We start from the raw sequence: 115,343 nt of genomic DNA, 5'->3' as shown, positions 1-115,343 counted from the left end.
TCGCCCTGCAGCGCTGGGGCGAACCGCGCTACACCATCGATGCGGACCTGTCCGTGCTGGTCGAGCACGGACAGGAGTCGCGCGTGGCGAGCGCGCTGCTCGCCCGGCTGCCTGCGCGCATCGGACACGCACACGAATTCGCCATGCGCTCGCGCGTCGTTCTCGCCCAATCGGCCGGCGTCGGTCTGGACATCGTCCTCGCCGGATTGCCGTTCGAGGCGCGCGTCATCGCGCGCGCCACGGCGTGGCAGCTCGGCGCGGGCGCATCGTTGCGCACCTGCTCGGCGGAAGACCTGATCGTGATGAAAGCATTCGCCGCGCGCGACAAAGACTGGGCCGACGTGACCGGCATTCTCGAACGGCAGGGAGCGAAACTCGACCTCGCCCTGATTCGCAGCGAACTGGAACCGCTGGCCGCCGCAAAGGAAGCGCCTGAAGTGCTGCGCGAACTCGACAAGCGTCTGCTCCGTTTCGGGCTGGGCGAGTAAAGCGAAGGCGCAGGGGAAAGCGAACGATTCCTCATGCGCGGCCGCGAGCGCGAAGCACTCTCGCTACGCCGATCAACGCAAGCAGGCCGGCCAGCAGCATCGCAGCCCACTGCGAGAGCGTCGGAGCCGAAACCGACGAGGCGGGTGGCGGCGCGCCGCCGACAAGCGTGACGTTGTCCAATCCGTTGTGGTCGTCGAGCGCGGGGTCGCCATTGACGAATGCGATGGTCGTCGAGGCGCCGGTTGCGGTGAAGTTCAGGCTGAACTGCTGCCAGGACTGCGTCTTTGCATTGGTCGTGTTCGTGAAGGCGCCTGCCTGCACTCCGTTGATCAGGACGATGGCCGTGCCGGTCGTGCCGAAGCCCGCTGCCCCGGGCGTGTCGTAGACATTTCCGACCCAGAAGGACAGGGTGTACTGCGTTCCGGCAGTGGTGGCGACGGTGTGTTGGATGCCTTCGTTGCTGTTTGTGCCGTTGCCGGTCAGAATCCAGCCACGCCTGACCATTCTGCGTGGGAAACGAACAACAACCGAAGCTGAAGTTCGTGCCGACGGTACTGACTCCGTTTGCCGCGCCGATGACCGTCCGTCCCGTCAAGGCGGTCGACCCGCTCGGATAATTGACGAAACCACCCACCGGCGTGGCCGGGGTCTCGAAGTCGCCGTTGACGATCAGGTTCTGGGCGAGGGCGGGCGCCGAAAGCAGACCGAGCGTTGCGATGAGGCCGAAAACAAAATGCTTCACGATGGGTTCTCCTCGAGCGATGACTGGCGTCGTTGAAAGCGAAGATGCGTTTTTCCCGTGCGCGGCCTTTGGCGCCGGCCGGAATCCGCTGATTCGTTGTTCGAGAGAGAATTACGGGAAATCGGGGCCAATCCGGCCACGGTCGCGAAATCGTGCCGGGAATGGCCCTGTCGGTTATGATTTCCGCCATGAACGGCGATGCGATCATGACCAGGGCGAAGCTGACCGACGACTGGGGCGCACAGTTCCCGCCGGCCGACCTCGCGCTCGCCGATCAGTTGTTTCCGCTGTTCTACGAGCAATTGCGCAGCGCTGGCCATCGCGAGCGCCTCGCCGCCGGCGATACTTTGCGGACCACGGCGCTGGTGAACGAGGCGTACCTGCGGTTGCGGCGCGGGCGCGGCTGGAGCAGCGATGCGCATTTCCTGCGCGCGGCGGCGCTGCCGTTGACCGACGCTCTGGACGTGGCTGTCGCGGAGTCCGCGCGATCCTGATCACGCTGAGCGAGGCGCTGGCCAGGCTCGCGCGCGAATCGTTGCGCTTGGCGCAGGTGATCGAATGCCGCTACTTCGCCGGCTACGGCGATGCCGAAACCGCACTGGCGCTCGGCGTTTCCGAGCGCAGCGTGCGCCGCGACTGGACATTGGCGCGCGCGTGGCTCACTCGCGAATTGGCCGGCGGGAGCAGCGAGTTTCCGGCTCTCTTCTCGCGGGAGAGGGCACTTGGTTTGACACCCGATTCTGTCCGCTCTCGCGAGGAGGCAGGGCTTTGAGCAGCCTAGTGTGGCGCGACCTGGGCGGACCTTCGCCAAGGTCGCGCGCCTCTTGCAAGTCGGCGCTTTCCGGCGCGGCGCAGCGTTCGTAGGCGGCGACCGATTTCAGCGCCCATTCGCGCGCGCCGGCCGCATCGCCGGCGGCGAGTGCGGCTTCGGCGCGGATCCGCCCCAGATACGGTTGCATGTGCATGTCGCGGAAGCCTTCGACGTGGTCGAACGTCTCGACCGCGGCGCGGCTGGCTTCGCTCGCTGCGGGCCAGTCCTTGCGCGCAAGCGCGAGGCGGCGGCCGTGCGCTTGGGCGAGCACCTCAAGGAACTGCGCCTGCGCGCCGTCGAGGTCGCCTTGTTCGAGCAGCAGGCGGCCGAGCCGCTCGCGGACGGCGAGCACGGGCTGGAAGTCGGGCGTGTCGTGGCTGCGCAGGGGCAGCGCTTCGTTCAACGCGCGATGCGCGTCATCGGCGCGGCCGGCGCGTGCGTAGGCGTCGCCGAGCGCCAGCTGCACGCGCGGCAGCGCGAACGGATACAGGGTCTGGCGGCGGATACGAGGCCAGCGCCGCTTCCAACAGCGGAATGCCTTGCAGCGGCTGTCCGCCGACGGCGAGGCAGGCACCGTAGTTTTCGCGCACCTCGGCCGCGGCGTTGTTGAACTCTTCCGTCGGCGGCAGCAGCGCCGTCAAATTCGCGAACAGTCGCAAAGCGTGTTCGCGATCGCCGCCCAGGCAAGCGGTTCGCGCCTTGTCGGCGGCAGGGGGCCCAGTAGTCGGGATTTTTTTCGCCGTAGGTGCGGCGGGCTATCTGCGTGACCTCGGCGAATGCCTGTCCTGCGGCGGCGAAGTCGCCGTCGAGCATGCAGGACTTGTCGAGGTTGCCGTAGAGGGTCTGCATTTCCGCATCGTTGCGCTCGGGTAGGCGTTCGTCCACGGCCAGCGCCTGGCGATACAGTGCGATCACCCGTGCGTGATCCATCCGCGTGGCGAAGACGTTGCCGTAGTTGGTGAACGCGGTGACGAACGCCGGATCGTCGGCTGCGACGCGCGCGAACAGGTCGGCCGATTTGCGCAGCGCGTCCTCGCGTTCCTTCAGCGCGTCGTCGCGATCGACCAGCGCTTCGCCCCGCAGCGTAGCGGTCTTTCTCGCCGAGCTCGCGCAGAATCGCGGTGACCTCGCCGAGCATCTCGATCTGCAGGTCGGGTTGCGCGGCGAATTCCTTCTCGACGCGATCGGCGGAGACGTCGAGCAGTTCGCGCGCGCTGATCTGGCCGCGCGGCTTGTCCGAAACGATGCGCGGATCGCTGGCCTTGAAGATGCCGAGCAGGAAATTCTTCGCCGCCTCCGCACGCGCGGCCTGTTGCGCGGCACGGCCGCCGTGTCGAGCAGCTTGACCTGGCCTTGCGCGTCGACCAGCGTGTTCGCCGGTTTCAGGTCGCGGTGCACGACGAGGTTGCGATGCGCGTAGGTGACCGCATCGCAGACCTGGGAGAACAGCGCCAAGCGTTCGCGCAGGGTTGCCTTGTTCGCGTTGCAATACTCGATCAGAGAACGGCCGTCGATGTATTCCATGACCGTGTACGGCCGGCCGTCGGGTGCGACGCCGCCGTCGAGCAGGCGCGCGATATGCGGATGTTCGAGCCGGGCAAGCATGCGGCGTTCGGCGTGGAAACGGTCGAGTTCGCCGATCGCGTCGAGGCGCAGCAGCTTGAGCGCGCCGTGCTGCTCGAATTCGGCGCCCGTGCGCCGAACCAGATACACCTCGCCTATGCCGCCGCGGCCGACGAGGCGCTCGATGCGCCACACGCCCAGCCGGGTATCGGCGATCAGCGAAGGCGGAATCGCCATGCCGACGGTGCTCTGCGGCGGTGTATCGAGTGCGCTGTCAACGAGATGGGAATGCAGCAGTTCCTCGATCTCGCGCTGCAGGTCGGCGTCGTCGCCGCAGGCGCAGCAAAGCCACGCCGAACGCTGCGCTTCGGGCATTTGCAACGCTTGCTCGAACAACCGTTCGAGTCTTTGCCAACGTTCGCTTTGCAAGACCATCCCCAGGCAGAAAGCGGTACGGCGCGATGTGCGCGTTTTGGCGCGGTATGCAAGCCTGCGAGCGGATTTTCGCGGACGGCCCCTCCGGCGCACGGCATTGCCGCGCCGCTCACAATTCATTACTTTCGCAACACGAGCCGCGACGTTCCGATAGGCGATAATCCGCGGACGCTCTCCATTGCCTTGCCCATGCCTCTGCCCGCCCGTTCCGTGCCGCGCCGTTCTGGCGCCATTGTTTCGATCCTGTTGCTCGCCGCATGCGCGAAATCGCCGCCGCCGTCCGCGCCAGCGGCAGCGCCGGTCAGCGTCGCCGCCGCCTCGCGCAAAGCCATGCCCGATCTGCTGAACGCAGTCGGCACGGTCGAGGCGATCAATTCGGTTGCGGTGAAGTCGCTGGTCGACGGGCAACTGCTCGAAAGCCACGTGAAGGACGGCGACGAGGTCAAGGCCGGGCAATTGTTGTTCAAGATCGATCCGCGCCCCGCGCAGGCGGCGCTGGCGCAGGCCAACGCGGCGCTCGCGAAGGACATCGCCGCGCGCGAACTGGCCAAGGCGCAGGTCGACCGCTACGCGCCGGTGGCGAAGAAAGGGTTCATCTCGGCCGACCAGATGCAGCAATACCTGACCACCTACGAGGCAGCCGCGGCGGCCGTGAAGGTCGACCAGGCCAATGTCGCCGCAGCACAACTGACGCTGGGATACACCGACATCCACGCGCCGTTCGCCGGACGTGCGGGGCGCATCCTCGTGCAGCCCGGCAACCTGGTGAAGGCGAACGACACGAACGCGTTGCTGACGATCAATCAGGTGGCGCCGATCTTCGTCAACTTCGCCGTACCGGGCGCGTACGTCGAGCGCGTGCGCACGGCGCAGGCCAAGGGCGCGCTCGGCGTGCAGGCGCGAGGGGACGGAATGAAAGCGCCGCAGGACGGCGAACTCGCGTTCGTCGACAACGCCATCGACACGTCGACCAATACGGTCAAGCTGCGCGCGCGGTTCGCCAACGGGGACGAAAGCCTGTGGCCTGGCCAGTTCGTCAGCATAACGCTGACGCTCGGCACCGACGCGAACGCGATCGCCGTGCCCGACGCGGCCGTGAAGGCGGGCCCGAACGGCTACTACGTCTTCGTCGTCAAGCCGGACAAGCACGCCGAGCAGCGCGCGGTGACGGTGACGCGCAGCGTCGCCGGCGAGTCGGTGATCGCAAAGGGTGTCGAAGCCAGCGAAACCGTGGTCGTCGACGGCCAATCGCGGCTGACCGACGGCACCTTGGTGCAGATTGCCGAAACGAAGGCGGAGAACGCCGCGGGCGCCACGGCCGGCGACGCGGCCAAGTGAGATCGCGCGCATGAGCGTCTCCGAAATCTTCGTCCGCCGCCCGGTGATGACCTTGCTGGTCATGATCGGCATTCTCGTGTTCGGCGTCGCCTCGTACCGGCTGCTGCCCGTGTCCGACCTGCCGAACGTCGACTTCCCGACGATCCAGGTGCAGGCCTACCTGCCCGGCGCTTCGCCCGAGACGATGGGTTCGGCCGTGGCGACCGTGCTGGAAAAGCAGTTTTCCTCGATTCCCTCGCTCGACTCGATGACCTCGGTCAGCGGCATCGGCCAGACCCAGATCACGTTGCAGTTCGCGCTCGAACGCAACATCGACGCGGCCGCGCTCGACGTGCAGTCGGCGATTTCCGCGGCGGGCAAGCAATTGCCGCCGAACATGACCACGCCGCCGACGTTCCGCAAGGTCAATCCGGCCGACTCGCCGGTCTACTTCGTCGGCATGACCTCGAAGACCTTGCCGCTGTCGAAGGTGGACGAGTACGGCGAGTCGCTGCTCGCGCAGCGCCTGTCGATGGTCGACGGCGTCGCCCAGGTCAACGTCTACGGCTCGCAGAAATATGCGGTGCGCATCGACCTCGATCCGGGCGCGATGGCCACGCGCGGGCTCGGCATCGACCAAGTGGCGGCCGCGGTCGGCAGCGGCAATGTCAATCTGCCGACCGGCACGCTCTACGGCAGCGACCGCACCTACAGCGTCATGGCCGAAGGGCAGTTCGACGGCGCCGGGCCGTTCGGCGAACTCATCGTCAGCTACAAGGACGGGGCGCCGGTGCGGCTCAAGGACATCGGCCACATCCACGACGGCGTGCAGAACGACAAGCTCGCGGCCTGGCTCAACGGCCCGCGCGGCATCCTGCTTGCGATCCAGAAGCAGCCGGGCGTCAACACGATCGCGGTCGTCGAAAAGATCAAGGCCGTGCTGCCGGGGTTCGAGCGCATCTTGCCCGCCGGCATCGAGATGAAGGTGTTCTACGATCGCACCGAGAGCATCCGCGCCTCGGTCGACGACGTACAGTTCAGCCTGATGCTCGCGCTGGCCCTCGTCGTGCTGGTCATCTTCGTTTTCCTGCGCAACCTGTCGGCGACGATCATTCCCTCGCTCGCGCTGCCGATGTCGATCGTCGGCACGTTCGCGATCATGTATCCGTTCGGCTACAGCCTCGACAACCTGTCGCTGATGGCGCTGACGCTCTGCGTCGGCTTCGTCGTCGACGACGCGATCGTCATGCTCGAAAACATCTCGCGCCACATGGAGATGGGCAAGACGGCGCTGCAGGCGACCTTCGACGGCGCGAAGGAAATCGGCTTCACGATCGTGTCGATGACGATCTCGCTCACCGCCGTGTTCATCCCGATCCTGTTCATGGGCGGCATCATCGGCCGCCTGCTGCACGAATTCGCGGTGACGATCGTCGCCGCCGTGCTCGTGTCCGGCTTCGTAAGCCTGAGCCTGACGCCGATGCTGTGCAGCCGCATGCTCAAGCCGCATCATGGCGAGAGGCACGGCCCCATGTACCAGTCGTTCGAGCGCGCTTTCGATGCGCTGCAGAACGTCTACAAGCGCACGCTTGAAGCCTGCCTGCATCATCGCCGCCTCGTCGTCCTCGCGTTCGCCGCGATCCTCGTCGCGACGGCGTGGCTGTTCATGGCGGTGCCGAAGGGCTTCCTGCCGAACGACGATACCGGCCAGCTGTTCGTGTTCACCGAGGCCGACCAGGACATCGGCTTCGACGACATGGCGCACAAGCAGCAGCAGGCCGCGGAGATCATCCGCAACGACCGCAACATCGACGGCGTGATGAGCTTCATCGGCGTTTCCGGCAGCAGCGCGACGCTCAATCTCGGCCGCATGATCGTCACCCTGAAGCCGCGCAAGGAGCGTGGTTCGCCCGAGGACGTGATCCAGGAACTGCGCCCCAAGCTAGACGGCATTCCCGGTTTCAAAATCTACCTGCAGAACATTCCGATCATCCGCATCGGCGGCATGCTGACGAAGACGCAGTACCAGTACACCGTGCAGGACACCGACACCCATCAGCTCTACGCTTTCGTGCCGAAGCTGGTCGAGGCGATGTCGAAGCTGCAAGGGTTCCAGGACGTGACCAGCGACCTGCTCATCGCCACGCCGCAGGTCAACGTCAAGATCAACCGCGACGCCGCCTCGGCGGTCGGCGTGACCGCGGCGCAGATCGAGAACGCGCTCTACACGGCGTTCGGTCCGGCGCAGGTGTCGACGATCTACACCTCGATAGACCAGTACTGGGTGCAGATGCAGGTCGACCCGGCCAGGCAGGGCGATCCGAACATCCTCGGCCAGCTGTACATCCGCGGCACGGACGCGGGCGGCAACGGCACGATGGTGCCGCTCTCCGCTGTGGCGAGCTTCGACAAGTCGGTCGGGCCCGCGACGATCAGCCATCTCGGCCAGGTGCCCGCGGTGACGATCTCGTTCAACCTCGCGCCGGGCGTGTCGCTGAGCCAGGCCGTCGAGCGCGTCGATGGCGCGATCGCCCAGTTGAAGATGCCGGAGACGATCACCGGCTCGTTCCAGGGCACGGCGCAGGCATTCCAGTCCTCGCTCGCCGGTTCGGGCATCCTGCTCGGGCTGGCGGTGTTCGTCATCTATCTCGTGCTCGGCATCCTCTACGAGAGTTTCATCCACCCGCTGACGATCCTGTCGGGCCTGCCGACGGCCGCGTTCGGCGCGCTGCTGACGCTGATGCTGTTCCGCACCGATCTGAATCTTTACGGCATGGTCGGCCTGATCATGCTGATCGGCATCGTCAAGAAGAACGCGATCATGATGATCGACTTCGCGCTCGAGGTGGAACGCACCGGCGTGCCGCCCGAGAAGGCGATCTTCGATGCCTGTATCGTGCGCTTCCGCCCGATCATGATGACCACGTTCGCGGCGCTGTTCGGCACCTTGCCGATCGCGATCGGCTTCGGCGCCGGCGGCGATTCGCGCCGCCCTCTCGGCCTCGCCGTCGTCGGCGGCCTGATGACCTCGCAGGTGCTGACGCTGTTCCTGACGCCGGTGATCTACGTCTACTTCGACAAGCTGCAGCGCAGGTTGCAGCGGCGCAGGGGCGATGCGCGCGAGGCGGCCGTCGCCTGACGCGCTTGCCCGACATTTTCCGCGCACCGCAGCGAAGCTGGGGTGCGGCATCCGGGGCGGCGTCTTTTACGGGAATGGCGAGTCATAATGTGCTCCGGATCATCCAGCCGGCCAAGCACCGATCGAATCATGTCCGAGAACGACGCCTCCGACCGCCTGATCGTCGCGATCACTTCGCGCGCGCTGTTCGACATGGCCGACAGCCATGCGCTGTTCGAGCAGGCCGGACTCGATGCGTTCCATGCGTTCCAGCGCGAGCGCGAGAACGATGCGCTCGCGCCGGGCATCGCGTTCCCGCTCGTCCGGAAGCTGCTGCGGCTCAACGCGCCGAAACCGGCCGAGCCGCGCGTCGAGGTGATCCTGCTGTCGCGCAACTCGGCCGACACTGGCTTGCGCATCTTCAATTCGATCGAGCACTACGGCCTCGACATTGCACGCGCGGCGTTCACCTCGGGCGCGCCGGTATGGCCCTACGTGCGTTCGTTCGGCGCGCAGTTGTTCCTTTCGGCCAATCCCGAAAGCGTGAAGGCCTCGCTCGCCGCGGGCGTCGCCGCGGCGACGATCCTGCCGTCGAAGGCGCCGGCCGCGTCGTCGGACCAGTTGCGCATCGCCTTCGACGGCGACGCGGTGATCTTCGGCGACGAAGGCGAGCGCGTGTCGCAGGAACACGGCATCGAGGCATTCCATCGCCACGAAGTGGAGCGCGTCGACCAGCCGCTTCCGGGCGGGCCGTTCCGCGGTTTCCTCGCCGCGCTGCACCGTTTGCAGGAAGCGTTTCCCGAGGAGGGCTCGCCGATCCGCACCGCGCTCGTCACCGCGCGTTCGGCGCCCGCGCACAAGCGCGTGATCCTGACCTTGCGCCATTGGGGCGTGCGCCTCGACGAGGCGCTGTTCCTCGGCGGTCGCGACAAGGGCCCGTTTCTGGAAACCTTTGGCGCCGACATCTTCTTCGACGACTCCGCGCACAACGTCGAATCCGCACGCCGTCATGTCGCCACGGGCCACGTACCGCACGGCGTGGCGAACGAAAAACGCGGCGCGCAGCCGCCGGAATGACCGGGCGCCTTGCGTGCAGCGTTGGTTCCGTTCGGCCTATCCGCGCCTGCGCGGTCCGGCGCGTGCCGGATCGGGCGGCGGCGGGCCTGATGCCGCGGTCTTGTGCTTGTATTCGCACAGGTCGCGGATCACGCATTGCGGGCAATCGGGCTTGCGCGCCTTGCACACGTAGCGGCCGTGCAGGATCAGCCAGTGGTGCGCGTCGAGCTTGAATTCGTCGGGCACGACTTTTTCCAGCTTGTCCTCGACTGCGCGCACGGTCTTGCCCGGCGCGAGCCCGGTGCGGTTGGCGACGCGGAAGATGTGCGTATCGACCGCGATCGTCGGCATGCCGAAGGCGGTATTGAGCACGACGTTGGCGGTCTTGCGGCCGACGCCGGGCAAAGCCTCCAGCGCCTCGCGCGTACGTGGCACTTCGCCGCCGCAGCGTTCGACGAGAATGCCGCAGGTTGCGATGACGTTCTTCGCCTTGGCGTTGAAAAGTCCGATCGTGGAAATGTAGCTCTTCAGCTTTTCCTCGCCGAGCGCGAGGATCGCCGCGGCGGTGCCTGCGGCCGGATACAGTTTGCGCGTCGCCTTGTTCACGCCGACGTCGGTGGCCTGCGCCGACAGGATCACCGAAATCAGCAACTGGAACGGCGTGGCGTATTCGAGTTCGCTGCGCGGGCTGGGATTGACCTCGCGCAGCCGGCGGAAGATTTTCGTGCGCTTTTCCACATTCATGGATTCGGCCTTGCCCGTTTTGCCCTGGCGCGCGCGATCGCGTCGAGCACGGCGTTGCGCGTGGTGTCGCGCACTTCGGCCTTGCGCGCGGCGATCATGGCCTCGCGCTCGTCGCGCTCGCGCGCGAGCCGCGCGTTGCGTGCCTCGTAGCGACGGCGGTAGTGCGACGCGCGCGCATTGTGCGGCGCGCCGGGCCGCGCGGCGTCGACGATCATCGCGATGCAATCGACCGGACAGGCGGGAACGCACAGTTCGCAGCCGTTGCATTCCTCGCCCAGCACCGTGTGCATGAGCTTGTTCGCGCCGACGATCGCATCGACCGGGCACACCTGGATGCATTTGGTGCAGCCGATGCAGGCCTCCTCGTCGATGACTGCGATCTCGGCCGGTTTCTCGACGCCGTTCGCCGGATTGAGCGGCTTCTCGTCGCGTCCGAGCGCGGCGGCGAGCTCGCGGATGCCCTGCGCGCCGCCGGGCGGACACTGGTTGATGTCGGCGTCGCCCGACGCGATCGCTTCGGCGTAGGCGAGGCAGGCCGGATAACCGCAACGCGTGCATTGCGTCTGCGGCAGCAGGGCATCGATGCGCAAAGCGAGTTCGGAGGCCACGGTGGCGGTTACGGTTTGCGCTGCCTGTCCAGCCATACCTCGAGCCCCTGCGTATTCAGTTCGATATCCATCGCGAGCAGCTCGCGTACCTGCGCCGCGTCGAACGCGCAACCGTGCGCCTGCGCGCGCGAGGTGTACAGCACCGCGAGATCGTCGGCGATGCGCGCATGCCGGTCGGCGTCGGTCGCGTGCGCCTGCGCGATCGCGACCATCGCGTCGATCTGTTCGTACAGGTCTCGTGCGAGACGCGGCACGTCGGCGACACGGCTGTAGTGGGTCAGGAACATCTGCTGCGGCTCGCGTTCGAGCATGCGTGCGATCGATGCCTTGAGCGCGTCGGGCTCGAACTGCACCGGCGTCGACGTCGGCAGGATGAACGCGCCTTTCTCGGTGTCGAACTCGCGATAGGACAGGCCGAACGTATCGCCAGTGAAGAACGCGCGGCTCGCCGCGTCGTAGAGGCAGATGTGATGGCGCGCATGGCCCGGCGTGTCGAGGCAGAGCAGCTCGCGCCCGGCGAGATCGACGACGTGGCCCTCGGGCGCCTCGACGACGCGCCCGGCCGGCACCGGCGCGAGCGTGCCGTAGCTGCGCGATATTTCCTCGGCGCCGTAGACCGCCGTCGCTCCGGCGATCAGCGCGTTTGGGTCGATCATGTGTCGCGCGCCGCGCGGATGCACGACGAGTTTCGCGTTCGGAAACTGCTGCATCGCCAGGCCGGCACCGCCGGCATGGTCGAGATGCACGTGGGTGAGAATGACCCAATCCACCGCATCGGTGCCGAGACCTTTCGCCTGCAGCGCGTCGAGCAGGCGCGGAATGGAATAGTTGGTACCGACGTCGACGAACGCCGCGCGCCCGTTGTGCACGATCAGATGGCTGGCGTCGAACCGCGGACGGAAGAAGCCGGTGTCGATCGCGGTAATGGCGTGGTCGAAGTCGATGGTCATTGGAGTGGGTGGTCTTCCCTTCCCCCGGCGGCAGAAGGGAAGCAAAAGCTATTTTACCTGCGCTCCCGGTCGTGCACCCGGATCCGCATCGAGCAGGAACAGGTCGGCGTCGCCGGTGCCCGCGGACAGGATCATGCCTTCGGACACGCCGAAGCGCATCTTGCGCGGCGCGAGGTTGGCGATGAAGACGACGTTGCGGCCGACGAGGCTCGAAGGCTCGGCGTAGGCGGCGCGGATGCCGGAGAAGATCTGGCGCTTGCCGAGTTCGCCGGCGTCGAGCTCGAAGCGCAGCAATTTGTCCGAGCCGTCGACGAAGCTGCAGGCGAGTACTTTGCCGATGCGCAGGTCGAGCTTGGCGAAGTCGTCGATCGAGATGGAAGCGGCGGTTGACGTCGGCGGCGGGTCGCTCGCCGCTGCCGTCGATGCTGCGGCCTTGACGGATTTCTTCTTCGTCTCGGCTGCGGCTGCGCCGGATTGCAGCGACTCCTTCGATGCTTCGATCATCGCCTCGACCTTCTTCGCGTCGATGCGCGCGGCGAGCGCGGAGAATTCGTTGATGGCGGTGCCGAGCAGGGGCTGCGTCGCCGCGTCGAAACGCATCGGCGTCTCGTTGAACAGCGCCAGCGCACGCGCCGCGGTGGCGGGAACGATCGGCGCGAGATACACGCTGAGCAGGCGGAAATAGTTCAGCGCGAGCGTGCAGACGGTGTGCAGTTGCGCGTGCTTCGATTCGTCCTTGGCCAGGTTCCACGGCGCGTTCGCGGCGACGTAGGCGTTGGCCTCGTCGGCCACCGTCATGATGTCGCGCGTCGCCGCGGCGAATTCGCCGGCGTCGAACAGCGCGGCGTACTGCGCGAGCCGCTGCGCGGCATCGGCGTAGCGCGCCGCCTCGTCCGCCGGCAGCGTCGCGGCGAGCTTGCCGCCGAAATGCTTGTGCACGAAGGCCGCGGTGCGGCTGGCGATGTTGACCCACTTGCCGACGAGGTGCGAATTGACGCGCTCCTCGAACGCCTTGAGGTCGAGGTCGACGTCGGTCGGCGCGGGGCCGAGGATCGTCGCGAAGTAGTAGCGCAGGTAGTCCGCGTCGAGGCCGGCGTCGAGATAGGTGCGCGCCATGACGAAGGTGCCGCGCGACTTCGACATCTTCGCGCCGTCGACCGTGAGGTAGCCGTTGACGTGCAGCTTGGTCGGCGTGCGCAGCTTCGCGCCGTGTAGCATCGCCGGCCAGAACAGGCCGTGGAAGTTGACGATGTCCTTGCCGATGAAGTGGTGCATTTCCTTCGTGCTGTTTTCGGCGAGCCAGGCGTCGAAATCGGTGCCCGTCTTCGTGCACCAGTTCTTGAAGCTCGCCAGATAGCCGACCGGCGCATCGAGCCAGACGTAGAAGAACTTGCCCGACGCGTCCGGAATCGGGAAGCCGAAATAGGGCGCGTCGCGCGAGATGTCCCAGTCGCGCACGCCGCCTTCGGCGTCGAGCCATTCCTTGAGCTTGGCCGCGACCGAGGAGTGGACCACGGGCTTGCTGTTGGTCAGCTTGCCGGCCAGCCAGCCGCGCAGCAGGGTGGTGAAGTCGCCGACCTTGAAGAAGTAGTGCTCTGAATCGCGCAGCTCCGGCGTCGCGCCGGAAACGACCGAGCGCGGATCGATCAGGTCGGTCGGTGCATACGTCGCGCCGCAGTTCTCGCAGTTGTCGCCGTACTGGTCGGGCGTGCCGCAGTTCGGGCAAGTGCCCTTGATGTAGCGGTCGGGCAGGAACATCTGCTTGACCGGATCGTAGAGCTGGCGGATCGAACGCTTTTCGATGTGGCCGGCATCGCGCAGGCGCGTGTAGATCAGGCTGGCGAGCTCGCGGTTCTCTTCCGAGTGCGTCGTATAGTAGTTGTCGTAGACCACGCCGAAGTCGGCGAAGTCGCGCTCGTGTGAGGCCTGGATGCCTTTGATGAATTCCTCCGGCGCGAGCCCCGCCTTCTCCGCCGCGAGCATGATCGGCGTGCCGTGCGCGTCGTCGGCGCTGACGAAGACGACCTGGTCGCCGGCCATGCGCCGCGCGCGCACCCAGATGTCGCACTGGAGATAGCCGAGCAGGTGGCCGATATGCAGCGGGCCGTTCGCGTAGGGCAGGGCGTGGGTGACGAGAATTTCGCGCGAGGACATGGTGCAGTTTCCGGAAAGTTCGCCGCGGATTATCGCATGGCGTTTCCCGCGTTCCCCAGAGGGTGGTACAAATCGGCAGCGCCATTCCATTTGGGAAGCGCGGATCGAGGAAGAAAAATGTCCAAGCGTCCGGAAACTTTCATCGCGGTCCGTTCATTGGCGCCGGTCGTCTTGTTCGGCGCCCTGAGTGTCTCATCGACGGCCACGGCGGCCTTGCCGACCGACATGGAAACCCTCCATTTCGGCAACCTGGATACGCAAGTCGTCGTCGAAGCCGGCGCGGCACTGCCCCGCTTGCGCGCGCTGAAGTCGCCGGCCGGCGGGACATGGGAAGGAAATGCGCAAGGCACGCTGATCGGCTCGGCGATCATCGACGGCAAGACGGTGCCGTTGCATTGGCAACTGGACCGCGAGGCGAGCCGCAGCGACGAAAAGACGCTGTCGCTGGTCTACGGGGATCGCGACTCGCGGTTGAAACTCGTCTGGGAATGGCGGGCGCGCGCCGGGCATGGACCGCTCGAACACACGGTCCGAATCGAAAACCGCAGCGAGCGCGAAGTCTGGATTCCGTTGCAGGACAGTTTCATATTCCGTTGGAAGACAGGAACGCAGGCGTTGCAACAACTCTGGGTCGACAAGGGCGCGGGCGAGGCGCCGCCGGTCGGCACGCATCTCGTCGACGTCGGCGACGGTTATCGCTGGCGCGGCGAATCGAGTGCGTTCGCGCATCCGCGCAAAGGTGAGCCGCGCGAGATCGTCCCGTATTTTTTGGTGCGGCCGGAGGGCGAGGCGAGCGACGGCTGGTATCTCGGCATCGAGTTCAGCGGCCGCGTCGCGATGACCTTGCAGCGTCGCGGCGGCATGCTCGAAGGCGGCGCCGGATTGAATCCCGAGCCCGGCCCGTTCCGTACCCGCCTCGCGCCCGGCGGCGAGTTCGCCGCGCCGACGGTTTTTCTCGGCGCGACGCATGGTGGTATCGACGACGTCGGCAACGCGCTCAAGCGCTGGATTCGCGAAACCCTCAACGATGCGCGCACGCGCCACGATCCGGCCTATCCGTGGACGACGAACAACAGTTGGGGCAGCGCGATGGCGATCAGCGATGCGCAGGCGCGGCGCATGATCGACGATGCGGCCGGGCTCGGCTTCGAGATGTTCCACCTCGATGCGGGCTGGTTCCGCGCGGTCGGCGATTGGCAACCCGATCCGAACAAGTTTCCGCAGGGGCTCGCGCCGCTGGCCGACTACGCACACGCGCATGGCTTGAAATTCGGCCTCTGGGTGGACTGGGCGCAGGCGGGGATCAGCAAGGAAAAGGGCGCGCTAGACGTCGCCGATCCGGCGATCCGCGATTGGCTCACGACCGATCCGCCGCCGAACTGGAAGCCCGAGGAATTCAAAGGACTCACGATCGACATCGGCGTGCCCGCGGCGGAGGCCTGGGTGATGAAGGAAACCGATCGCATCGTGCGCGAGTACAAACTCGACATGCTCGAACACGACGGCTACGTCGTCGCGCAGGGCTGCGATCGCGCCGACCACGAGCACGCGACCTGCGATCCGAAGCGGGTGAAAAAATACACCGACGACGGCTTCCTCTGGATGGACGGGCCGAATTCGACCGACGTGAGCTACCACGCCGCGCGCGCCTACTACGCCATCCACGACAAGCTCAGGCGCGACCATCCCGGCCTGCTGCTCGAAGTCTGCAACGACGGCGGCCGTATGGTCGATTTCGGCAGTGCTTCGCATGCGGACTATTTCTCGATCGTCGACTCCTACGATCCGCTGTCGAACCGGCAGGCGTTCTACGACGCCAGCCACGTGCTGCCGCCGGCGATGCTCGAAACCTACGTGAAAGAATGGCCGGCCAAGCGCATCGAGAATTTCCGCTACATGCTGCGCAGCGGGATGATGGGCTGGTTCACGCTGATGCTCGACACGACGACGTGGAACAAGCAGCAGCACGATGTTGCGCGCGCGGAAATCGATTTCTACAAGACCGTGCTGCGGCCGTTGATCCGCGAGGCCGATCTGTACCACGTCGGGCCGCGCGCCGACGGTCGCGGATGGGACGGCATCGAGTACTTCGATGCGAAACGCGGCAAGGGCGTGTTGTATGCCTTCCACGGCACGGATGCAGACGCGAATACGCATACCTACCGATTGCAGGGGCTCGATGCACATCGCCAATACCGGCTGAACTTTCGCGACCGCAGCTCGCCCGACCTCACGCGCAGCGGTCGCGAGTGGATGCGAGACGGCGTGACGGTGGCGTTGCCGCTGCCCGACTCCTCGGAGCTTGCACTGATCGAGGCGATATGACGGAAACCCGCGTCGCGGGTCGCACCGCCGGCATGCGACTGCGCGTCAGCGGGCGGATGCCATCGTGCGGGTCAATCGCGTCTTGCCATCGGCGCCGCGATCCACGGCGATATCGTAGCGCTTGCCGCGGAACGCGACGTTCTTCAGCGTCATCGACCGCCAGCCCGGCGGCAGCAGCGGCGCATAGGCCGCGTTCAATCCCGATTCCTCGATGCGCAACCCGGTCAGGCCGAAGATCAGGTTCTGCAGGAATCCCGCGGCCGCGGTGATGAAGTAGCCGGTGTTGTTCGTCGCCGTTTCGGTGCGCACGTCGAACGGCGGTTTGATCACGCCGCCGTTGAAGTTCTTTTCGAGCCACGCGATCGCATGCGCCGCGTCGCCGACGGTCGCCGCGGCGATCGACAGCGGCGCGAGGCCCATGCTGTTCGGGTCGCGGCTCGAGGCGAGGATCGGGCCGATCGCCTCGTCGTAGTCGTTGCGCCGCACCTGCGGGCTCATCGGCAGGTCGAGCGCGGGCAGCGACAGCATCGGCAGCGAGCTGCCGCCCCAGGTATCGAGATCGTGCGGTACGCTTTCGTCGAAGTTGAGATGATGCTGCTTGGCCGCGTCGAACGGGACGTGCAGTTTCGCCGCGACCTCGGCCCAGCGCGGATCGGCTTTTTCGCCGACGATGGCGGCGGCCTGCGCGGCGATGCGCAGCGCCTTCGCCGCCGCGGCGTTGGTGTAAGTGTCGTTCGGCACGTCGTTGTAGTCCTCGTCGACCGAGGTGACGTGCAGGATGTCGTAGCGCCGTTTCTGCGCGTTCCAGGTCGCGCGGCTCGCCCAGAAATCGGCGACGTCGCGGATCACCGGCCAGCCGTCCTTCTTCAGCCAGGTGCGGTCCTGCGTGGCGAGCCAATACTGCCACTGTGCGATGGCGACATCGGCGTTGACGTGGATCTCGCGCTCGCCGAGCACATGGGCGAAGTGCGGTGTCTGCTCGGTGCCGTTCTCGGGATCGGCTTCCCAGGGATATTTCGCGCCTTTGAGGCCGGCCTCGCGCGCGCGCGCCTGCGCGGCTGCCAGCGTGCGCGAGCGGAACATCACGAGCGACCTGGCGCGTTCCGGATGGAGCAGGAGCAGCGCCGGAAACACCCACGAATCCGAATCCCAGAAGATGTGGCCCGCGTAGCCCGGCGTCAGCGCGCAGGCGCCGACTGCCCAGGCGGTGTTCGCGGTCGACGACGACAGCAGGTAGTACAGGTCCGCACGCACCGCGCGCTGCGCTTGCTCATCGCCGTCGATGACGATGTCGGACTTCCACAGGTTCGCCCATGCGGCGCGATGTGCCGCGAGCAGCTTGTCGAAGCCGCCCGCGCGTGCGGCCGAGGCCAGTGCGAGATCGTCCTTCGCATCGCCGCCCCAGCCTTCGCGCGACATCGCCACGTACTTGGCGAAAGTATAGGTTTTGCCTTTTTTCACTTTTACCGACAGGTTCAGCGCAAGCCGGTACGGGCTCTTGTAGACGAGGGCGCTCGTTGCCGTCATGCCTTTGGGCAGCTCGATCGCCGCGGCCTGCGCCATCGCGGGTCCTTGCTCGGCCTTGCCGTCGAGCCAAAAGGTCAGCGCTTTCGCGTCGCCGTCGTGGGGGCCGACATGGACGTCGCCGTGGTACCAGACCGGCGCGCGGTCGGGTGTCGCCGGCGGAATCGCGACGAGCTTCATCTGGTGCGCGGCGACGGCTTCCTGCATCTCGTCGCCGCTCAACGTCGCGAGCGGCAGTCGCGGCTGGTACGGCGCCCAGAGGTTCAGCGCGAACGACAGCTCCACTTCGCCGTCGAAATCCGGTGTGAGCGTAAGCTGCGTCGCGGCGAGATGGGGCGATGCCTGACTGACGAAGGTCGCCACCTTGATGGCCGTGGATTTCCCGTGGTCGATGTAGCGGTAGCTCGTCGTCAGCGTCGCCTCGTGCAGGTCGAGCGTCTGGCTGTAGTCCTGGAACAGTTGCGCATTGGGGCCGACCTGGTTCATCCAGAAGTGGCCGGCCGCGGACTGGCCGGTCGAGTAGTCGATTTCGGTCCAGCCCGGGATCGCCGCAGGTCGCGAGAAGTCGTCCTTCGCGTAGTCCATCAGGCCGACCATGTAGGAAAGGTTGCCCTCGGTGCCGCGCGGGCCGGTCAGCGTCGATACATAGCCGTTGGCGAAGTAGCCGGGGAAATAGCTGTCGAAATCCTTCGCGGTGGCGGTCAGCGTGAAGCCCGCATCGGATGCGAAGGCGGCGCTGCTTGTGCAGACAAGAAAGAGCAGGATGTAGCGCGATAGGTTCATGGGCGTTCCAGAATCGGACGAGTGCCGAAAACGCTTGCGGTGCCGCGCACCGCTCGCACAATATGGCGTGTATTCGCGGTACAACGGAGCGGGGGATGGCAGGCAATTTCAAATTCACGATGCAGATGCCCGGCGGCTTTTCCCAGCCCGCTTTCGGTGGCGCGGGCGAAGCGCAGACGACTCCCGCGCTGCGGCCCTACGATCTGTTCGTAACGCGCATCTGGCAGGCGCGCCTGCCGTTCGCTTCCGCGCAACTGGCCGCGTGGGTCGACGAAGTGTTGGCGTTGCGCGCCGCAAGCCCGAAGCCGGCCGGCCGCACCAATCGTCAGGGCTGGAACAGCGAGGACATGAGCGTGCTCGAACGCCCGGAGTTCGCGCCGCTGCGGCAGGCGGTTCGGACCCACTGCGCCGCGGCGTTGCGCGAGATGGGGCAGGGCGAAATCGCGTTTCGGCTGCAGTCGTGGATCAACCTGCACGACCGCGGCGGCTTCAACTACCTGCACGTGCACGAAGGCTCGCTGCTCTCGGGCAGTTTCTATCTCAAGGCGCCGGCCGGGTCGGGCAAGTTCGTGTTTCGCGACCCGCGGCCCGGCGTCGTGCACGGCTACGTGAAGGGTGCGGTGCCGAACGGCTACAGCGACATCCATCTGACCCCCGAAGACGGGCTGCTCGTATTGTTCCCATGCTGGATGGAGCACTACGTCGAGCCGCACGACGCGGACGAGCCGCGCATCGCGATCGCGTTCAATGCGCTCGAAGGCGAGCGCTGAGCCGGCTGCCTCGCAAGGGAATTTCGGCGAGTGCGGAATGGGCATCAGCGCTCCGGCACGACGTCGAAGGCAACGGTCAACCGCGTCCTTTCGCTCGCGAACGGCACCGTGCCGTGCCAGAAATACGAAGGGAACAACACGAGCATGCCGACCTCGGGACGCACAACGTGCTCCGCTTGCAGTGCGGGCGTCGTGATCAGGCTTGGCTGGCCGAAGGTCAGGCAGCCGGCATCCTTGTCCGCATCGGTGGCCGCGTCGGGCAGCTCGATGTAGCACGCCGACGAGATCCAGCCACGCGGATGCACGTGGTTCGTATGGAAACCGGACGAGCGCAGGCGCACCGACCAGCTTCCGTTGAAGCGATAGCGGCCGTTGTCGCGCTGGCGCAGCGGTTCGGGGCCGTTGCGGATATGGTCGAGATAGCGGCGGATCGGCGCGTCGAACGCCGCGAACAGCGCGCGGATCGCGGGATCGTCACTGTGCGAGAGGTCCCCGGTCGTTTCGGTGCCGTGGCGCAGCGACTGGAACAGCAGCGGATGTCCGTGCGGATTGTGCAGGCGGTCGAGGCTGCGCGCGAGATCGCTGAAGAACGCGGCGAGGTCGGACCACGGCGCCGGCGCTTCGAGGCGCTGCGGCAGCACCCATCGCGCGTAGTCGCAGTACTCGCGATGGCGCGGATCGCCGAGCAGGCGCCAAGCCGTCGTTTGCAGGGCGATGAAGTACTGGTCGTCGGGCGCGGCGGCGCGCAGGGACTCGCAATGGGTCAGCGCGGTTCTTGCGTCGCCCATGCCGAGCAGCGCGGCGGCGAGCAGGCTGCGCGCGGCGGTGTTGCCCGGCATCGCGCTTGCCGCGCGTTCGGCGTAGCCGTGCGCCAGGGCCGGATCGAATTCGAGCGCGGCGAGTCCCGCACGTACGAGCACGGCGGGCGGCGTCTGCGCGCGTTCGGCAAGCGCGGCGAGGCAGGCATGCGCGCCGCGCGCGTCGCCCGCACCTTGCAGGATCGCCGCCTTGGCCGCATGCAGCGCAACGTCGTTCGGAAACCGGCGCAGCGTTTCGTCGAGCGCGGCCGTCGCCTGCGCCGTATCGCCGGTGCGCATCCAGACCAGGCGCGCGAGATGATCGTGCGCCTCGACGTGCAGCGGGTCCGAGCGCAGGTTCTCGCGCAGTACGCTTTCGGCGCGCTCGAGTTCGCCGCGAGCGACCAGGCCGCGCACCTGCGTTGCGCAGTCGTGGCGCGAAAGTGCGAGCGCCGCCTGCGGCAGGCGCGGTGCCGCGCGCCGCAACAGCGGTTCGGCTTCGGCGAAACGGCCCCGTCCGAGCAGCAGTTCGCCGAGCGCTGCAACCGTCGGCGCCCAGTTCGGATCCAGCGCCAAGGCTTTGCGCAGGCCTTGTTCCGCACCGTCGAGGTCGCCGAGCGCCTGCTTGGCGCCGGCGAGCAGACGTTGCGCTTCGGCGAAACTGGGGTGTTCCGCGACGATCGTTTCGAGCTCGTCTTGCGCCGTGCGGAAATTTCCCGCCTGCAACTGCGCACTGATTTTGCGCATCGTCGCGATCAGTTGAGGCGAGGGAGTGAACATTGGCGGCGAGGGTAGCAGTCTTTGGTTTCCCTTCTCCCGATGGGAGAAGGGAAGAAAAAGCTATTTTGTGGCGAGTTTTATATGAGTCGGCCCGCCGACGCCGGCGCGATCGGTTTCGCGCTTGAAGAAATACAGCGCGATCAGCACCAGCGTCATCGGCACGAGCGAGAAGTAGAAGGCATGGATGCCGTCGAACTTCGAGAACACGGTCGCGGTGATGCGAGAACCGAGCGTGCCGCCGAGCGCGGAGAAGATCACGATGAGGCCCATCATCGCTGCGTGCGCGGGTTTCGGCAGCGAGGAGAGCACGACCGAATTGATCACCGGATAGATCGGCGCCATCAATAGGCCGATCAGCGGAATCAGGTAGGCGGCGACGGGGGCGTTGAACCAGCCGACGTCGGGCCGCGCGACCACGTCGCGCGCGAGCGGCAGCACCGACACGACGAGCACGCACATGCCGACGACGCAGACGTTGAGCAGCACGTGCCACGGCAGGCGGCGCAGCACCTGGCCTGCGGCGAGGCGACCTATGGCGGTCATGCCGGACAGGATGGTGGCGAGCTGGATGCTCATCGTATGCGGCAGCTTGAGGACCTCGTTGTTGAACGTCGGCAGCCAGGTGCTGAAACTCTGCTCGATCAGCACGTAGAGAAACGCCGAGGCGAGGAACACGTAGACCAGCGGGCGCAGGAACAGATGCCCCATCTCGACGAGCGAACCCTTGATCGAGGCGGTCGCCTCGCTGTGCGCCTCGGATTCGTCGAGCGTCGAAGTCGCGAGCAGCACGATCACGAGGAAACAGATCGCGGCGAGCAGCCAGTAGACGTTGAACCAGACCGGATTGCCCGGGTTCGCATCGTCGATGAACGCGCTGAAAATCCATCCGCAGAGCAGCACGCCGACCATGAACATGCCTTCGATCGTGCTCGTCAGGCGCGCATGTTCGGCGGCGTCGCGCGTGAGCAGGCCGATCGACGAATACACCGAAACCTTGGCCAGCGCGAAGCCGACGCCGGTGCACAGGAACAGCAGTTCGGTCATGTGGAAGCTCGGGTACAGCCGCATCACGATGCAGGCCGCGCCGACGATGGCGAGGGAAATCATCATCGCGCGCTTGTAGCCGAGCAGCGGAAGGAACGAGGCGACGATCAGCGCGGTGACGGCGATCGGCAGGTCCTTGAACAGTTCCAGGTTGCTGGCCTGCGGCTTGTCGATGCCGAACGTCGCGATCGATTGCAGGATCACCGCACCGACGCTGTTGAGCAGGATCGCGAAGATCACGTAGATCAGCGCGAGCGCTACGATCATGCGGAAGCGGTTCATGGCATTCGCTCCGAAATTTCATGGAGAGACCCTTCTCCCATCGGGAGAAGGTGCCGGCAGGCGGATGAGGGAAAAGCCTTCCGCGCACACGGCGTTGCAGGTAATTGCGACACCTTTCCCTCATCCGCCCCTTCGGGGCATCCCCGATCAGAAGCACTTCGAGGACAGGCTCTTCTCCCGGTGGGAGAAGGGAAGAATCGCTGGGTCATTTCGTTTTCCCGAACGGATCGGTCACGTCCTTCTGCCACGGATCGCGCGTCTTCGTGCGCCAAGCGTCGAGTTGCCTGCGCAGGTCGGCGAGCACGCCCGCGTGTTTCGCGTCGCCGGCGAGGTTGGCGATTTCGTCGGGATCGGCGGAAAGATCGTACAACTCCTCGGCGGGCCGGTGGTGGAACGCCTCGAGCGTACGCTTGCCGAGCTTCGTTCCGGGCGTCGCCGCGATCGCCTTCCACGAAGGCGATCGCGCGACGTCGCTCGCGATCGGCACTTCGAGTTCCGGATGCAGGTTGAGGAAATAGCTGTATTTGCGCGTGCGCAGGCTGCGCGTCGGGTAGTATTGGTCGATCTCGTGGAAGCTGTGCGTGGCAAATACCTCGTCCCATCCCTTCGGATCGCTTTCGCCGAGGATCGGCAGGATCGAGCGGCCGGGCAGCGGCAGGTAATGGTAATCCTTGGGCGGCGCGACGCCGGTCCAGTCGAGGATGGTCGGTGCGATGTCGATCCAGCTCACCATTGCGTTGTTGCGCGCGCCGCGTTTCGATGCGCCCGGCACGCGCACGATCAGCGGCAGGCGGATGCCTTCGTAGTAGAGGTTGTCCTTCGCGCCGGGGAACGGGCGGCCGTTGTCGGAGAGGTAGATGACCAGCGTGTCGTCGGCGCGGCCGGATTTTTCCAGTTCGCGCAAAAGTATACTCACGCCCGTGTCCATGCGGCTGACCGCTTCGTAGTATTCGGCGAGATCGCGGCGCACGTCCGGCAGGTCGGGCAGGTGCGAGGGAATCGTCACCTCGGCCGGCGCGTAGCGCTCGCGCTTCACTTCGGGCCAGTCGCGCGTGTTGCCGAAGTTCGACGGATCGCCCGCGCGATGCGGGTCGCTGTAGGCGACGGTGAGGAAGAACGGTTTGCCGCCCTGTTCGCGCATCCACTTGCCGGCGGCGTGACCCATCACGGCCACGTCGCGCACAGGCGGGCGTTCGGGTTCCAGCCATGCGTCGTAGGCGAGCAGCGCTTCGGGTTTGACGTGCAGCTTGCCGACCAACGCAGTCGCGTAGCCGGCCTGCTTGAGCATCCACGGCAGCGTCTTTACGTCGTCGAGCAGCGAAAAGTTGTGCACGTCGTGCGCCAGCCCGTACATGCCGTTGGTGTGCGAGTACAGGCCGGTATACAACGTCGCGCGGCTGGAACTGCATGACGATACCGAAGCATAGGCGTCGGTGAACAGCACGCCCTCGTGCGCGAGCGCGTCGAGCGCGGGCGTGCGCACGCTGCCGCCGGTGCAGCCCATGTCGTAGCCGTGGTCGTCGGCGACGATCAGCAGCACGTTGCGCTTGCGTTGCGGCGCGGCTTTCCCGCTCGCGCCGGGCGCCGCCACGGCCGGGCGGCGGCTTGCAAGGATTCCCGCGGCGGCGGTCGCGGCGAGAAACCGGCGGCGATCGATGCTCATGTCGTTTTTCCTTTCGCGTCAGAAAAGGTATTTGGCCTGCACGTTGACCTCGCGCCCCTCGATCGGCCGCGCAAGCAGCACGCCGCCGCTGCTGCTCGCCACGCCGAAGATGCGCGAGTTGCTTTCGGTCAGGCCGAGCGCGTTGGTCATGTTGGTGCCCTGCAGGCTGAACTGCCACTGTTTGCCGACGCTGGCGAGCACGCCAAAATCCACGGTGCTGTACGTGCCGAGCTGTTGCAGGCCGGAAAGGTCCTGGGTGTGGTTGCCGACGTGCGTCCAGGTGACGAAGGCGGAAAGCTCGCCCCAGTCGAACGGAATGCGGTAGCTCGGCGTGAACGCGAAGCGCGATTTCGGCTGGCGCTGCAACTGCACGCCGTCGATCGGCGCGCATTGGGCGGCGCCGTTGATGTCGGTGTACTTGATGCAGGCGTCGTAATGCGAATAGTGGCCGTCCATGTAGTTTCCGACCAGGGCAAGCTTCAGGTTCTCGATCGGCGTCAGCGTCAGGTTGGCGTTGAGTCCCTTCGAGTCCGAACCGTAGATCGCCGGCGGCAACTGGTTGCCGTTCGCGTCCTTGCTCGGAACGCCGGTGCCGTCGGTGAGCGTGTAGGTCAAACCGCTGAACTGGATGTGGTAGGCGGACAGGTCGGCGTAGAGCAGGTCGGACTGGTATTTGTAGCCGACCTCGAAGCGCTGCATCTTCTGCAACGGCGGCGTGTTGCCGGTGGTGAAGCCGCGCATCGCGTTGTCGAAGTCGCCGAAGTGCGGGCCCTTGGTCGCGCGCGCCCACACCGTCATGTTGTCGGCGAGCCGGTAGTTGGCGCCGACGGTGAACGCCGGATGCGTCTTGTCGTAGTCGGTGCGCGCGAACTTGCCGTTGCACACCGTCATCGCGTTGTCGTAGAGCGTGTTGACGTCGCCGTCGAGGTTGACCTTGGCAAGCTGGCAGACGAGGAAGTGCGCGGCCTCGTTCTCCACGCGCGCCGAGGCGTCGAACAGCCAGCGGTCCAGGCGCCAGGTGTCGGAGAGGAACAACGCCTTGTTGTTCGCCGCGCCGCCCTCGGTGAGGTTGTTGGTGCCGTAGTCGAGGAAGCCCTGATAGTCGGAGAGGTACTTGGTCACGCCGTTGAGCACGTAGCTCACCGTGAACGGGCGCGCGTTCGGCGTGTTGGTCATCAGCAACTGGTTGCCCTGCGTCCACTTGTCGGCGTCGGTGTAGTGGGCGAGATACAGGCCGGCGGTGAGCGTGTTGCCCTCGAACAGTTCGCGGCTCAGGCGCAGTTCGTTGTTGATGTTCTTCAGACGCTTGCGCATGTACCACAGGCCCTGGTGGATGATGCTCTGGTCCAGCGCCACGTCGCCGCCCGAGGTGTAGGTCGCGCTGACCGGCGTGCCCGCGGCGAGCGAGAGCGTGTCCGCATCGTTCGGCTTGTTCGCGCTGCTGCAATATCCGGTCGGCTGCGCGATGTTGCAGCCGTACAGGTAATAGCTCAGCGGCTTGGGATTGGTGCCCGAGAACAGCGAGCGGTTGACCAGTTCGCCGTCGTTGTAGAGGAACTTGTCGGAGAGCGCGAATCCGCCGATGTCGTAATCGAAATTGCCGCCGAAGAAGCTCATCACCGCGCTGCGGCTGCCCGTGCCGAGATCGACCGTGGTGCCGCCGCCCGGGTAGCCGGCGAGGTGGAAATAGCGCAGGTTGTTGCCGTAGTACGTGCTGGTCAGCGGATCGAAGCCGGGGTAGGCGCTGAAGTCGTCCGCCCCGCTCTGGAGCAGCGGAATCGGCGTGATGAACTGGTTGCGGTCGACGAGCCGGCGCGCGTAGAGCGTGAACGAGCCGTTGTCGAGATCGTGGGTCAGCGTCGCGGTGAGCTGGCCGCCGCGGTCGGCCGGAAACTGCGTCTTGCGCACGCCGTCGCTGGTGCGCCAGAAGCCGCCGACGCTGCCGTACCACCCCTCCGCCAGCTTGAAGCCGTAGAAGCCGTCGAAGCGCCAGAGCCCTTCGTTGCCGTAGGTGATCGCGGCGCTGCCGGAAGGCTCCGCCGTGCCCTGCTTGAGAATGAAGTTCGCGGTGGCGCCGATCTGGCCGCCGCCGTAGACCACGCCCGGGCCGCCCTGCACGATCTCCACGCGCTGCGTCGTGTCGTCGAGGCGGAACATCGAAGTCGTGTCCATGAACGACAGCACCGGCATGCCGTACAGCGGCGATCCCATGATCTGCGTCGTGAAGAACGGCGTGCCGGAGCCGCTCGGAAAACCCGCCACCTCCACGTTCGCGCCCATCTGGCCGCCGCTCGACTCGGGCCAGATGCCGGGCGAGATGCGCAGCAGGTCGGCGGTCGATTTCGGGTTCGCCTGCTTGATCTCCGCCGCGTTGGCCGAGACGATGTTGTAGGCCGCGTCGATTTTCTTCACGCCGCCGACCGTCGCCGTGCCGGTGACGACGACGCTGTCGAGCGACTGCGTGCTGTCCGCTGCGGCGTCGGTTTGGGTTTTCGGCGTCGTCGTCGCGCCGCTCGTTTGCGCCTGCGCCTCATCGGCGGCATGGATCGGCAAAGACAGCGCGCAGGATATGGCGAAGGCCAGGGTAAGCGCGCGCAATTTCGGTTGTTTCATGTTTCTCCCCAAGGTGGTGATGAAGGCGTGCGGAAGAATTCCGTGCACCGCATTGCCGCCGAAATGCGGATTTCGACTTTCGATATTTCGCGGATTTCCCCCGTCGCCGCGGCGCGGCGACCGATCCGATCCGATCCGATCCGTTCATTCCCCTTTCTGATTCGCGTCCAAGTTCAGCCAAAGCATCTCGAACATTCATGGTGAAACCCTTCTCCCGGTGGGAGAAGGAAAAATTTGGTTGAACTTCGACGCGAATCAGGTTGCCCTTTATCGCCGCTCGTCCACGGCGAATCGCTCGTCTGTAAAAAAATGGCGGCCCGAGTGGCGTTGGGAGAGCGCTTCGGGCCGCTCGTCGGAGAGGACGAACAAAACTAGAACTGGTACTTCGCCTGGATGTTGATTTCGCGGCCTTCGATCGAGCGCGCGAGCAGCACGCCTTCCGGACCGGTCGGCACGCCGGCGACGCGCGCGTTGCCTTCGGTCAGGCCGATCTCGTTGGTCAGGTTCGTGCCTTGCACGCGAAACTGCCAGTTCTTGCCGTAGTTGGCGACGATGCCGAAGTCCCAGGTGTGGTACTTGCCGAGCGGTGCCAAACCGGTCTGGTCCTCGTAGCGTTGGCCGACGTAGGTGAAGGTCACGAACGGCATGATGTTGAAGTCGTCGTTGACGACGAACTTGTAGCTGGGCGTGACCATGTAGCGCTGCATCGGCTGGCGCTGCAGCGGCTGGCCGTCGAAATTGACCTTGAACTCGTTGCCGTTGACGTCCGTTTCGATGGCGTAGCCGTTCTGGTGCGAGTAATGGCCGTACATCAACGCGACCAGAGCGTCGATCTTGAAGTTCTCGACCGGGGTGAGCACGACGTGGCCGTTGAAGCCCTTGGTGTCCGCGCCGTAGATCGCCGTGCACTGGGGCAGGCCGCTTTCCGCGGTCGACTTGCCGTTGCAGTCGAGCGGCGTGTTGTTGTTGTCGGTGGCGCTCGTGGTCAAACCCGTGAACTGGCGATGGTAGGCGGAGAGGTCGGCGTAGACCCAGTCGGTCTGCCACTTGAAGCCGTACTCGAAGTTGCGGATCTTCTGCATCGGCGCGAAGTTGCCACCGCTGCCGCGGATGCCGTTGTCGAAGTCGTCGAAATGGCCGCCGCTCGACACGCGCAGGTAGGCGGACATGTTGTCGGCGATCTCGTAGTTCAGGCCGGCGGTGAACGACGGATGGGTCTTGTCGTAGTGCAGCGTGTTGTAGACGATGTTCCCGGCGCTGTCGCGCTTGCAGATCTGGGCACTGTTGTCCCACAGCGTGTACTGGTTATCGTCGAGACCGACATTGGTCTGCTGGCAGGTGCGTTGGTTAACGCTGATGTTCTCGACGCGGCTGCCGATATCGAACAGGAAGCGATCAGCGAAGCGCCACGAGTCGGCGAGGTAAAACGCCTTGTTGTTGCCGATGCCGTGCTCGATGATGTTGTAACCCGCGCCGTAACTGATGATGCCCTGCGGGCTGGTGATGTAGTAAGTGTTGCCGCCCGACACGTAGCTCAGCGTGACCGGCGTGGCGTTGGGCGTGTTGGTCATCAGCATCGGGTTGCCGAGCGACCAATTGTCGTCGTCGGTGTAGTGGGCGAGGTAGACGCCGGCGGTCAGCGTGTTGCCGTCGAAGATTTCCTTGCTGACGCGGAAATCGTTGTTGAGGTTGCGCAGGTCCTTCTGGATGAACCACCAGCCCTGCTTGATCACGCTCTGGTCGAGGCTGCTTGCACCGGTGTAGCTGACGTTCTGGCTCAGCGGGTAATTCAGCGTGTTGCCGTCTTTGGCCGCGCAGTATTGGTTCGCCAGCGTACTGTTGTAGTTGCAGCCGTAGAGATAATAGCCCAGCGGCGCCGGATTCGAACCCGAAAACAGCGCATTGGTGTTGAGCTGACCGCCGCTCCAGAGGAACTTGTCGGACACGGTCCAGCCGCCGAACTCGGCGTCGTAGTTGCCGCCGAAGTAGTTCATGTTGGCGCCGCGGCCGTTGGCGAGGTCGGCCTGCTCGGTGCCGCCCGCGGGATTGACCAGGGTGACGTGCTGGATGGCCTTGCTGCCGTAAGTGTCGGTCAACGCATTGAAGCCCGGATAGAGCGACAGATTGCCGCTCGCATCCTCGATCATCGGCGTCGGCACCATGAACTGGTTCTTGTCGTCGAGCATGCGCGCCCACAGCATGACCGAGCCGTTGTCGAGGTCGTGGGTCAGCGTGCCGGTCAACTGGTAGCCGTCGTCGGCCTTGAACTGCGGGCTGCGCACGCCATCGGACTGGCGCCAGAAACCGCCGATGCTGCCGTACCAGCCGTCGGCCAGCTTGCCGCCAAAGAAACCGTCGACGCGGATCAGGCCTTCGTCGCCGTAGGTGACGCCGATCGAGCCGGACGGCTCCGAGGTGCCCTGCTTGAGGATGAAGTTCGCGGTCGCGCCCATCTGGCCCGCGCCGTAGAGCACGCCGGGACCGGTCTGCACGATTTCGACGCGTTCGATCGTGTCGTCGAGACGCACCATCGAGCTCGATTCCATGAACGACAGCGAAGACATGCCGTACAGCGGCGTGCCTTGCACCATCATCGTGAAGAACGGCGCGTCGCCGCCGCCGGGGAAGCCGGCGATTTCGATGTTCGCGCCGGTCTGGCCGCCGGAGGATTCCGGCCACAGTCCGGGCGAGATCTTGAGGATGTCGGCCGTGCTCTTCGGATTGGCCTGCTTGATCTGCTCGGCATTGGCCGCGGTGATTTCGTAACTGGCGTCGAGTTTCTTGACGCCGCCTGCCGACGCGGCGCCGGTGACGACGATGCCTTCGAGCGACTGGGTTTCCGACTTGGCAGCGGTGTTCGCGGTGTTCCTGTTCTGGTCGGTCGAGGCGGGTGTCGTTTGCGGATCGGCGGCCGGTGCGGCGTCGGCGGCCATGACCATCGGGCTCAATGCAGCAAGAATCGCGGTCGTCAGCGCGAGCCGGATTGTGCATGGGCGCCGGGTTTTCGGGTGGCGTGCGGTTGTCTGTTTCATGGTTTCTCCCTCCAAAGTTTGGGACGTATCGTTTTGCCCTCGGTCCGCGATTCGGGTTCGCGGACCTGCGGCGGTCAGGTCTTGCAGCTTCAGTTTTTTTCCACGGACTTGTTCACAACGAATTTCCTCAAATCGAAATGGGCGAGATCGGGCAGCACCGCGTCGGCCTCGTGCAGCACGCGCGCGTCGCCGATGCCGAGCGCGGCCATGCCGGCGGCCTTGATCGCGGCGACGCCGGCCTGCGCGTCCTCGATGCCGAGGCAGTCGCGCGGGGCGACGCCGAGCGCCTGCGCGGCGCGCAGGAAGATTTCCGGATCGGGCTTGGCGCGCGCGATCGTGGCCGAGTCGACGATGTGGTCGAACAGGCCGGCGATGCCGAGGCGCTCGGCCAGTTCGCGCGCGCTGCGGCTGGCCGAGGCGAGCGCGGTCTTCAGCCCCGCTGCGCGCGCGGCTTCGAGCGCGGCGCGCGCGCCGGGCAGCAGGTCGTTGGCCGAAAATGCCTCGATCGCTTTCCGGTAATAGCCGTTCTTGCGGTCGGCCAGTTCGCGCTTGCGCGCATCGGCGTACTTCGTCGCCGCATCGCCGAGCACGATGTCGAGCGAAGCCATGCGGTCGACGCCCTTGAGCTTCTCGCCGATCGCATCGTTCCACGGCAGGCCGAGTTCGCCGGCGAGGCGCTTCCACGCGGCATGGTGCAAATGCGCGGTATCGGCGAGCACGCCGTCGAGGTCGAAGATCACGGCTTTGAAAGAGCCGGGAATCGGGATTCGTGGATCCGGAACCGGCGAAGCGCGAAGCGCGAAGGTCCGCGCACCGCCCGGAACGAGAGTCGTCCGCTCGCCATGGTGGACGATCTCGAGCGGCGCGCCTTCGCGCAGTTCGTAGCTTGCGCAGTGCGCATCGACCGCGATGCGCAGCTTGCGTCCGCGCCAGACGAGGCCGAAGCGATAGCCGCACCAGCCCGGCGGCAGCATCGGATCGAAGTGCGGCACGCCGTCGCGCACGCGCAGGCCGCCGAAGCCCCAGGCGAGGCCGAGCCAGCTTCCGCCCATCGCCGCCATGTGCGCGCCGTGACTGGTGTTGTGGTGCAGGTCGTCGAGGTCGATGCGCAGGTTCTCGCGGAAATACTCCTGCGCCCTGGCGCCGCGGCCGAGGCGGGCGGCGAGGATGCCGAACGTCGACGGCGACAGGGTGGAGTCGTGCATCGTGATCGCTTCGTAGTAGTCGAAGCTGCGCTCGATCACGGCGGGATCGATCCGGGAGTCGTCGGCGAGCACGAACGCGAGCAGCGCATCGGCCTGCTTGCACACCTGGTGGCGATACAGCGTCAGCGGATGGTTGTGCATCAGCAGCGGGAGCTCTTCCGGCGGCGTGCCGGCGATGTCCCACTTCGGCTTGTCGAGGAAGGTGTCGTCCTGCGCGACGATGCCGAGTTTCTCGTCGAAGGGCAGGTACATCGCTTCGGCGGCGCGCGACCATGCGGCGATTTCGCTTTCGTCCAGCGCGAGCCGTGCGAGCAGGCCGGAATAAACGTCGGGCGAACGCGTGGCGAGCGCGCGCAGCGTCGACGCGGCGTAGCGCAGATGTTCCTGCGCCATGCGGTTGGTGTAGTAGTTGTTGTCGACCAGCGCGGTGTACTCATCGGGGCCGGTCACGGCGCAGATGCAGAAGCGGTCGCCGCGGCGCGGATTGAAGAAGCCGATCTCGAGCCAGATGCGCGCGGTCTCGACGAGGATCTCCGCGCCCATCGCGGCGAGGAAGGCCGCGTCGTCCGTCGCCTCGACGTACAGGCGCACGGCATAGGCGATCGCCGCGTTGATGTGGTACTGCGCCGAGCCCGAAGGATAGTGCGCCGAGCATTCGTCGCCCGAGATCGTGCGCCACGGATACAGCGCGCCTTGCGCGTGCCCCATTTCCCGCGCATGGATGCGCGCCCGTTCGAGCGTGTGGTAGCGCCAGACCAGACTCGGCTTCATCCATTGCGGCGCGGTGAATGCGAGCACCGGCAGGACGAAGGTTTCCGAATCCCAGAACACGTGGCCTTCGTAGCCCTCGCCGGTCAGGCCCTTGGCGGCGATGCCGCCGGTGCCGTCGCGGTTCGCCGACTGGAACAGGTGGAACAGGTTGAAGGCGAGCGCCTCGCCGTCGCCGTTGCCGGCGGCCGAATCGATGGCGATGCCGGCGTCGTCCCAGAACTCGGCGAATTCGGATGCCTGCGCGCGCGCCAGCTCGTCGAAGCCGCGCGCCATCGCCGCATCGAGTTTACTTTGTGCGAATTTGTACAATGCCGCATCGGGCTCGTCGCCGCCGGGCCGGCTCCATGCGTAGGCGACATACTTCTCGATCGTGACCTCGGCGCCCGGCGCGAGTTGTGCGACATGGCGCTGGCGCGCGCCGCCGGCGTCCGCGTCGGCCTCGGCGAAAACGGCGCCCTCGATGCGATGGCGCTGCACGCAGGCCACGCCGACCGCGCTTGCGCGCGTGCGTTGCGCGAGGCGCGCCTCGTGCGCATCGGCGAACGCGTCGGTGATGCGCAGGGCGAGGCCGGCGCCGGTGCCGAAACGCGGATCGTCGCCCTGCGCCGCCGCGGCGACGTCGCCGACGATCGCGGATTCGAGCGTGACCGGGCCCGCGTAGGCCAGCGAGCGCAGCGTCCAGCGGATGCACAGCAGGCCCGGGTGCGCGAACGGCACGATGCGCTGCGCTTTCACTTCGAACGTCGCGCCGTCCGCCGTGCGGAACGCGAGCCGGCGCGACAGCATGCCGGTGCGCAGGTCTAGCGTGCGCTCGAACGCCAGCACCTCGCCGCACGCCGGGTCGGCCGGCGCGTCGCCGAGGAAGATGCGGATCGCGGTCGCGTCGGCCACCGGCACGCGCGTATCGGTGGTGCGCGCGAAGCCGTGGTGGCGCTCGTGATAGTGGATCGCGCTGCGCTCCCATACTCCGGCGATGAACGTGCCCTGTGTCGCGCTCGCCGATTCCTCGCAACCGCCGCGTACGCCGAGCGCGCCGTCGGCCAGCGCGAACAGGGTTTCGTCGCGCGCGGCCCGCGCGGGCAGCCACTGCGTCTGCACGATGCGCAGCGCGTCCGTCGCCGGCCGTGCGGGCGACGGATCGCCGCCGGCCTCGGCAGGTGCGTGCGCTGCGGACTTGTGCAGTGACATCGGGTGCTCCTCTCCCTCGCCGTCCGGCCCGCGCGCTGCTGCGCGTCTGTCGTCGGACGGCGACACGGCGCGCACGCTAACACCGACTGGTATCGATATCAATACATCGATACCGGTTGCTGCGAATGCACATTTCCACGCAGTCTTTGCAGAATGGACGGGAGGGCGGCCAGACGCCACACTAGCGCCTCCGATCCGGCGCCGCCGGTCGAACGATTTGATGCAGCGCATGACGAAACCGAAACGCAACGACGGCACGCTGCGTGCGCACGAAGGCGCGCTGACGATGGCCGATCTCGCCAAGCTCGCCGGCGTGTCGAAGATCACCGTTTCGCGCGCGCTCAGCGAAAACGGCATCGTTTCCGCGCAGACGCGCGACAAGGTGCGCGCGCTCGCCGCCGAACACGGCTACAAGCTCAACGTCAGCGCGCGCAACCTGCGCCTGCGCCAGAGCCATACGATCGCGGTCATCGTCGAGATGACGCCGAGCGTGGGCCGGCCGATGTCCGATCCGTACCCGCTCGAACTGCTCGGCGGCATCGCCCAGGAACTGGCGACGGCGAACTACAGCGTGTTGCTGACCACGCGCCAGGGCGCGCTCGCGCCGGCGGTGCAGGCGGCCGACGCGGTGATCCTGCTCGGCCAGGGCGCGAGGCAGCAGGCCGTGCACCTGTTCGACCGCCTGCGCCTGCCGATGGTCGTCTGGGGCGCAGCTCGCGCGGACGATGTCCATATCGTCGTCGGCAGCGACAACCGCCAGGGCGGCGCGAGCGTGGCCGAGCGCTTCATATCGCTCGGACGCCGCCATCCGGTGTTCCTCGGCGACACCGATCATGCCGAGATGGCCGAGCGGCACGACGGCTTTGCGAAGCATCTCAAGAAGCGCGGCGTCGCCTCGGCCGTGGTCGATTCCAAGGTGTTCACGGCGGAATCGGGGTTCGACGCCGTGCGCGCGCTGCTGCGCAGGAAGACGCGCTTCGACGCCGTGTTCGCGATCAACGACCTGCTTGCGATGGGCGCCGTGCGCGCGCTGATCGAAGCCGGGCTGCGCGTGCCCGAGGACGTCTGCGTGGTCGGCTACGACGATACGCCGCTCGGCGCGGCGTTCATTCCGCCGCTGACCTCGGTGCACCAGAACTGGCACGAAGGCGGCGTGCTGCTCGCGCGCAAGGCGCTGGCGCTGTCCCGCGGCGAGAAAGTCGCGTCGGAAATGCTGCCGAGCCGGCTGGTCGTGCGCGCGACCTGAGATTTCCGGAACGCGGGCCGCGGGTCGCCGGATGCTACGGCCGGAAGCGCGCCAGGCCCGACGCCGGCACGATCTCGTTCCACGGAAACAGCGGGCCGGGATCCTGGCGACGGCGCAGCAGGATTTTCGGATCGTCGCTGGCGGGCTCCAGGCGCGTGTCGAGGTCTTCGTGGCCGGCGATGTAGCGCAGGCTCGGAATGTCGTGGCGCAGCTGGCGCAGCAGCGCGAGCAGGGCGGCGATCTGTTCCTTCGTGTAGGCCACGGTGAACGCCTGGTGGCGGCTGTCGCCCCAGTGCGGGTAGCGGCCGAGGTTGAACATCTCGATGCCGATCGAACGCGTGTTCCAGCCCTTGGTATGGTTGGCCACGCGCTCGGGCGCGACGAAGCGGTATACCCCGCCGGCCTCGGTGATGTAGTAGTGCCCGCTGTTGCCCGTGCCCTTCTCGGGATAGTGCACGCGCTCGCCGAACTCGCGCGTCATCGCCATGTCCGGCAACTCGGTGCAGTGGATCACGACGAGGTCGATCGCCGAGAGCTCGCGATGGTTGAGCCGGATCTCGTAGGGCAACGGCCAGTCGTGGACGACGAGTTCGGGCGCAGGAATTGGCATCGGACAAGTTTCGCATGCGCGTCGGGGCCGTGCCAGCGGCATGCGATAATCGCGGCATGAAACCGTTCCTGATTCTCTCGCACGGCCTCGAAAGCGGGCCCGACGCGACCAAGGTGACCGCGCTGGCAAAAGCCGCGGACACGGTCGGCTTGCGCAGCGTGCGTCCCGACTATCGCGACCTCGACGCGCACCGCGACGTGCGCTACATCGGCGAGCGCATTGCGCGGCTCAAGGCGCATGCGCCGGCCGGCGCGCCGGTCGTGCTCGCCGGCTCGAGCATGGGTGCGTACATTTCCGCGCTGGCCTCGACCGAACTGGATTGCGTCGGCCTGTTCCTGATCGCGCTGCCGGTGGCGATTCCGGGCCACGCGCGCAATTTCGAGGCGGCGCGCGTGCCGACCGCGCTGGTGCACGGCTGGAATGACGAACTCTGCCCGGTCGACGCGACGATCGCGTTCGCGCGCATGCGCGGCGATGCGATCACCTTGCTGCACGACGATCATCGGCTGGGCAATCACGTCGAGCACATCGCCGAGTTGTTTCGACTGTTTCTTGGCGGCTTCGGCCGCTGAATCGCACCTAAGAGATCGCGAGTTCCACGGTGGAGGCAGGCCCCGCGGATGATGCGTCGCGCGACTGCTGCTGCATTGCCCATAGCGCCGCGTAGCGGCCGCCGAGCGCGAGCAGGACGGCGTGGGTACCGCTTTCCACTATGCGGCCGTGATCGAGGACGAGGATCTCGTCGGCGTCGACGATCGTCGACAGGCGATGCGCGATGACGAGCGTCGTGCGCTCGCGTGCGATCTCGGCGAGTTCGGTCTGGATGACCTTCTCGGTGCGCGTGTCGAGCGCGCTGGTCGCCTCGTCGAACACGAGAATGGTCGGGTTCTTGAGCAGCGTGCGCGCGATCGCGACGCGCTGTTTCTCGCCGCCGGAAAGCTTCAGTCCGCGCTCGCCGACGCCCGTGTCGTAGCCCTGGGGAAGCGAGGCGATGAAGTCGTGGATGTGCGCGGCGCGCGCGGCGGCGATCACTTCGTCGCGCGTGGCGTCGGGACGGCCGTAGGCGATGTTGTAGTAGATCGAATCGTTGAACAGCACGGTGTCCTGCGGCACGATGCCGATCGCGTTGCGCAGCGACTCCTGCGTCACCGAGCGGATGTCCTGCCCGTCGATGCGGATCGCGCCGCCATTGACGTCGTAGAAGCGGTAGAGCAGGCGCGAAAGCGTGGACTTGCCCGCGCCCGTGGTGCCGACGACGGCGACGGTCTTTCCCGCCGGAATGGAAAAATCCACATTGTATAAAATGCGGCGTTGCGCGTCGTAGCCGAAGCTGACGTCGTCGAAGCGCACTTCGCCGCCATGCAGCGCGAGCGGTTTCGCGTCGGTAGCGTCGCGGATCTCCTGCGGCTCGGCAAGCAGGACGAACATGCGCTCGATATTGGTCAGCGCCTGCTTGACCTCGCGGTAGACCATGCCGAGGTAGTTGAGCGGGATCGACAGCTGGATCAGGAAGGCGTTGACCATGACGAGGTCGCCGATCTTCATCGTGCCGGCGACGACGCCGGCTGAAGCGCGCCACAGCAGCAACGTGAGTCCGACCGCGACGATCGCGGTCTGGCCGATATTGAGCGCGGCCAGCGACTTCTGCGACTTCACCGTCGCTTCCTCGAGGTTGCGCAGGCTCACGTCGAAACGCTTCAGCTCGTGCCGTTCGTTGCCGAAATACTTGACCGTCTCGTAGTTGAGCAGCGCGTCGACGTTGCGCGCGTTGGCCTCGGTGTCGGCTTCGTTCGCGGCGCGATAGAAGCGCAGGCGCCACTCGGTCATCGAAAACGTGAAGGCGATGTAGACGGCGAGCGTCGCCAGCGTGATTGCGGTAAAGCTCCAGTCGTAATTGAGCATGAGGATCGTGCAGATCACCGCGATCTCGAACAGGGTCGGCAGGATCGTGTAGATCGTCCAGTCGAGCAGATCGGAGACGCTGGTCATGCCGCGCTCGACGTCGCGCGCGACGCCGCCGGTGCGGCGGTCGAGATGGAAGCGCAGGCTCAGGCCATGCAAGTGCGCGAATACGCGCAGCGTGATCTCGCGCGAGGTGCGCGCGAGCACGCGCGCGAACACGATCGTGCGCAGTTCCTGGAAGAACGAGGTCGATAGGCGCAGCGCGCCGTAAGCCATCAGCAGCAGCGCGGGGATGACGAGCGGCGAGGGCTTCGCGTCGAGGCCGTCGACCAGGTGCTTGAGCACGACCGGCACGGCGATGTTGGCGAGTTTGCCCGCGACGAGGAAGGCCAGCGCCGCGAACACGCGCCCGCGGTAATGCCATACCGTGGGCATGAGGCGGCGGAATGCGCCGAGCAGGGTGGCGCGCTGGCTATCGGAAGTCGCTGGCATCGAAGGGAGTGTGGAGGCGGTCGGCGGCTTTTTCCAGACCCGGGAGCCTGCGCCGCCGCGTTTCCGCGGCTCGTATCCGCTTAACGCGGCCGGGCGTATGATTTGCGCCGTCCCTTGAACAGGAGAGCGCGATGAGCAAATCCATTTCGTTGGTCGCCGCGATGTTGCTGGCGGCGGGTCCGGTCTTCGCGCAGGACGCGGCCAAGTCGGTCGGCGTCGAGCCGCACAAGGCGCCGTCCGGCGCGTCGGTGTTCATCGTCTCGCCGAAGGACGGCGAAACGACAGGGCAGGAGTTCACCGTCAAGTTCGGCGCCAAGGGCATCGCGATCCGCCCGGCCGGCGACCCGACGCCGGGCACCGGGCATCATCACCTGCTGATCGACGTGGCCGAACTGCCGCCGGCCGGTGCGCCGATCCCGAACGACGCCACCCATAAGCACTACGGCAAGGGCCAGACCGAGGCCACGATCACGCTGCCGCCGGGCGACCATACGTTGCAACTCGAATTCGCCGACTTGGCGCACGTGCCGTTCGATTCGCCGATCGTGTCGAAGAAGATTACCGTGCACGTCAAATAGCGCAGCAGGCGGCGGCGTCCGCCTAGGCGGCCGATCCGGGTTTTTTCTCATCGCCGACTCTTTGGGAAGGCGACAGGTGAGTGAGCGCCGCATTGCTTTTGAGTGATGCGCCTCGCGCGCGCGTAGGCTTTTCCTTGTAGTTTCCCAGCATTCCGCTTCTCGGGCGGAATCTTCTGCGTGCTCGCGTAAGGGCAATTTCAGAAACGCCGCGATATCCGCGCAGCAGCGTTTTCGGAGCGACGTCCATTCCCGCGGCTTCCTTGCGCAATGGCCACGCCCCTTGCGCCTGCGTATCGCGAATGACCACGTAAGCTTCCGCTGATCGCGGACACACAGTAAGTAGAACTTTCTGGCATCTTTCCAGCCAGGAGGTTCCGTGAAGAAATCGAAGTTTAGCGAGACGCAGACCGTCTCGATTCTCGAGCAAGGCGACGTCGGCGTGCCGGTGAAGGATTTGTGCCGGCAGGCTGGGAGACGTACTACCAGTGGAAGTCGAAGTACGGCGGCATGGAGGCGTCGGATATGCGGCGGGTGAAGGAGCTGGAAGCGGAGAACGCCAAGCTCAAGCGGATGTACGTGCCCGAACGTCCCGACCGGGTATGGTCGGCGGACTTCATGCTTGATGCGCTGGCCTGTGGCCGGCCGTTCCGCACCTTCAACCTCATCGACGACTTCAACCGCGAGGCGGTGCACATCGAGATCGACACCTCGATCACTTCGGCGCGGCTGGTGCGCATCTTCGAGCGCATCGCCCAGGAACGCGCGCTGCCGCAAGTGCTGCGCACCGACGACGGCGCGGAGTTCCTGAGCGAGGTGTTCGTGCAATGGGCCAAGGCACACGGCATGGCGATCCGGTACACACAGCCGGGCAAGCCGAACCAGAATGCCTACATCGAACGCTTCAACCGCACCTACCGCAAGGAGGTGCTCGCCCAGTACTTGTTCGTCCGCCTGGACGAGGTGCGCGAGGCAACGTGGCAGTTCCTGATCGACTACAACGAGCAACGTCCCCACGACGCCCTTGGCGGCATGACACCCGCCCAGTACCGTTCCCACAACGCCGAAAGCTCTACTTTTGCAGTGTCCGCTCGACGGGGGAGCTTACGTCGGGGTAAGGGTGGGCCACACCTGATTTCTCGGACACCGGAAAGCGAGGGCAATCCTCGCACGGAGGTGTTCGATGGAAAAGCAACAGCGGTTCACGGCGGAGTTCAAACGCGAAGCGATTCGCTTGCTCAAGAGTTCGGAAAAGCCCGCAGTGGTCGTGGCGAGTGAGCTGGGTATCCCACGCAATCGGCTAGTGGGCAGCGGATGCGGAACGTAAGGGCGATGAGGCGTTCCGAGGAAGCGGGCGGCCGAAGGCAGCCCGGACGCTGGGCGCGCGCCCATCATCGTCGTGCGCGTTTCGCTCGTTTGTCGCACCGCCGGTCTTCGGTGGGCCATCGTCGCTTTCGGAACCGGCCGGAATTGGCCCTACGAACAGGCGCGGCGTTGCCATAAGATGCGCGCCAATCTTCCCGACCATCGTGCCATGAACGCCGCCGTCAATCCGATCCCCGCCCGCCACAAGAACGTCAACCGCGCCGAGGTTTGCGACCAGAATTTCATCGAGTTCGTGCGCGATTGGAATGGTGTGCCCGCGGCGCACGGCACCCACCCTTCGGCCCCGATCACGCCGCACAGCCTGTGCACGCGCGAGAACTTCGTGCAGTTGTTCGACTCGCAATTGATCAGCCGCCACCTCGACCTGATGGCGCGCGTATTGCGCGTGAAGAACAAGGTGTTCTACACGATCGGCTCATCGGGGCACGAGGGCAATGCGATGGTCGCGCGCCTCACGCGGCATACCGATCCGGCGTTCCTGCATTACCGCAGCGGCGGCTTCATGGCCGAGCGTTTCCGCAAGTTGCCGGGCATGGATCCGATCATGGATTCGGCGCTGTCGTTCTCGGCCAGCGCGGAAGACCCGGCCAGCGGCGGCCGCCACAAGGTCTGGGGTTCGAAGCCGCTCTGGGTGCTGCCGCAGACGTCGACGATCGCATCCCATCTGCCGAAGGCGCTCGGCACGGCGGTCGCGATCGAGCAGGCGCGGCGTATCGGCCACACGTTGCCGGTGCCGCAGGATTCGATCGCGATCTGCTCGTTCGGCGACGCCTCATCCAATCACGCCACCGCGCAGACCGCGTTCAACGCGGCGGCGTGGACGGCGTACCAGAAGCTGCCGGCGCCGGTGCTGTTCGTCTGCGAAGACAACGGCATCGGCATCTCGGTGAAGACGCCGACCGACTGGGTGCGCGCGAATTTCGAGCATCGCCGCGACCTCGACTATTTCTACGCCGACGGCCTCGACCTCGCCGCGGGCTACGAAGGCGTCGCGCGTGCCGTGCACCACTGCCGCACGACGCGCCGGCCGACCTTCCTGCATCTGCGCACGACGCGCATCATGGGCCACGCCGGCACGGACTTCGAGATCGAATGGCGCAGCTTCGAGGAACTGATGGCGGTCGAGGCGACCGACCCGCTGCTGCGCAGCGCCGCGATCGCGCTCGAAGCGGGCGTGTACACGAAGGAACAATTGCTCGCGCACTACGAGGATTTCCGCGCGAAATGCTTCGCCGCAGCGGAAGAGGCCGACCGCGCGCCGAAGCTGACCACGCTGGCCCAGGTCGTCGCGCCGCTCGCGCCGTACACGCCCGACAAGGTGAAGGCCGAAGCGCAGCGCGCCGACTACGAGACGCAGCGCGTCAAAGTGTTCGGTGGTGCCGACAAGCTGCCCGAGAAAGGGCCGCCGCGCCATCTCGCGATCCAGATCAACAACGCGCTGCACGACCTGCTCGCGAAGTACCCCGAAAGCCTGCTGTTCGGCGAGGACGTGGCGCAGAAGGGCGGCGTCTACACGCTGACCAAGGGTCTGCACAAGGCGTTCAAGAGCGCGCGCGTGTTCAACACGCTGCTCGACGAGACGATGATCTTCGGCTTGGCGCAGGGTTTCGCCAACATGGGCATGCTGCCGATTCCCGAGATCCAGTACCTCGCGTATTTCCACAATGCGTGCGACCAGATCCGCGGCGAGGCGGCGAGCCTGCAGTTCTTTTCGAACGGCCAGTACCGCAACCCGATGCTCGTGCGCATGGCGGGCCTCGGCTACCAGCGCGGCTTCGGCGGTCATTTCCACAACGACAATTCGATCGCCGCGCTGCGCGACATCCCCGGCCTCGTCGTGGGTTGTCCTTCGCGAGGCGACGACGCGGCGACGATGCTGCGCACGCTCGCCGCGTTGGCCAAGGTCGACGGGCGCGTGACGGTTTTCCTCGAGCCGATCGCGCTGTATATGACGAAAGACTTGCATGCCGCCGGCGACGGCGCATGGTCGTTCGCGTATCCGGCGCCGTTCGAGGCGATGCCGCTCGGCGAAGGCCGGGTCTACGACGCCGACGCGAACGATCTCGTCATCTTCACCTATGGCAACGGCGTGCCGATGAGCTTGCGCGCCGCGCGCGAGATAGAAAAAATGCACCAGTGGAAGGTGCGCGTCGTCGACCTGCGCTGGCTGGTGCCGCTCAACGAGACGTATATCGCCGCGCAGGCGAAATCGGCAAGGCGCATTCTGATCGTCGACGAAGGCCGCCACAGCGCCGGTATCGGCGAGGGCGTCATCACCGCGATCGCCGAAGCGGGCTTCGGCGCGACGCCGCTCAAGCGCGTCGTCGGCGCCGATACCTACACGCCGCTGGCCGGCGCGGCGTTCCTCGTGCTGCCGGGCGAGGCCGATATCGTCGCGGCGGCGCAGTCGCTGTCGTAGGGGCGCGATTCATCGCGCCCGGCTGTTGAGTGGGGCGTCGTATTGGAAGGCGACGTTGGTGAGCGGCCAGATAAACGACACACTACCCGTTACACCTCGCGACCGCCCGGTAAGATCGGCTTTCAAAGTCGATATGAAGAAGCCGAGAGAAATCGTGGCGAAAACCCGTGCTGCCGCCGCTGGAGACCCCTATGCGATGAAACTGCTGGCCGATGGACTGCGAGCTTGCGCAGAAGTATCGCAAGTCACCAACGATCAAATCGAGAACCGGGAAGCTCAACTGACCCTGAAGGCGACCGCGAATAACGCGGACGGTCAAACTCAGGAATCCGGCTTCGTTCGATATGCGGCTCAGCACGCTGCCGAGCAGGAAGCGGCACGAAACACCTGCGCGGGCATCGTTTCAGACGAATCGGCGAAGTGGTCGGACTGGCTGAAGACGGCAGCAGCGGCAGGAGATCCCGGTGCGCGTGTGTCATATGCAGAGAACTATCCGGCCTTGGCCAGGAAGGGCGACGTACCCAGCGACGAACTGGAGCAATATCGATCCGACGCCTTTGACTATCTGGAAAATGAACTCGCTCAAGGCAACTGCTCCGCAGAAGTTCTGAACGCACTTCGCTACGTCAGTCCGAATCCGGCGACTACTTACGTGTACGACAGCATCTTGTTCGGAAAACCTCGACCGCCCAGCGCGGACCCCGCCGCAGCCGCTCAGGAAGCCGCCCGGCAGTCCATTATCGCGAAACGCCAAGCCGCCGTGCCACCTGACCAGTTGGATGACGCGAATGCCGCCAGGGACTATGTCCTGCAGAATTATTGCCAGAACAGAATGTGATGGCAGGCGACTGTTTCGGTGGACGCTGGCGAATGTTCAGCCGTCTTCGTGGCCAAGTTTCGGAGTCACAAGTTTCGGAGTCACAAGTTTCGGAGTCAGAGTCGAGTTTCTGCGATCTCCGTGCAGGAGTTTTCGACAAGCTCGACTCCGACTCCGGTTCCCGACCGAAGACAAAGACGCGCAGGCTCATGTCCGCAGTTCGATGCGGGAAGGCGCATGGCCGGCCACGGCGGGCTCGAATGCATGCAGGTCGACGTGGCTGACCGGGATCGGCCTGAACGTCTTCTCGTCGAACGCGACTTCCTGCAGCTTCCAGCCGTCGACACAACGCAGCGCGCCCCAGAAGCGCTTGAGCGCTCCCCACTGCATCGCGATCACGCCGCGGCCGTTGTCGGCGTCGACGGTGGGGTCGCCGACGCCGGTCGGGCGCACTGGCTCGCCGTAGAGCGCGGTGCCGAACAGGTTGTCCCAGACCGACAGCACCTGGCCGAAGTTGCAGTTGTGCAGGTTGGGCCGCGACGGGTCCACGCGCATGTGGTGCAGGCGGTGGAAGATCGGTGCGACGAAGACGCGCTCGAAGAAGCGGCCGAAACCGATGCGCGTATTCGTATGCGAAAAGTTCTGCACCAGTTCGCTCACGAGTTCGAGCAACGCGAACTGTTCGGCGTCGACGCCCATCAGCAAACCGGCCGAGGCGAGCACGAACGATTGCAGAACGCCGTCGAGATAGCTGCCGCGGTCGTTGGTCCAGCAACTCATTTGGCGCTGGCTGTGGTGCATGCTGTGCAGCGCCCACCACCACGGGATCGCGTGCTGGGCGCGGTGCATCCAGTAGTAGGTCAGGTCGTAGACGATGTAGTAAAGGAAGAACGCGAGGTACGGATGCCGCTGCATGTCGGGAACCAGACCCAGCAGCCCGCCGCTCGGTTCCGCCGTCGCGCCGGCGTCGGCACCGCCACCGAACAGGTTCGCGAACGGCGTCAGCACGAGGAAGGCGAACACCGGGTTGAGCACCAGCACCATGAGCAGCGTGAAGGTGCGATCGATGTTCGTCAGCTTGCGGTCCGCCCGAATCTCCGCCGGCGCGAACGTCTCGAGCGGGCGGAAAACGCACGAGATGATCGCGAGCTGGATCAAGGCGATCAGTACCGCCGCGGCGATGTCGTTCGGATCGCCCATCAGACGATCGACGTGCAGGAACGACAGCATCGGCACGACCGCATGGACGCTGGTCCAGAGAACGAGGTTGGCCCACCACTGCGCTGCGACATCGAACATCGGTTGCAAACCCGCGACGAGAACACGAAGCCGCGTCGCCCCACGGCATCGGGGCGACGGAATCTTCAGATAGGGGGCAATTTTACTCCTGCGCGCCGCCGTTCAGGCGCCGTCGAGTATGCCGAGGAAGTCGTTCTTGCCGATCTCGACGCCGTTGTGGCGCAGGATCGCGTAGACCGTCGTCACGTGGAAATAGAAATTCGGCAGCACGAACTGCACGAGGTACGGCAGGCCCTTGGTGTGCAGGTCGCCGATGCGGCGCGGCACGACGACGTCGCTCGCTTCGCTGCCGGCGTATTTTTCGGCGGGGATGGAGTTGACGAATTCCAGCGTCCTGGCGATGCGCGCCTCGAGTTCGGGCAGCGTGGTCTCGGTGTCGGGGAACAACGGAATTTCGGTGCCGGTCAGCCGTGCCACTGCGCCCTTGACCGTGTCGGTGGCGATCTGCACCTGCCGGATCAGCGGGAACATGTCCGGCGCGAGGCGCGAGTTGAGCAGTACGCCGACGTCGATTTTTCTGGCAGCAGCGAAGCTTTCCGCTTTCTTGAGAACGTCGATGGTGTTGCCGAGCATGCGGTTCGTGGTGGGGACGAGGATGTCGTGAATCGAAATGGACATGGATGATCCTTGGGGCGGTTTTGGAAAACGGCGCATTGTCGCATCGTTCGTGGAAACGAGGGCGAGACATTAGCCGTAACCCTGGATGCGCGCGAGCAGGCGGCGGTTGAGCGCGCGCTGCTGCTCCTGCCACGCGGCGAGCTCGCCCGCGGGCACGGGTGCCTGCCCGTCGGCGTGGCTGAGCCAGCGCTTCCACGGCGTCGCGTATTCGTAGGCCGAGACTTCGCCGTTGATGTCGCTGCCGACAAGGCGGCCGGCGAGCGCATCGATGACCGCATTCAGATGCGATTCGAGCAGCCGGCCCTGGTCCCAGTTTGTGCGCGCGGTCTCGGGGCTCAGCGCGTCCTTGTCGATCGACAGGTAGGTCGGCTGCGGCGATTGCGCGAGCAGCGCGAGGAAGTCCGCGATCAGTTCATCGGGCGTGGCGAACAGCTTGAACGCGCGCCCGAGCCCGATGCGCGCGGCCCAGCGCGTATCGACGTCCATGCACCAGTTGGTCAGCTTGCCGGCGTAGAGCGGGCGCAGGTAGTTCTCCCACGCATGCGCGGCGTCGACGTCGTTCGAGGTGATGCCGAGCACGTGCACGTGTTTGACGAACGGCAGCGCGGCGACGCGCCGCACCCACGAGCCGCAGTGGATGCCGAACGGGAAGCGCATGTTGTCGGGGTGGTTGTCGAAGACGACGACCTGAAAACCGTCGATTGAATTCGCCCCCTTGCCGCGCAGGCGGCGCACGAGCGGCCACGTCAGATGATGGAAATCGCCGCTGCCCATGAACACCGTGCCGTGGTCGGCAGGCAATTCGGCGTCGAGCTTGCGCGCGAGGCTTTCCATCGTGCGGTTCGTGCAGCCGAAGCGGATCGCCTCCTGCCAGCCGGCGAGGTCGATGGTCAGCGCGTCGGGCAGGTCGCCGACCGAGCGGTCGAAATCGAGGACGACGGGACGGCGGTTCATGGCGACTTCGCTTCGAGGGTCGCGCGGTCGCTCTCGAACGTGCCGGAGAAGCGGCGCAGGATCGCGCGCAGCAGCGGATTGCGCGCATGCACGGCGTGGCGCGTGAAGGTGAATCTCGCGCCGAGGTGGCGCTTGATCTCGGGATCGGTCCAGCCGGCGATGTAGTGCTTCAAGCCGTGGCGCAGCGCGTAGTCGAGGTTGTGCATCCAACTGACGAAGTAGAGGTTCGTTTCGCGCGCCTGCGGATAGGCGAAGCCGACGTACTTGTCGACGAGGTTGCCGCCGCAGACGTAGCAGAGGTTGTAGCCGATCATGCGGCCTTCGCGGCGATAGACGAAGACCACGCCACCGCTCGAACCGTCCTGCAGGGCCGCATCGAAATAGTCCTTCGTGGGCAGGTCGAAATGGATTTCGCTCTGATTGTATACATTGAGAAAAAGGGAATAGTACTCCGTGCGCACGGCGGCGTCGGCGAAGCGCGTGTCGCCGAGCGGCACGGTCTCGATCTCGAGTGCGGCGGCGCTGCGCAGCTTGCGGCGAATGTCCTTGCGGCGGCCCGACGACAGCCGTGCGAGGTATTCCTCGGTCGAAGCGAAGTCGATCGCCACATAGGCCAGCGCCTGGCCTTCGAGCAGGACGAAGCCGGCGTCGCGGCAGGCGTCGGCGAACGCTTTCGCGGCGGCGTTGTTCGCGGCGTCGAGCAGCGGCGAATCCTGCGGCAGGTCCTTGACGATGAGGAAGGCGTGGCGCCGAGCGAAGTCCGCCTTGATCCGCGCCGCCAGCGCGGGCGCGTCGACCCGTGCCGGCAGCGGCGCGTATTCGGTCACCGTCGTGCCGACGAAGCAGGTCGTGGGCTTGAGCCACTCGCCCCAGCGGCGGTACAGCGGCAGCGCGGTGATGCGTTTCTTGGCGGCGGGCTCGAGCGTCGTCAACAGATCGAAGCGGGCGATGAAGTACGGCACGCCGTCGCGCGAAACGTCGGCGGTGAAACCGTGTGGCGGGTGGGCGAAGAACCGCGCGATCAGGCCGGGCGGTTCGAGCAGATTGAGGTACGGCGGCGCCGCGGGGACGGTGGAATCCATGAAGTGAAGATGCTGGGTCGGCGGCAGCCTCGACAGCGCGAGGTTCGCCGGGAATCTTCGCACAAAGCGGCGGCAGACTTTTTTGCCGGCCGTACCGCGCATTTTGCCTGCGCCGCGCCGGTACCGGAAAGAGAGCCGTGACCGGTAGGCCGCATGGCATGGTACCGATACCCGCGATTTTTTCGAAATGCCTTGAATTTGCTAGGTGTTTTGTAAATTTTGGGTTATGCTCAAAGCACTGTGTCTGCACGGCTGTTGTGTGGTGACCGGCGAATCCCTGAGCCCGCGTTCGCTGGTCCTTCGATCGCTACATCGTCAACCCATTCCCATGCATGCCAGTAAGTCGTCCGTCTGTGTTGCGCAGGCGGATTCGTCTAGTTTGTCTTGTGGAGTTTTTATGTCGGATCGTGAGGTAGGTACTGTCAAGTGGTTCAACGACAGCAAGGGTTTCGGTTTCATCAGCCGTGAGAACGGCCCTGACGTGTTCGTGCATTTCCGCGCGATCCAGGGCACCGGCTTCCGTACCCTGCAGGAAGGCCAGAAGGTCAGCTTCAAGGTCGTTCAGGGCCAGAAGGGCCTGCAGGCGGACGAAGTCACTCCCGCCTGATCTGCTGAGCATAGCCCAGATACTTTCCGCGCCCCGGCAGTCGAAAGATTGCCGGGGCGTTTTTGTTGCCGGATGAAAACGATTACAGCGCGCAATCGGATTGCAACGGCGGCCGCGATTTAAAACCTTCCCGCGCGGAAATCCTCGACCGCCTGGATGATCTGCTGCTGCGTATTCATCACGAATGGTCCGTATTTCGCGACCGGTTCGTTGAGCGGCCGACCGGCGACGAGGATCGCGCGCGCCGCGACGGGCGCCTCGATGCGCAGCTTGTCGCCGTCGCGGCTCAGTACGCCGAGATCGCCGCGCAGCAGTCCGCTAGACGCGCCGTCGCCGACCTTGGCCTGGCCTTCGTAGACGTAGACGAAGCCGTTGTGTCCGGCCGGAATGTCGATTTCGGCCGACGCGCCCGCGTCGAGGTGCAAATCGAGATACAGCGGATCGGTGGCGACGTTGTCGACCGGCCCGCGCACGCCGGCCGCCTCGCCGACAAGCACGCGTGTCTTCACGCCCGGCGCGAGCTGCACTTCGGGGATACGCTCGGGCGCGATGTCCTGGTAGCGCGGCGCGGTCATCTTGTCTTTCGCCGGCAGGTTGACCCAGAGCTGGAAGCCCTGCATCAAGCCGTCTTCCTGCTCGGGCATTTCCGAATGCACGATGCCGCGGCCGGCCGTCATCCACTGCACGCTGCCCGGCGTGAGCAGGCCCGAATTGCCCTGGTTGTCGCCGTGGCGCATGCGCCCGGCGAGCATGTAGGTCACGGTTTCGAAGCCGCGGTGCGGGTGATTCGGGAAACCGGCGATGTAATCGCCGCCCGAGTCCGAGCGGAACTCGTCGAGCATCAGGAACGGATCGAGCATGTCGAGCGCCGGCTGACCGATGACGCGCGTGAGCTTGACGCCGGCGCCGTCGCTGGTCGGCAGGCCGCGCACAATGCGCGCGACCTGGCGATGGGTTTCAGTGGGGAAAACGGGATGGACGGCGGCCATGATTTGCTCCGATGTTTTCGACGCCTGCAATATAGGCCTGCCGTGCGCTGAAACCAGCCGGCGTGGCGCGAACGCATCGTTCTGCATCTGGAACGACACGGCGGCTACACTTCCGCCATCATCTTCCGCACGGCATTCACGCCATGACCCATCCGGTTGCCCGTTTCATCGACGGCCGCATCCACGACCTCGGCGACGGCTTTGTCGTGCGCCGCCTGCTGCCGCATGTCGACGCGCGCCGCATCGGCCCGTTCGTGTTCTTCGACCACATGGGGCCGGTGTCGATGGCGCCCGGAAAGGGCATGGACGTGCGCCCGCACCCGCACATCGGCCTCGCCACCGTCACCTATCTGTTCGACGGCGCGATCCGCCATCGCGACTCGCTCGGCAGCGTGCAGGACATCCATCCCGGCGACGTCAACTGGATGACGGCCGGGCGCGGCATCGTCCACTCCGAGCGCACGCCCGATGCCGAACGCGCCGCGGGCCAGAACCTGCACGGCATCCAGATCTGGGTCGCGTTGCCGAAATCGGCGGAGGAGATCGAGCCCGAATTCCACCATCATCCGGTCTGAGCCTGCCGGTGATCGAGCGCGACGGTATGCGCTTGCGCCTCGTCGTCGGGGACGCGCTCGGCCTGCATGCGCCGGTGCGCGTCTTTGCGCCGATGTTCTATCTCGCCGCCGAGTTCGAGGCCGGAGGAAAATTCGTTTTGCCCGCAGAGTATCCCGAGCGCGCGGTCTATGCGGTCGACGCAGAATCTGCTCGGCGGCGGCGAGCCGTTGGCCGCCATGCGCATGGCAGTGCTCGCGGCGGACGGCGAGGTCGAGATCGTCTCGCCGAACGGCGGCTACGCCGTGATTTTCGGCGGCGCACCGCTCGACGGCGAGCGCCATCTGTACTGGAACTTCGTCTCGTCGTCGCGCGAACGCATCGAACAGGCCAAGCGCGATTGGGCGGCGCAGCGTTTCGGCCAGGTGCCGGGCGAAACCGAATTCATTCCGTCGCCTGCATGAAGCCATGCCGGCGCAGCCGGCATTCAATTTATCTTTGCGTTTTGTCGGTTCAGCGGTACTGCTGATGGCATTCCTCGCACACCTTGCCGACCTTCTCGACGATCGGCGCGAGCGCCGCGCAGTCGGCCGGTGCGGCGGCGATGCCGGCATCGAGCGCATCGCGCAGCCGTGAACTGAATTCGCGGAACGAGGACTCCGGCGTCGAATCCGGATAGACGGCGGGTTCGATCTCGTTGCTCAGCGCGCGCAGTTGGGTCAGGGTGGTCGCCGTGCGGTTCGCGTTGCACTGCTTGGCGCGCAGGGTTTCGCGCAGCCCGCCGTGGTGATGCTGCATCACGTCCATCGCCCCGCGCGCATAGGCGTCGCGCGCGCGCAACGCGTTGGCGACGATCGTGGCGCCGACGGCGCCGATAAGAACTCCGACGAGGAACAAAATCGCGTGTTTCATGCGTTGCCAGGTTGAAATGAGGGAGGCGAGGCATATCTCCGGCGCCGCTCTGCGAAGATAATACCCCGATGAACGAACGCTTTGCGGGAATCGACCGGCTCTACGGCACCGGCGTGTCGGCGCGCCTCGCGCGCATGCACGTCTGCGTGGTCGGCATCGGCGGCGTCGGTTCGTGGGCGGTCGAAGCGCTGGCGCGTTCGGGTGTCGGCGAACTGACCCTGATCGACGCCGACGACGTCTGCGTGTCGAACACGAACCGCCAGTTGCACGCGCTCGACGGCGAGTATGGCCGCGCCAAGGTCGAGGTGATGGCGCAGCGCGCGCGCGCGATCAATCCGGCGCTTAAAGTGCATGCGATCGCGGATTTCCTGACGTCGTCCAATCTATGGGAGCTGTTGGGGCGCGACACGCAGGAATCTCATTCTGCGCGAGGCGCGCAGAATTCCCCCTACGACGCCGTGCTCGACACCTGCGATTCGCTGAAGGTCAAAGTCGAGATGATCGCTTTCTGCAAGCGGCGCAAGATTCCCGTCGTCGTTTCCGGCTCGGCCGGCGGGCGCATCGATCCGACCCTGGTCACCGCGCGCGACCTGTCGAAGACCGAGCACGACGCGATGCTCGCGCTCGTGCGCCAGAAGCTGCGCGACGACTACGGCTGGACGCGCAATCCTAAGCGTTACTTCGGCGTGCAGGCCGTGTTCTCGCGCGAGAACGCCAATTACCCGCAGGCCGACGGCACGGTGTGCAAGACGCGCATGTCGGGCGAGGGCGCGCTCAAGCTCGATTGCTCGGGCGGCCTCGGCGCGGCGACGCACGTGACCGGCACATTCGCCTTCGTCGCGGTGTCGCGCGTGCTGGAAAAAATCCTTGCGGCGACACCCCGCGCGTGACGACGCGTCACGACGTCGTGGCGATCGTGGTCTGCATTGCCCGGCGCAGGTATTGCCCGGTGTGATAGCTGCGGTATTTGCACACGTCGAAATTCTTCTGGATCAGCACACGGCCGTTGCCGAATTCGGTGCGCAGGTCGACGTGGCAGCCGGCGTCGCGAATGGCAACGGTCGCCGAGTCGCCGCCGCCGTGCAGCGGCGCAGTGCCGAGCGGCAGCGCGCGAAAGCGGTTGCTGCCCGGCATGGCGATCGAGAATGCGACGATGCTGTGGTCGGCCGTGTTGACGAGATCGAGGTAGTGCGTTGCGGCCGTCGCGTTTGCGGCGGCGAACGGCAGCGCGAGCAGAATGGCGCTACGCATGGTGGTGCTCCGTTGGATCGGAAGGAACCGGAGCGCGGCCGTCGCCGAACCTTTGGGAGGAATCGAAGCCGCCGACCACGCCCCGGTTGCGGCCATCCTCGAGCGCGTGCCCGAATCGCGCCACCGAATCGGGACGAATCGTCGCCGCGCGCGGACGAATCGCAATCGGTTGCAACCATTCTTCCCATCCACACCGTCTCATGCGTACGATGAACGCCGATGCCTTGCAATGGGACGTGCCCGACATGGAAAACCGCCTCGGTTTTCGCCGACTCGCGCTGCGCACGCTCGGCTACGTCGGCGTGTGGCTCGTACTCGTAGCGCAGTTTGCGCTGGTCGGCTACGCCACCGATGCGCTGCGCGGCCAGGCCTGGGGATTCGACGCGTACCTGACCTGGTCGTTCATCCAGTGGAGTACGCTCGCACTGCTGCTGCCCGTGGCCCTGTGGCTGGCGCCGCACGAGGCGATCGAGCCGCCGCACCGCTGGCGGCTGCTCTGGGCGAACTTCGCCGTCAGCCTGATCTTCGCGGTGAGCGCGGTGATGCTCGGCGCCGTGGCGACGAGCTTCGTCTTCTCAGACACGAACATGGGCGAACAGCTCGAGCAGTTCCTGACCAAGCACGTTGCGACCGATTTCCTCGCCTACTGGGTGCTGGTCGGCGTGCGCCAGGCGATGCAATTCTACGACCAGCGCATCCGCCGCGAGATGCACGCGGCGCGGCTCTCGGCGCAGCTCGCGCAATCGCGCCTGCAACTGCTCAAGATGCAGTTGCACCCGCATTTCGTGTTCAACACGTTGCATGCGGCGGCGACGCTGACGCGCGAGGACGTCGCCGCGGCCGAGGACATGCTGTTGCGCCTTGCCGAACTCCTGCGCACCTATCTCGACGACGAGCGCCAGGAGATTTCGCTGCGCGAGGAACTGGAACTGGTCGACCTCTATCTCGGCATCCAGCGCGTGCGCTTCAAGGACCGCCTCACCACGCGCGTCGACGTCGATCCCGAATTGCTCGACTGCGGCGTGCCGAGCCTGATCCTGCAACCTGTCGTCGAGAACGCGATCGGCCACGGCATCGGCCGGAACATCGGCAAGGACTGCGTGGAGATCGACTGCTATCGCGTCGCCGCGCAACTGTGCATCGACGTGCGCAATCGCAACAGTATGCTGACGGCGCCGTCCGCGGAATTGTTCCGCCGCGGCATCGGCCTGTCGAATTCGCGCCTGCGTCTGGGCGAACTGTACGGCGACGGCGGGCGCATCGAACTCGATGCGCTGATGCCGTGCGGCGCGATCTGCCGCATCCGCCTGCCGCTCAAACGGCTCGATGCGTCGGCGGCAAAGTCGTTCGCGAGGGCGGCGTAGGCATGGGCAGAATCCGCACACTCGTCGTCGACGACGAGCCGATCGCGCGGCTCGCGATCGTGCGCCTGCTCGAAGGCGACGCCGACGTCGAACTGCTCGGCGAATGCGGCGACGGCGCGAGCGCGTTGAAGCAGATCCGCAAGTTCGCGCCCGACCTCATCTTCCTCGATATCCAGATGCCGGCGATGAGCGGCATCGACCTCGCCGCGCAACTCGGCCACGAGCGCGGGCCGGGCATCGTGTTCGTCACCGCCTACGAGCGCTACGCCGTGCGCGCGTTCGAGGCGAACGCGGTCGACTACCTGGTCAAGCCGTTCAGCCGAGATCGTTTCCGCGTCACGCTCGAGCGCGCGAAGCGGCGGTTGGCGTCGAGCGACGCGGCGCTGGAACAGGCCGTCTCGGCGCAGGTGCTGCGCGCGCTCGGCGAACTGCGCCGCGAACAAAACTACGTCGAGCGCATTCCGGTGCCGGTCGAGGAGCATCTCGTCTTCGTCGACGTGCGCGACATCGACTGGATCGAGGCGAGCCGCAACGTCGCGCGCCTGCACGTGGGCAGCCAGGTGCACGAACTGCGCGAGACGATGACCGCGCTCGAGGCGCGGCTGAATCCGCGCAACTTCGCGCGCGTGCACCGCTCGGCGATCGTCAACGTGGGCCGGATCAAGGCGATCCATCCGTGGTTCAATGGCTACCACATGCTCGTGCTGACCACGGGGCAGGAACTGCGCATGAGCCGCTACCAGCACGAGGCGTTCCTGAAGCTCACCGGGCGGCGGCAGGATTGAAACCGCCGTTGCGCGCGGTTCACAGCGTGTCGCCGCCTTCCGATAGCGCCTGTTCTAGCCTGTCGCCGAGCGAGCCGAGTTCGGCGACGAGGCGGTCGATTTCCTTTGCGTCGAGCGGTTCGTAGGGACGGTTCTCGCACAAATGCAGGTACGGCGAACCGTCGAGATCGCTGACCGCGAGATAGCCCAGGCGCTGTTCCCAGTTGAAGCGCAGGCAGCGGCGCGCATCGAGGCCGGTCAACGGTGCGATCGGCGTCGACACGCGCAGGTAGGTGCGGCCGGCCTCGTCGTTGAGCTCGGCGAGGTACAGGCCCTGGTGGCGCTTGCCCTGTTCGAGCGCGACGTCGAAGCAGATCAGGTAAGGATCGTTGATGCGCAAAGGATGCCTGGCGGCGATGTGCGCGCGGATTTCCTCGAACGAGTGCATCGATTTCTCCCATGGACCGGTGCGTATGCTAACGTGCCGCGGCAATGAAGTGGAGCGTATGACGAAAGCAAAATCCGCTGCGAAAAAGGCCGCCGGCGCGGGCGTCAAGCCCGAGCATGCGGCGATCGTGCGCACGATCCGCGCGATCCCGCCCGGCCGCGTCGCCAGTTACGGCGAGATCGCCGCGCGCGCGGGCCTGCCGCGCCATGCGCGCCTGGTCGGGCGCGTGCTCGGCGACGCCGGCGCGGACGCGAAGCTGCCATGGCATCGCGTGCTGCGTTCCGACGGACGCTTCGCGTTCCAGCCCGGCAGCCGTGCGTTCCGCGAGCAGCGCGCGCGCCTGATCGGCGAGGGCGTCGCGGTCAAGGCCGGGCGCGTCGATCTCGCGCGGTTCGGCTGGCAGTGCGATCTCGATGCCGAGATCTGGCGCTTCTAGATTTTTGCAAGAAACGGAAATTCCCGATGCGAAACATTCCTCCCGTCACGCGCGCACTGCTGATCGCGAACGTGCTGATCTTCCTCCTGCAGCAGATCGCCGGCGACTGGCTGATCGCGCGATTCGCCCTGTGGCCGCTCGACGGTTCGCGCCTGTTCGACACGGACGCGGGCGGCATGCTGCGCGTCGCGTTCGAGCCGTGGCAGATCGTCAGCTACGGTTTCCTCCACGGCGGCCTGACCCACATCGCGTTCAACATGCTCGCGCTGTGGATGTTCGGTGGTCCGGTCGAACAGGCTCTCGGTTCGCGCAGGTATACTTTTTTCTATTTCGTCTGCGTGATCGGCGCGGCGCTCGCCCAGCTCGCCACGATCCATTTTTTCAAGCCGGACGATTTCTACCCGACGCTCGGCGCCTCGGGCGGAGTGTTCGGCCTGCTGCTCGCCTACGCGATGATCTATCCGTCGGCGCGCATCATCCTGCTGTTCTTCCCAGTGCCGATTCCGGCGCCGATCGCGGTGCTCGGCTACATGGCGATCGAACTCGTGCTCGGCGTGACCGGCACGCAGGAGGGCGTCGCGCACTTCGCCCATCTCGGCGGCGCGGCGGCAGGCTTCGTGCTGCTGCGCTGGTGGCGTGCGCAGGCGTTGCGTCGTCGTTAGGAACCGGCACGCTTTGCAGGCGCGGACCCGGTTTCCGTCACCCGTTCCACGGATCGATGGCCAGCGCGTCGAGCGGCTGTTTGCTCGCGCGCGACAGGACCATCGTGTAGGAATCGGTGCGGCCCTGCAGCGGCAGCCAGGCGAGTTGGTCGATGGCTTGGCCGCTGTCTTTCACGTAGCGCTCGATGATGGTTTTGTTGCCCGGCGATTTCGCGGCGAGTTCGGACAGCGGCATGGCCTTGGCCAGCATCGCGTCGGCGACGTCGGCATAGGGCACGTAGTATTTCGGAAATTTCTCCACGTCCTTGCCGGCGAGAGCGGAGAACAGGAGATCGCTCTTTTCCTTGGTGTCGACAGGCAGTTTCGCGCCGACGAGACGCGGGCCGGTCCACGACCGCGCGGCGAACTCGGGCCGTTTGGCCTGGGCCAGATCGGCGTCGTCGAGGTCGTTGGCGTAGACGGGAATGAAGCGGTCGAGCCGTGCGACGATGAACACCGGCCGCGCCTGCGCGATCACCCAGAAGCCGTAGAGGAAGGCCGCGGCTTGCAGCACGGCGATGCACGCCAGGTCGAAGCGCAGCCCTTTCTTGCCGGCCTTGTAGATGACGAGGGTCAAGAGCGGGCCGACGACGATGTCGACGCCCATGATCAGCAACATGAGGTTGCTGCCGCCGGCCACCCGGAAATAAGGGGGCGGGTACCAGACGAAGTAGATGAGGCAGCCGACGAGCGCGGCGATGGCGAGGCTGATGCCGAGATGGATGGCGGCGGCTTGGAAGCGGGTCATGCGATGGTGGGTTCTCTCAACGGCCGCCGCGCGCATCACGATTTCCCCGTCGAATGCGCGTTCGATGCGATCGACCCGGTGCGACGGCGGAGCGTCGACTTCGCGCTTGCCGACGGAACGCACGGGCACTGCCTCGATCTGATCCGGCGAAGCCGGAATCCTATCATGATGCCGCCCGATCGTGCGGCGCAGTCGCCGGCGCGGTAAACTCGCGATCCGGACGTCCGCCGGTCGGTCGTGCGGGCATGTTTTCGGTTTCGTTTCCCATCCCGAGGAGTTTCGTCCATGTCTGTGAAAGTCGCCATCAATGGCTATGGCCGCATCGGCCGCAACGTGCTGCGTGCGCTGTACGAGTCGGGCCGCACGAACGAGATCGAGATCGTGGCGGTCAACGACCTCGGCGACGCGGAAACCAACGCGCACCTCACGCAATACGACACCGCGCACGGGCGCTTCTCGCAGGAAGTGAAGGTCGAAGGCGGCGACATCGTCATCGGCAAGGACAAGATCAAGGTCTGCGCCGAGCGCGATCCTTCGAAGCTGCCTTGGAAGGACCTCGGCGTCGATGTCGTGCTCGAATGCACCGGCCTGTTCACCTCCAAGGCGAAGGCTTCCGCACACCTCGCCGCCGGCGCGAAAAAGGTGATCATCTCGGCGCCGGGCGAGAAAGACGTGGACGGCACCTTCGTCTACGGCGTCAACCACGACAAGATCACAGCCAGGCACGAAGTCATCTCCAACGCCTCGTGCACGACCAACTGTCTCGCGCCGCTGGCTTGGGCGATCAACGAGAAGATCGGCATCGTCCACGGCTTGATGACGACGATCCATTCGTACACGAACGACCAGGTGCTGACCGACGTGTTCCACAAGGACCTGCGCCGCGCGCGCAGCGCGACGCAGTCGCAGATCCCGACCAAGACCGGCGCGGCGGCGGCGGTCGGCCTCGTGCTGCCGGAATTGAACGGCAAGCTCGACGGCTTCGCGATGCGCGTGCCGACGATCAACGTCTCGGTGGTCGATCTCGTCTTCGTCGCCAAGCGCGCGACGAGCAAGGAGGAGATCGATGCGGTCGTGAAGGAGGCGAGCGAGGGCCGCCTGAAGGGCATTCTCGGTGTCAACCACAAGCCGCTGGTTTCGGTCGACTTCAACCACAATCCGCTCTCGTCGATCTACGATGCGACGCAGACGCGCGTGATCGATGGCACGCTCGTGAAGGTGCTGTCGTGGTACGACAACGAGTGGGGTTTCTCCAACCGCATGCTCGACACGACGCTGGTGCTCGCCAACGCGAAATAACGCTTTCCCTCTCCCTCCGGGAGAAGATGCCCGAAGGGCGGATGAGGGAACGGCGCCACAATTTGCGGCAGTCCTTTCATATCTGAAACGCACCTCCCTCATCCGGCGCTTCGCGCCACCTTCTCCCGATGGGAGAAGGGAAAAAGTGCTCATAGGCGCTTGATCTTTCGCGGCTTTTCCCGGTGGGAGAAGGGGAGTGTACGCCGATTCACCAATCTGAATTGGCGGGACGGGATGTCTTCATCGTGGCGTGGCGGGCTGTTAGGCTCGGACGACCCTCGAGTCGAAGAAGGAGTTTTCCATGCGCATCGTCACGAAGCTGGCCGCGCTCGGCGTGGCCGCACTGTTCTGGTCCGGCGTCGCCGGCGCGCGCGAGATCACCTGCGAAATGCACTTCTCGCTTTCCGGCTGGTCGGCGTTCTACAAGACCGCGTCGGGCACGGGCCTGGTGAGCTGCAGCAACGGCGCGAAGATGAAGGTGGATATCCGCACCAAGGGTGGCGGCATCACCTTCGGCAAGTCGGAGATCAAGAACGGCTACGGCAAGTTCACGCACCTCTACGACATCGAAGACGTGCTCGGCAGCTACGCCACGGCCGGCGCGCACGCGGGCGCGGTCAATTCCGCCGAGGCACAGGCGATGACGAAGGGGCCGGTCTCGCTCGCCGTTTCCGGCAAGGGCAAGGGCTGGGATCTGGGTTTCGCCTTCGGCAAGTTCACGATCCTGCGGCCGGGTGCGGACCCGGATGCGGACGAGGACGAAAAAGAGGATGCCTCCCAGCGGCAAGAAGCCGTGACGCATCCGTTGCGGAACCCGTAGCGGACGGGTTCAATGCGCGTCCTTCTCCGACTGGATCGTCTCCAGCAGCGCGATCTGCAGGCGCGAGTGCAGCTTGACGAGCGTGCGCCAGAGCAGGGCGAGGACGAGCGCGCCGCCGCCTAACGCGGCGACGAGCAGTTCGGCCGGCGGCAGGATGGACGAGGACAGGGCGCAGACCAGCAGCAGCATCGCCGCCGTCGTCGCCAGCGGCAGCACCTCGGCGACGATGCGCCGCGCCGCCTGGCTGCGCCGCCCGCTGCCGCGCACGCTGACTTCGGCGAGCATCATCGCCAGCGCCTTGAGCTTGCGGTAGGCGGCGATCAGGAACGGCAACGAGACGAGCAGCGCGCCGCCCCAGATCAGCGTGTTCTCGATCGCGCGGTTTGCGATCCACGCGGACAGGTCCAGCGCCCGCGACGAAGCGGCGTAGGCGCCCGCGCCGAAGATCGCAGCGACGAGGCAGAAGTTGACGAAGGCCTGCAGCAGGATGCGCCGCACCATCGCGGCGATCACCGCGCGGTCGCCGTCGAAGCGCAGGCCTTGCAGCCATTCGGTATACATGTGGAGAATGCGGCGGAACCCGGTCGGCGTCGCCCAGACCAGGCGGCGCGCGAGCGGATCGGCCCAGCGGATCAGGTACGGCGTCAGCAGCGTGGTCAGCGCCGACACCGCGACCGCGACCGGATAGAGGAAATTGCTGGTCACCTTCAAGGTCGCGCCGAGCGTGGCGATGATGAACGAGAATTCGCCGATCTGCGCGAGGCTCATGCCGATGCGCATCGAATCGCGCCCGCTCTGGCCCGCGGCGAACGAGCCGAACGTGCGCGCGAGGGTCTTGCCGAGCACGATCGCGATCGTGATGACCGTGATCGGCCACGCATAGTCGACGAGCACGCGTGGATCGAGCAGCAGGCCGATCGTGACGAAGAACACCGCCGAGAACATGTCGCGGATCGGCTCGATCAGGTGTTCGATGCGGCGCAGCGACTTGGCCTCGGCGATGATGACGCCGATCGTGAACGCGCCGAGCGCGACGCTGTAGCCGAGCTTGATGACGACGAGGCAGAAGCCGAACAGCAGGCCGAGCACGCCGACCAGCAGCATCTCGTTGCGGCCGAAGCGCGCGATGTAGTCGAGCAGGCGCGGCACGGCGAGGATGCCGATGACGAGCGAGGCGACGAGGAACACGGTCAGCTTGCCGAACGTGGACAGCACTTCGCCCGCGTCGACGTTGCCGGTCTTGGCGATGCTCGACAGCAGCGCGACCATGCAGATGGCGAGCACGTCCTCGATGATGAGGATGCCGAACACGGTCTGCGCGAATTTCTCGCGGCGCAGTCCGGCTTCGTCGAGCGCCTTGATCGTGATCGTGGTCGAGGAGATCGACAGCATCGCGCCGAGGAACAGCGCGTCCATGTTGCGCCAGCCGAAGGCGAGGCCGATCTCGTAGCCGAGCCAGATCATCGTGACGATGCCGACGAGCGCGGCGACGAGCGCGGTCGCGCCGACCCGGCGCAGGCGCTTGATCGAGAATTCCAGGCCCAGCGAGAACAGCAGGAACACCACGCCGAGCTCGCCGAGCGTACGCGTGGATTCCTCGTCGGTGATCAGCGCGTAGGGCGGCGTGTGCGGGCCGATCAGCACGCCGGCGGCGATGTAGCCGAGCACCACCGGCTGGCGCAGCAGGTGAAAGACGACCGTCACCACGCCGGCGGTCAGCATGATGATGGCGAGATCGTGGATAAAGGCGATCGTGTGCATGGCGACAGTGTGCCACAGCGCACCTGACGTAAAATGTGTCCCTCGAATGCAATCCACGAGAATTCCAAGTCCAGGGAGCCCGCAATGTCCATACTCCGCATGACCTCGCTCGACCTCAAAGGCAAACGCGTCCTGATCCGCGAAGACCTCAACGTGCCGCTCAAGGACGGCAAGGTCGCGGCGAGCCAGCGCCTCGAGGCCGCGCTGCCGACCATCAAGCTCGCGCGCGACGCGGGTGCACGCGTGATGGTCATCTCGCACCTCGGCCGGCCGAAGGAAGGGCATTTCAACGAAGCGGAGTCGCTCGCGCCGGTCGCCGTCTGGCTCGGCAATGCGCTCGGCAAGCCGGTGCGCCTGCTGCGCGACTACCTCGGCGGCGAGGCGATCGACGTCGATCCGGGCGAAGTCGTGCTGCTCGAAAACTGCCGCTTCAACGTCGGCGAGGAAAAGGACGATACGACCTTGTCCGGGCGCTATGCAGCGCTCTGCGAGATCTTCGTCATGGACGCGTTCGGCACCGCGCACCGTGCGCAGGCGTCCACGCACGGCGTGATCCGCCGTGCCCACGTCGCCTGCGGCGGACCGCTGCTGATGGCGGAACTCGACGCGCTCGGCAAGGCGCTCGAACATCCCCGGCGCCCGCTGCTCGCGATCGTCGCGGGCTCGAAGGTCTCGACCAAGCTCGAACTGTTGCAGAACATGATCGGCAAGGTCGACCAGCTCATCGTCGGCGGCGGCATCGCCAACACCTTCATCGCGGCGGCCGGATTCCAGGTCGGCAAGTCGCTGTACGAGGCGGATTTGATCGCGACCGCGCAGAAGATCATCGCCGATGCGAAGGCGCGCGGCGCGGACGTGCCGATTCCCGAGGACGTCGTCGTCGCGCCCGAGTTCAAGGCCGACGCGCCAGCGACGGTGAAGAAGGTGGGCGAAGTCGCGCCGGGCGACATGATCCTCGACATCGGCCCGGCGACCGCGGCGCGCTACGCGGCGCTGATCGAAAAGGCCGGCAGCGTGGTCTGGAACGGCCCGGTCGGCGTGTTCGAGTTCGACGCGTTCGGCGGCGGCACCGAAGCGGTCGCGCACGCGATCGCGAAGTCGCCTGCGTTCTCGATCGCCGGCGGCGGCGACACGCTGGCCGCGGTCGAGAAGTACGGCGTCGCCGACGGTATTTCCTACATCTCCACCGGCGGCGGCGCGTTCCTCGAATTCCTCGAAGGCAAGGAACTGCCGGCCGTGGCGGCGCTGAAAGCGCGCGCGTGAATCCGTCTCGCGCCGCGACAAAGCTTGTGCTGTTCGACCTCGATGGCACGCTGATCGATTCGGAAATCGGCATCGTCGCCTCGATCGAGCATGCGCTGGCGCAACTCGACGCTGCGATTCCGCCGCGCGAGGAACTGCGCAAATGGATCGGGCCGCCGCTGCGCGCGACGTTTCCGCTCGCGCTCGGCGACGACCCGGAGCGGATCGAGCGCGCGGTCGCGCTGTATCGCGAACGCTTCAGCGAGACCGGTTGGCGCGAGCACGAGGTCTATCCGGGCATCGCCGAGACGGTCGAGGCGTTGGCGCGCAGCGGCGTCCGGCTCGCCGTGGTCACGTCGAAAGTGGATCTCTATGCCGGCAGAATCGTCGCCAGCCTGCCGTTCGGCGCGTGTTTCGCGAAGGTCTACGCGGTCGGCGCAGGCAGCGCGCGCAGCGAAAAGACCGAGTTGATCGCGCGTGCGCTGGACGATTTCGGCGTCGCGCCGGAATCCGCCGCGATGGTCGGCGACCGCCATTTCGACATCGAAGGCGCACGGGCGAATGGCGTGCGCGCGGTCGGCGCGGGCTGGGGCTTCGGCAGCCGCGAGGAATTGCTCGCGGCCGGCGCGGACGCGATCGCCGGATCGCCGCACGAACTGCCCCGCCTGCTCGCGCATCGTGGCTGAAAGATCCGGGTGATGCGGAATTTGCCTTGGCCGGCCGTTCCCGCGCGCTCCCGGCGGGGATTGCGAGCCGGGGATCGGGGATAATCCCGTCTCGTGTTCGCCCCGAGTGCCCAATGAAAATCGCCATCCTCTCGCGCAACGCCAAGCTTTATTCGACGGTCAGCCTCGTCGCCGCCGCGCGCAAGCGCGGGCACCGCGTGCGCGTGCTCGATCCGCTGCGTTGCTACATGCGCATCGAGCCGGGCAATTTCCAGATGCGCTACAAGAGCCGCGCGCTCGACGGCGTCGATGCGGTGATCCCGCGCATCGGCAACTCGATCACCTTCTACGGCACGGCGGTGCTGCGCCAGTTCGAGATGATGGGCGTGTACACGCCGAATTCGTCCGACGCGGTGCTGCGCGCGCGCGACAAGCTGCGCTCGCTGCAACTGCTCGCGCGCGAGGACATCGGCTTGCCGACGACGGTGTTCGGCGACAACCCGGACGACACCGCCGACCTGCTCGCGATGCTCGGCGATGCGCCGCACGTCATCAAGCTCAACGAAGGTGCGCAGGGGCAGGGCGTGCTGCTCGCCGAAAAAGGCAGCGCGTCGCAGGGCATGATCGAGGCGTTCCGCGGCCTGTTCGCGAATTTCCTCGTGCAGGAATACATCAAAGAGGCGAAGGGCGCCGACATCCGCTGCTTCGTCGTCGGCGGCAAGGTGGTCGCGGCGATGCAGCGCCAGGCGCGCGAGGGCGAGTTCCGTTCGAACCTGCATCGCGGCGGCAGCGCGACCGTGGCCGAACTCGACGCCGCGGAAATCGACATCGCCGTGCGCGCCGCGCACACGATGGGGCTCGAAATTGCCGGCGTCGATCTGTTGCGTTCGAAGCGCGGCCCGCTCGTGCTCGAAGTCAACGCCTCGCCGGGCCTCGAAGGCATCGAGGCCACGACCGGCGTCGACGTGGCCGGCGAAATCATCGAATACATCGAGCGGCGCGTACGTCGGCGGGCGGCGCACCGGCGCGCAGGACGCCCCGCCGCGGACGGTTCGCGCACCCGCCGCGAATCCGCCGCCGCCGGCAAAACGAATTAACGAAACCCATAGATCGACTTAACGTCGATTTAATCGCATCGTCCCTACCATTGCTTCCACTGTACTTGCTCGACACTCCCAAAGGTCAGGTCGGGTGACTAGCAGGTTACGGTAATCGGGGCAGTAGCTTTGAGCCCAAGCGAGGTGCGTTCCCCCCAATGGCGCCTCCTTGGGCTTTTTTATTGGGCGTGCATTTCAGCCGTCGCCCCTGATGGCGAAGATCACGAAGCGGCCATCCCTGGCCGCGCTTCTCGACGACAACGGCTTTCTACCAGCTTCGGGTCAGGGCTCGGCGTTTGCGGAACTCCGTGCGTCGTGCGGCGATCCAATCGCGACCGACCGAGCAATTCGGACGCCATACGGGTAAGCTAGGACACATGCGCATACTGGTCATCGAAGACAACAGCGACATCGCCGCGAACATCGGCGACTATCTCGAGGAAAAAGGCCATACGGTCGACTTCGCCGGCGACGGCGTCACCGGCCTGCATCTGGCCATCTCGCACGATTTCGACGCGATCGTGCTCGACCTCACCTTGCCCGGCATGGACGGTCTGGAGCTCTGCCGCAAGCTGCGCCAGGAGGCGCGCCGGCAGACCCCCGTATTGATGCTCACCGCGCGCGACGCGCTCGACCAGAAGCTCACCGGCTTCGATTCGGGCGCCGACGACTACATGGTGAAACCGTTCGCGCTGCAGGAACTCGAGGCGCGCCTGTCCGTGCTCGCGCGCCGCGGCAAGGGCATACAAAGCCGCATCCTGCAGGTGGCCGACCTCACCTACAACCTCGACACGCTGATCGTCACGCGCGGCGACAAGAGCATCCAGCTCAACCCGATCGGGCTCAAGCTGCTGCAGAACCTGATGGAGTCGAGTCCCTCGGTCGTCACCCGGCAGGAACTCGAAACGCGCGTGTGGGGCGAGGAATTGCCCGACAGCGATTCGCTGCGCGTGCATATCCACGGCCTGCGCGCGGCGATCGACAAGCCGTTCGACAAGGCGCTGATCCAGACGCGCCACGGCATCGGCTATCGCATGGTCGATCCCGACGCGGCGGCGAATTGAAGTCTTCGAAATCGCGCGCATATGTCTCTGACCTTTCACCTCTCCCTGCGGGAGAGGTCGGCGCGCAACGCACGCCGGGTGAGGGTTCGGAGTTCTCGCAACGTCGCAGCCAGCCCGGACCCTCATCCGGCGCTTCGCGCCACCTTCTCCCGGAGGGAGAAGGGACAGTATGCTTTCGCGCATGAAGCCCGCGAAATTCCGCCGCCGGCTGCGCAGCCGTATCATCATCTCGTTCGCACTGTTCGGGTTCGGGCTCACGGCGTTGTTCGCCGTGGCGACGCTGTATATGCGTGCGCGGCTCGAAGATCAGTTGGTCAACAATGATCTACAGCGCATGGTGACGAACTTCGTCGATTTCAAAAGAGAACATAGAAACGACGACGAGCCTTGGAAGATCACTCGCTATGACCCTTGGATTTGGGGCGCTGCAAAATTCGCCAACGTGCCGTTCGAATGGCGCCAGTTCGACCAAACCGGTGTGTACGAAATCGAAAAGCCGGGCTCCGAAGGAAAGCTGCGTCCCTTCAAGGTTGCCGTTTACAAGGATGACGAATACTGGGCGATGTTGTTCTATGACGTCAGCACCCAGAAGCTTTCAGAAAGGCAGCTTTTTACCTCGCTCACATTCGCGGTATTGCTGTTCGGTATTCTGGCGCTGCTGATCGGCCGCTGGCTCTCGCGCCGCGTGATGAGCCCGGTCACCGATCTGGCGCAGCGCATCCGCACCCTGCGTCAGACCCGCAAACCCGAGCCGCTGGGTCCGCATTTCGCCGACGACGAGGTCGGCGAGCTCGCCGTCGCGTTCGACGACTACGCCAAACGCCTGACTTCGATCGTCGTGCGCGACCGCGATTTCAACGCCGACGTCAGCCACGAGCTGCGCACGCCGCTCGCGGTGATCTCGGGCACGACCGAGCTGCTGCTCGCTTCCGACAAGATCGACGACAAGATTCGCGAACGCCTCAAGCGCATCGAGCGCGCGGCGAAGCAGTCGACCGAATTGACCAATGCACTGCTGCACCTGTCGCGCAGCGAGCGCAGCGCGCCGAACGACGGTGAAACGACGGATGTCGCCAAGGTTGTCGAACAGGTGATCGACGTCTACCGCTCGCACATCGGGCGCAAGCCGATCGACGTGCATCTCGAGGTCGAGCAGCCGATCGAAGTGGTCGCGCCGTCGTCGGTGATCGCCGTGGCGCTTGGCAACCTGATCGGCAACGCGTTCAAGTACACGCAGAAGGGCGACGTCATCATCACGGTCGGCGCGAAGCGCGGCGTCGTCACGGTCGAGGACTCGGGCCCCGGCATCAAGCAGGAGGACGCGGACAAGCTGTTCCAGCGCGGGGTGCGCGGCGAGTCCTCGGAGGGCACGTCGGGCGCCGGACTCGGTCTCGCCATCGTCATTCGTCTGTGCGAGCTCTACGACTGGAAAGTCTCGCTCGCGCCACGCCCGCAGGGTGGTGCCGTCGCCACGCTCGATTTCCGCCTGCGCGCATCGTAGCGGTTCGGTTCGTCAGCGAACACGCCGGATGCGTGGCAAGACGCTGGCTCGATTCCGCACGCGATATAATCGCGCACCTCTTTCGGGACGTATCCCTATGGCACAAGCCACGATGAAGGCGCTGGTCAAGCGCGAAGCCGGCAGGGGCATCTGGATGGAACAGGTGCCCCTGCCCGAAATCGGCCCCAACGAGGTGCTGATCAAGCTCGAGAAGACCGCGATCTGCGGCACCGACCTGCACATCTACAAGTGGGACGAGTGGTCGCAGCGCACGATCAAACCGGGCCTCGTCATCGGCCACGAGTTCGTCGGCCGCATCGTCGATATCGGGCCCGGCGTGCGCGGCTACGCGATCGGCCAGCGCGTTTCGGCCGAAGGCCACATCGTCTGCGGCGTGTGCCGCAACTGCCGCGCGGGCAGGCAGCATCTGTGTCCGCACACGGTCGGCATCGGCGTGAACCGCAACGGCGCGTTCGCCGAGTACATCGCGATGCCGGCGTCGAACCTGTGGCCGGTGCCCGACCCGATTCCGTCCGAGCTTGCCGCGTTCTTCGATCCCTACGGCAACGCCGCGCACTGCGCGCTCGAGTTCGACCTGATCGGCGAGGACGTGCTGATCACCGGCGCCGGCCCGATCGGCATCATCGCCGCGGGCATCGCCAAGCACATCGGCGCGCGCAACGTCGTCGTCACCGACGTCAACGACTACCGCCTCAAGCTCGCCGCCGACATGGGCGCGACGCGCGTGGTCAACGTCTCCAAGCAATCGCTCAAGGACGTCATGGCCGACCTGCACATGGAAGGCTTCGACGTCGGCATGGAAATGTCGGGCAATCCGCGCGCGTTCGGCGACATGCTCGACTGCATGTACCACGGCGGCAAGATCGCGATGCTCGGCATCATGCCGAACGGCGCCGGCATCGCCTGGGACAAGGTGATCTTCAAGGGCCTCGTGCTGCACGGCATCTACGGCCGGCGCATGTACGAGACCTGGTACAAGATGACGCAGATGCTGCTGACCGGATTCCCGCTGCAGAAGGTGTTGACGCACCAGATCCACATCGACGACTTCCAGCGCGGCTTCGACCTGATGGATGCGGGCGCTTGCGGCAAGGTCGTCTGCTCCTGGAACTGAGCGGCCGCTGGCTCTAGAAATCAAAAGACTGAACCACGAAGGACACGAAGAAAAAGCCGAATTCCGGTTTTCGCCCTGCGCGGCTCCCGATCTTTTCTCGTTCTTCGCTTCGTGTCCTTTGCGGTTCAAGCTCTTGCTTGCATGATGAAACCGTTTTGCCTGTCGCTGCTGCTCGCCTGCGTGCCCGCACTGGCGCACGAGGCGCCTGCGTGCGTCGGGCAATGCGGCTACGAGGCCGAGCCCGTGCTCGACGCGGCGGCGGTCGCCGAACCCGCGTTGCTGAGCGGGCCGAACTTCGCGGTCGACCCGAAAGCGCCGGTCGGCGGCTACATGGCGCGCTTCTCGGTCACGACGTCCTGGGGTCCGCTCACGGCGGATAGCGCGCAGCTGCTCGCGATCCGCGTCGCCGAGGTTCCGGCGATCGAAGCGCTCGACCGCGCCACGCGCAGCGGCGCGTTCGCGCATGCGCTCGCCGAGCGCGGCAGGAGAACGGGTACGGCGATCGCCAATGTCGTGCGCCATCCGGTCGATGCGGTCGTTGGCCTGCCGATGGGCGTGGTGCGCTATTTCAAGAAGCAGATCGACATGTGGGCGGGCCGCGCGCAGGCCGTCAGCGACCGTTCCGCGCGCATCATGGAGAACAAGGGCGATCCGTTCCGCGCGCCCGCCGGGCCGATGACCGCGGGCCGCGACGTGCCCGCCGACGCGGCTGTGAGCGCCAATGCCGAGGCGCATCGGCCCGACCGACCCGACGCCCTGGGTTACGTCGGGGTGGATGCGCCGCCGGTCGATGCGGGCGATGCGCAAGGCATTCCGCCGCCGCCCGCCGAGCCGCCGGAGAAGGAAAGCCACGCCTGGTATGCGCGCCTCGGCCGCGACACCGGTCGCGAAGTGAAGCGTTATCTCAAGTACAGCGCTTCGCGCAACGAGATCGCGAAAAGGCTGGGTTTCGATCCGGGCACTTCAAACCCTTACATCGTCGAGCGCCTGAACTCGCTCGCCTGGGCCGCGACCTGGGGCAACTTTTCGGCGGGCGAGGCGCTTGGCCAGATCGACGGTATCGCCGCGGACGTGATCGTCGATTCGGGCATGGTCAACGAATTCGTGCTCAACCACACGCCCGAGCAGATTCGCGAGCGCAACCGGAAACAGTTGCTTACCGTGTGTAGCGACGAGTTCGGCATCCGCCAGTTTCTCAGGCGCGGCGGTTTCAGCGACACGACGCGCACGCAACTCGTCGATTCGCTGGTCGCGATCGCGCCGGAGGAAGGTTGCAACGAACTGCTCGAACTCGGTGCGACGACGCGCGGCGAAGTCGAGGCGAGATTCCTCGTCGATGCGCTGTCGCAAATCCGTCGCTACCGGCCGGATGCGCGCGGCGGCAAGCTCGTCGTCGCCGACGCGGCGCTGGCCTACGTCGCGCGCGACCGCAGACTGCTGCTGCCGTTGCCGCTGGATTACTTGAGCTGGACCGCCGACATCGCCGGGTTCTTCGATCGCGCCGAGTTCGGGAGCGCGGCCGACAAGACCGTGCTGATCGGCGGCGAGGCTTCGGCGCTGGCACGACGCAAACTCGCCGCACGCGGCTGGCATCTGGTGCTGCGCGCACCGTTCGCCGGAGCGCCGAAATATCCGCCCGGCGAATTCACCCGGACGGTGCGCTGAGCGCGCGCGGTGACGCTTCGATCTTGTCGAGCTGGTCCTCGTAGTAGGTACCGCCCGAGGCGAAGATCAGGAAATTGCGTGCTGCCTTGTGCGCGCCGGCGTCGGCATCCGCGTCTCGCAACGTGTCTTCGGCGGCGGTCGTGAACAGGCGCTGCACGTTCTGCCGATTGGCCTCGTATTGCGCGCGCAGGCGCCGGAACAGCGCGGTCTTCTGCGCCGAATCGAGGGCGCGTACCTGCGTCGCGGCCTGCGCGCGCAGTGCCGACAGCGCGGCGTCGGCCGATGTGGGGGCCGGGTTCGGCGGCGTGAAATGCAACTGCCCGAACGTGTCGCGATAGTTGCCCTCGCTCGTGTTCCAGACGATGCGCTCGCCGCCGCGCAGCAGCGCATCGCCGGGCGCGCTGGCGCTGAAGCGGGTGACGCGGCCGATGTCGTCGAGCATGTCGGCCGCAACGTCGGCCCACTGCTTGTTCGCATGCGCGATCAGGCGCGGCAACAGGTCGCCCCACCACGGCATCGCCAGCAATGGCAACAGCGAGAGCAGCCACAGCAACAGGCCGGACTGCCCGGTCAGCAGGCCGATGCCGATGCGGAACACGAACACGCCCGGCACTGCAAACAACACTGAGATGATCAATCCGAACGCGAAGTATCCGGATCCGCGGCGTGCGTCCTCGACGATTTTCGCCGGTACCGGCGCTTCCGGGTGCTGCGGATCGTAGGCCAGCGGAACGGTCTCGACCTTCGTCGTCCAGCTTGCCAGCGCGATGTCGAGCGGATGGTCGCTCGCTTCGCGCAGCGCGCCGAGCGCGGTGGCCGGCGGCGGTTTGCCGAGCATGAACGTGTCGTGCGGCGGATGCGCGTTCAGCCAGTCGAACGCGGCGCGGCCCACGCGCATCTCCGGCACGGCGAACCCGTTCGCGTCACGCTTGAACGAGAACGGCACGCCCGGCATCAGCGTGTGCCAGTCGTCGAAGCGGAAGAAGTCGCTGAACTGGAAACGGTTGCCGCAGAACGCGCGCTGCATCGGCGCACCCCAGTCGCCGGCGTATTCGACGACCATGCACGGCGAAATCCTGCTCCACGGCTGCCAATACAATTTTCCGTTCGGCAGCGCGGACGGATCGAATTCGAGCGCGGTCCAACTTTCCACGACGTGGCCTTCGGCGCGCGCGGTGAACGGCGCGTAGCGGCGCGCGTCGAGCAGCGGCTTCGGCCCGGCGGTCCAGGCACCGGCGAGGAAGATGCCGCCGAACAGAAGCAGGAATCCCGAGAACAGCCCGAGCACCGGCGCGGCGACGAATCCCGCGAGGTTGCCGAGGATCAGCGAGCGCAGGTTGTGCACGAAACCCGCGCCTTGCGAGGGCGCCGGCACGGCTGCTTTGTCCCGTTTTCCATCGACTGCGGTCTTGCGCATCAGGCACCCCCTACGCCGACTGCCCCGATTATTGCGCTTTTCGCGTCCATCGCGCACGTGCGGGCGCCGCAGCCGATAGAATGGCGACCCGCCACGAGGAGATCGAGCCATGACCTACGCCGCGCGCGCGCGCCTTGCCGCCGAACTCGACTCGATCCGCGACGCGGGCCTGTACAAGACCGAGCGCGTGATCGCGACGCCGCAGTCGTCGTCGATCCGCACCGCAGACGGACGCGAAGTGCTGAACTTCTGCGCGAACAACTATCTCGGTCTCGCCGACAACGCCGAAATCATCCAGGCGGCGAAGGATGCGCTCGACACGCACGGCTTCGGTCTCGCCAGCGTGCGTTTCATCTGCGGCACGCACGACCTGCACAAGCGGCTCGAAGCGACGATCGCGAAGTTCTTCGGCACCGACGACACGATCCTGTATACCTCGTGCTTCGATGCCAACGGCGGACTGTTCGAGACCATTCTCGGCGAAGACGACGTCGTCATCTCCGATGCGCTCAACCATGCCTCGATCATCGACGGCATCCGCCTGTGCAAGGCCGAACGCCGCCGCTATGCGAACGGCGACATGGCCGAACTCGAAAAGCATCTCGCCGAAACCCAGGGCAAACGCACCCGCCTGATCGCGACCGACGGCGTGTTCTCGATGGACGGCTACATCGCCAAGCTCGACGAGATCGTCCGCTTGAAGGAGAAATATGGCGCGCTGCTCATGGTCGACGACTCGCACGCGACCGGCTTCGTCGGCCCGACCGGGCGCGGCTCGGCCGAACTGCACGGTGTGATGGACAAAGTCGACGTGTTCACCTCGACGCTCGGCAAGGCGCTCGGCGGCGGCTCCGGCGGGTTCACCACAGGCCGCCAGGAAATCATCGACCTGTTGCGCCAGCGTTCGCGTCCGTACCTGTTTTCGAACACGCTGCCGCCGCCGCTCGTGGCCGCGTCGATCAAGGTGTTCGAGATGCTGTCGTCGAGCACGGCGCTGCGAGACAAGGTCGACGACAACGCGCTGTATTTCCGCAAGCGCATGCTCGATGCCGGCTTCGACATCCGACCCGGCACGCACCCGATCGCGCCGGTGATGCTCGGCGACGCCAAGCTCGCGCAGGAGTTCGCAAAGCAACTGCTCGACGAGGGCATCTACGTGATCGGCTTCTTCTATCCGGTCGTGCCGCAGGGCCAGGCGCGCATCCGCACGCAGATGAGCGCGGCGCATACGCACGAGCAGATCGACCGCGCGGTCGCCGCGTTCGTCAAGGTCGGGCGCAAGCTCGGCGTGGTCCGGTAACCCGCGCGTTCGGAGCGGGCCCGCTCAGAAGCCGTAGCTGGCGTACACGCTCCACGTATAGGGCGGCAATACGTTGGTCACGGCGCAATCGCCGCCGGTGGCGGCGTTGCTGCCGCGATCGAGTGGCCATTGGGTCAGGAACGGCACCTTGCGGCCGGTATTCTTCATCGCCACGACCAGGTTCTCTGCGGATACCGGATCGTCGTAGTACGTCTCGGCGACGATCACCGGCGTATCGCGCCAGCCGAGCGAACCGCTGGAGTCCTCGCTGCGCAATGCCTGGTCGAATTGGGTGAACTTGACGGCCTCGTTCGCGCTCGCATCGCCGTAGACGTCGATCGCGAACGTCGCCGGGTAGCGCGGATTGCCGCCGCCGATATCGTAGACGTAGCGCATGTGGCGCACGCGCGAGCGCATGTCGTCCGCGTCGTCGTCGGTCAGCGAGGAGAAGCCGATCGTGTCGGCGCTGCCGTAGGCGGCGTAGTAGTTCTGCCAGAGCTGCCGCACGGCGTGGCTCCAGCTCGAGTTGTTCGGATATTTCCACGGATTCGAGATGATCGGCAATTCCGAATCGCGCGGCGCGGCCTCCACGCCGAGGTCGATCAGATAGGACAACTGCGCGTTCGCCACGGCAGGTCGGATGGCCTGGATGAAGTTCCAGTATTCGCCGACCAACGAGGGATCGAAATCGGAGTTCGGCGGATAGATCGTGCCGACCGGAAAGAAGCGGAACAGCACTTCGCGGAATCCGGCGGCCTTGACGTCCGTCATGAGGTCGGCGGCGTTCTGCGCGGCGAGGGCGACCGCGGCGGAGTCGCTCGAATCCACGACCGTGCCCGAGGACGTGCCGTGCGCGAAATACACGCCCAGGCTCAGGCGCGCCATTCCCGCGGCGTACATTGCGGCCAGTTGCGCCTGCACTTGCGAGCGCACCCCGGCGAGATGATAGTTCGGCACGATGCCGTAGGGTTCGCGCTCGCAATCCGCTCCGAGCGCGTACCAGAGGAAATTGCTGCCGCCACGCAGCGGGCCCGCGTAGGGAATCGGACGCGGCGAAGGGTGCTCGCGCGGCACGATGGGCAGCCGCGGCGCAACGGTGGCGGCAAGCGCGGTGGAGCCCGCGAGAAGGGATAGCGCCAACGTCGCCGCCGCGCGCCGTAGCAACTCGCTTGTCACCTTGCCGACGAACATGCTCAGGCTTCCATGCGCACGAAGCGCGGCTGCGCACGCACGCGCGAAAGCCACGCGCAGACGGCGGGCCAGGACCCGAGATCGAAGCCGCCGTCCGCCGCGCAGTGCGTGTATGCGAACAGGGCGATGTCGGCGATCGTGTAGCCGTCGCCGACGAAAAATTCACGCCCGGAAAGATGCTTTTCCATCACGGCCAGCGCCTGTTTGCCGCGCTCGACCAAGCGCGGCAGCTCTTCGCGGCGCGCATGGTCGGCCGGCAGCCAGCGGCAGATGAAACGCGCGACGGCGATATACGGCTCGTGGCTGTACTGTTCGAAGAACATCCATTGCAGCGCCTGCGCGCGCAGCCACGCGTCGCCCGGCAGATACGGCGTGCCTTCGGCGAGAAAATTCAGAATCGCGTTCGACTCGGCCAGCAAGCGGCCGTCGTCGAGTTCGAGCAGCGGCACCTTGCCGTTCGCGTTCCTGGCTAGGAATTGCGGCGTGCGCGTTTCGCCGCGCGCGCTGTCGATCTCGACCCAGCGGTACGGACGCTGCAACTGCTCGAGCAGCAACTGCACCTTGTAACAGTTGCCGCTGGATTTCATGCCATAGACGGTGACCACGCCCAGCCTCCTTTCCGATCAATTTTGCGCGCCGTACGCGGCGCCGTCGAGAGGCGTCGCCTCAGGAGGCAAGGTCTTTCTTCCCTTCTCCCACCGGGAGAAGGGAAACAAAAGCTAGAACGCGTTGATGTCGGTCACCTCGCGCCCGACCACGAGCTGGTGCACGGTCTCGGTGCCTTCATAGGTGATCACGGATTCGAGATTGAGCGCGTGGCGGATCGGGCAGTGCTCGGTGGTGATGCCGGCGGCGCCGAGGACGTCGCGGCATTCGCGCGCGATGTCGATCGCCATGCGGCAGTTGTTCCATTTCGCCAGACTGACCTGGGTCGGCTGCATCTTGCCGGCGTCTTTGAGCCGGCCGAGCTGCAGCGAGAGCAGTTGCGCCAGCGTGATCCGCCGCGCCATGTCGGCGAGCTTGATCTGCACCGCCTGCGTCGCCGCGATCGGGCGCTGGAACAGCATGCGGTTCTTGGCGTATTCGGTCGTTTCGGTGAAGCAGGCGATCGCCGCACCGATCGGGCCCCAAGTGATGCCGTAGCGCGCCTGGGTCAGGCAGCCGAGCGGGCCCTTGAGGCCTTTCACGTTCGGCAGGCGGTTGGAATCGGGCACGCGCACGTTGTCGAAGAACAGGCCGCTCGTCACCGAAGCGCGTAGGCTCATCTTCTTGTGCACCTCTTGCGCGGCGAAACCCTTGGTACTCGTGGGCACGATGAAGCCTTGGATGCCGTCGTCGGTCTGCGCCCAGACGATCGCGATATGAGCGAGATTGCCGTTCGTGATCCACATCTTGGCGCCGTTGATGACCCAATCGCCGCCGTCCTTCTTCGCGTTCGTCTTCATGTTGGCCGGATCGGAACCGCCGTGCGGCTCGGTCAGGCCGAAGCAGCCGATGACCTTGCCCTGCGCCATCTGCGGCAGCCAGTGCTGCTTCTGCTCTTCGCTGCCGTAGGCGTAGATCGGATACATGCACAGCGAGGACTGCACCGAGGCGAAGCTGCGCAGGCCCGAGTCGCCGCGCTCGAGTTCCTGGCAGATCAGGCCGTAACTGACGCCGTTCATGCCGGCGCAGCCGTACTCGGCCGGCAGCGTGGCGCCGAGCAGGCCGAGCTCGGCCATCTCGGGGATCAGTTCGGTCGGAAAACGCGCCTTGTCGAAGCAGTCGCCGATGATCGGCAGCACGCGCTCGTCGGTGAAGCGCGCGACGGTGTCCTGCACCATGCGTTCCTCTTCGCTGAGCAGCGAGCGGACGTCGTAGAGATCGGCGGGATTGAGGGCGGCGGCAGGCATGAAAACTCCGGAAGCGGAAATTGAAAGGACCGGCGAACCGTTCGCGCCGAGCGCTGGCTCGAAGAGCCGAAGCGCGGCTTCGACTTCGCGCGCTCCGCGAGCTACGCTCAGCACGAACGTCCAAGAGGCTCCCTGACAAGGGATGCCGACATCCTGCTATTTTATGAGTCTGCCATTGGTCGAGTCACCAGCCAGGTTTGTCACAATATGAAGGTACCAATTCTCACCTACCACTCGACCAACATCTTCGGCAACGACTACGGCAGCAACGATCACGTGGCGCTCGCCGAAGACCTGCGCACGATCGCACGGCTCGGCCTGCGCATCGTCTCCGCGGCCGAGGTCGTCGATGCGCTGCTCGGCGAAGCGCCGTCGTCCAGCGTCGAGGGCGCCGTCGCGCTGACCTGCGACGACGGCTCGTACTTCGATTGGTTCGACATGGAGCATCCGCACTACGGCGCGCAGCGCGGCTTCGCCGGCATTCTGCGCGATTTCACCGCGACGGCGGGCATGCGCGCGCAGATGACGAGCTTCGTCATCGTTTCGCCGCAGGCGCGCGCCGTGCTCGACGTCACCTGCATGGCCGGCCGCGACTGGTGGCGCGACGGCTGGTGGCGCGAGGCGGCGCGAGAAGGCGTCATCGCGATCGAGAACCACAGTTGGGACCACAACCACCCCACCTTGCCGTACACCGCGCAGCGCGAGCAGAACAAGGGCACGTTCAAGAACGTCGACAGCCATGTCGATGCCGATGCCGAAATCCGTGCCGCGGCCGATTGGCTCGATGCGCATCTGGCGCCGTGCCGCAGCACGCTGTTCGCCTATCCCTATGGCGAATGGAACGACTATCTCGTGCGCGAGTACTTGCCGCGGTACGTGCACGAACACCGTCTGCGCGCCGCGTTCACCGGCGAGCCGCATCCGGTCGAGGCGAACGTCGATCGCTGGTTGCTGCCGCGCTACGTCTGCGGCAATCACTGGAAGACGCCGAGCGAACTGGAAGGGCTGCTGCGCGACGCCACCGCTCGATGAGCATGGCAATCCGTTTCCCTACGGCGCTTCGATGACGACGATGTCGAGATCGTAGGCCGGCTCCTTGATTGCGATATTCCAATCCACCGCCGCATCGCCCGCGCACCCATCGCAGGTGTAGAACAACTGGTCGCCGACTTCGTAGACGAGCCTGGCGGCACGCCCGTCCGCGCGTGCCGTGCCGATCGCGGAGGAGGCGATTCCGGTCAGCGAAACCACGTCGCCCGCCCGCGCGGCGAACGTCCACACCTGCGGTTCCGAGCGCAGCGCCTCCGGCACTACCTGCATGCGGCGCAGTTCGGTGCGTCGCGTTCCTGCGGCCGGACCGACGGGACGAACGCGCGAGTAGATCGCCATGCCGGCGATGGTTTCGTCCGGCGCGATCGCCGTCTTCGCCGTCGCGGCCTGTTCGATGCCGAGGCGATGTTCGCCGGCCTCGCCGCTGCCGCGAAAACGCACGTCGGGCCATTTCCCGCAGGCCACGCGCAGCGGTATCGCGAAGGCGGCTTCCATGAGCGTCGCCAGACGCCCGTGCAGGGTCGTTGGCGCACAGCCGATCGCGCCGAGCGCATCGACCCTGCGCGCCGGAAAGAAAGCGACCGGAATCGTCGTGTAGCGCTCGCCGCGCTGGGTCGCGTCGACGTAGGGGTTGGCGTCGGGCATGACGCGCAGCGAGTGGATGTCGCGCAACAACACGCCGAACGTCGCCAGCGACAGCGCGACCTGCACCGCCAGCGCCGTACCGCCGAGCGCCCGGCGCCACGGCGGCGGCGGCGACAGCCAGCCGTACCAGCCCAGGGCGAAGACGAAGGCCAGCGTCGGCAGCGCCGATTCGACCATCCAGATCGGCACGCTCGCGCGCACGAGCACGAGGAAGGCGCACTGGAACGACAGCAGCGCCAGCGCGATCGCGAACCCGCGCCGCAACGTGCGCGGCAGCAGCGCGACGCCCGCCAGCGCCAGCGCCAGACAGGCGCAGTACAGGCTCCAGGCGAGGCGCACCGTCGGCAGCTTCCACGACGTCATCAGCATCAGGCCCGACCATTCGCCGTTGACGAACAGCGCCGCCACGAGGCGCGCGAAGCGCACCAGTGGAGCGACCGCGAGATCGTGGCTCGCGTAGGTTTCGGCGGTCTTGCGCATGCCCGCCGCGAGCGGCTGCGGATCCAGACACGGCGGCAGCAGCGACAGCACCACCACGCACGCGGAGAGAGCCAGCAACGCCAGCGCGCGCCAGCCGCGATGCCGCCACAGCAGCGCCAGCCCGGCGATCAGCACCCATGTCGCCGTGGTCGGGTGCGCATGCACGCACGCCGCCGCGGCGAGGCCGAACAGCACGGCGCGCCCCGCGGTCAGCGCATCGCGGCAATGCCACGCGGCCAGCGCGAGCAGCAGCAGGGTCGTCTCGACCACGGCGGGATGGCTGGGAAAGATCAGCGGCGCGATCGCCCAGCCCGTCGCCGCGATGGCGGCCGCGAGCGCGAAACCGAAGCGCTCGTCGAGCAGGCGCGTGCCCAGATGCAGGGCGAGGAAATATTTCAACGCCGCCAGCACCTGTATCCAGGCCGCAACGACCGCGATGCGGCCGCTCAAGCGCATCGCCGGCGCGAGCACGTAATACCACCACGGCCCCAGTTCGACGAGCTGGTAGATCGGCGGTCCCGACCACGGCAGGCGCTCGCCGTAGGCGATCGCCGTGGCCCAGTAGACGTCGCGGCGGAAATCCACCACGCCCGCCGAGTTGAAGCCGGCGGCGACGTGCAGCGCGAGCATCAGCAAACAGAACGCCCAGCCGGCGATGCGCCAGCCGCGCAGACCGGGCGCGGAAGCGGGCAGGGTCGAAGCGCGAAGAAGGGGATTCGGCATCGGGCACGGGCGAAAAGTCGCCGCATCCTAACCGATTCCGCACATTGCGGCCGCCATCGCCGGCATCCCACTTCACACGTCCGGGACTACGCCGGATTCCAGGCCGGGACGCAACTCGTCCTCCCGCGGCATTGGGAATTTCCAGCGGAGTCCGCTACGCTTCGCCTCCCTCGACGACCGGTTTCGCATCATGCTGCGTCCCGCTCTGCACACCCTTCCCGAATCGCTGCGCGGCTTCATCACGATCAGCGAGGTCGACGACGCCGAATTTCTCGTCGGCGCGTTGTTCAAGCGCAAGTTCGGCGATCCCGCGCCCGATTTCCCGCGCCACATCGTCGCGCTGTACCGCGACGCCGACGGCGCCCTGCACGTGCTCGGCTATTCGCACATGCGCCCGTTCGGCGACATCTACCTGTCCGGCGGCTCGTGCAGCAACGGCGACACGGTCAAGCGCATGCAGCCGCACGAGCGCGATGCGCTCTATGCGGCCGGCGGCAGCTGGTTCATCGTCCTCAAGTACGCCTTCGAGCGCTACGCAGACTGCTGCGATGCGTTCTTCGGCTACACGGGCGACCCGCGCGCGCGCGAAGTCGCGGTCGCCGCGGGCTGGGTCGCGACCGAATACGAGAACCTCTACGTCAACTGGCACAAGCCGCTGCCCGAATCGTTCCGTCGTGCGCTGCTGGCCAAGGCGCATGCGATCGGCGAGTTCTGAAGAAACCCGCGGGCGAGGAGTATGCACGGCGGATTTTTCGCCTCGAACGTTTCTGCCGCGCAGACTCCGAGGTTTCGAAACCGCTTTCAAGCGGCGAACTTCTCGCCGGTCTTCACCTGCAGCTTGATGTCGAAGTGCTTGAGATAATCGCGCTCCTGGTCGAGGTCGGTGCGCGTCAGCGGGTGCGCGTCGAGCCAGGCCGCGGGCAGGCGCAACTGCAAGGTCTTGTCTTCGAGGCGCAGTTCGAGCGGCGGCAGCGGCTCGGCCTTGCGCGCGCGCTGCAGCAGCACGGCGAGGCGCAGCAGCGCGGTGACGCGCGCGGTCGGGCGGCGCAGACGCTCGGGCGCGATGTCGATGATGCTCTGGTCGGGCTTGCGCCGGTGGCAACGCAGGATGATCGCGAGCACGATCTGCTCGTGGCGGGCGAAGCCGGCGAGGTCGGAGTTCTCGACGATGTAGGCGCCGTGCACGTGGTGCTGGCTGTGCGCGATCGCAAGGCCGATCTCGTGGATGCGCGCGGCCCAGGCGAGCCAGTCGCGCTCGTCGTCGCCGAGCTGCCAGTCGACGGCGATCGAATCGAACAGCGCGTTGGCGGTGGCCTCCACGCGCGCGGCGTGGGCGCGGTCGACGCCGTAGCGCTGGGCCAGCGCGGCGATGCTCGCGGTGCGCGGGTCGCGGTGCTCGGCGCGGCCGACCATGTCGTAGAGCAGGCCCTCGCGCATCGCGGTTTCGCAGACGCGCATCTGGCGGATGTCGAGCGCGGCGAACGCGGCCTCGAGAATCGCCACGCCGCCGGCGAATACGCCGGTGCGGTCTTCGGCCAGGCCGGGCAGGCGGATCTTGTCGATGTTGCCCGTGGCGAGCAGGGCATCGCGGATTTTTTCCAGCGCTACGCGCGAAATGCCGGTTTCGCACCAGCCGCAGGCTTGCGCCACGCCGCCGATCGCCTTGGCCGTGCCCGAGGAGCCGATCGCCTCGCTCCAGCCGTGCGCGCGGTAGTCGGCGGCGAACTGCTGCAGTTCGACCGCGATCTCGCTCTGCGCGCGCTGCCAGCGCTTGGCGCTGAGCTTGCCGTCGTCGAAGAAGCGCAGCGTGCTGGCGACGCAGCCCATCTGCAAGCTTTCCTTTTCCAGCGCTTCGAAGCGCTGGCCGATGATGAACTCGGTGCTGCCCCCGCCGATGTCGATGACGAGACGGCGCTCGGGCGATTCGGGAATGCCGTGGGCGACGCCCAGATAGATCAGGCGCGCTTCCTCGCGCCCGGAGACGACTTCGATCGCATGGCCGAGCGCGTCTTCGGCCGGCCCCAGAAACGCGCCCGGCACCGCGAGGCGGCGCACCGTGTTCGTCGCCACCGCGCGCACGCGCTCGCGCGGCAGGCCCGAGAGGCGCTGGCCGAAGCGCGCGAGGCAGGCGAGCGCGCGGTCGCGGCGCGCCTCGTCGAGGCTGCCGTCGGCACGCAGGCCGGCGGCCATGCGCACGCTGTCGCGCAGGCGATCGATCACGCGCAGCTCGCCGTGCTCGTAGCGCGCGACGACGAGATGGAAGCTGTTCGAGCCCAAGTCGACGGCCGCGAGCAGCTCGCCGTTACGGATTTCCTGGTTGCGGCCGTTCGTCACGTGTCGGGGTTCCCGGTGCTGTCGCTGCAAAGATCGCAAATCCCGGCCGCCCGACGCAAGCGCGTTGTGACAACCGTAGTGCATTTGCGCGTATCATGCGCGCCTTTCCGCCTCCGCGCGCCTGCGGCGTCCAATGACTTCTTCGTCTCCGGTTCCGCATCGTGGCTTGCTCGCGGTGCTGCTCGCCGCGTTGGCGATGCTCGGACCGTTCTGCATCGATGCGATCTATCCGGCGTTTCCGGCGATCGCCGCGCGGTTCCATGCAGGCGCGTTGCCGATGCAGCAGACGATCAGCGTCTATCTGTTCGCCTACGCCGCACTGTCGTTGTTCGTCGGCGCGATGTCGGACGCGTGGGGGCGGCGCACGATCATTCTCGGCGGCCTCGCCGTGTTCCTCGCCGGCACGATCGGCTGCGCGCTCGCGCCGTCGCTGCGCGCGTTGCTCGTGTTCCGCGCGCTGCAGGGCATGAGCGCGGGCATCGGCATGATCGTCGGCCGCGCGATCGTGCGCGACTGCTTCGAGGGCCCGCACGCGCAGAAACTGATGGCGCAGATCAGCCTGATCTTCGGCCTCGCGCCCGCGCTCGCCCCGGTTCTCGGTGCGTGGCTCGTCGGCTGGGACGGAAGCCCGTTCGCGTCCGCGCCCGCGTGGTTGGCCGGCTGGCACGCGCTGTTCTGGGCGCTGGCCGTGTTCACGCTCGCGCTGATCGCGCTGTGCCTCGCCGTGTTGCCGGAGACGCACGCGCATGCGCGCCGCATCGCCTTCCTGCCCGGTACGCTGTTCGCCAACTACCGCAAGATCGTCAGCGATCGCCCGTTTGCCGCGCTGGCGCTCGCCCTGACCTTCAATTCGGCCGGGCTTTTCGTCTACGTCGCCAATGCGCCGAGGTTCGTGCTCGACATCCTCGCGCTCGACCAGAACCATTTCCCGTGGCTGTTCGTGCCGGCGATCAGCGGCCTCATGTTCGGTGCGCTGTTGACCGGGCGCCTGGCCGGGCGCGTGACGGTGCGTGCGCTGGTCGGCGGCGGCTACGCGATGATGCTGGGCGCATCGCTGCTCAACCTGATCGTGGCCTCGGCCGTGCGGCCCGCGCGCGTGCCGTGGGCGGTGCTGCCGATCGCGATCGGGGCGATCGGCGTCAATCTCGTCGCGCCGGCGCTGAACCTGCTCGTGCTCGACCGCTTTCCGCACTATCGCGGCGGCGCCTCGTCGGTGCAGGCGTTCCTCATGCTGACCTTCAGCGCGCTGCTGGCCGGTGTACTCGGCCCTCTCATCGCGCATTCGGCCCTCCATCTCGCCGTCGCCTCGAGCGCGTTCTACCTGATCGGCTTCGCGGGCTGGCGCGGGTACCGCCGGATCGCCAAGCGCATTCCCCAGAAGATCGACGGCGACGCGGCCGTGGTCGCCGCGGTGGGGGCGAATGCGGATTGACCACCGTGTCGTATCATGCGGACACCTGCTGTCAGAAGAGAGAGTTGCGGAGGAGTGCATGGAAGGTCAAAAGCTGGCTGTACTGATCGACGCAGATAATGCACAAGCATCGGTCGCGCACGAGTTGTTCGTCGAGATCGCTCGTTACGGCATCGCCACGGTGCGTCGCGCCTATGGCGATTGGACGACGCCAAACCTCGCCAGTTGGAAGCCCACCCTGCTTGATCTCGCGATTCAGCCGATCCAGCAGTTCCGCTATACGAGTGGGAAGAACGCGACTGATTCAGCCTTGATCATCGATGCGATGGATCTGCTCCACGGCGGAAATCTCGACGGATTCTGCATCGTTTCCTCGGACAGCGATTTCACTCGGCTGGCGACCCGCCTGCGCGAAGCCGGCCGCACCGTCTACGGCTTCGGCGAGCAGAAAACACCAAAACCTTTCGTCGCTGCGTGCGACAAATTCGTATATACAGAAATCCTACGTCCCGACCAAACTCCGGACACGACTTTGGACAAGGATGCCGGGTCGCTCAAGAGCATGCTACTTGCCGCGGTGGACAGCGCAGCACGCGAGGACGGTTGGGCATCGCTTGCGGCTGTCGGTTCGCTTGTCGTCAAAAGCGAACCTTCATTCGATGCACGCAACTACGGATATCGGAAGCTCGGCGATCTCGTTAAGGCAAAAAATTATCTGGAAGTAAAATCCGTCCCCATGAGTGAAGGGGCGCTGGCTCAAGCGATTTATGTCCGACGTCGCGAATCGTCGGAAGGCAGGGTGAAGCAAGCGACAACTCGCGCCGGGTGAGAGCCGTGCGTTTTCCGTGCCTGCGCATGCCGCCTTATTTCCGCAAGCGCGGATTGAGCGTGTACATCCCGCTTAGGAAACTCTGATTTTGCCCCGCTGTCCAATCCGGACCTGATGACGGACCCGACGCGATGCCGCCGAAGCAGCTGACACTCTCGACGCAACAGGATGCCGGATTCGAGCGGCATCGCAAGGCCACGCGACGGAATGTGTTTCTGGCCGAGATGGATCGGGTGGTGCCTTGGGCGGAGCTGTGTGCGTGCATCGAGCCGCACTAGCCGAAGGCCCGCGAAGATGGCGGCGGTCGTCCGCCGATCGGCGTGGAACGGATGCTGCGCATCCACTTCCTGCAGCAGTGGTATGCGCTGAGCGATCCGGGCGTGGAAGAAGCGCTGTACGACTCGCAGGCGATGCGCCGGTTCGTGGGGATCGACCTGGGCAGCGAAGGGGCGCCGGACGAAACGACGGTGTGCAAGTTCCGCCACCTGCTGGAGAAGCACGGCTTGGCGAAACAGTTGTTCGATGCGGTGGGCGAGCACCTCAGGAAGCACGGCCTGGGCCTGTCGAAAGGCACGATCGTCGACGCCACGATCATCGCCGCCGCGCCGTCGACGAAGAACAAGGACAAGTCGCGCGATCCCGAGATGCACCAGACGAAGAAGGGCAACCAGTGGTACTTCGGCATGAAGGCCCACATCGGCGTGGACGAGTCGACGGGCCTGACGCATTCGGTGGTGACCACGGCAGCGAACGTCGGCGACGTGACGATGGTGGACCAGTTGCTGCACGGCGAGGAGCAACGCGTGTTTGGCGACGCTGGTTACACGGGTGCGGAGAAGCGGGCAGCGAAGCGCGGCCGGACGTTCTGGATCGCCGAGAAGCGCAGCAAGGTCAAGGCCATCACCGATGCGGCGCTGCGCGAGATCGTGGACAAGCTGGAGCATGCCAAGGCATCGATCCGGGCAAAGGTCGAACACCCGTTCCGGGTGGTCAAGCGCCAGTTCGGTTACCTCAAGGCGCGCTACCGCGGACTGGCGAAGAACGGCGCACAGGTGACGACGCTGTTCGCGCTGGCGAATCTTTGGATGGCCCGAACGACGTTGCTGAAGACAGGATAGTTGCGCCTGGCGCGCGGGCCACAGCGGCCCGCGGCGCCGAAAGCGCGTGGAAACCCGCAAAATGCGCACGCCGGGAGGTGTGGAAACGCATCGGGAGGCACCGAAAGACGTTGCACGGCCCGCGACGCGCCTGACCTCTCGCTGCGCCGCGATGATGGCGGTGGAGAGGGGTAAAAATCAGACCATCCCTTATGCTTGCCTGTGCAAGGACGTGGCCTTGCAATGCCGCGCGCACATTCGCTCCGTTCGGTTCGCCGGTGACGTTCAGCTTCGCTACGTCGAGCGCGTAGACGGTGAAGACGTAGCGGTGGACGATGGCATCGTTCCACGGCGGGCACGGGCCGTCGTAGCCGTAGTAGCTGCCACCCATGTCCTTGTCGCCCGCGAACCAGCCGGTGTAGTCGTTGATGCCGTGGTGCCAGCCGTTCGGCGCTGTGGGCCGGATTTGCCGCGCGCGGTGACGCCGTCGCTGTGGCTGCCGGCGGCGATTTCGTGGACCGAAGCGGGGATGTCCCACAACAGCCAGTGGAAGAAGTCCACGCGCGGCAGCGATGCCGGCACTTCGCGGCTTTCCTTGTTGACGTCGTCGCCGCGGCTCGGCACGTCCGGGTCGTGGCAGATCACGGCAAAGGATTTCGTGCCGGCCGGCGCATCGCTCCAGGCCAGATGCGGATTGCGGTTCGCGCTCAGCGCGACATGCGTTTGCGCGTCGATCACGCCGAAGGCGAACTCGCCCGGGATACGTGCGCCGTCGGCAAAACTGTGGCTCGTGAGTTTCATCGGATGGCCTCGCTTGGGCTGTGTGCGTGCGGATTATGACACTTCGACATTGCGCCGATCGGCTTGCTCCGGCAAAGGCAGGGTGACGACGAAACTGTTGCCGAGCGGCTTCTCGGCGCGATATTCCACGCGACCGCCATGGCGTTGCGCGATCTGGCGCACGAGGCTCAGACCCAGACCGGTACCCTCGTTCCGTTCCGCGGTGGAACGGCGGTAGAACGGCTCGAACAGATGCCGGGCCTGATCGTCGGGAATGGCCGGGCCACGATCGCTGACGCGGATTTCGGCATTTGTTCCCTCGCGCGCAATGCGCACGTCGATCGGCGCCCGACCGTGGCGCTGCGCATTGTCGAGCAGATTGCGCAGCAGGCGGCGCAGCAGGCGCGGATCGCCGCGGCAGTCGACTGCGATGCCGTCGAGTTGCGCGTCGCGGTAGCGCGCGCACTCTTCCGCGGCGAGGGCGAGCAGGTCGATATCTTCCTTGGCGTCGGGTCCGGCGGTCGCGTCGAGACGGCTTGCCAGCAGGATTTCGTCGATGAGTTGATCGAGCTCCGCGATGTCCTGGTCGAGTCCGGCCTTGCGCTCCGGATCGGCCGATCCCTTCATCAGCTCGACGCTCAGGCGCACGCGCGCGAGCGGCGTGCGCAATTCGTGCGAGGCGTTGGCGAGCAGGCGCTTGTGCGCGCCGACGAGTTCCTCGATGCGCTGCGCGCTGTGGTTGAAGCTCTGCGCGAGGCGCGCGATTTCGTCGCGGCCTTCGACTGGGACGCGCGTCGAAAGATCGCCCGCGCCAAGCGACTCGACCGCCTTTTCGAGCCGTTCCAAACGTCGCGTCAAGCGCCGTGTCAGCGGATACGTGGCGAGGGTGATACCCAGCGCCAGAAAGGGGAAGTGGACGAATCTGTGGACGGTGTGGATGATTGGGCTTCCGTCGTCGATATGCATCATCACCACACCGCCGAGCGCTAACGCGGTGAGACTGCCGAGTAGAGTCAGAAAGAAACGCGTACTCAGGTGCGACACGGGTTCAATCCTGCGCCTTGGCGAACACATAGCCCGCGCCGCGCACGGTGATGATGCGGCGCGGGTGCCTCGCATCGTCCTCGATCACGGCGCGGATGCGCGAAACGTGCACGTCGATCGAACGCTTCGAGCGCTTCGCCTTTGACGAGGTCCATCAATGTTTCGCGCGCGAGCACGCGGCCAGCGTTTTCCGCCAGCGCCACGAGCAGCGCGAACTGATACGAAGTGATCGTGCGCGTCGTGCTGTCCAGACGCAATTCCCGCGCCGCGCGGTCGATTTCCAGGCGGCCGAAGCAGAGCGGCCTTTCGATCGGTGTGCCGCTTGCGCGCCGACGCAGGATGGCGCGCAAGCGGGCGAGGAGTTCGCGTGGCTCGAACGGCTTCGGCAGGTAGTCGTCGGCGCCGATTTCGAGTCCGACGATGCGGTCGGTCGCATCGCCTCTCGCGGTGAGCATCAGCACGGGAGTGTCGGACTTCGCGCGCAGCCGTCGACAGAGGTCGAGGCCGTCCATGTCCGGCAGCATGAGGTCGAGCACCACGGCATCGAACGGTTCGGTGGCCAAGCGTTCCAGCGCCGCAGCGCCAAGTGCCGTCGTCGTCACGCGGAAACCTGCCTCGCCGAGATATTCCGACAGCATCTCGGCGAGGCGGACATCGTCTTCGACGGTCAGGATGCGCGCGGCCATACGCCTGCTACTGTGGATGTTGCCCGGTAGAAGCGCAAGGCGCGGGGTTCAGTCGGTGTGACCGGAGTGCGCAAAGTAGTCACTCAATGCCTTGCGTTGCGTCGGCGTCAACGTCTCGGCCACATCGAACAGAAATTGCAGCGTGCGATGGGATGCCTGTTCGTGGAGCTTCATGTGCGCGGCATGCTCGGTTTCGATCGCATTGTGGTCGATCGTTGCTTGCATGAGCAGGTTGAAGATACGCGCATGTCCATCGTCGCCCTGCGTCTCGAACTGCGCCAGATCGTGTTTGGCCTGCTGCGTGAGCGCGGCGATTTTCGTTTTTTGTTCCGCAGTCGGGTTGATTTCCGCCCGGGCGTTGTCGAGCATGCAGTTCACGTGCTCGACGACGCCCGCGCAATTCTGGCTGGCGGATTGCTCCGGCCTTGCGTTCGCGGGCGGATGCGCCGATGCTGCCGCAGCGATCATGGCGAGCGCGAGTGCCGGTTTGCAAAGCAGCTTCGGTAAACGGCGCGTGAGGCGCGGATGGTGAGACAAAGATGTCATGGCGGACCTCGATTCGTGGCGGGGGCGATTCCCCGCCACGCAGTCTGCGTGGCGCGCGTCAGCCGAATTTGTCGCTTGTGTAAAGTAGTGTGAAGCGGTCAGGTCGCTTCGGACCGAAGAAGGTCGTGCACTGCCAACCAGCCACGCGCATCTTCGGCATCGCGCTCGAACCAGGCGCGGGCGGAGCCGAGACGGAAGGTGTAGCCCCAGGCGTCCATGTCGTCCATCAGGCGCTCGCTGCCGACGCCGGGAAGTTGATCGGCAAGCAGGATTTGCAGATAGCACACGGCGTCTTCCTCGGCCTGCGAGTCGGAAGCATCTGTGTGGATGCTCGCGCGTCGTTCGGCAGGCGCGACGATCAGGTGACAGGCCTCGTGCAGCAGCGAATGCACCGGCGTGTCGCCGCGCGCGTATACTTTTTCGCCGATCACGCCGGCTTCGGGTTCGCCCCAGTAGCAGCCGGGGATGGCCGCGGCGTCGGCGACGCGTTCGAGGCCGAGGCCGTGACGCGCGAGCAACGCTTCGGCGTCGTGCAGGTCGATGTCGGCCAGCGTCAGCATGATCGTTTTGCGCCTGTGTGTGGGAGAATGGCAGCGGCAGGGGGAGTTTAGGCAGTTCAGGAGCAGTTGTCGTGGATTTGAAAGTGGCCGTGCTCGAGGACGATACCGAGTTGAGGGAGCAGATCCTCGTGCCGCAACTGCGCGAATCCGGTTTCGAGGTGGAGGGGTATGCCGCGTCGGGCGAGCTGTTCGCGGCGATGCCGGTGAAAGCATTCGATCTGCTCGTGCTCGACATCGGCCTGCCCGACGTGGACGGCTTCACCGTGGCGCGACAATTGCGCGAGGAATGGCCGATCGGCATCGTCGTGCTGACCGGTCGCCGCGCGGCGGCGGACCGGATCAAGGGTCTGTCCGAAGCGGCCGACGCGTGGCTGGTCAAGCCGGTGGGGGTGGACGTGCTTGCCGCGACGCTGCAAAGTCTCGCGCGGCGCATGCGCATGCCGTTGCGCGCCGACGAGGTTCCCGCACGCTGGCGGTTGTCGCCGGAGGGGTGGCGGCTGCATGCGCCGGACGGTCGCAGCCTGGCGCTCAATCATTCCGGGCGGCGGCTGTTGGCGCGACTCTTCGAAACCCCGGGTGAACTCGTCACGCACGACGAACTCGTGCGTACGCTGGTTCATGCCGTGGAGGATTTCGATCCGCATCGCCTGGAAATGCTGATCCACCGGTTGCGCCGCAAGGTGGCCGCCGAACTCGGAAGGCCGTTGCCGCTGCGGTCCGTGCGTGGCCAGGGCTATATCTTCTTCGTCGACGACGAGGGTGAAGCGGCTGGTTGACCCGGCTGGCTTTCCCGTGTCGCGCTTCCCGCGAGCGACTCCCGCGCATCCGTGCGGCCATGAAATTTTTCGTGAGTGAATCCCGCCGCTGTGCAGCCTAGCATTTGGCATCTGCACGAATGTCCGCGAGGATTCGTTGTGGGGGAATGTCTGCATTGTGGGTGGAATTGCGATACGGGGCGCCACTTGGCCCTCAAACGATTTCGAAATTGCTTGGTTGGAGGGGTTTAATGATGTTTGTCTATTGTTCGGGTGCCGCTCGGATCCTCATTCGCACCGTCCTGTTTCTCGCGGCGGTTCTGTTGTCGCAAGCCGCCTGGGCGCAGAACTTCCTGGCGAACAAGAAGTTCAATCCGACGACGATCGGGCCCAATGCCACGTCCACGCTGGAATTCGACCTGTTCAATGCGTCGAGCAGCACGCTCAGTTCGACCGTCACCGATACGCTGCCGGCGACCACGCCGGCCGGTCAGTTGTGGTTCGACTCGACGGAAGCACCGACCACGGCGACCGGCACCGGCTGCACCGCGGGCACGTGGACCTTCTCGGATCAGATCAGCGGCACGCACTATCAAACCGCCACGTTCACCGCGGCGACCGTGCCGAACAACGCGCCGTCGCCCAAGCCGGGTCCGGACTGCTCGATGACGCTGCCGGTGCATTCGGGCGCCCTCGCTGCCGACACCAATCTCACCAATACCGTGCCGGGCACCGACGCGACCGCGACCGGCGACGCCGGAACGTTCACCTCGCAGGATTTCAGCGCCACCCTGAACGTCAAGGCGCCGGTCAACGTCGGTTTGACCAAACAGTTCAACGGCGCGTCCTCGGCCACGATCCCGGCCGGCGGCACGGCGACGCTGAAGCTCGTGCTCACCAATCCGTCGATCGCCTATCCGCTGACCGGCGTTTCGCTGACCGACGACATGACCAGCCTCGGCCTGACCGTTGTCGGCACGCCGACGTCCAGCGGCTGCGGTACGCCCAGCTTCGACACCAGCGACGCCAACAAGCTCGTGCTGACCGACGCCACGATCGCCGCAGCGACCGGCAGTGCTGCCGCCAATTACGGCACGTGCACGATCACGGTCACGGTGCAGGCGCCGACCGGCGGCAGCGCCGCGCTGGTGAACACGCTTCCGGCGAGCTCCGTGCAGTCGGACCAGTCCTCGACCAACAGCAGCAGTGCGAGCGCCACGCTGAACACCGTCAGCTCGTTCACGATGACCAAGGCGTTCGTCAACAGCAGCAGTCAGCTGTGCACCAACGATACGCCGCTGCCGGCCGGTTTCACCTCGTGCACGCCGAGCGTGCTGGTCGACCAGCCCGTGAAAATGCGCGTGTACTTCACCAATCCGAACGTCGGCACCGCATTGACCGACGGCACACTGCAGGACCTGCTGCCGAACGACATCGTCAACGTGGGCACCGCGGTGACCGGAACTTGCGGTTCGCCGACGATGAACGCGGACACCGGCACTCCGGTCCAGCTCACGTTCAGTTCGATCACCGTTCCGGCGGCCACGGCGACGGCGCTCGGCAGTTGTTACATCGAGATCTGGGTCAAGCCGACCGCCACGTTCACGAACAACACCAATGCGATTTCGAGCAGCGACGTCACGTTCGCGGGCGACGTCCACCCGGACAACTCGACCTCGGCCAACCTGACCGCCACGGCGCCGGGCACCGGCACCTATCTCAACGTCGGCAAGCAGTTCTGGCGCGACAACACGAACGGTTCGACCAGCAATGCCACGAACGGGCAGACCGGCACCGGTACGCCGATGAGCGTGCAGAAGGGCGAAGTGTTCTGGATGAAGGTCTCGGTGAGCGACACCTTGTTCGACCAGAGCTTCACCGGCGGCAGCATCTACGACGATCTTCCGTTGGGCGTGGAGGTGGCGACGCCGCTCACCGTCCGCATCCTGCAGAACCCGCCGAGCAGCAACACCACCCAGAATGGCGGCTGCGGCAACGGTGACGGCACCGGCAATATCGGCACGGTCAGCGTGGCCGCCAGTCCGGTGGACTCGACCCGGACGCGCGTCACCTATTCCGGCTTCGACGTGCGCAACGGCTCGGGCGCCAACACGGGCGCGACGACCGGCTGTTTCTACTCGATCGAACTGGTCAGCACCACGCCGGGCGTCTACCAGAACACGATCAGCTCGAACACCCTGACCACGACCGAAGGCGCGACCAATCCCAGCGCCGCCAACGCGAAAGTGGCCGTGCTCTCCGACCTCGACACGAGCAAGTTCTTCGATCCGTCGACCGTCAGCACGGGCGGCAGGACGCGGCTGTACATCAATTTCAGCAACAAGGCGACGACGCCGATCACCGGCCTCGCCGTGACCGACACGTTCCCGGCGTCGAGCGCCACGGCCGGGTCGCTGACCATCGCCTCTCCGGCGAATGCCACCACCACCTGCGACAACGGCAGCGCCGTCGTCACCGCCACGCCGGGCGGCAGCAGCGTGGCCATCAGCGGGGGCTACGTTCCCGCCGCGACGGACGCCTCCACGCCGGGCACCTGCCAGATCGCGGTGGATGTGCAGCACGTGAGCGGCACGTCGGGCAGCACGAGCATCACCAACACGATCGCCGCCGATTCGGTGTCGAACGACCAGGGCCAGAGCAATCCGTTGCCGGTGACGGCAACGCTCACCATACAGCCGATGGGCATCCAGGTGGTCAAGTCGTTCTCGCCGAGCAACGCCAACGGCGGCGCGCCGGTGCTGCTCAAGCTCGTCTTCTCGGGCACGACGAACCCGAACAGCACGGGGCCGCAGGACAACATCACGCTGACCGACACGTTCCCGGACGGCATGATCGTCGCGCCGACGCCGAATGCGACGACCACCTGCCGCAAGGCCGGCCCGGCCGACGGCACGGCCAGCCCGGCGCTGTCGAGCACGCCGGCCGACATCACGGCCAACCCCGGCGCCCCATCGTTTACGGTGTCCGGCTTCCGCTTCCGCGGCAACAACTACGGCGGCGGTACCGGCTCGGAGCCGGACAACCAGTGCGAGGTCGATCTCTACGTCGTCGCCAACACGACCGGCAACAAGACCAATACCATCCCGGTCGGTGCGATCACGACGTCCGCCAATACCACCAACACCTCGCCCACGAGCGCCACGCTGACGGTATTGCCGAACACGCAGCTGTCGAAATCGTTCAGCCCTGCCGTGGTGTCCGTGGGCCAGCCCACCACGCTGACGCTGACGATCAACAACGTGAACACCAGCGAGCAGGACAATTTCGACCTGACCGACAATTTCCCGGATGGCATGACCGTTGCCGGCGCGGCTACGACCACCTGCGGCGACGGCGTGCCCAGCGCGACCGTCGGCGACACGTCGGTGTCGATCACCGGCGGCGACGTGGCCGCCAACGGCAGTTGCACGATCACCCTGCCGGTGCTGCTCGCCGATCCGGGCGAGTATACGAACGACCAGTCGAACATCACCGCCAGCAGCATCATCAACACCGACGGCGTGACGGCGAAAGTCACCGCGATCGTGCCGCCGGCCGTGACCAAGGAGTTCTCGCCCAATACGATCGTGGCTGGCAGCCAGACCACGCTGACGATCACGCTCAACAATCCGAACGCGAGTACGGCGCTCAGTAACGTCAGGCTCACCGACACGCTGCCCAACGGCACCTACGTGTACGCCACGCCGGCATCGACCAACACCTGCGGCGGCACGTTCGCCCCCGCGGCCAATGACACCACGCTCTCGCTCACCGGCGGCGCGATCGCTGCCGGCGGCAGTTGCGTGCTGACGGTGCAGGTGACCGGCACGAGCCCCGGCAGCTACACCAACACGATTCCCGCCGGCGGGCTCAAGTCCGACCAGGGCGACAACGTCGATCCGACCACCGACATCGTGACGATCACCCCGCAAGTGGCTGAGCTGGCCGTGACCAAGAACGTGAGCGGCGGTCCGTCGGGTTACAGCGGCAGCTTCCCGATCACCGTGTCCTGCACGTTGGACGATGCGGCGGTCACCGGCATCACGCCGTCGGCGACGCAGTCCGTCACGGCCGGGACCGGCACGAACGGCACGGTGACGTTCGGCAATATCCCGCAAGGCTCGACCTGCCAGGTCAGTGAAGGCGCCTTCCCGACCGCGCCGACGGGTTACCAGTTCAGCGGCACGGCGGCGATCACGCAGCCGGCGGGCCCGATCGCCGCGACCGGCAACACCGCGACGGTGGTCAACACGCTGGTGCAGCAAGTGGCCGGCCTGACCGTGGTCAAGACGGTAACCGGCGGTCCCGCCGGCTACAGTGGCAGCTTCACGATCAACGTGACCTGTTCGCTGAACGGCGACGCGGTCACGGTGACCCCGAGTTCGCAGGCGATCACGGCGAGCAACACGCAGAGCGGTACGTACACGTTCGCCGGCATACCGGCGGGCGCGCAATGCCAGCTCAGCGAAACCCTGCCGAATGCACCGGTGAGCTACAGCTGGGGTTCGTCGCCGACGTATCTGCCGTCCAGCAACGTGACGATCGCGGCCGAAGGCACCAGCGTGACGGTGCAGAACACGCTGACCCAGCAGGTCGGCAGCCTGGCGGTGACGAAGACCGTGCAAGGCGGCCCCGCGAACTACAGCAACGCGTTCCCGATCACGGTGGCGTGCTCGCTCAACGGCAGCGATGTGTCGGCGTCGATCACGCCGGCGGCAACGCAGTCGGCGACTTCGGGCGGCGCGGCGGTGACGTTCGGCAACATCCCGCAAGGCGCAAGCTGCACGGTCAGCGAGAACGCGGCGACGGTGCCGGCCGCACCGTCGGGCTATCAGTGGGGCGCCACGACGATCACGCCGTCGACCGCGATCACGATCACGGCGCAGGCGGCGACGGCGAGCGTGCAGAACACACTGACCGCGACTTCGACGGCGGCGCCGGTACCGACGCTCGATGCGAAGCAGCTGCTGCTGTTGTCGCTGCTGCTGCTGGCGAGCGGCGGTTTCCTTGCCGCCGCGCGTGCCCGCGCACGGAATCGGTAACGATACGGGTTTTGTCGAGGAGGGGAAGCACCGAGGGACCGGTGCAGGTCAGGGCGGGTTCGGCGCAAGTCGAACCTGCCCTTTCTCGCTGAAAATCCCGCGCTGCGCAACTTTGCCGGATGGCCGGCGAACTGGCGTCAACGCGGACTTGCCCCGATGCGATTGCGCCTTGCGATACGCACGCCCTCGTTGCCGCGTCGGCGGTCGTCGCGCAAGCGGTGCGGCAGGCGCAGATTCCTAGGCCTTGTCGGGCAGCGCGATCACCAGCTCGAGTACGTCGTGGTCGCCGTCCTTGTGCGTCTTCACATCGATCGCGTTGGCGTCGACGTTGACGAACTTGCGGATCACCTCGAGCAGTTCGCGGCGCAGCAGCGGCAGGTAGTCGGGTGCACCGCGGCCGCTGCGGTCGCGTTCTTCCTGGATCAGGATCGTCAGGCGGTTCTTCGCCAGCGAGGCGGTGTTCTGCGGACCTTTGCGCAGGAAATCGAAGATGCCCATGGCTAGCCTCCGAACACGCGCTGGAAGAAGCCCTTCTTCGGCGCTTCGGTGAAGCGCATCGCGCGCTCGTCGCCGAGCAGGCGGGCGACGGCGTCCTCGTAGGCCTGGCCCGCGTTCGAGGTTTCGTCGAGGATCACCGGCACGCCCGAGTTCGACGCGGCGAGCACGCCTTCGGATTCGGGAATCACGCCGACGACCTTGATGCCGAGGATCTCCTCGACGTCGCCGATGCTCATCATGTCGCCCGAGGCGACGCGCACCGGGTTGTAACGCGTGAGCAGCAGATGCTCCTGCACCTTGCCGCTGCCGTTCTCGGCGCGGCGCGTCTTCGAGGCGAGCAGGCCGAGGATGCGGTCCGAGTCGCGCACCGAGGAGACTTCCGGGTTGACCACGACGATCGCGCGGTCGGCGAAATACATGGCGAGGAAAGCGCCTTTCTCGATGCCGGCCGGCGAATCGCAGACGACGTAGTCGAAGCCGTCGGCGGCGAGTTCGTCGAGCACGCGCTGTACGCCGTCCTGGGTCAGCGCGTCCTTGTCGCGCGTCTGCGAGGCGGCGAGCACGTAGAGAGTCTCGTAGCGCTTGTCCTTGATCAGCGCCTGCTTGAGCGTGCATTCGTTGTGGATGACGTTGACGAAGTCGTAGACCACGCGCCGCTCGCAGCCCATGATCAGGTCGAGGTTGCGCAGGCCGACGTCGAAATCGATCACCGCGACCTTCTTGCCGCGCTTGGCCAGGCCCACGGCAATGGAGGCGCTCGTCGTCGTCTTGCCGACGCCGCCCTTGCCGGATGTCACCACGATATTCTCGGTCAACTTGGAATCTCCATTTTTATACAAATACAGAACGCCGTCATTCCGGCAGGAACTGGTGCAATGACGAGGCGGTGATGCGATTCGTCACGGCGCGAGCGCTTCGACCAGCAGTTTCTCTCCGTCGAGCCATGCCTGCACGGACTTGCCGCGCAGTTGCTTCGGCAGGTCTTCGAACACGCGGTAGCGGCCGGCGATCGAAACGAGTTCGGCCTGGAAATCCATGCAGTAGATGCGCGCCGTCGCGTCGCCCTGCGCGCCCGCGAGCGCGCGACCGCAGAGGCGGCCGTATACGTGGATGGAGCCGTCGGCGATCACCTCGGCGCCGTTGCCGACCGTCGCGTTGACGATCAGATCGCGGCCGCGCGCATACACCTGCTGGCCCGAACGCACGGCCTTGTCCTGGAACAGGGACGAGGGGCGCGGAGCGGGGGGCGGTGCCTCCTCGGTCGTCTTCGCGACGGGCTTCGGCCGGCTCGTTGCAGGGGCGATGTTGGCGACGGTCTCGTCCGCGTTCTGCCTCTCGTAGACCGTGCGGAACTTGGCGAGCAATGGCAGGCCGAGTTCCTTGGCGAGCGCTTCGTTCTCGGTCGTGCTGTAGGAAAGCGCGACGGGCAACATGCCCGCCGCACGGATCGCGTCGAGCAGCGCCTGCGCCTCGACGGCGTTCGGCAGTTGCGGCAGACGGCTCAGGTCGAGGATGACCGGCGCGCGTCCGAACAACTGTGGCGCGGCGGAGACCTTCTGCTCGATTTCGGCGCGCAGCGCCTCGGCATCGTTGACGTTGAGGCGCAGGTTGGCGATGCCGACCTGGCCGAATTTCAGTTCGAGGATGGGCTCGACGGCTGCTGCTGTTGCTCGCATGAAGAAATCGCGTCCGTTGCGTTCAGGCGATGCGCGCCTGCGGCGCGCGCAGGCCGTGCACGCGTTCGGCGAGCCACGGCTGGTTCGGCAGTGCGCCGGCGTCGTCGAGATATTGCCGGCGCACGAATTCGAAGCTGCACAGTTCCTTGGCGAGCAGCGATACGCGGCGCGTGACGGTCGCCATGTTCTGTTGCCCGACTTCGCGGAAGCCGTAGGTGCCGTGGAACAGCACGGCGACGTCGTCGCGCGGTTCGAGGAAGACCTCGCAGGCCAGCAGCGGCACGCGCACTTCGGCGAAGCTGGTCACGTCGGCGTAGAAGATGCGGCCGAGGCCGAGGCCGCGGTACGGGCGCGCGATGACGATGCGGTCGATGTAGAGGAACTGCGGGTAGCGTTCGCGGAACCAGAGGAAGTTGTCGCTGCCGTAATCGGCGTTCTCGCGCAGGCCGATGAGGAATCCGGCAAGGTGGTCCTCGGCTTCGGCGACGCGGAAATAGGCGGCTTCCTCGAAGAATTTGCGCACGCCGGCGGAATCCAGCGGCAATATCGTGTTGCCTGCGGCGTTGTTGAGCGCGAGGATCGAATCCAGTTCGTGCTCGCGAACGTCGCGAATGGTGAGGCTCATGCGGACGTGCTCCGTAAGCGGGGCGCGCGGCGGGGCGCGTGATCGGCGGACATTATCGCATGCGCGTCCGCGACCGGCCATGACGGAGCGCGGTCTTTTTCGTTAAAGGATCGTGAGGGAAGCGAGGCCGCGCGAAACGCACCCTCTGCGCCCACTGACTTCCAGCATGTTGCCAAGCGGGGGTTCGGTTCTATGATGGCGGCATGAAGGTGCCGCTGTTCAACCATATCCTGCTGTTGCGCTACGCGGGGTTGTTCACGTATCTGTGCACCGGCCTGCCGTTGCTGAGCAGTTCGTGGCGCGCCGAGGGCGTGGAGACGGGTTCGCCCGACCACATCGGCTGGTGCGTGGCCTACGTGCTTTTCGGCGTCGTGTACTGGCTGGCGACGCGCGGGCTGGGGCGCCGCGAGCGGCACCTGGAGCGCGTGCCGCTGTTGGTCGGCATGAACCTGGCGGCGTTCGCGATCGGCTGGTTCAGCCACAGCGGCATTTCGGCGATCCTGTTCCTCGTCATCGCCGGCGTGGTGCCGTGGACGCTGCCGTTCTGGCCGGGCCTCGTCTGGGTGCTGCTGCAGTGCTTCTCGCTGTTTCCGGTGTTCGCGCGCGAGTCCAATTACACCTGGGTCGACGCGTTCATGCAGTGCGCGATCTACGTCGGGTTTTCCGCGTTCACGTATGCCACCTCGCTCGTGGCCAAGCAGCAGGCCGATTCGCGCGAGGAACTGCGCCGTCTCAACTCCGAACTGCGCGCGACGCGCACGCTGTTGACCGAATCCAGCCGCATGAGCGAGCGCATGCGCATCTCGCGCGAGCTGCACGATCTCGTCGGCCATCACCTCACGGCGCTGAGCCTCAACCTCGAAGTCGCCAGTCACCTCGTCCACGGCACGGCGCAGGAACACGTACGCCAGGCGCAGACGGTGGCCAGGCTGCTGCTGTCCGACGTGCGCGAGGTGGTCAGCCACTTGCGCGAGGGCGATACGATCGACCTCTCGGCGGCATTGAAGACGCTGGTGGACGGCGTGCCGGGCCTGACCATTCATCTCGACCTGCCGCCGCGCTTCGCCGTGGACGACCCGCAGCGCGCGCAGGTGCTGCTGCGCTGCGCACAGGAGATCATCACCAACACGGTCAAGCACGCGGGCGCGGCCAACCTGTGGCTGCGCTGCGAGCGCACCGAGGCCAACGAACTGGCGATCCACGCGCGCGACGACGGCCGCGGCGCCGCCGCGTTCGAGCAGGGCAACGGCCTCACCGGCATGCGCGAGCGACTGGCCCAGGTCGGCGGGCGCCTGAACGTCGACACCCAACTCGACCGCGGCTTCGCGCTGGATGCGTGGCTGCCGCTGGAGGCCGCGCGATGACCACGAAGACGCCGCCGGACAAGATCGGCGTATGCTTGGTCGACGACCAGACCCTGGTGCGGCAGGGCATCCGCTCGCTGCTCGAATTGTCCGACGACATCTCGGTGATCGCCGAGGCCGGCGACGGCGCGCAGGCCGTCGCGGTCATCCCGCAGGCCAGGCCCAACGTGGTCCTGCTCGACATGCGCATGCCGGGCATGTCCGGGCTAGACGTGCTCAACGCGCTCGCCGCGAAGAACGCGCTGCCGCCAACGATCATCCTGACCACGTTCGACGACGACCAGCTCGTGCTTGCCGGGCTCAAGGCCGGCGCGCGCGGCTATCTGCTCAAGGACGTCTCGCTCGAACAGCTCGTCGATGCGGTGAAGACCGTCGCCGGCGGCGGCTCATTGGTCGCGCCCGTGGTCACCCAGCGCCTGCTTTCGGGGCTGGAACGCATGCAGAACGATTTCACCAGCCTCGAGCAGCCCGATCCGCTGACCGACCGCGAGACCGAAATCCTGCGCCTGATGGCCGGCGGCTACAGCAACAAGGAAATCGCCAATTCGCTGGCCGTGGCCGAGGGCACGGTCAAGAACCACGTTTCCAACATCCTGTCCAAGCTCGGCGTGCGCGACCGCACCCGGGCGGTCCTCAAGGCTTTCGAGATCGGCATCGTCTGACCGGGCGACGATTTATTTATTGCAGCTGCCGTAGCCATTGCCGGAATTTGGAAGTAACATTCGGATAGCGCTCGGGCTGGACGCAGGCGGCTGGGGAGGCTTCCGATCCTCGGTACTGCGTGCCCGGGTCCTTCCGGGCAGTCGCGCCGGGGACATGACGCGGCTTGTCGGTTCCATACTGGAGAGAGGTTAGGATGGTTCGCCTGCTTGAGATTTTCGTTGCCCTCATCATCGTCGCCGTCCTTGCGGTGGTGTTCGCGGTCGTGCTGCCCAGTCACCGACACATCGACAAGGCGAAGGTGTATTCCGCCCCGGTACGCCAGATCTACGACGTGCTGGACGGCTACCGCACCTATCCCTCGTGGCCGGCCCCGCTGCGCGCTTTCGATGCGAAGGTGCGTTTCGACTTCCAGGGTCCGGAGAGCGGCTCCGGCGCAAAGCTCACCTGGACCGGTTCCGCCGACAGCAAGCTCGGCATCGGCTCCTACACGATCATTCCCGATCCCGTGCAGGACAAGCAGGTGCGCTGGGCGATCGACAACAACTGGAAGGGCACCGGCAAGACCCTCACCTGGGACCTCGAACCCGCCGAGAACGGCAAGACGGTCAAGGTCACGCTCGGCTACGACGTCGACTACGGCTGGGATCTGCTCGCGCGCTATTCCGGCCTCTACGTCGGCGGCGAGCCCTCGACGCTGATCCAGTTGCACCTGGAGGATCTCGAGAAGTACCTCGCCACGGTGCCGAACGTCGACTACAAGGACACGACCTTCGAGCTCAAGGACGTGACCGCGCGCCCGATCCTCTACGTGTCGACCACGGCCAAGCGCTCGCTCGACGAAGTCGCCGACGCGACCGACAAGGCGCTGACCGCGATCAATGCCGAGATCAAGCGCAACAAGCTCGAACAGACCGGCCCGCGCATCACGCTCACCTCGAACTGGGGAGACGAGAATTACGATTTCGACGTCGCCGTGCCGGTCGACAAGACCGACGGCATCACGCTCGGCGAGCCGCCCAAGGCTCCCGCGAAAGGCAAGGCCGCCGCTGCCGAGACCGAGCAACCCGCCGAGCCGACCACGCCGGTCAAGATCGGCACCACCTACGCCGGCAAGGTGCTGACCACTTCGTTCACCGGCTCGCCGGCGCAACTGCCACTGACGCGCCTGCTGCTCAAGTCCTATGCGCTGACCCACGGCTACGTCTTCGATGACAGCGGCACCGGCCCCGGCCGCTTCTACGATGAGTTGACCACGACCGACGAGCACGCAGCCGAGGACCAGCAGTCCTTCACGGTATCGCTGCCGGTCACGGTGCAGCAGTAAGCGGAACCACAATGCGGCGCGGGCGGGGCGAACCCCCGTCCGCGCCGTTTCGTTTGCGCCGATTGCATCGCCGGCGGAACTTTTTCGTGCCGCTGCGGTATTTGTCTCGCGGCCGTACCCGCGCTGGCTGCGGCTTCTCGGGGAAATACAGCTACCACTTTGGGACTTTCGCGCATGATCGAAACCCGGCAATTGAGCAAACGTTACGGCGATCTCGCCGCCGTAGACGGCATCACCTTCAAGGTGGAACCCGGCCAGGTGCTCGGCTTTCTCGGCCCCAACGGCGCCGGCAAGTCGACGACAATGAAGATGATCGCCGGCTTCCTGACTCCGACCTCCGGCAGCGCCAGCGTCTGCGGCCACGACGTCGTCGACGACGCGCTTGCGGCCAAGCGCACGACGGGTTACCTGCCCGAAGGCGCGCCGAGCTACGGCGAGATGACGCCGAGACAGTTCCTGCATTTCGTCGCCGAGGCGCGCGGCTTGCGTGGCGCGCGGCTTGCGCAGCGCGTCGAGGAGGTGGTCGAGCGCCTGCACCTGCACAGCGTGCTCGAACAGCCGATAGACACGCTGTCGAAGGGCTTCAAGCGCCGCGTCGGCTTGGCCCAGGCCATCGTCCACGATCCGGCCGTGCTGATCCTCGACGAACCCACCGACGGCCTCGATCCGAACCAGAAGTTCGAGGTGCGCAACCTGATCAACACGATGGCCAGGGACAAGACCATCGTCGTTTCCACCCACATCCTCGAGGAAGTGCAGGCCGTGTGCACGCGTGCCGTGATCATCGCGCGCGGAAAAATCCTCGCCGATGCGACGCCGGCCGAGCTCGAAGCGCGTTCGCGCTACCACCAGGCCGTTTCCCTGACGACGAGCAACCTGTCGGGCGCGAAGGACGTGATTTCGCGCGTCGCCGACGTCGCCGCGGTCGAGTACGACAAGGTCACCCAGCGCCTCACGGCGATACCGAAGCCGGGCCGGCAGATCTTCGGTCCGATCAGCGAATTGCTGAAGTCGCAGGGCATTCCGGTCAGCGAACTGCAACTCGAATCCGGGCGCATGGACGAAGTGTTCCGCACGATCACCCACGGCGATCTCGGCGAAGACGCGACGGAGCCGCGGAGAGCATTCGCATGAACAACATCATTACCGTGTTCAAGCGCGAACTCGCGAGCTATTTCGCGACGCCGGTCGCCTACGTGTTCATCGTGATCTTCCTGCTGCTCGCGGGTGCGTTCACGTTCTACGTCGGCGGTTTTTACGAGCGCGGCCAAGCCGACCTGCTGCCGTTCTTCAACTTCCATCCGTGGCTGTACCTGTTCCTCGTGCCGGCGGTCGGCATGCGCTTGTGGTCGGAGGAGCGCAAGAGCGGCACGATCGAACTGCTGCTGACGCTGCCGATCACGATGTGGCAGGCCGTGGTCGGCAAGTTCCTCGCCGCATGGGCGTTCATCGGCATCGCGCTCGCGCTGACGTTCCCGGTCTGGATCACGGTCAACTATCTCGGCTCGCCCGACAACGGCGTGATCTTCGCGAGCTATCTCGGCAGTTTCCTGATGGCCGGGGCGTTCCTCGCGATCGGTTCCTGCATCTCGGCGTGCACGCGCAACCAGGTTGTCGCGTTCATCCTGACCGTGGTCGTGTGCTTCCTGTTCCTGCTCGCGGGATTCCCGCTCGTGCTGAATTTCTTCAGCGGATGGGCGCCGCAGGGCCTGGTCGACGCGATCTCGGGGCTGAGCTTCCTCTCCCACTTCGCCGCGATTGCCAAGGGCGTGATCGATCTGCGCGACCTCGTCTACTTCGCGCTGACGATCGCGTTCTGGCTGTACGCGAGCGCGGTGGTGATCGATCTCAAGAAGGCCGACTGACATGGGAAATCGCAAGCTAATGACGGTAGGCGCCCTGGCGATTCTCGCCGTGTTGTTCGTCGCCGTGATCTTGGTCAGCAACGCGCTGTTCCGCGGCGCGCGCCTCGACCTGACCCAGAACCATTTGTATACCTTGTCGCAAGGCACGAACAACATCCTCGGCTCGATCGAGGAGCCGGTGAATCTCACCTTGTACTTTTCCGACAAGGCCGGCGCCGAAAGCGCGAACCCCGACGCCACCGCACTGCGCAACTATGCGCCGCGCGTGCGCGAGATGCTCGCCGAGATGGCCGCGCGCGCCGGCGGCAAACTGCGCGTGACCACGATAGACCCGCTGCCGTTTTCCGACGACGAAGACCGCGCGACCACGCTCGGCCTGCAGCCGCTGCCGTGGGGGCAGGGCGGCACCAACCTGTTTCTCGGCATCGTCGGCACGAATTCGACCAACGGCAAGTCGGTGATGCCGATCGCCGATCCGCGCAAGGAGACCTTCCTCGAGTACGACATCGCCAAGATGATCCACGAGCTGTCGATGGCGAAGAAGCCCGCGGTCGGCCTGATCTCGGGCCTGCCGATCGGCGCGGGCTTCGATCCGCAGACGCGGCAGATGCGCCAGCCCTGGGCGATCGTCTCGCAACTCGAGCAGCTGTTCGACGTGCGCACGCTGACGGCCGCGTCGGTCAAGGCGATCGACAAGGACATCAACGTGCTCGTCGTCGTGCAGCCGAAGGATTTGGCGGAGGACGCGCAGTACGCCATCGACCAGTTCGTGATGCGCGGCGGGCACTTGATCGTGTTCGTCGATCCGCTCGCCGAGAGCGACGACTCGGGCGCCGACCCGAACAACCCGCAGGCGGCGATGCTGGCCGACCATTCCTCCGATTTGCCGAAGCTGTTCAAGGCCTGGGGCATCGACTACGACCCGAAGAAGATCGTGCTCGACCGCGAACACGCGCTGCAGGTCTCTTCGCCGCAGGGCCAGCCGATCCGCCATCCGGCGATCCTCGGTTTCAACCAGCGCGACTTGAATCCCACCGACATCACGACGGCGCAGTTGCAGAGCATCAACGTCTCCACCGCGGGCTTCTTCCAGCTCGCCAAGGATTCGAAGAACAAGCTCACGCCGCTGATCCAGACCAGCGCGGACGCAATGACGGTGGCGGCCGATCGGCTCAAGTTCATGCCCGACCCGAGCCAGTTGCTCGCCGACTACAAGCCCGACGGCAATCAGCCGTTCGTCGTCGCCGGCCGCCTCGAAGGCAAGTTCGCGAGCGCCTTCCCCGAACGCAACGACGCGGGCCACCTGGCCGAGTCCAAGGACGGCGGCCAGATCATCCTCGTCGCCGACACGGACTTGCTGAGCAATCGTCTGTGGGTGCAGGTACAGGCATTCTTCGGCCAGCAGCTCATGAACGCGTTCGCCAACAACGGCGACTTCGTCGTCAATGCGGTCGACAACCTCAGCGGTTCGTCCGACCTGATCTCGATCCGCGGCCGCGCCACCTCGCAACGCCCGTTCACCACGGTCGACAACATGCGCCGCGCCGCCGAGGAAAGCTTCCGCGACAAGGAACGCGAACTGCAACAGCGCCTGTCCGACACCGAACGCAAGCTCACCGAACTGCAAAGCGGCAAGAGCAAGGAAAACGAGATGATCCTCTCGCCCGAACAGAAGGCCGAGTTGACCAAGTTCCAGGATCAGAAGATCGCGATCCGCAAGGAATTGCGCGGCGTGCGCCGCACGCTCGACGATCGTATCGATGCGCTCGGCACGCGCTTGAAGCTCATCGACATCGGCTTGATGCCGCTCTTGATCACCTTGTTCGCACTGGGGTTCGCCTGGCTGAAGCGCCGGCGCCGCGCAGCCTGAGCCGGGACGACGACATGAACACGAAGACCCTGTCCGCACTTGCCGTCGCCGCCGTGGTTGCGCTTGGCGCGGCGATCTGGATCAACTCGGCCGACGCACCGGTCAGCGAGGAGGCGGCGAAGGACAAGCCGCTGTTGCCGGGATTTCGCGACGATCTCAACCAGGTCGATGCCCTCGCGATCGGCGGCGCGGGCGGCAAGCCACTCGTCACGCTCAGGCGCGGCGGCGAAGCCTGGCAGGTGGCCGAGCGCGCGAACTATCCGGCCGACGTGGCCAAGCTGCGCGAATATCTCTACAAGCTTGCCGACGCCAGGGTGCTCGACACGAAGACGGCGAATCCGAAACGCTACGCGGAACTCGGCGTCGAAGACCCGGTCGACCCGAACGCGAAAAGTATACTCGTCGCGCCGGGCGGCCCGAAGGATGCGCCGAAGCTGATCGTCGGCCTGTTCAACGGCCAGGGCGGCGGCGGCACCTTCGTGCGCCGCGAAGGCGAGGCGCAAAGCCTGCTCGCGAGCGGCAACCTGCTGGCGGACAAGAATCCCGCAGCGTGGATCAGCAAGGATCTGTTCGATATCGACGCGGCGAAGATCAAGGAAGTTCGCCTGACCGGCCACGACGGCAAGACCCTGCGCGTCTACAAGGAGCAGGCGAGCGACGGCAACTTCAAGGTCGCCGACCTGCCGAAGGGCAGGGAACCGGCTTCGGAGTTCGTGGCGAACGGCCTCGCCGCGGGCCTCTCGAACCTGCGCGCGGATGACGTGGTCGCGGCGAAGGACGCGCCGACGGCCGACAAACCCGACAAGGCGCGCTATCTCGGCTTCGACGGACTCGTCGTCGAAGTGACGGCCTGGGAGTTCGACGGCAAGCCCTATGTGCAGTTCGCCGCGTCCGTCGATGAAGCGCAACGCGATGCCGACATCGCCGCGGCGCAGGCGAGGGACAAGGTCGCCTACGACACCGCCGTCGCCGCCGCCAAGCGCAAGGTGGTCGAAGCGAAAGGCGACGATGCGGCGATCGCCAAGGCCGAAGCGGGCGTACCCAAGCCGGCCTCGCTCGCCGATCCGGCCAAGGATCGCGCCGACCGCATCGCTGCTGCGAACAAGGTCGCCGAGGATTTGAACAAGAAGCTGCGGGGCTGGACCTACATCATCCCGCAATACGCGTTCTCGAACTTCCACAAGAACCTCGACGACCTGCTCAAGCCGTTGGAGACGAAGCGGGCCGCGGGTGCGAAAGGCGGCAAGCCCGCGCTGCCGATCCTGCCCAAGCCGTCGTCGACTTCCGCGATCCAGGGGTAGCGTTCCGTGCTGCGCGGATTCGCCGCCATGGGCGCATTGCTCGGTGCGCTCGGCGTGGCGTTCGGTGCGTTCGGCGCGCACGCCTTGCGTGGCATGCTCGACGATCCGGCGCTACGCATCTGGCACACTGCGGTCGAATACCAGCTCTGGCATGCGCTCGCCTTGTTCGCCTTGGCCGTGGCGCCGTTGCCCGTGTCGCGCTGGCGGCGCGCAGGCGCATACGCGTTCGCCCTCGGCATCCTGTTGTTCTGCGGCAGTCTCTATGCGCTCGCGCTCGGTGCGCCGCACGTCCTCGGCGCGATTACCCCGTTCGGCGGTGTTGCGCTGATCGTTGGCTGGCTGGCGGCGGCGACGGCCTGCCTGCGCAGGCCGCACGGCTGAGCGCGGACGAAACTTCCGCATGCCGCGGCGTTTTGCGGCGCTGCAAGATCGAAATTTCGCCATGCGGCTTTCCGCCGCAACGTGCTCGGCGCATACTGCGGGTCAAACGTTCGTTTCGGCGCCACGAAAACATCAACGGGAGGGGGCATGGCGGCATCGCGTGTCCGGCGCGTTCTTGCGCGTTCTGTATTTCTTGCTTTTTCCACTTGTGGATTCTGCGGCATCGCCGTGGCGGACACGATCTCCGCGCCCGGCATGACGGCGCCCGGCACGCTCGACTACGACGCGCTCGGCATGCCGACCATCGTCGCGGCGACGGACGACGACGCTGCCTTTCTGCAGGGCTACGCGCAAGCCAAGGCACGCTTCTTCGAGATGGATTTCAATCGCCGCGCGATCAGCGGTACGCTCGCCGAACTCGTCGGCCAGGCCGCGCTCGCGAACGACATCCAGTCGCGCACGCTCGGCCTGCGCCGCGCTCGCGAGCTGGCAGGCGATGGACGACGACACGCGCGGCTGGCTGCAGGCTTATGCAAATGGCGTCAACTACTGGCTGAAGACGACGTCCTCGCTGCCGCCGGAGTACGGTGCGCTGAGCCTGAGCAAGGCCGACCCGTGGCTGCCGATCGACACGATCGCCATCGGCAAGGGATTGGCCTACCAGCTTTCGTTCGACTCCTCGAAGGTGCAGAACACGATCAATTTCGCTGCCTACCAGCAGGCCGCGGCGGCGACCGGGGTCGACGCCGCGACGCTGTACTTCGGCGACACGCACCGCTTCGCGCCGCCGGATTCGACGGTGACGATTCCGGGATTCCAGCCGAGCGCCGCTGCCAGCATGACGCAGGCGGCGACGCCGTTCTCGTCGGTCGCGCAGACGGCGCCGATTTCCGCACAGACGGTGGCGCTCGCCCAGGGCTGGCTGGGCAAGGTGGCGAATCATCCGCTGATCGCGCCGACGCTGCGCTCGCGCGCCGGGCGCGAAGGCAGCAACGAATTCGCCGTGTCCGGCAGCGTGACCGCGTCGGGCAAGCCGATCATCGCCAATGACCCGCATCTCACGCTTGCGCTGCCGCCGATCTTCATGGAGATGCGCATCACCTCGAACGATCCGGCGTACGCGCAACCGCTCAACGCGAGCGGCGTCAGCGTGCCGGGTGCGCCGGGCATCATCCAGGGTTGCACGACGAACGTCTGTTGGGGCTCGACGGTCAATCCGATGGGCGTGACCGATTTCTTCCAGGAGACGTTCCAGCTCAACGCCGTCGGCCTGCCGACCGCGATCGTGCACAACGGCGTGGCCGAGCCCGTGATTTGGCAGTTCCAGAGCTATTACGTCAACCAGATGACGGCGGACCAGCCCGACAATCTCGTGCGCGACGATTCGATCGGCCCGACCAACGGTGGCGTGACCGTCATCGTGCCGCGCCGGAACAACGGTCCGGTCGCGCAGATCAGCGGCAGTTCGGGTTTGTCGATTGCCTACACCGGCTTCGGCCCGACGATGGAGCTGAAGGCGTTCAAGCTGATCAACCGCGCCAACAACCTCGCCGATTTCCAGAACGCGCTGACCTGGTTCGATTTCGGCTCGCAGAACTTCGCCTATGCCGACACCGCGGGCAACATCGCCTACTTCACGAGCGCCGAGAACCCGATCCGCCAGGACCTGCAGGAAGGCGCGCCGGGCGGCGGCATTCCGCCGTGGCTGATCCGCGACGGCTCCGGCAAGCTGCACCACGACTGGTTGCCCGTGCAGCATCCGCAGCCGAACCAGGCGACGCCGTTCGAGATCATGCCGGCCTTGGAAATGCCGCACGTGATCAACCCGTCGGCCGGCTTCTTCGCCAACGCCAACAACGACCCGATCGGCATCCTCGCCAACAACAATCCGCTCGGCATGCAGCGGCCGGGCGGCGGCATCTACTATCTCAACTACAACTACAGCGTGTATCGCGTGACGCGCATCAGCAAGCTGTTGTCGGCGTTGATCGCTTCGGGCAAGAAGATCACGCCGGACGACATCAAGACCGTGCAGCTCAACAACCAGCCGGCCGACGCGGAACTGGTGCTGCCGCATCTGCTCGCCGCGTTCGACAACGCGCAGGGCAGCACGTGGGGACAGTTGAGCCAGCTCGCGAACGATCCGGCGGTTTCCAACGCGATCGCGCGCCTCGGCGCATGGAACCTGACCACGCCGACCGGCATCCAGCAGGGTTACGACGCGGGCGACAATCCGTTCGCGCTGTCCGCGCCGAGCCAGAACGAGCAGGACGCGAGCGTCGCCGCAACGCTGTATTACCTGTGGCGCAGCAACGCGATCAAGAACATCGAGGACAAGACGCTGACCGGCCTCGGCCTCGGCAGCTACCTGCCCGGCGACGAGGATGCGTGGACGAGCGTGAAATTCCTGCTCGACGCGTTCCCGGTGCTCGGCGGCAAGGGCGCGTCGGGGGTGAACTTCTTCGCGGTCAGCGGGGCGCCCGACGCGGCTTCGGCGCGTGACTACGTGCTGCTCAAGAGCCTGAAGGACGCGCTGGTGCAGGCGTCGAGCGATGCGTTCGCGCCGGCGTTCGGCAATTCGACCGATCCCGCCGATTACCATTGGGGCCTGCTGCACCGCTTCGTGCTCGAACATCCGCTCGGTGGCCCGTTCAACATTCCGGGGCCGAACCCGTATCCGTTCACCGATCTCGCGGCGAACCTGCCGGGCCTGTCGCGCGACAGCGGTTGGGAAACGGTCAGTCCGGGCGGCGGCACGTTGCGCGTCAGCGGCGTCAACGACTTCATGTTCAGCGGCGCGACCGCGCCGGGCCGCCGTTTCGTCGGCGAGATGTCGCTGCCGATCAATGCGTTCGAAGTGATTCCGGGCGGCAACAGCGCCGTGCTCGGCAGCCCGAACTATGTCGACCAGCTGCCGCTGTGGCTGACCGGGCAATATCACACGTTGACGGTGGGCGATCCGTAACGGACGGTATTGCCGATGTGGCGCGGAGCATGATGAATCGCGTCCGTAGTCGTCGTTCCCGCATGCTTTTGGCGGGAATCCAATAGCGGGAATCCAGCGACTTTGCTCTTGCTCCGGGAGAGATTCCGGGAGAGATAAAGTCGTTGGATGCCCGCCTTCGCGGGAATGACAAGCCAGAGCGGGCCCGGACCGTTTCAGAAGAAAATCGCCCGCCCGTTCCGTCTGGTAGTCAGCAAGGCCGATCAAATGCACCGCCGAGATTCGGCGGTATAGTCTTGCGGGACCGGGAGGAATCGCGAGATGAGCCCCGTAGAAAAAGCACTGTGGTTCATCGAAAGCCATTCCGCGGCTTCGATCTCGCTCGACGACGTCGCGCGTTCCGCTTGCGTGTCTCGTTATCACCTATGCCGAGCGTTCGGCGCTGCGACCGGGCAATCGGTGATGGGCTATCTGCGCGGACGGCGGCTGTCGAAGGCGGCTTGTGCGCTGGCAGACGGCGCGGCCGACATCTTTTCCGTCGCCCTGGGCGCCGGCTACGGCTCCCACGAGGCGTTCACGCGCGCGTTCCGCGATCAGTTCGGAATGACCCCCGAGCAACTGCGAGCCGAGCGCTGCATCGAGCACATCCAGATCGTCGAACCGATCGCCGTGGCGGCCGCGCAGCCCGTCGGCGCCATTGCGTCGCCACGCTTCGAGAACGGCGCGCCGTTCCTTCTCGCCGGCAGTGCCGGGCGCCACACTTTCGAGCGCAGCGCCGAGATAACCCAGCGCTGGCAGCGATTCTTCGCGGACTTCCTCTGTCATCCCGACCGCCTGCCGGCTACGCTCGACGCTGCGCTCTACGGGGGGTACCACAACTTCGACGACGAGGGGAATTTCGACTATCTCTGCGCCGTCAGGGTCGCGGGTTCTTCCGGCCTTCCGGCGGAGTGGAGCCGCTTGCACGTGCCCGAGCAGCGCTATGCGGTGTTCCGGCACGCAGAACACATTTCGACGATAGACCGTTCCTGGCGGAGCGTATGGAATGCCTGGCTGCCGGCATCGGGCCAGAGCGCCGCGGACGCGCCCAGCTTCGAGCGCTTGGACCGGTTCGACGAACAACGCGGCATCGGAGAGATCGAACTGTGGCTGGCGATTGAGTGATGCGACGGCCGCAACGGCCGCGCAGAAAGCTCTTTCGAAAAGGAGACATGCGATGAATCGATCCGGCGAATACGCGCGGAACCTGCTTGCGACTGCGATCGTGCCGCTGCTGCTGGCGGGCGTCGAGGTGTTGCATCCGCACTGGCACGACGCGCTGCGGCTCGACGCGAGGACCTGGCTCGTCGTTCACTATGCGCAAATCCCGTTGTTTGCCTTGTCGGCGTTCGGCATCGCCTTGCTCGTGCGCGGCCGAAACGGCGTCGTCGCCTGGATTTGTCGCGCCGCGGCCTTCGTCTTCGGCGTGAGTTATGTGGCCTTCGACACGGCCGCCGGCGTGGTGACCGGAATTCTCGCATCGGCGGCCCAGACCTCCGCTGCGCCCGAGACCTGGCGCGTGCCGATCGAGACGGTCTGGACGCATGCGATCGTGGGCGGCGCCGGCGCGTCGGCACTGGGAGTGCTCGGCGCCATCGCGCTGTCGGTCGCGACCTTGAGCGCCGCGCTCGTGCTCAGGCGCAGCGGCGGCCATTCGTGGGGCGCCCTGATCCTGTTGGCCGCCTCGGGCTTCGGCATCAGCATCTTCCAGACGCATGCCTGGCCCGGCGGTCCGTTGACATTCGGGGCCTTGGGCCTGGCCGGCGCCTGGATAGCGTGGGAACGCTACCGGAACCTCGGTGTCACTTCCCTTGCCAATGTCGACAAAGGGACGTGACCTTTTTGGCGATTCGACACGGAGGACAGGAGGCGCGCTCGCATTCGAAGATCGGCGAAGTGATTCCGGGCGGCAACAGCGCGGTGCTCGGCAGCCCGAACTATGTCGATCAACTGCCGTTGTGGCTAACCGGGCAAAATACCATCCGTTGACGGTGGGCAACCCGGAACGAGTGGGGCAGGGACGTGATGAATCAATCGCCCCTGTGCTCGTCATTCCCGCATGCTTTTGGCGGGAATCCAGTGACTTTGCTCTTGCTGTTGAAAAGAAAAGTCGCTGGATTCCCGCCTTCGCGGGAATGACGAGCAAAGAGACGTGCCAGGCTACTTGCGCGCGTGCCAACACCAATGCCACGGCTCGTAGGCGATGCCGTGGCGGTTGTCGCGCGGATAGCTCAAAGTGAATTTGTATAATTGTGCATTTTTTTGCAGCCACGCGAACGCGGCCGAACGCTCGAATTCCTCTTCGAGCGCCGCATAGCCCGGCGTCGTGATGTCGAGCGCGCGGCCCGTGTGGTGTTCGCTGTAGCCCGGCGCGGCGCTGACGCGAAGAATCTCGGTCATCGACTGGCCGCGTTCGAGCTTGCGCTTGAGGATGCCGAGCTGGTATTCGATGCCGCGGAAAGCGGAGACGATTTCGAGTTCGATGCCATCCCGCATCGCCGCCTCGCGCATGCGCGTCCATGCGCGCGCGGCGCGGAGCGCCAGGTATTGCTCGCGACCCTGCGTATCGCGGCCGATGCCCGCCAGCCGTTCCGGCTCGCGCACGCGGCGCAAGCCGCGCACGCGGCCGTAGTCGCGCGGCACGCCGAGCGCGAACGCGGCTTCGATCAACGTTTGCGTTGCGGATCGGATCATGCGCGCATGCTAAAGCGAACTAAAGCGAATGCGCCAGCGGCGCAACCACATGCAGCACGAGATCGGCGCTGAAGTGCGCGAGCATGGCGTGTTCGAGCCCGTGCCTGCAATACAGCCAGCCGAAGGCAAGGCCGAGCAGGGCGTTGTAGCCGACGACGCGCGCGACCGTCGCCGCGTCGAGCGGGGCGAGTTTTGCCGCCATCGGCAGATGGCCCGCGCCGAACAGAAGTGCGGCGGCGGCGATCGCAATGCCGAACGCCCACGGCTGTCGCAAGCGTGCGCGCGTCAGCAGCCACGCGATCAGGGTCAACAGGAACAGCCGCAACTGGATTTCCTCGACGATGCCGCCGTAGAACGAGGCGAGCGCTCCCCGCCATGGCGCCGTCGTCGGCGGCTTCACGTGCGCGGCGGCCTCGGCCAGAGGCGGCCCGAACAGAGCGATGATGCCGAGTACGAGCAGCGCGCCGAGTACGCCCAACCCGGTCGCCGCGAGCCAGTTCGACGACGCCGGCTTGGCACGATCCGCATACATCCGTGCGGTGAGCCAGGGAGCACCGAGGCCGAGCGGCGCGCCGAGCTTGAGCCCCGCCCAGGCGAGCAGAAAGCAGAGCACGCCGCTCTGCGCGGTCTGCGCGGCGATCACGATCGCCGGCGCGAGCGGCAACTTGTCGGAAGCATGCGGTTGCAAGGCGAGCACGTACGGAAACAGCGCGAGCGTGGCAAGCGTCGCCGCCGCGCCGAGCAACAACGCGATGCGCAGTTGCGGCGTCGAAGAAGTCATTTCGACTCGTCCTTGCGATGATCGGATTTGGGCGCTTTCACGCGCCCCGCCTTGCGCAGCGCGTCGCGCAGCACGTATTCGATCTGTGCGTTGACGCTGCGCAGTTCGTCGTCGGCCCAGCGCTGCACGGCGTCGAGCACGTCGGCGCTGATGCGCAGCGGGTAGGCTTTCTTATCGGCGGTCATAGTCCTTTCGTACGGGTGGCTTGTCCTGATATCGCTGTTGGCCGATAAGCATGGCAAGCGACAAAGTCACCATCAGCGCGGCGAAACCTACCGACAGGATATCGCGTGCACCCTTGTCGCCTTGGTATGCGTAAATGAGAACGCCGTGACCGATGATCAGCGCACCAATGATGATCATGATCGTGCTGACGTACTGCCCGAGACCTTGCGGATCGCCGACGCGAGTCCAGTCGACGCCTTTGACTAAGCCGGTCGGTCCGCGCACGCGGATCAATAGTGCAGTGACCAGAATCAGGCCGGCAGCGAGCAAGTGGATAACGAGTGCGGCGAGTTGATCGGACATATCAACGGTTCTTGTTGACGCGATACGAGAATGCGGCAACGATGATGATAAATATGACAACGAGTGCGGAATCCATGAGTGCCTCCGCTAGTTGTATAACGTGCCGGTATTCACGATCGGCTGCGTGCCGCGCTCGCCGCAGAGCACGACGAGCAGGTTCGACACCATCGCCGCCTTGCGCTCCTCGTCGAGTTCGACGACGCCGCGTGATTTCAACTGATCGAGCGCCATTTCGACCATCGTCACCGCGCCTTCGACGATACGCGTGCGCGCGGCGATGATGGCGCTCGCCTGCTGGCGCTGCAGCATCGCCTGCGCGATCTCGGGGGCGAAGGCGAGGTGGCTGATGCGCGCCTCGATCACATTGACGCCGGCGCTTGCGAGGCGCTCCTGGATTTCGTTCTGCAGGTGGTCGGCGATTTCCTTGCCGTGGCTGCGCAACGAGACGCCGCCCGTGTCGTGCGAGTCGTAGGGATAGCTCTGCGCCATCTGGCGCAGCGCCGACTCGCTCTGGATATGGACGAAGTTCTCGTAGTCGTTAACCTGGAACAGTGCCTCGGCCGTGTCGACGACCTGCCAGACGACCACCGCGGCGATCTCGATCGGGTTGCCGTCGAGATCGTTGACCTTGAGCTTGGACGATTCGAAGTTGCGCACGCGCAGGGACACGCCGGTCTTGCTGTAGAGCGGGTTTGCCCAGCGCGGCCCGGCGTCGCGTACCGTGCCGACATACTTGCCGAAGAACTGCAGCACCTTGCCCTCGTTCGGTGCGACCGTGAAGAAGCCGCTCAGACTGACCAGCAGGACGATGCCGGCCAGGATCGCGGCGACGATGCTCCAGGGGGCTTTGTTCTGGATGCCGTAGATCAGCCAGGCGACATCGGCGATCAGCAGCACGACCAGGCCGATCAGGGCGGGAATGCCGGACGGTGCGGAAACGGAACGTTCGTTCATGGGGTTCTCCTAGCTTGTAGAAAAAAGATATCAAAAAGATATCATCTTTTCAAGATATCGAAATGCATCGTGCCGCAACGTCGAAACGCCGTGCGAAGGCGTCACTCCCGCTTGCGCGGGAACGGCGGGCAGGAGGTTTGCGCAAAAAGGACCGCTGGACCGCGACGGTCGGTAATGACGAACGCAGAGTTTCCGTGGTCGTTGCGCCGCAATTCCCGGCGTCAAGCCGGGCTTTGCAAGGTAAGTCAAGGCCGCAATGGCTCGATCGAATCGACGCGCACGCGGCCGAGGGTGTTGAAGCCTGCGTAGAAACGCCACGGGTCGCCCTGTCCGGTCGACAGCGCGACATGCCCCGCGTCGAAGCCGCGCAGCGCGGCATCGTAGCTGCGCCAACGCCCGTCGACGAACGCCTGCGCCCAGGCGTGCGGTACGAACACGTTCGTCCTGCCGGCATAGCGGTCGATGTAGACGAGCCCATCGACGACGCGCGTCGGAATGCCGAGCGCGCGACCGAGCGCGGCGAGCAGCACCGCGTGTTCGGTGCAGTCGCCTTCGGGATTCTTCGCGACTTCGAGCGCGGAGGCGTAGCCGACGCTCAGGTCCTTGTTGCGGATGTAGCTGCGCACGAAGTCTTCGAGGTTCTGCATCTGTGCCGCCGGCGCTTTCGCGTCGCGCGCGCCCTCGCGTGCGAGCTTGACGATCTCGGGCGCCGTGCTTTGCAGCCAGTCGTTCGCCTGCGTGTCGGCCGCGATGGGTTTGTTTTCGCGCGCTGGCGGTGCATCCGCGGCGGTCAATGGAGCGATGCGCAGTTCGACCGCGCCGTTCTCGGCGGGAACGACCTGTTGTTCGTCCGTGGTTGCGAACGTGAGCGGTTCGCCGCTGGCGTCGGTCGGGCCGACGACGAGGCGCAGGCCATGGCCGCGCTCGTCCGCGTCGAGCGTGCGCGGGGCGGCGAGCATGGTGCGCAGCAAAATGTCCGAAGTCTGGTTCTGCGCGGTCGCGCAGGCCTGTGAACACGCGAGCATGGTCAATTCGTAACCCATCATCGGCACGAGCAGTTTGCGCGCGGTGAAATCGGGGTCGACCCACGAGGCCGTGCGCGTCGGCGAACCGCCGAGATCCAGCGTCTGGTCGACGCGCGTCAGCTCGCGCCGCCCGTCGGGCAGTTCGACCGTTTCGCGCGTGCCGACGCGCGAATCGACTTCGACCGCTTCGAGATTCTCGGCCTGGAACGCAAGCGTCTTGTAGCGCGTGCCGGGCACAAGCCCGTGCTTTTCCTCGGCGAGGCGCAGGCCTTCGGCGAGCAGTGCGCCGTGCGGCCACGCCAGCGTGCGCGTTCTGCTTCGCGCCGCCGACTTCGGTCGTCACCTCGAGTTGGCCATCGGCGCCGATCACGCCGGCCTGAACGCTTTCGATGCCGGAAATCTTGGTGCGCGATTCGAAGCGCAGCGGCTTGCCGTCGGCGGTTTCCTCGTCGGTCTCGCTCGTGCTCATCGTTACCTTGAGGCCGGAGCGCTCAAATTCGATCCGCATCGTCTGCGTGGTGCGCACGCGCCCGCCGGCCAGCGTGCGCGTCGTGTGCATGTCGCCGATCTTGCGGCCGTCGAGCAGTACGCTCATCCAAGTGTCGTCAAGCTTGGCCGCGTGCGCGGCAATGAGCGGAAGCAGTGCGAAAAAGCAGAACCAACGCAGCATGGAAACGTCGCGGGAAGGCACAGCGCGTTAGAATACCCGACTGTGATGGCGCGCGTGCGGACGTAGGCAGCAGGCCGGCCCGGCAACGCGATGGGGTTTGCGTGTCGTGAATAGGATCGAATGCCCGAGCCTGCGTGATTTTCGATGATGCGCGAATCTGCTAGGCTTCCTCGCCGGTGGATTCGTGGATTTTGCGCGCCCTGTGTGCGATGGTCGCTGTCTGCACCCTCGACGAGGCTCCGCTTGGAAAGTCTTGGACAAGCAGGGGAAATTTCTATGTTGTGTCGAATTGCGGCCCGTATCCAGGCTGCGGGTTTGCTGCTGCTGATCGTTGCGCCTATGGCATGGGGGTTGGATACGCCTGGCGTACTCGATCCCGTCACGACCCAGGTCTCGCTAGGCCTCAATCACAGTTGTGCACTGACCACGGCAGGTGGCGTAAGGTGCTGGGGCATTAACTCCCATGGCCAGCTCGGCGACGGCTCGATCACGGATCGATCCGTGCCTGTGGACGTGACGGGCCTGACCAGTGGTGTGGCAACGATCGTGGCGGGCGGCTATCACACGTGTGCATTGACCGCGACGGGCGGAGTGAAATGCTGGGGCGGCAATTCCGATGGCCAGCTCGGCAACGATTCGACCACCGATAGCCATACGCCGGTGGATGTAACGGGCCTCGCCAGCGGCGTGGCTTTGATCGCGAATGGCAATACCCATTCCTGCGCGCTGACCACTGCAGGCGGCGTGATGTGCTGGGGTGAAAACGCCGCTGGCCAACTCGGCAACGGTACAGCCGCGGATAGTACGGTACCGGTGGCCGTGACGGGCCTGGGCAGCGGCGTCGTGGCAATTGCGGCGGGCGACTTTCATACCTGTGCGTTGACCGAAGCGGGCGCGGTGAAGTGCTGGGGCCAGAACGGCGACGGACAGCTCGGCAACGGCTCGTCCACAGACAGCTATACGCCGGTGGATGTGACGGACCTCGCCAGTGGCGTCGCGACCATCGTGGCGGGCGGGTATCACACTTGTGCATTGACCGCGTCCGGCGGGGTGAAGTGCTGGGGCTCCAATTTCATGGGCCAGCTTGGCAACAACTCGACTTCGGTCAGTTCGACGCCGGTGGATGTCACGGGCCTGAGCGCTGGCGTCGCAGCGATTGCGACGGGCTTCTATTACACCTGTGCCATCACCTCGACGGGTGGAGTGGAGTGCTGGGGTGACAACGAAAACGGGCAACTCGGCAACGACTCGACGGAAACGAGCCTGGTGCCGGTCGGCGTGACGGGTCTCGCCAGTGGCTCGGTCGCGGTCGCGGCGGGCTACGGCCACACCTGCGCAATGACCGCGGTGGGTGGAGTGAAATGCTGGGGCGCCAACGCCAATGGACAGCTCGGCAATGGCACCACCACGGACAACCAGACACCGGTGGACGTGGCGAGCGAGGCAGGCGGCGTGGCGGCGACCGCTACGGGATATCACCATGTTTGCGCGTTGACCGCGGCGAATGGGGTGAAATGCTGGGGCAAGAACGACTTTGGCCAACTGGGCAACAATTCGACGACGGACAGTTCGACACCGGTGGATGTGACGGGTTTGACCAGCAATGTGGCAGCGATCGCGGCGGGCTACAGTCACACCTGCGCGGTAAACGTGACGGGGGGCGTGCAGTGCTGGGGTTATAACGCTGTTGGCCAGCTCGGCAACGGCACGACGACGGACAGTTCGACGCCGGTGCCAGTGACGGATCTGACCAGTGGCGTGGCGGCGATCACGGCGGGCGGCGGTCATAGCTGCGCGTTGACTGAGGCGGGTGGGGTGAAGTGCTGGGGCAACAACGGCAATGGTCAACTGGGCAACGGCTCGATCACGACCAGCTTGACGCCGGTCGATGTGACGAATCTCGCCAGCGGCGCGGCGGCGATCACGGCCGGCGAGTACCACGCCTGCGCGCTGACGACGACCGGCGGAGTGAAGTGCTGGGGCAAGAACAGCTCCGGCCAACTGGGCAACGGTTCGACGACCGACAGCACGACGCCGGTCGACGTGAGTGGCCTGACCAGCGGCGTGGCGGCGATCGCGGCGGGCAAGAATCATACGTGCGCGCTGACGACAGCAGGTGGCGTGAAGTGTTGGGGCAGCAACTCCGATGGCCAGCTTGGCAATAACTCGTCCACCGACAGCGATGCGCCGGTAGACGTCGCTGGTTTGACCAGCGCAGTGACGGGAATCGCGACGGGCGGATATCACTCCTGCGCGTCGACCGCGACGAACGGGGTGCAGTGCTGGGGCGCCAATGGCGACGGCCAACTCGGCAACAACTCGGTCACGAACAGCCTGATACCGGTGGCCGTGACGGGCCTGGCCGGTGGCGTGGCGGCGATCGCAGCGGGCGAAGATTACACCTGCGCATTGACCACGGCGGGCGGCGAGCAGTGCTGGGGCATGAACGGCAACGGCCAGCTCGGCAACGGCACGACCATGGACAGCCACGTGCCGGCAAGCATTTTGTCCGGCCAGTCTATCGGCGCTTTTGCGCCGGGCACGGCCGGCACGCCGCTGCGCACGATCGCGGCGGGTACAAGCGTACCGTTGAGCGCGACGGCCACCGGCGCAGGCAGCGTCGCCATCGTCTACGACGTATGGACGCCGGGCACCTGCTCGTTGAGCGGCGCCGTGCTGACCGCACCGGCCGCGGGAGTACTGTGCGGCGTGCGCGCTTCGCGCGCCGGAGGCAGCGACGATGCCGGCGGAACCACCGCCGCGGCCCCGCAGCAGTTGCGGTTGATCCGGGTGACGCCCGCCACGCCGACACTGACGCTGTCGAGTTCGCCCAACCCGAGTGCGTTCGGCGCCAACGTCGTCTTCAGCACGACCTTTGCCAATGCCGGAACATTGACCGGATCAGGCAACGTCTCTTTCTGCGCCGACGCAACCACGACCGATGCGAGCTGCACCGGCGGAACCGTATTGTGCGCGGTCGCGGCCAGCGCCAGCCCGACGACATGCACGATCAGTACGCTCCCGGCCGGCGTACACGTGATTACGGCCTATTTTGCCGGCGACGCGAACAACTCCGCGGCCGTGTCGGCCGTGCTCACGCAGACGGTGACGAGTCCGCCCGGGATCACCAGCGCGGACAATGCGGCATTCGCAATCGGAACGGCCGGCACGTTC

Annotated in this window: 96 protein-coding genes and 6 pseudogenes (2 of these 102 cut by a window edge); 53 read left to right on the top strand and 49 right to left on the bottom strand. The window is 65.9% G+C overall.

The window, feature by feature from the left end:
• Nucleotides 1-488, top strand: the 3' portion of a protein-coding gene (locus QM741_RS17920; protein WP_415208988.1) for a nucleotidyl transferase AbiEii/AbiGii toxin family protein. The gene continues 88 nt to the left of window position 1, outside the view; only the last 488 of its 576 coding nucleotides appear in the window; the start codon falls outside the window, past its left edge; its stop codon occupies nt 486-488.
• Nucleotides 489-519: 31 nt separating this feature from the next.
• Here QM741_RS17920 and QM741_RS17915 read toward each other — a convergent pair whose 3' ends face one another.
• Nucleotides 520-993, bottom strand: coding sequence for an IPTL-CTERM sorting domain-containing protein (locus QM741_RS17915; protein WP_415208987.1), 474 nt, complete (start codon nt 991-993; stop codon nt 520-522).
• A 399-nt stretch (nt 994-1,392) separates the two neighbouring features.
• On the opposite strand from QM741_RS17915, the gene QM741_RS17910 reads away from it, so the two are divergent.
• Together QM741_RS17910 and QM741_RS17905 are read left to right on the top strand one after the other, a co-directional pair.
• Nucleotides 1,393-1,725: an ECF-type sigma factor gene (locus tag QM741_RS17910; protein WP_415208986.1), complete on the top strand. Its 333-nt coding sequence runs from the start codon at nt 1,393-1,395 to the stop codon at nt 1,723-1,725.
• 41 nt (nt 1,726-1,766) lie between these two features.
• The gene (locus tag QM741_RS17905) at nt 1,767-2,003 is read left to right on the top strand and encodes an ECF-type sigma factor (RefSeq protein ID WP_415208985.1); all 237 of its coding nucleotides are present in this window, start codon (nt 1,767-1,769) and stop codon (nt 2,001-2,003) included.
• Here the strand turns inward: QM741_RS17905 and QM741_RS17900 are convergent.
• Both QM741_RS17900 and QM741_RS17895 read right to left on the bottom strand, forming a co-directional pair.
• Nucleotides 1,891-2,508 carry a hypothetical protein gene (locus tag QM741_RS17900; RefSeq protein ID WP_415208984.1) on the bottom strand — a complete coding sequence of 206 codons (618 nt, stop codon included), beginning with the start codon at nt 2,506-2,508 and terminating at the stop codon, nt 1,891-1,893. The two genes, QM741_RS17905 and QM741_RS17900, sit on opposite strands and share 113 nt — an antisense overlap.
• A complete protein-coding gene (locus QM741_RS17895; protein ID WP_415209157.1) occupies nt 2,442-3,980 on the bottom strand; it encodes a protein kinase domain-containing protein in 1,539 nt (512 codons plus the stop codon). Before QM741_RS17895 ends, QM741_RS17900 begins: the two co-directional genes overlap by 67 nt.
• A gap of 270 nt (nt 3,981-4,250) precedes the next feature.
• Here QM741_RS17895 and QM741_RS17890 point away from each other — a divergent pair, with 270 nt between their 5' ends.
• From QM741_RS17890 to QM741_RS17880, 3 genes are all read left to right on the top strand, one after another.
• Nucleotides 4,251-5,378 (top strand): efflux RND transporter periplasmic adaptor subunit, encoded by a 1,128-nt coding sequence (locus QM741_RS17890; protein ID WP_415208983.1) that lies wholly within the window; start codon nt 4,251-4,253, stop codon nt 5,376-5,378.
• A gap of 10 nt (nt 5,379-5,388) precedes the next feature.
• Nucleotides 5,389-8,496: an efflux RND transporter permease subunit gene (locus QM741_RS17885; RefSeq protein ID WP_415208982.1), complete on the top strand. Its 3,108-nt coding sequence runs from the start codon at nt 5,389-5,391 to the stop codon at nt 8,494-8,496.
• A 129-nt stretch (nt 8,497-8,625) separates the two neighbouring features.
• On the top strand, nt 8,626-9,552 hold the full coding sequence (locus tag QM741_RS17880) for a 5'-nucleotidase (RefSeq protein WP_415208981.1): 927 nt from the start codon (nt 8,626-8,628) through the stop codon (nt 9,550-9,552).
• Between the two features lie 36 nt (nt 9,553-9,588).
• Here QM741_RS17880 and nth read toward each other — a convergent pair whose 3' ends face one another.
• Genes nth through metG form a run of 4 tightly spaced genes read right to left on the bottom strand, consistent with a single transcriptional unit; the run spans nt 9,589 to nt 13,987 of the window.
• On the bottom strand, nt 9,589-10,275 hold the full coding sequence (nth, locus tag QM741_RS17875) for an endonuclease III (protein WP_415208980.1): 687 nt from the start codon (nt 10,273-10,275) through the stop codon (nt 9,589-9,591).
• Complete coding sequence (locus QM741_RS17870) at nt 10,272-10,919, bottom strand: RnfABCDGE type electron transport complex subunit B (RefSeq protein ID WP_415208979.1); 648 nt, start codon at nt 10,917-10,919, stop codon at nt 10,272-10,274. Before QM741_RS17870 ends, nth begins: the two co-directional genes overlap by 4 nt.
• Complete coding sequence (locus QM741_RS17865) at nt 10,892-11,833, bottom strand: MBL fold metallo-hydrolase (protein ID WP_415208978.1); 942 nt, start codon at nt 11,831-11,833, stop codon at nt 10,892-10,894. Before QM741_RS17865 ends, QM741_RS17870 begins: the two co-directional genes overlap by 28 nt.
• Nucleotides 11,834-11,881: 48 nt before the next feature.
• Entirely contained in the window at nt 11,882-13,987 is a 2,106-nt protein-coding gene (gene metG / locus QM741_RS17860; RefSeq protein WP_415208977.1) for a methionine--tRNA ligase, read from the bottom strand.
• Between the two features lie 117 nt (nt 13,988-14,104).
• Here metG and QM741_RS17855 point away from each other — a divergent pair, with 117 nt between their 5' ends.
• Complete coding sequence (locus tag QM741_RS17855; protein ID WP_415208976.1) at nt 14,105-16,312, top strand: alpha-galactosidase; 2,208 nt, start codon at nt 14,105-14,107, stop codon at nt 16,310-16,312.
• Between the two features lie 45 nt (nt 16,313-16,357).
• On the opposite strand, the gene QM741_RS17850 is transcribed toward QM741_RS17855, so the two are convergent.
• Nucleotides 16,358-18,619, bottom strand: coding sequence for a glycoside hydrolase family 65 protein (locus QM741_RS17850; protein ID WP_415208975.1), 2,262 nt, complete (start codon nt 18,617-18,619; stop codon nt 16,358-16,360).
• 95 nt (nt 18,620-18,714) lie between these two features.
• Here QM741_RS17850 and QM741_RS17845 point away from each other — a divergent pair, with 95 nt between their 5' ends.
• Entirely contained in the window at nt 18,715-19,389 is a 675-nt protein-coding gene (locus QM741_RS17845; RefSeq protein ID WP_415208974.1) for a TIGR02466 family protein, read from the top strand.
• Nucleotides 19,390-19,433: 44 nt separating this feature from the next.
• On the opposite strand, the gene QM741_RS17840 is transcribed toward QM741_RS17845, so the two are convergent.
• The 6 genes from QM741_RS17840 to pgmB form a co-directional block, all read right to left on the bottom strand.
• The gene (locus QM741_RS17840; protein WP_415208973.1) at nt 19,434-20,933 is read right to left on the bottom strand and encodes a 2OG-Fe(II) oxygenase family protein; all 1,500 of its coding nucleotides are present in this window, start codon (nt 20,931-20,933) and stop codon (nt 19,434-19,436) included.
• 93 nt (nt 20,934-21,026) lie between these two features.
• Entirely contained in the window at nt 21,027-22,292 is a 1,266-nt protein-coding gene (locus tag QM741_RS17835) for an MFS transporter (RefSeq protein WP_415208972.1), read from the bottom strand.
• A 205-nt stretch (nt 22,293-22,497) separates the two neighbouring features.
• Nucleotides 22,498-23,955: a sulfatase gene (locus tag QM741_RS17830; RefSeq protein ID WP_415208971.1), complete on the bottom strand. Its 1,458-nt coding sequence runs from the start codon at nt 23,953-23,955 to the stop codon at nt 22,498-22,500.
• Between the two features lie 18 nt (nt 23,956-23,973).
• Entirely contained in the window at nt 23,974-26,568 is a 2,595-nt protein-coding gene (locus QM741_RS17825) for a TonB-dependent receptor domain-containing protein (RefSeq protein WP_415208970.1), read from the bottom strand.
• 371 nt (nt 26,569-26,939) lie between these two features.
• Complete coding sequence (locus QM741_RS17820; RefSeq protein ID WP_415208969.1) at nt 26,940-29,600, bottom strand: TonB-dependent receptor; 2,661 nt, start codon at nt 29,598-29,600, stop codon at nt 26,940-26,942.
• A gap of 89 nt (nt 29,601-29,689) precedes the next feature.
• On the bottom strand, nt 29,690-32,764 hold the full coding sequence (gene pgmB / locus QM741_RS17815) for a beta-phosphoglucomutase (RefSeq protein WP_415208968.1): 3,075 nt from the start codon (nt 32,762-32,764) through the stop codon (nt 29,690-29,692).
• 229 nt (nt 32,765-32,993) lie between these two features.
• Between pgmB and QM741_RS17810 the strand changes: the two genes are divergently transcribed.
• Nucleotides 32,994-34,010 (top strand): LacI family DNA-binding transcriptional regulator, encoded by a 1,017-nt coding sequence (locus QM741_RS17810; RefSeq protein ID WP_415208967.1) that lies wholly within the window; start codon nt 32,994-32,996, stop codon nt 34,008-34,010.
• A gap of 34 nt (nt 34,011-34,044) precedes the next feature.
• On the opposite strand, the gene QM741_RS17805 is transcribed toward QM741_RS17810, so the two are convergent.
• Complete coding sequence (locus QM741_RS17805) at nt 34,045-34,620, bottom strand: N-acetylmuramoyl-L-alanine amidase (RefSeq protein WP_415208966.1); 576 nt, start codon at nt 34,618-34,620, stop codon at nt 34,045-34,047.
• A gap of 56 nt (nt 34,621-34,676) precedes the next feature.
• Here QM741_RS17805 and QM741_RS17800 point away from each other — a divergent pair, with 56 nt between their 5' ends.
• On the top strand, nt 34,677-35,192 hold the full coding sequence (locus QM741_RS17800; protein WP_415208965.1) for an alpha/beta family hydrolase: 516 nt from the start codon (nt 34,677-34,679) through the stop codon (nt 35,190-35,192).
• A 7-nt stretch (nt 35,193-35,199) separates the two neighbouring features.
• Here the strand turns inward: QM741_RS17800 and QM741_RS17795 are convergent, their stop codons facing one another.
• Complete coding sequence (locus QM741_RS17795; protein ID WP_415208964.1) at nt 35,200-37,014, bottom strand: ABCB family ABC transporter ATP-binding protein/permease; 1,815 nt, start codon at nt 37,012-37,014, stop codon at nt 35,200-35,202.
• A 131-nt stretch (nt 37,015-37,145) separates the two neighbouring features.
• On the opposite strand from QM741_RS17795, the gene QM741_RS17790 reads away from it, so the two are divergent.
• The gene (locus QM741_RS17790; RefSeq protein ID WP_415208963.1) at nt 37,146-37,592 is read left to right on the top strand and encodes a DUF4399 domain-containing protein; all 447 of its coding nucleotides are present in this window, start codon (nt 37,146-37,148) and stop codon (nt 37,590-37,592) included.
• Between the two features lie 22 nt (nt 37,593-37,614).
• On the opposite strand, the gene QM741_RS17785 is transcribed toward QM741_RS17790, so the two are convergent.
• Nucleotides 37,615-37,899, bottom strand: coding sequence for a hypothetical protein (locus tag QM741_RS17785; protein ID WP_415208962.1), 285 nt, complete (start codon nt 37,897-37,899; stop codon nt 37,615-37,617).
• Between the two features lie 69 nt (nt 37,900-37,968).
• Between QM741_RS17785 and QM741_RS17780 the strand changes: the two are divergent.
• The 4 genes and pseudogenes from QM741_RS17780 to QM741_RS17765 form a co-directional block, all read left to right on the top strand.
• Nucleotides 37,969-38,672: pseudogene (locus QM741_RS17780) on the top strand (IS3 family transposase); the annotation flags it as partial.
• Nucleotides 38,673-38,772: 100 nt separating this feature from the next.
• Nucleotides 38,773-38,916, top strand: coding sequence for a transposase (locus QM741_RS17775; RefSeq protein ID WP_415208961.1), 144 nt, complete (start codon nt 38,773-38,775; stop codon nt 38,914-38,916).
• A gap of 207 nt (nt 38,917-39,123) precedes the next feature.
• Complete coding sequence (locus QM741_RS17770) at nt 39,124-41,394, top strand: thiamine pyrophosphate-dependent enzyme (protein ID WP_415208960.1); 2,271 nt, start codon at nt 39,124-39,126, stop codon at nt 41,392-41,394.
• Nucleotides 41,395-41,452: 58 nt separating this feature from the next.
• On the top strand, nt 41,453-42,232 hold the full coding sequence (locus tag QM741_RS17765) for a hypothetical protein (protein WP_415208959.1): 780 nt from the start codon (nt 41,453-41,455) through the stop codon (nt 42,230-42,232).
• 186 nt (nt 42,233-42,418) lie between these two features.
• Here the strand turns inward: QM741_RS17765 and QM741_RS17760 are convergent, their stop codons facing one another.
• From QM741_RS17760 to QM741_RS17745, 4 genes are all read right to left on the bottom strand, one after another.
• Complete coding sequence (locus QM741_RS17760) at nt 42,419-43,510, bottom strand: sterol desaturase family protein (protein ID WP_415208958.1); 1,092 nt, start codon at nt 43,508-43,510, stop codon at nt 42,419-42,421.
• Nucleotides 43,511-43,612: 102 nt separating this feature from the next.
• The gene (locus QM741_RS17755) at nt 43,613-44,128 is read right to left on the bottom strand and encodes a DUF1993 domain-containing protein (protein WP_415208957.1); all 516 of its coding nucleotides are present in this window, start codon (nt 44,126-44,128) and stop codon (nt 43,613-43,615) included.
• A 69-nt stretch (nt 44,129-44,197) separates the two neighbouring features.
• Nucleotides 44,198-45,082, bottom strand: a complete 885-nt coding sequence (locus tag QM741_RS17750; RefSeq protein WP_415208956.1) for a hypothetical protein — start codon at nt 45,080-45,082, stop codon at nt 44,198-44,200.
• Nucleotides 45,079-46,164: a GNAT family N-acetyltransferase gene (locus QM741_RS17745; protein WP_415208955.1), complete on the bottom strand. Its 1,086-nt coding sequence runs from the start codon at nt 46,162-46,164 to the stop codon at nt 45,079-45,081. Before QM741_RS17745 ends, QM741_RS17750 begins: the two co-directional genes overlap by 4 nt.
• Nucleotides 46,165-46,561: 397 nt before the next feature.
• Between QM741_RS17745 and QM741_RS17740 the strand changes: the two genes are divergently transcribed.
• Nucleotides 46,562-46,771 (top strand): cold-shock protein, encoded by a 210-nt coding sequence (locus QM741_RS17740; RefSeq protein ID WP_415208954.1) that lies wholly within the window; start codon nt 46,562-46,564, stop codon nt 46,769-46,771.
• A 119-nt stretch (nt 46,772-46,890) separates the two neighbouring features.
• On the opposite strand, the gene QM741_RS17735 is transcribed toward QM741_RS17740, so the two are convergent.
• Nucleotides 46,891-47,760: a pirin family protein gene (locus QM741_RS17735; RefSeq protein WP_415208953.1), complete on the bottom strand. Its 870-nt coding sequence runs from the start codon at nt 47,758-47,760 to the stop codon at nt 46,891-46,893.
• A 143-nt stretch (nt 47,761-47,903) separates the two neighbouring features.
• On the opposite strand from QM741_RS17735, the pseudogene QM741_RS17730 reads away from it, so the two are divergent.
• A pseudogene (locus QM741_RS17730) lies at nt 47,904-48,776 on the top strand (pirin family protein).
• A 49-nt stretch (nt 48,777-48,825) separates the two neighbouring features.
• Here the strand turns inward: QM741_RS17730 and QM741_RS17725 are convergent.
• Nucleotides 48,826-49,224 carry a cytochrome c gene (locus QM741_RS17725; protein WP_415208952.1) on the bottom strand — a complete coding sequence of 133 codons (399 nt, stop codon included), beginning with the start codon at nt 49,222-49,224 and terminating at the stop codon, nt 48,826-48,828.
• 68 nt (nt 49,225-49,292) lie between these two features.
• On the opposite strand from QM741_RS17725, the gene tcdA reads away from it, so the two are divergent.
• Entirely contained in the window at nt 49,293-50,114 is an 822-nt protein-coding gene (gene tcdA / locus QM741_RS17720) for a tRNA cyclic N6-threonylcarbamoyladenosine(37) synthase TcdA (RefSeq protein ID WP_415208951.1), read from the top strand.
• A gap of 7 nt (nt 50,115-50,121) precedes the next feature.
• On the opposite strand, the gene QM741_RS17715 is transcribed toward tcdA, so the two are convergent.
• Nucleotides 50,122-50,475 carry a hypothetical protein gene (locus QM741_RS17715; RefSeq protein WP_415208950.1) on the bottom strand — a complete coding sequence of 118 codons (354 nt, stop codon included), beginning with the start codon at nt 50,473-50,475 and terminating at the stop codon, nt 50,122-50,124.
• A 200-nt stretch (nt 50,476-50,675) separates the two neighbouring features.
• Between QM741_RS17715 and QM741_RS17710 the strand changes: the two genes are divergently transcribed.
• Both QM741_RS17710 and QM741_RS17705 read left to right on the top strand, forming a co-directional pair.
• Entirely contained in the window at nt 50,676-51,839 is a 1,164-nt protein-coding gene (locus tag QM741_RS17710) for a sensor histidine kinase (protein WP_415208949.1), read from the top strand.
• Between the two features lie 2 nt (nt 51,840-51,841).
• Entirely contained in the window at nt 51,842-52,624 is a 783-nt protein-coding gene (locus QM741_RS17705) for a LytR/AlgR family response regulator transcription factor (RefSeq protein ID WP_415208948.1), read from the top strand.
• Between the two features lie 19 nt (nt 52,625-52,643).
• Here the strand turns inward: QM741_RS17705 and QM741_RS17700 are convergent, their stop codons facing one another.
• Nucleotides 52,644-53,051, bottom strand: coding sequence for a hypothetical protein (locus QM741_RS17700; protein WP_415208947.1), 408 nt, complete (start codon nt 53,049-53,051; stop codon nt 52,644-52,646).
• A 58-nt stretch (nt 53,052-53,109) separates the two neighbouring features.
• Here QM741_RS17700 and QM741_RS17695 point away from each other — a divergent pair, with 58 nt between their 5' ends.
• The gene (locus QM741_RS17695; RefSeq protein ID WP_415208946.1) at nt 53,110-53,487 is read left to right on the top strand and encodes an MGMT family protein; all 378 of its coding nucleotides are present in this window, start codon (nt 53,110-53,112) and stop codon (nt 53,485-53,487) included.
• A gap of 26 nt (nt 53,488-53,513) precedes the next feature.
• Nucleotides 53,514-54,149 (top strand): rhomboid family intramembrane serine protease, encoded by a 636-nt coding sequence (locus tag QM741_RS17690; protein ID WP_415208945.1) that lies wholly within the window; start codon nt 53,514-53,516, stop codon nt 54,147-54,149.
• 37 nt (nt 54,150-54,186) lie between these two features.
• Here the strand turns inward: QM741_RS17690 and tfpZ are convergent, their stop codons facing one another.
• On the bottom strand, nt 54,187-55,065 hold the full coding sequence (tfpZ, locus tag QM741_RS17685) for a TfpX/TfpZ family type IV pilin accessory protein (protein ID WP_415208944.1): 879 nt from the start codon (nt 55,063-55,065) through the stop codon (nt 54,187-54,189).
• A gap of 156 nt (nt 55,066-55,221) precedes the next feature.
• Here tfpZ and gap point away from each other — a divergent pair, with 156 nt between their 5' ends.
• Nucleotides 55,222-56,235: a type I glyceraldehyde-3-phosphate dehydrogenase gene (gene gap / locus QM741_RS17680; protein ID WP_415208943.1), complete on the top strand. Its 1,014-nt coding sequence runs from the start codon at nt 55,222-55,224 to the stop codon at nt 56,233-56,235.
• 301 nt (nt 56,236-56,536) lie between these two features.
• A complete protein-coding gene (locus QM741_RS17675; protein WP_415208942.1) occupies nt 56,537-57,055 on the top strand; it encodes a hypothetical protein in 519 nt (172 codons plus the stop codon).
• A 9-nt stretch (nt 57,056-57,064) separates the two neighbouring features.
• Here the strand turns inward: QM741_RS17675 and QM741_RS17670 are convergent, their stop codons facing one another.
• On the bottom strand, nt 57,065-58,816 hold the full coding sequence (locus QM741_RS17670) for a cation:proton antiporter (protein ID WP_415208941.1): 1,752 nt from the start codon (nt 58,814-58,816) through the stop codon (nt 57,065-57,067).
• Nucleotides 58,817-58,900: 84 nt separating this feature from the next.
• On the opposite strand from QM741_RS17670, the gene QM741_RS17665 reads away from it, so the two are divergent.
• From QM741_RS17665 to QM741_RS17635, 7 genes are all read left to right on the top strand, one after another.
• Nucleotides 58,901-60,079, top strand: coding sequence for a phosphoglycerate kinase (locus QM741_RS17665; RefSeq protein WP_415208940.1), 1,179 nt, complete (start codon nt 58,901-58,903; stop codon nt 60,077-60,079).
• Nucleotides 60,076-60,744 carry an HAD hydrolase-like protein gene (locus QM741_RS17660; protein ID WP_415208939.1) on the top strand — a complete coding sequence of 223 codons (669 nt, stop codon included), beginning with the start codon at nt 60,076-60,078 and terminating at the stop codon, nt 60,742-60,744. The genes QM741_RS17665 and QM741_RS17660 overlap by 4 nt, the downstream gene beginning before the upstream one ends.
• 113 nt (nt 60,745-60,857) lie before the next feature.
• Nucleotides 60,858-61,820 carry a 30S ribosomal protein S6--L-glutamate ligase gene (rimK, locus tag QM741_RS17655; RefSeq protein WP_415208938.1) on the top strand — a complete coding sequence of 321 codons (963 nt, stop codon included), beginning with the start codon at nt 60,858-60,860 and terminating at the stop codon, nt 61,818-61,820.
• A 377-nt stretch (nt 61,821-62,197) separates the two neighbouring features.
• On the top strand, nt 62,198-62,884 hold the full coding sequence (locus QM741_RS17650; RefSeq protein ID WP_415208937.1) for a response regulator transcription factor: 687 nt from the start codon (nt 62,198-62,200) through the stop codon (nt 62,882-62,884).
• 181 nt (nt 62,885-63,065) lie between these two features.
• Complete coding sequence (locus QM741_RS17645; RefSeq protein ID WP_415208936.1) at nt 63,066-64,385, top strand: sensor histidine kinase; 1,320 nt, start codon at nt 63,066-63,068, stop codon at nt 64,383-64,385.
• A 112-nt stretch (nt 64,386-64,497) separates the two neighbouring features.
• Entirely contained in the window at nt 64,498-65,520 is a 1,023-nt protein-coding gene (tdh, locus tag QM741_RS17640) for an L-threonine 3-dehydrogenase (RefSeq protein ID WP_415209156.1), read from the top strand.
• Nucleotides 65,521-65,664: 144 nt separating this feature from the next.
• Nucleotides 65,665-67,185 (top strand): hypothetical protein, encoded by a 1,521-nt coding sequence (locus QM741_RS17635; RefSeq protein ID WP_415208935.1) that lies wholly within the window; start codon nt 65,665-65,667, stop codon nt 67,183-67,185.
• Here the strand turns inward: QM741_RS17635 and QM741_RS17630 are convergent.
• Nucleotides 67,166-68,602 carry a hypothetical protein gene (locus tag QM741_RS17630; RefSeq protein ID WP_415208934.1) on the bottom strand — a complete coding sequence of 479 codons (1,437 nt, stop codon included), beginning with the start codon at nt 68,600-68,602 and terminating at the stop codon, nt 67,166-67,168. The two genes, QM741_RS17635 and QM741_RS17630, sit on opposite strands and share 20 nt — an antisense overlap.
• A gap of 109 nt (nt 68,603-68,711) precedes the next feature.
• On the opposite strand from QM741_RS17630, the gene kbl reads away from it, so the two are divergent.
• Nucleotides 68,712-69,902, top strand: a complete 1,191-nt coding sequence (gene kbl / locus QM741_RS17625) for a glycine C-acetyltransferase (protein WP_415208933.1) — start codon at nt 68,712-68,714, stop codon at nt 69,900-69,902.
• 24 nt (nt 69,903-69,926) lie between these two features.
• On the opposite strand, the gene QM741_RS17620 is transcribed toward kbl, so the two are convergent.
• From QM741_RS17620 to QM741_RS17610, 3 genes are all read right to left on the bottom strand, one after another.
• Entirely contained in the window at nt 69,927-71,093 is a 1,167-nt protein-coding gene (locus tag QM741_RS17620; RefSeq protein WP_415208932.1) for a hypothetical protein, read from the bottom strand.
• Nucleotides 71,094-71,095: 2 nt separating this feature from the next.
• On the bottom strand, nt 71,096-71,698 hold the full coding sequence (locus QM741_RS17615; RefSeq protein WP_415208931.1) for a glutathione S-transferase family protein: 603 nt from the start codon (nt 71,696-71,698) through the stop codon (nt 71,096-71,098).
• A 114-nt stretch (nt 71,699-71,812) separates the two neighbouring features.
• Nucleotides 71,813-72,985 carry an acyl-CoA dehydrogenase family protein gene (locus tag QM741_RS17610; RefSeq protein WP_415208930.1) on the bottom strand — a complete coding sequence of 391 codons (1,173 nt, stop codon included), beginning with the start codon at nt 72,983-72,985 and terminating at the stop codon, nt 71,813-71,815.
• 207 nt (nt 72,986-73,192) lie between these two features.
• On the opposite strand from QM741_RS17610, the gene QM741_RS17605 reads away from it, so the two are divergent.
• The gene (locus QM741_RS17605; RefSeq protein WP_415208929.1) at nt 73,193-74,017 is read left to right on the top strand and encodes a polysaccharide deacetylase family protein; all 825 of its coding nucleotides are present in this window, start codon (nt 73,193-73,195) and stop codon (nt 74,015-74,017) included.
• Between the two features lie 18 nt (nt 74,018-74,035).
• Here the strand turns inward: QM741_RS17605 and QM741_RS17600 are convergent, their stop codons facing one another.
• Nucleotides 74,036-75,883, bottom strand: a complete 1,848-nt coding sequence (locus QM741_RS17600; RefSeq protein WP_415208928.1) for a hypothetical protein — start codon at nt 75,881-75,883, stop codon at nt 74,036-74,038.
• 190 nt (nt 75,884-76,073) lie between these two features.
• Between QM741_RS17600 and QM741_RS17595 the strand changes: the two genes are divergently transcribed.
• The gene (locus QM741_RS17595) at nt 76,074-76,598 is read left to right on the top strand and encodes a hypothetical protein (protein WP_415208927.1); all 525 of its coding nucleotides are present in this window, start codon (nt 76,074-76,076) and stop codon (nt 76,596-76,598) included.
• Between the two features lie 86 nt (nt 76,599-76,684).
• Here QM741_RS17595 and QM741_RS17590 read toward each other — a convergent pair whose 3' ends face one another.
• The gene (locus tag QM741_RS17590; protein WP_415208926.1) at nt 76,685-78,217 is read right to left on the bottom strand and encodes an HD domain-containing protein; all 1,533 of its coding nucleotides are present in this window, start codon (nt 78,215-78,217) and stop codon (nt 76,685-76,687) included.
• 133 nt (nt 78,218-78,350) lie between these two features.
• On the opposite strand from QM741_RS17590, the gene QM741_RS17585 reads away from it, so the two are divergent.
• The 3 genes and pseudogenes from QM741_RS17585 to QM741_RS17575 all read left to right on the top strand — a co-directional run bounded on the left by QM741_RS17585 (nt 78,351) and on the right by QM741_RS17575 (nt 81,575).
• The gene (locus QM741_RS17585; RefSeq protein WP_415208925.1) at nt 78,351-79,649 is read left to right on the top strand and encodes a multidrug effflux MFS transporter; all 1,299 of its coding nucleotides are present in this window, start codon (nt 78,351-78,353) and stop codon (nt 79,647-79,649) included.
• 58 nt (nt 79,650-79,707) lie between these two features.
• Nucleotides 79,708-80,457, top strand: a complete 750-nt coding sequence (locus tag QM741_RS17580) for an NYN domain-containing protein (protein ID WP_415208924.1) — start codon at nt 79,708-79,710, stop codon at nt 80,455-80,457.
• 131 nt (nt 80,458-80,588) lie between these two features.
• Nucleotides 80,589-81,575 (top strand): annotated as a pseudogene (locus QM741_RS17575) (IS5 family transposase).
• A 166-nt stretch (nt 81,576-81,741) separates the two neighbouring features.
• Here the strand turns inward: QM741_RS17575 and QM741_RS17570 are convergent.
• The 6 genes and pseudogenes from QM741_RS17570 to QM741_RS17545 all read right to left on the bottom strand — a co-directional run.
• Nucleotides 81,742-82,355: pseudogene (locus QM741_RS17570) on the bottom strand (YbhB/YbcL family Raf kinase inhibitor-like protein); the annotation flags it as partial.
• A gap of 33 nt (nt 82,356-82,388) precedes the next feature.
• Nucleotides 82,389-83,192: a sensor histidine kinase gene (locus tag QM741_RS17565; RefSeq protein ID WP_415208923.1), complete on the bottom strand. Its 804-nt coding sequence runs from the start codon at nt 83,190-83,192 to the stop codon at nt 82,389-82,391.
• Nucleotides 83,193-83,382: 190 nt separating this feature from the next.
• Complete coding sequence (locus QM741_RS17560) at nt 83,383-83,466, bottom strand: hypothetical protein (protein ID WP_415209155.1); 84 nt, start codon at nt 83,464-83,466, stop codon at nt 83,383-83,385.
• Between the two features lie 319 nt (nt 83,467-83,785).
• Nucleotides 83,786-84,016 (bottom strand): annotated as a pseudogene (locus QM741_RS17555) (response regulator); the annotation flags it as partial.
• Between the two features lie 96 nt (nt 84,017-84,112).
• Nucleotides 84,113-84,649 carry a hypothetical protein gene (locus QM741_RS17550; RefSeq protein WP_415208922.1) on the bottom strand — a complete coding sequence of 179 codons (537 nt, stop codon included), beginning with the start codon at nt 84,647-84,649 and terminating at the stop codon, nt 84,113-84,115.
• Nucleotides 84,650-84,708: 59 nt separating this feature from the next.
• Nucleotides 84,709-85,170: a hypothetical protein gene (locus QM741_RS17545; protein WP_415208921.1), complete on the bottom strand. Its 462-nt coding sequence runs from the start codon at nt 85,168-85,170 to the stop codon at nt 84,709-84,711.
• A 17-nt stretch (nt 85,171-85,187) separates the two neighbouring features.
• Between QM741_RS17545 and QM741_RS17540 the strand changes: the two genes are divergently transcribed.
• Both QM741_RS17540 and QM741_RS17535 read left to right on the top strand, forming a co-directional pair.
• Complete coding sequence (locus QM741_RS17540) at nt 85,188-85,946, top strand: response regulator transcription factor (protein WP_415208920.1); 759 nt, start codon at nt 85,188-85,190, stop codon at nt 85,944-85,946.
• 302 nt (nt 85,947-86,248) lie between these two features.
• Nucleotides 86,249-90,967: a beta strand repeat-containing protein gene (locus QM741_RS17535; protein WP_415208919.1), complete on the top strand. Its 4,719-nt coding sequence runs from the start codon at nt 86,249-86,251 to the stop codon at nt 90,965-90,967.
• Nucleotides 90,968-91,204: 237 nt separating this feature from the next.
• Here the strand turns inward: QM741_RS17535 and minE are convergent, their stop codons facing one another.
• The 4 genes from minE to QM741_RS17515 form a co-directional block, all read right to left on the bottom strand.
• Entirely contained in the window at nt 91,205-91,465 is a 261-nt protein-coding gene (minE, locus tag QM741_RS17530) for a cell division topological specificity factor MinE (protein ID WP_415208918.1), read from the bottom strand.
• Between the two features lie 2 nt (nt 91,466-91,467).
• Complete coding sequence (minD, locus tag QM741_RS17525; RefSeq protein ID WP_415208917.1) at nt 91,468-92,280, bottom strand: septum site-determining protein MinD; 813 nt, start codon at nt 92,278-92,280, stop codon at nt 91,468-91,470.
• Between the two features lie 84 nt (nt 92,281-92,364).
• The gene (minC, locus tag QM741_RS17520) at nt 92,365-93,141 is read right to left on the bottom strand and encodes a septum site-determining protein MinC (protein ID WP_415208916.1); all 777 of its coding nucleotides are present in this window, start codon (nt 93,139-93,141) and stop codon (nt 92,365-92,367) included.
• Nucleotides 93,142-93,163: 22 nt separating this feature from the next.
• Nucleotides 93,164-93,766: a GNAT family N-acetyltransferase gene (locus QM741_RS17515; protein WP_415208915.1), complete on the bottom strand. Its 603-nt coding sequence runs from the start codon at nt 93,764-93,766 to the stop codon at nt 93,164-93,166.
• Between the two features lie 203 nt (nt 93,767-93,969).
• Here QM741_RS17515 and QM741_RS17510 point away from each other — a divergent pair, with 203 nt between their 5' ends.
• From QM741_RS17510 to QM741_RS17455, 12 genes and pseudogenes are all read left to right on the top strand, one after another.
• Entirely contained in the window at nt 93,970-95,130 is a 1,161-nt protein-coding gene (locus QM741_RS17510) for a sensor histidine kinase (protein ID WP_415208914.1), read from the top strand.
• A complete protein-coding gene (locus QM741_RS17505; protein ID WP_415208913.1) occupies nt 95,127-95,792 on the top strand; it encodes a response regulator in 666 nt (221 codons plus the stop codon). Before QM741_RS17510 ends, QM741_RS17505 begins: the two co-directional genes overlap by 4 nt.
• A 194-nt stretch (nt 95,793-95,986) precedes the next feature.
• Entirely contained in the window at nt 95,987-97,117 is a 1,131-nt protein-coding gene (locus QM741_RS17500; protein ID WP_415208912.1) for a hypothetical protein, read from the top strand.
• A 174-nt stretch (nt 97,118-97,291) separates the two neighbouring features.
• Complete coding sequence (locus tag QM741_RS17495; protein WP_415208911.1) at nt 97,292-98,251, top strand: ABC transporter ATP-binding protein; 960 nt, start codon at nt 97,292-97,294, stop codon at nt 98,249-98,251.
• A complete protein-coding gene (locus QM741_RS17490; protein WP_415208910.1) occupies nt 98,248-98,982 on the top strand; it encodes an ABC transporter permease subunit in 735 nt (244 codons plus the stop codon). Before QM741_RS17495 ends, QM741_RS17490 begins: the two co-directional genes overlap by 4 nt.
• A 19-nt stretch (nt 98,983-99,001) precedes the next feature.
• Entirely contained in the window at nt 99,002-100,852 is a 1,851-nt protein-coding gene (locus QM741_RS17485; protein ID WP_415208909.1) for a Gldg family protein, read from the top strand.
• Between the two features lie 14 nt (nt 100,853-100,866).
• A complete protein-coding gene (locus QM741_RS17480) occupies nt 100,867-102,153 on the top strand; it encodes a DUF4340 domain-containing protein (protein ID WP_415208908.1) in 1,287 nt (428 codons plus the stop codon).
• A gap of 27 nt (nt 102,154-102,180) precedes the next feature.
• The gene (locus QM741_RS17475; RefSeq protein ID WP_415208907.1) at nt 102,181-102,534 is read left to right on the top strand and encodes a DUF423 domain-containing protein; all 354 of its coding nucleotides are present in this window, start codon (nt 102,181-102,183) and stop codon (nt 102,532-102,534) included.
• A gap of 147 nt (nt 102,535-102,681) precedes the next feature.
• Nucleotides 102,682-105,499, top strand: a pseudogene (locus QM741_RS17470) (penicillin acylase family protein).
• A gap of 300 nt (nt 105,500-105,799) precedes the next feature.
• On the top strand, nt 105,800-106,642 hold the full coding sequence (locus QM741_RS17465) for an AraC family transcriptional regulator (protein WP_415208906.1): 843 nt from the start codon (nt 105,800-105,802) through the stop codon (nt 106,640-106,642).
• Nucleotides 106,643-106,742: 100 nt separating this feature from the next.
• On the top strand, nt 106,743-107,354 hold the full coding sequence (locus QM741_RS17460; protein ID WP_415208905.1) for a hypothetical protein: 612 nt from the start codon (nt 106,743-106,745) through the stop codon (nt 107,352-107,354).
• On the top strand, nt 107,351-107,506 hold the full coding sequence (locus QM741_RS17455) for a hypothetical protein (RefSeq protein ID WP_415208904.1): 156 nt from the start codon (nt 107,351-107,353) through the stop codon (nt 107,504-107,506). The genes QM741_RS17460 and QM741_RS17455 overlap by 4 nt, the downstream gene beginning before the upstream one ends.
• 171 nt (nt 107,507-107,677) lie before the next feature.
• Here QM741_RS17455 and QM741_RS17450 read toward each other — a convergent pair whose 3' ends face one another.
• The 6 genes from QM741_RS17450 to QM741_RS17425 form a co-directional block, all read right to left on the bottom strand.
• Nucleotides 107,678-108,211, bottom strand: coding sequence for a D-alanyl-D-alanine carboxypeptidase family protein (locus tag QM741_RS17450; protein ID WP_415208903.1), 534 nt, complete (start codon nt 108,209-108,211; stop codon nt 107,678-107,680).
• Between the two features lie 19 nt (nt 108,212-108,230).
• The gene (locus QM741_RS17445; RefSeq protein WP_415208902.1) at nt 108,231-108,992 is read right to left on the bottom strand and encodes a type II CAAX prenyl endopeptidase Rce1 family protein; all 762 of its coding nucleotides are present in this window, start codon (nt 108,990-108,992) and stop codon (nt 108,231-108,233) included.
• A complete protein-coding gene (locus QM741_RS17440) occupies nt 108,989-109,177 on the bottom strand; it encodes an Arc family DNA-binding protein (RefSeq protein ID WP_415208901.1) in 189 nt (62 codons plus the stop codon). Before QM741_RS17440 ends, QM741_RS17445 begins: the two co-directional genes overlap by 4 nt.
• Nucleotides 109,164-109,520, bottom strand: a complete 357-nt coding sequence (locus QM741_RS17435; protein ID WP_415208900.1) for a hypothetical protein — start codon at nt 109,518-109,520, stop codon at nt 109,164-109,166. The genes QM741_RS17440 and QM741_RS17435 overlap by 14 nt, the downstream gene beginning before the upstream one ends.
• Nucleotides 109,521-109,607: 87 nt before the next feature.
• A complete protein-coding gene (locus QM741_RS17430; protein WP_415208899.1) occupies nt 109,608-110,474 on the bottom strand; it encodes an SPFH domain-containing protein in 867 nt (288 codons plus the stop codon).
• A gap of 245 nt (nt 110,475-110,719) precedes the next feature.
• The gene (locus tag QM741_RS17425) at nt 110,720-111,736 is read right to left on the bottom strand and encodes a transglutaminase-like domain-containing protein (RefSeq protein WP_415208898.1); all 1,017 of its coding nucleotides are present in this window, start codon (nt 111,734-111,736) and stop codon (nt 110,720-110,722) included.
• 67 nt (nt 111,737-111,803) lie between these two features.
• Here QM741_RS17425 and QM741_RS17420 point away from each other — a divergent pair, with 67 nt between their 5' ends.
• Together QM741_RS17420 and QM741_RS17415 are read left to right on the top strand one after the other, a co-directional pair.
• Nucleotides 111,804-112,235, top strand: a complete 432-nt coding sequence (locus QM741_RS17420; RefSeq protein WP_415208897.1) for a hypothetical protein — start codon at nt 111,804-111,806, stop codon at nt 112,233-112,235.
• 249 nt (nt 112,236-112,484) lie between these two features.
• Nucleotides 112,485-115,343, top strand: the 5' portion of a protein-coding gene (locus QM741_RS17415; protein WP_415208896.1) for an Ig-like domain repeat protein. The gene runs 1,860 nt beyond the window's last position; 2,859 of the gene's 4,719 nt are visible here — the first part of the coding sequence; it begins with the start codon at nt 112,485-112,487; its stop codon lies beyond the right edge, outside the window.

It is taken from the genome of Rudaea sp. (assembly GCF_047601565.1).
Classification (GTDB): Bacteria; Pseudomonadota; Gammaproteobacteria; order Xanthomonadales; family Rhodanobacteraceae; genus Rudaea.
This window is presented reverse-complemented; position numbering and strand designations above follow the sequence as displayed.

Excerpts from the sequence above, each read along its gene's own strand:
- QM741_RS17915 (WP_415208987.1), bottom strand. The coding sequence starts at position 993 with ATGGTCAGGCGTGGCTGGATTCTGACCGGCAACGGCACAAACAGCAAC.
- QM741_RS17910 (WP_415208986.1), top strand. The coding sequence starts at position 1,393 with ATGGCCCTGTCGGTTATGATTTCCGCCATGAACGGCGATGCGATCATG.
- QM741_RS17895 (WP_415209157.1), bottom strand. The coding sequence starts at position 3,980 with ATGCCCGAAGCGCAGCGTTCGGCGTGGCTTTGCTGCGCCTGCGGCGAC.
- QM741_RS17885 (WP_415208982.1), top strand. The coding sequence starts at position 5,389 with ATGAGCGTCTCCGAAATCTTCGTCCGCCGCCCGGTGATGACCTTGCTG.
- QM741_RS17880 (WP_415208981.1), top strand. The coding sequence starts at position 8,626 with ATGTCCGAGAACGACGCCTCCGACCGCCTGATCGTCGCGATCACTTCG.
- nth (WP_415208980.1), bottom strand. The coding sequence starts at position 10,275 with ATGAATGTGGAAAAGCGCACGAAAATCTTCCGCCGGCTGCGCGAGGTC.
- QM741_RS17870 (WP_415208979.1), bottom strand. The coding sequence starts at position 10,919 with ATGGCTGGACAGGCAGCGCAAACCGTAACCGCCACCGTGGCCTCCGAA.
- QM741_RS17865 (WP_415208978.1), bottom strand. The coding sequence starts at position 11,833 with ATGACCATCGACTTCGACCACGCCATTACCGCGATCGACACCGGCTTC.
- metG (WP_415208977.1), bottom strand. The coding sequence starts at position 13,987 with ATGTCCTCGCGCGAAATTCTCGTCACCCACGCCCTGCCCTACGCGAAC.
- QM741_RS17855 (WP_415208976.1), top strand. The coding sequence starts at position 14,105 with ATGTCCAAGCGTCCGGAAACTTTCATCGCGGTCCGTTCATTGGCGCCG.
- QM741_RS17850 (WP_415208975.1), bottom strand. The coding sequence starts at position 18,619 with ATGAACCTATCGCGCTACATCCTGCTCTTTCTTGTCTGCACAAGCAGC.
- QM741_RS17845 (WP_415208974.1), top strand. The coding sequence starts at position 18,715 with ATGGCAGGCAATTTCAAATTCACGATGCAGATGCCCGGCGGCTTTTCC.
- QM741_RS17840 (WP_415208973.1), bottom strand. The coding sequence starts at position 20,933 with ATGCGCAAAATCAGTGCGCAGTTGCAGGCGGGAAATTTCCGCACGGCG.
- QM741_RS17835 (WP_415208972.1), bottom strand. The coding sequence starts at position 22,292 with ATGAACCGCTTCCGCATGATCGTAGCGCTCGCGCTGATCTACGTGATC.
- QM741_RS17830 (WP_415208971.1), bottom strand. The coding sequence starts at position 23,955 with ATGAGCATCGATCGCCGCCGGTTTCTCGCCGCGACCGCCGCCGCGGGA.
- QM741_RS17825 (WP_415208970.1), bottom strand. The coding sequence starts at position 26,568 with ATGAAACAACCGAAATTGCGCGCGCTTACCCTGGCCTTCGCCATATCC.
- QM741_RS17820 (WP_415208969.1), bottom strand. The coding sequence starts at position 29,600 with ATGAAACAGACAACCGCACGCCACCCGAAAACCCGGCGCCCATGCACA.
- pgmB (WP_415208968.1), bottom strand. The coding sequence starts at position 32,764 with ATGTCACTGCACAAGTCCGCAGCGCACGCACCTGCCGAGGCCGGCGGC.
- QM741_RS17810 (WP_415208967.1), top strand. The coding sequence starts at position 32,994 with ATGACGAAACCGAAACGCAACGACGGCACGCTGCGTGCGCACGAAGGC.
- QM741_RS17805 (WP_415208966.1), bottom strand. The coding sequence starts at position 34,620 with ATGCCAATTCCTGCGCCCGAACTCGTCGTCCACGACTGGCCGTTGCCC.
- QM741_RS17800 (WP_415208965.1), top strand. The coding sequence starts at position 34,677 with ATGAAACCGTTCCTGATTCTCTCGCACGGCCTCGAAAGCGGGCCCGAC.
- QM741_RS17795 (WP_415208964.1), bottom strand. The coding sequence starts at position 37,014 with ATGCCAGCGACTTCCGATAGCCAGCGCGCCACCCTGCTCGGCGCATTC.
- QM741_RS17790 (WP_415208963.1), top strand. The coding sequence starts at position 37,146 with ATGAGCAAATCCATTTCGTTGGTCGCCGCGATGTTGCTGGCGGCGGGT.
- QM741_RS17775 (WP_415208961.1), top strand. The coding sequence starts at position 38,773 with ATGGAAAAGCAACAGCGGTTCACGGCGGAGTTCAAACGCGAAGCGATT.
- QM741_RS17770 (WP_415208960.1), top strand. The coding sequence starts at position 39,124 with ATGAACGCCGCCGTCAATCCGATCCCCGCCCGCCACAAGAACGTCAAC.
- QM741_RS17760 (WP_415208958.1), bottom strand. The coding sequence starts at position 43,510 with ATGTTCGATGTCGCAGCGCAGTGGTGGGCCAACCTCGTTCTCTGGACC.
- QM741_RS17755 (WP_415208957.1), bottom strand. The coding sequence starts at position 44,128 with ATGTCCATTTCGATTCACGACATCCTCGTCCCCACCACGAACCGCATG.
- QM741_RS17750 (WP_415208956.1), bottom strand. The coding sequence starts at position 45,082 with ATGAACCGCCGTCCCGTCGTCCTCGATTTCGACCGCTCGGTCGGCGAC.
- QM741_RS17745 (WP_415208955.1), bottom strand. The coding sequence starts at position 46,164 with ATGGATTCCACCGTCCCCGCGGCGCCGCCGTACCTCAATCTGCTCGAA.
- QM741_RS17740 (WP_415208954.1), top strand. The coding sequence starts at position 46,562 with ATGTCGGATCGTGAGGTAGGTACTGTCAAGTGGTTCAACGACAGCAAG.
- QM741_RS17735 (WP_415208953.1), bottom strand. The coding sequence starts at position 47,760 with ATGGCCGCCGTCCATCCCGTTTTCCCCACTGAAACCCATCGCCAGGTC.
- QM741_RS17725 (WP_415208952.1), bottom strand. The coding sequence starts at position 49,224 with ATGAAACACGCGATTTTGTTCCTCGTCGGAGTTCTTATCGGCGCCGTC.
- tcdA (WP_415208951.1), top strand. The coding sequence starts at position 49,293 with ATGAACGAACGCTTTGCGGGAATCGACCGGCTCTACGGCACCGGCGTG.
- QM741_RS17715 (WP_415208950.1), bottom strand. The coding sequence starts at position 50,475 with ATGCGTAGCGCCATTCTGCTCGCGCTGCCGTTCGCCGCCGCAAACGCG.
- QM741_RS17710 (WP_415208949.1), top strand. The coding sequence starts at position 50,676 with ATGCGTACGATGAACGCCGATGCCTTGCAATGGGACGTGCCCGACATG.
- QM741_RS17705 (WP_415208948.1), top strand. The coding sequence starts at position 51,842 with ATGGGCAGAATCCGCACACTCGTCGTCGACGACGAGCCGATCGCGCGG.
- QM741_RS17700 (WP_415208947.1), bottom strand. The coding sequence starts at position 53,051 with ATGCACTCGTTCGAGGAAATCCGCGCGCACATCGCCGCCAGGCATCCT.
- QM741_RS17695 (WP_415208946.1), top strand. The coding sequence starts at position 53,110 with ATGACGAAAGCAAAATCCGCTGCGAAAAAGGCCGCCGGCGCGGGCGTC.
- QM741_RS17690 (WP_415208945.1), top strand. The coding sequence starts at position 53,514 with ATGCGAAACATTCCTCCCGTCACGCGCGCACTGCTGATCGCGAACGTG.
- gap (WP_415208943.1), top strand. The coding sequence starts at position 55,222 with ATGTCTGTGAAAGTCGCCATCAATGGCTATGGCCGCATCGGCCGCAAC.
- QM741_RS17675 (WP_415208942.1), top strand. The coding sequence starts at position 56,537 with ATGCGCATCGTCACGAAGCTGGCCGCGCTCGGCGTGGCCGCACTGTTC.
- QM741_RS17670 (WP_415208941.1), bottom strand. The coding sequence starts at position 58,816 with ATGCACACGATCGCCTTTATCCACGATCTCGCCATCATCATGCTGACC.
- QM741_RS17665 (WP_415208940.1), top strand. The coding sequence starts at position 58,901 with ATGTCCATACTCCGCATGACCTCGCTCGACCTCAAAGGCAAACGCGTC.
- rimK (WP_415208938.1), top strand. The coding sequence starts at position 60,858 with ATGAAAATCGCCATCCTCTCGCGCAACGCCAAGCTTTATTCGACGGTC.
- QM741_RS17650 (WP_415208937.1), top strand. The coding sequence starts at position 62,198 with ATGCGCATACTGGTCATCGAAGACAACAGCGACATCGCCGCGAACATC.
- QM741_RS17645 (WP_415208936.1), top strand. The coding sequence starts at position 63,066 with ATGAAGCCCGCGAAATTCCGCCGCCGGCTGCGCAGCCGTATCATCATC.
- tdh (WP_415209156.1), top strand. The coding sequence starts at position 64,498 with ATGAAGGCGCTGGTCAAGCGCGAAGCCGGCAGGGGCATCTGGATGGAA.
- QM741_RS17635 (WP_415208935.1), top strand. The coding sequence starts at position 65,665 with ATGAAACCGTTTTGCCTGTCGCTGCTGCTCGCCTGCGTGCCCGCACTG.
- QM741_RS17630 (WP_415208934.1), bottom strand. The coding sequence starts at position 68,602 with ATGCGCAAGACCGCAGTCGATGGAAAACGGGACAAAGCAGCCGTGCCG.
- kbl (WP_415208933.1), top strand. The coding sequence starts at position 68,712 with ATGACCTACGCCGCGCGCGCGCGCCTTGCCGCCGAACTCGACTCGATC.
- QM741_RS17620 (WP_415208932.1), bottom strand. The coding sequence starts at position 71,093 with ATGTTCGTCGGCAAGGTGACAAGCGAGTTGCTACGGCGCGCGGCGGCG.
- QM741_RS17610 (WP_415208930.1), bottom strand. The coding sequence starts at position 72,985 with ATGCCTGCCGCCGCCCTCAATCCCGCCGATCTCTACGACGTCCGCTCG.
- QM741_RS17605 (WP_415208929.1), top strand. The coding sequence starts at position 73,193 with ATGAAGGTACCAATTCTCACCTACCACTCGACCAACATCTTCGGCAAC.
- QM741_RS17600 (WP_415208928.1), bottom strand. The coding sequence starts at position 75,883 with ATGCCGAATCCCCTTCTTCGCGCTTCGACCCTGCCCGCTTCCGCGCCC.
- QM741_RS17595 (WP_415208927.1), top strand. The coding sequence starts at position 76,074 with ATGCTGCGTCCCGCTCTGCACACCCTTCCCGAATCGCTGCGCGGCTTC.
- QM741_RS17585 (WP_415208925.1), top strand. The coding sequence starts at position 78,351 with ATGACTTCTTCGTCTCCGGTTCCGCATCGTGGCTTGCTCGCGGTGCTG.
- QM741_RS17580 (WP_415208924.1), top strand. The coding sequence starts at position 79,708 with ATGGAAGGTCAAAAGCTGGCTGTACTGATCGACGCAGATAATGCACAA.
- QM741_RS17545 (WP_415208921.1), bottom strand. The coding sequence starts at position 85,170 with ATGCTGACGCTGGCCGACATCGACCTGCACGACGCCGAAGCGTTGCTC.
- minE (WP_415208918.1), bottom strand. The coding sequence starts at position 91,465 with ATGGGCATCTTCGATTTCCTGCGCAAAGGTCCGCAGAACACCGCCTCG.
- minC (WP_415208916.1), bottom strand. The coding sequence starts at position 93,141 with ATGCGAGCAACAGCAGCAGCCGTCGAGCCCATCCTCGAACTGAAATTC.
- QM741_RS17515 (WP_415208915.1), bottom strand. The coding sequence starts at position 93,766 with ATGAGCCTCACCATTCGCGACGTTCGCGAGCACGAACTGGATTCGATC.
- QM741_RS17510 (WP_415208914.1), top strand. The coding sequence starts at position 93,970 with ATGAAGGTGCCGCTGTTCAACCATATCCTGCTGTTGCGCTACGCGGGG.
- QM741_RS17505 (WP_415208913.1), top strand. The coding sequence starts at position 95,127 with ATGACCACGAAGACGCCGCCGGACAAGATCGGCGTATGCTTGGTCGAC.
- QM741_RS17500 (WP_415208912.1), top strand. The coding sequence starts at position 95,987 with ATGGTTCGCCTGCTTGAGATTTTCGTTGCCCTCATCATCGTCGCCGTC.
- QM741_RS17495 (WP_415208911.1), top strand. The coding sequence starts at position 97,292 with ATGATCGAAACCCGGCAATTGAGCAAACGTTACGGCGATCTCGCCGCC.
- QM741_RS17490 (WP_415208910.1), top strand. The coding sequence starts at position 98,248 with ATGAACAACATCATTACCGTGTTCAAGCGCGAACTCGCGAGCTATTTC.
- QM741_RS17485 (WP_415208909.1), top strand. The coding sequence starts at position 99,002 with ATGACGGTAGGCGCCCTGGCGATTCTCGCCGTGTTGTTCGTCGCCGTG.
- QM741_RS17480 (WP_415208908.1), top strand. The coding sequence starts at position 100,867 with ATGAACACGAAGACCCTGTCCGCACTTGCCGTCGCCGCCGTGGTTGCG.
- QM741_RS17475 (WP_415208907.1), top strand. The coding sequence starts at position 102,181 with ATGGGCGCATTGCTCGGTGCGCTCGGCGTGGCGTTCGGTGCGTTCGGC.
- QM741_RS17465 (WP_415208906.1), top strand. The coding sequence starts at position 105,800 with ATGAGCCCCGTAGAAAAAGCACTGTGGTTCATCGAAAGCCATTCCGCG.
- QM741_RS17450 (WP_415208903.1), bottom strand. The coding sequence starts at position 108,211 with ATGATCCGATCCGCAACGCAAACGTTGATCGAAGCCGCGTTCGCGCTC.
- QM741_RS17445 (WP_415208902.1), bottom strand. The coding sequence starts at position 108,992 with ATGACTTCTTCGACGCCGCAACTGCGCATCGCGTTGTTGCTCGGCGCG.
- QM741_RS17440 (WP_415208901.1), bottom strand. The coding sequence starts at position 109,177 with ATGACCGCCGATAAGAAAGCCTACCCGCTGCGCATCAGCGCCGACGTG.
- QM741_RS17435 (WP_415208900.1), bottom strand. The coding sequence starts at position 109,520 with ATGTCCGATCAACTCGCCGCACTCGTTATCCACTTGCTCGCTGCCGGC.
- QM741_RS17430 (WP_415208899.1), bottom strand. The coding sequence starts at position 110,474 with ATGAACGAACGTTCCGTTTCCGCACCGTCCGGCATTCCCGCCCTGATC.